Raw genomic sequence first — 114,413 nt, forward strand, 5'->3', positions numbered from 1 at the left:
TGAGTCCTGGAGACCACACGCGCTCAACACTTCTCTGGAATATGCAGCAGGCGTATTCAGTCGAGCAATCACCAGCGTTGCAGACTCCACTTGGTTTGGAATAGGTATGCCATCACCATCGAGTCCGCGGTTTTCTGCCATCTTTACGATTGCTGACGCGTCATACTCAACCGGTGTGAGGGCAAGATAAGCAGCAGCGCTCAGCAGCCCCAGCACGATGCCTGCAGTGATAAACTTCCAGCCTTGCGCCAAAAATTTCATTAATGAAAGAAATGTAAAAGCTTCCGCATTATTTTTTACTTCGTGTTCATGCATACAAGGTCACTCGCATAAGTTTAAGTTGGGCCATATGCCCTTCACGATAAAAACTCGACTTCGCAAACCACTATTCGTAGTTCGCTGGACAACGAGCCTTACCGGCTTATTTTCAGAATTGGCTTCAGGGCTACTCGATAAGTAAATATTTGTATAAGTACGCAGAGAGCAATAAACCCCAGATTTGTCCAAGTGTACGCTTGGGGCGCGAAACCTGCCATTACGCAGGAGTAGCTGATGCGTAGAAAAATCAAAAAAGAAATGATATTCGGATTTTTTTTGAAAAAATAAACGGATGCGACCAACGATAGGTATAGAAACAGCGCCGCCCCCACCGCCCCCAAAGAACCCCACGCCATCAAAAATGGAAAGTACTCCGTACCGACGTTGATTACCGGCTCATCGAAAGGAATAGTGGACCCCAATGTTTCCACGCCACCGACCCCAGGAACCAATTGATTGATCAGAAAATCCGAGTCAATATAACCCTTTGCCATGATCGAGCTGAAGTTGTAGATACCAGCACCGATATAAAGCAAGATCCACTTCACTCCGGGAGAGGCTGCGCTATAAAAATCACTAAAAGGCAACGCAACCCAATCAAGACGCCCGGAACGAAATTGGCCCAGCTTGGCAAAAAGTAATAAGGCTCCAAACAAGCTCACAATCAGCATTTTCCACGGAATCTGACGTTTAGAGAAGAAGATCAAGGTTATCGCCAAACCATACACTGACGTAAAAAGACGATTTCGATCTAGAACGAGTACTGGAAACGCCAGTCCAACGGCGATAAAAATAAATTTCATGCGCTTATCTGCGTAGCACAGCAACCCTACTATCGGTAGCACCCAGCACATATTTGAAATATGTCGAACATGCGCTCGACCACCATCAAAGTTCGCGTAAATCTCTGGATTGCGTAGGGGCAAAGGAAATAATGTCAAATCGACTATGCATGCCCCCAAGATGATCCACGCCAAAAATTTTACCCAATAACACTCCGGCGACCGCTCAAAGGGTATTAGTTGCAGCTCTTTACGGGAAGGTAGGCGAATACCAAGAATTGTATCCAATACCAACGCCAAGGCTGCGACAACCATCAATATGGATATACCAACGGCATAACCACTCGGCAACTCAAACGTCAGCAATGCGATAAGGCAGCTACCGAATAAGGGCACCGAAAAGAACACTGCTGGGGAGCGCTGAAGATCTTTCACATGCCGCCCTTTTCAAATTGGATCATGCTTTAAATTTCCCAACAGCTGTGAGCACCATATAAGCCGTCATGTAAAAGCATGCCGTTAGCCATCGGCGCTTTAGAAACGCAATCTTCGCGCCTATCAAAAAACACTGCGCTTGAAGCATTCTCCTGTAAACACCTTTGAATTTTTTAACATGTTTCTGAGCAACTCGTCGTGACTCTTGAAGATTTTTGATCCTCGACAAAACATCCGATGTTCGACAAGTATTGCTGCTATGTACTCTGTAGGCGCAAACGGGCTCATCTATGAAACCCAGCGCGCCGTGCGCTGCGATGCGCAGGAAGAAATCCCAATCGTCAATGCGCAAGCCCTCATCCCAGCCTTCGCCAGTAGTGACATACGCTTTGCGTACCAAGGGAACCGGACCCGCTACTGCCCAATCTGAAATCACAGAGGCGATTATGCCATTTTCGGAAAGGTACTTTTGCTTGTCTGCTCGATGCAGATCTGTCATCCCGCTGTTGTGCACAACTTTGCCATTCTCGTCGACAACAATTGAATCGCCGATAACGGCAACCTTATCCGGTGAGCCCAATAGATAATTGACAAGCTTCTCACTACCGCCAGATAAAAAATAATCATCACTGGCACCCAATCGCAGGAACTCACCGGTCGCCATATTTGTAAGTTCATTTATAGTGGCAGTCACGCCCTTGTTGGCACGACTTCTATATAGGACCTTTATGCTATTGCCGTGAGCCGCAATCCATTGCTCAATGACCTTCGCAGTGTTGTCGCTGGAACCGTCGTCAATGATGACAATTTCTTTGTTGTCATAAATATCGGCCAAGATACTATCAAGACAACATTTTACGTATTGATCATGATTGTAAGCAGGTACGATGTAGGAAACTAAGGGAACCAATACCGCCTCCGGGCATTATTGCGACCGATATAAGGCGCATTAAAATAACTGCAATTTATATACTATCAACCGGGGTGAGTCAACCGCGCTCACCCCAGAACTCAAGAGTGCGTTTGCTCAGCATCGCCTTGTTGCGGCAGTAAAAGCTTCGAGACCGGCGCACCCTGAAGGACTCGAAAGCGAATAGCTGCGCGGTAACGTGCCGGCATCATTTCTCAACACTGGAGGTGCTGGCCGCCCGCTCAAGCTCACCTGCGTGAAACTTGATCGCCAAAACGAGCAAGGGCAAGTAAGCCAAAACCAAGCCGACCACACCATCCAGGCCGATCAAAACTACGCACAATGCGATTGGAATAAGCCAGAACGTATTTAGTGCCGCAACCCCAAGCGTTACCGGTAGATGTTTACCAAAATATCTGGCGGCGAATTGATAACCATGGCTGCGATGAGCCTCATAAATCTTATCACCGCGCAGACAGCGACGAATCAAGGTGAACGTTGCGTCTACTATGAACACACCAAGGAGAATCAATGTCGCCCAGAACAGGCTGGGTGACGTAGAAGCTGCGCTTATCGCAAAAATACCTAGAACCATTCCCAAGAATCCACTACCCGCATCGCCCATGAAAATTCTCGCAGGTGGGAAATTCCAGAACAAGAAACCTGCCGTTGCGCATGCCAGACATAGAGGAAGCCAAATCATTCCTTCAAAACCGCTGATCCAATAAAGCAACGCCAACCCGACGCACACGCAAATGGTCTCAACACTTGCTATGCCGTCAATACCGTCCATGAAGTTATACAGATTCAGCATCCACACGAGAAAAATTGCGGAGACCATGTAGCCGGCCCAACCTAAATCAATCGTGGCACCGAATACCTCAATTTCCGGCAAACCACCCATCCAGACCAATGCCCAAGCGGCTGCAGCGAAATGTCCCAATAACCGCCATCTGGCCGCTACGTGACCGTGATCGTCAATAAATCCAATGACTGCGATCAGCCCCCCCGCTCCAGCCACAGCGACCAGGAGAAATACCGGCACCAAATGCAGCCATGCCATGAGCGGCAGACTCAACAGAAAAACCAAAACGATCGCAACGCCCCCACCGCGCGGAGTAGGTATCGTATGCGAACTCCGGGAGTTCGGGACGTCGATAATTTTGCGAGCGAGTGCATATTGCCTTAACCACGCCGTCAACGCTAACGACAGAACACAAATAACGGGAAGGAACAACCACTGAACCATTAGATTACGCTCCATAAATTGTTACTGAGCGGCTCCGGCTTAACCGCCTCTACGGCTCATATGATGACTGAACGCCACCAAAACCGAAATTTACAAAAAATTGTTAGATACCCTCCAGACGCCGACGGAATTATACATAGCCGGAAAACTACGCTCAAAGCCTAAAATCGGCCATCATATCAAGCATTAACTTTTGTAGGGACTCAAGTTAAAAAACGCCTAGGACCACCATGACTAACAAGAAAATTCGATCGCGAAATCGGCGTCGCAATTTAGACCAATTCCGGATCAAAAAGGACCGGGAAATATCCCCTTCATTTGAAAGAGCATTTGGTAAGCCTTGCACTTTATCAGACAACAAATTTGAGATTTTATTAACTTCGGCGCGATACCAGCCGTTTCGCAATAAAGACAAACGACTGACAAGCGCCTTGAATCCAGAGTTCGCTCCAAATTGATTACTGTTATGTTGGCGATAGAGCATATGTGGTACGGCATCCATATACCAAGGCCGACCATTCGCCCTGAACCAGGCATACAAAAGCCAGTCGTGCAGCGACACCTCACCGACACGAGACCAATTTGCAACAATGAATCGTTTGAACTCGAGCGCGTCAGCGGTTTTTAGTACGTAGCTGCAACCTGGCCCGGCAGCTTCGAATAGAAAATCATATGTTCGCTGCGGCTGTACCTTGTTCAATAGAGCTTCGCGACCATCAGGCCAGAAGGCCATAACGTTGCCGGAATAAGCGCTGGCGCCTGATGAAGAAATTTTATCATGGGCGGCGGCCAGCTTATTTTCTAGCCAAATATCGTCCTGATCAGCAAGCGCCACGTAATCGAAATCGGAGAAATCCACATCCCGAATAAGCCTGAAAAAATTCCGCGCAGCTCCGCCAAAGCGCTCCCCGTAGGGAAGAATCTTGATTTGCGAATTGTCCAACGACAGCTGGCTAATAAACGCCTCAGTTCCATCAGAGGAGCTATCAACGCTGACGAAAATCGTTACCCGGACGTATTTCTGCTTCAGGATCGACTCCACCTGTGCCGGTAGCCACTGTACGCCGTTATAGGCAGCTAATAAGACAGCAATCTCAACCATATCCTGCAAAATCTCCTTTGGTTCTCACCGATCATCGGCAACGATGAATTGCAAAGCACTCACAATCGGCTGAAGTCATCCCGATCACCACCGTATGCCAACAGGATAGAGCATTTACCTACTAGCCACTTACATTGCTCGCTTTTCAAAGAGCGCGCGCCTACGCAATTTTTTATACAGACCACACAACCGCATCACTTCATTGTCGAAATGAACCGACGAGCTACCACAAAACAAAAAAGGAAATAGATCGCATAGTTTACAACAAATGCGTACATAGCTCCTACAAGACCGAAAGAATCAGTCAAAAAATAAGTCCAACCAATATATGTCATACTGAAAAAGACCTCTGAAAACACGAACAACCTGGTCATAGCCTTGGCGAGCATAATAAATGAAAGCACGAACGCCATAATTTTTATAACATCACCAAGCAATTGAGGAGCGTATAGATAAAGCGCACCTGCGAACTCATCCGAGAAAAGCACGTGAGTTATGACATCACGAAAAATATAAATACCTAAAGCTGACACCACAACCGCCGGAAACAAATACTGATAGGCAGATTTTATTTCGGCAACGAACAATTTACGATCGACAATCGACGATAGTTTCGGCAGATAATAAACAGTTATCGCCATGGTAATGAACAGAAGATAAGCCTCTGAGACTTTACTCACCGCTTGCCAATAACCGACCTGCTCCCAAGAAAACTTATCTGCCAGTATATTCCTCGTGGCAATTTGAACAACAGGAGCAAGAAGCGCTGATGTGAGAGTCATTAGTGCGAAGCGCGATAACTTTTTGACCGCCTCAACATCCCATCTCAGCAAAAAAAAGCTCCAGTCGAAATAGTTACTTCTCCTATAAAAAGCGAAACTCACCAGGAGCAAACTCGCCTGCGCGAGTAGAAACGCCAACAGTACACCATATAAATGAAAGTAATAACCCATTAACAATGGGGTCAGGACTCCAAGCGCTGCCCCGCCGACATGTACGGCCGCGAGACGCTTTACATCCATCATCCCGTTGATAATGGCAATGATAAGATTGTGTAAGGCTACAAAGATCTGAGCAAAAGCCAAGACAACGATCAGACTTTCATAGCGAGGATCACCGAGCAACCATAGTGCGATGCGTTCGCTAAATGCGAGAACAGCAACACACATAACAAAAGATGATACAAGAGAAAAGCAAAATGCTGAGTTGAGTAAGTTGTGTAGGGGAAGATTTTGCTCGCGATATTCAGCTACGTATTTAACTACACCGGCTCCAACTCCACCGCCTGAAAACACGACCAGCAGCGCTGTAAGGCTCATAAACTGGCCCAACTGTGCGACTCCTTCAGGGCCCGCCAAGACAGCCACAAACTTCATAACCAAGAAGCCCGATAATAAGCGGGCGACTGTGGCAACAGAGGTCAGCAGGCCGGTTCTTAGAATATTCAAAATCACAACCACTCAACGCAGCATTTAAATTAGATGCTTCAGCTCCTTTTGAAGCTGATGACCACCTATAACCAAATAGACCACAATATCAAGAGAAGGAATTCAGGCACTCGATTACCTGCCCCACCTCATCAGCCGACGTGACCGGACTTAATGGCAAGCTTAGAACCGTAGCGTGCAAAGAGTCAGTGATCGGGTGATGCTGAGAACCCAATTCTTTATAAGCATTTTGCTTATGCGGTGGAACGGGATAATGAATAAGCGTTTCAATACCATGACTGTGCAGATGGCTTTTCAGTTCATCGCGTTTCTCACTGCGCACGACAAATAGATGCCATACATGCTGCTCTTGGAGAGTCGGATGCGGCACCTTGATCAGAGGATTATTCAGGTGGGCGATGTACTGATTCGCCAAGGACCTTCTTACACTGATCTCATGATTCAGATATTGTAATTTTACCCGCAACATTGCTGCTTGGATTTCATCGAGACGGCTGTTGACGCCCTTATACTGGTTTTCATATTTCTTATAGCTTCCATAGTTCCCGAGAGCACGAACGACAGACGCTAGTTCTTGATCGTTTGTCGTGATAGCCCCTGCATCACCCAGAGCACCCAGATTTTTGCCTGGGTAGAAGCTGAACCCTGACGCATCGCCCCACGTTCCCGCACGACGACCATCAATACTTGCACCGTGAGCTTGAGCAGAATCTTCCAGCACCAGCAGGTCATGCTTCTTGGCCAATGCACATAGCAATGGCATATCTGCTAACTGCCCGTAAAGATGAACCGCCAATATGACTCTCGTTTTGCTGGTAATTGCAAGCTCGGCTAATCGAGCCGATAAGTTGAAGCTGTGTTCATCAGGCTCCACAAGTACTGGAACTAATCGATTCTCAGTGATGGCTAGAATACTGGCAATGTATGTGTTAGCAGGAACAATAACCTCATCGCCGTCCTGCAGCTTGCCCATTTCTCTCCAGGCCCTGAGCGTCAGATTCAAAGCGTCCAGGCCGTTAGCAACGCCAACACAGTATTTAGCACCGCAGAAGGCAGCGAATTCCTGCTCAAACTTTGTGAGCTCTTGGCCGCCAATATACCAACCGGAGTCAATAACCCTTGAACAAGCTTCCTTTAACTCACTGCCGTACGCCTGGTTTACTTTCTTCAAATCCAGAAAATTAATCATTAAGCACAATCTCATAAAAATCAATTATCATGGCGCGTGCGCCAAAGCTTTCTTTTTGAGCAAGTAAGCCAGAGTTGATATATTTGCCACCATCTTCAGTTGATACACCAAAGCTAAAATACTTGAACCCCTCGCTTGCACTCTCCTGGATACATGTCTCTATGAGGTGATCCAACGCACCTACTTCTTTACCCTCGGCGCTGGTCGCCAGATACTGGGTGTGAACAACCTCGCCGAATTTGAATAGCAAAGTCGCAGCCAAAATTTTCTCCTCAGCCACTACAACTCTGAGTGAAATATTATTAGGAAAAAGAGATGCCAATAATTCGAGTTCTTGCGAGGTATGCACCGGCGCAGCACCATGCTTTGCGAGCACGTCATGGAGTAACTCAATAAATCCTGTCCAGTCCTGCGAATCTGTAACAACGAGATTATTCTTTTTTGCACGCGCAATTAGCCATTTTCTTCCCTTGGAGAGCTTCAAGCGGTTATCCAGATATATAATACTAGACAGATCCCTACGAACTATTTCTGCTCCGACGCGAAATAAAGCATAGAGATCCTCTTGAGCCCCATGCCTAGAAAATATGTAAGGCATCGCCTTGTATACAATCTTGTCAAAGCCATTGTCTTTAGCGAAAAGCATTAAAGCCTGAACGCTTTCCAATACTGTTTCAGCCTTGACTTTCTGAGAAAGTACCAAACCGCCGTAGGTCAGACCACCATGACTTACCAGTACCTTTTCATTACGACTCCCTGGTAGTACAGCAACCAGAACCTTGTCCTCATAAATCATCAATGACGCGTCGACGAAACGATCAGCGTGATACTCCATGAAACTTCTTTTAAAAATGAACAACGGTGTTTTTGAGTCTAAAACGAAGCTATCCCACTCTTCTTTTCTAGCAGGCGTATAAAACTCGCACTCTACCATGCCAACAACTCCGCCACGCCAAAACCTTCAGCCCCCATATTATTTCCATTATAGAAGCAGTAAGTTTTATTACCTGCGCTAACCAGCCTTGGATAGCAAAGGTGCGTTGAATCAAACCCGCCTTCCGAAAGCTCCAGACCAAACTGCTCGTCCTGACGCTGCCATACTTTACCGTCGTCTGAAACAGCGACACCTGGGAAATAGTCGAGACCGGATGTCCCACCTTTTGTGTAAAACATGTAGTACTTATCTTCAAACTTGTACACGGACGGCCGGCCGATCCGGTACTCATCACCTTCGACATCAATACACAACAGTTCGTCTTGGTTGAATACTTGGCCGTCAACAGATTCGGTATACCAAATATTATAATCGGGATAATGCTGACCGTTGATCAACGTCCACGAGTCTCCCACGGCGAACCAGACTTTCCAGACATTGTCTTCAAATAAAACCGAATGAATTGCCCGAATTGTCGTTCCACCGTCGGCTCGGTCCATTACCGGCACCTCGGATACACGATGAAATGTTTCACCGCCATCGCTGCTTTCTGCGAGTCCTGTAAAGGCTAAAAACTTGGCCCGTTTGACTATCTGGAAGCCGACATAGTACATCCGCAGAACGTTGCCGCATCTGAGTACATCACCCAAAATAACGCCGTTATCGTCGAAACAGCCGTCCCGACCACGATCAAGGACTGGTGCATCGGATATCTTTAATACTTGTGTAGGGTCTTGGGCATCGACATCGACGTATCCGATTCGACTAATGCCTTCTGCATCTCTGAAACCTGCATAGACACGAATTACTTTTTCGTTCAGCAGAATCGGTGTAGGCGTCAACGCAGAACTTTTCTTCCAATCATTTGTCCCTGCTGGAGAAAAAACATGACCTAGTTTGCTCCACTTCATGACGCCTTCCCTTACAATTTAACACTTAATGAACTTTTTTTGGCGAGCTCTTTTGCTGGTGAGCCGTAGTAAATACGCTCTGGCTCTTTCAGGTCTTTCGATACTAATGAACCTGAAGCTACAATACAGTCTCGCGCGATAGTCACATGATCATTAAGCGTCGAATTGACCCCTAAGAAACAGGATTCGCCAATTCGGCAGTAGCCTGATACGACAACGTGCGAAGAAATAAAGCAGTTATCCTCGATTACCGAACGGTGCCCGATGTGATTGCCACTCCACAAAATCACATTGTCGCCAATCTCGACAAAAGGTTGAACCGTGTTATTTTCAAAAATAAAGCAATTTTCACCTATTTTTGCATTTCGCCATACAAAAGCACGCGAGCTTATGTACGTCGCACATCTATAGCCCTTGTCTTTAACAGCATGATACAGACGCGTTCTCAGGCGGTTAAGCTGGGAGGCTGGAATCGCCACAAATGCTTCATATTCTGCGGGCGGAAAGCGCTCTTGCATTTCTTCAAAAGGAACGATGGGCAAATCATATAACTCGGAGCTTTCGATGTATTCCCGCTCAACTGCGAAGCCGCACACTTCGTAACTGGAGTCATATGTAAAATATTCATAGGCGATCATTGCCAGCTCACCGGCACCTGCAATAACTACCTTCTTATTTTTTTCCATCATTCACCTCCTTGATAAATTTATCATAATCACGGATATAGTCAGATTCATCATAGTAATCGCTCGCCAACACGAGAAGAACGCAGTCACTACTGAATTCATGCATTTCACGCCAAATCATGTTACGAATCACCAATGCTTTATTGGCTGAATCCAAACGCATTTCTCGCCTGGTAATGCCATCATCGATGATCATCTTGCAACTGCCGGAAACGCAAATAGCCATCTGTTCCAGACGACGATGAGCATGGTAACCACGACCCACATCAGGTAGCGTACCGTAAATGTAATAAACCCGTTTAATCGCGAAAGGAATGTTCAAGCCCGGCTCCAGCGCAATCAAACTGCCGCGCTGATCGCCGATTACTTTCAAGTCTATCCATTCGGTGGTTCCGTGAAGATATCCGGAATAGAGATCGACATCTCTCAAAAGCGGTGCGGCGGCGTCTTCACTGCTCACAATTATCTGCGACAAATCGGGCCACTTCGCACCTGTTGCCGGATCGTCCCATTTGATGAGCCGCTCAGACTCTCCATTTCTTTCATGAGAAGTCTTGCAAAAAAGTTGCGTTTCATCTTCTAGCGCAAGAAACCCGTGCGCGAATCCCTCAGGGATCCATAGCGAGCGCTGGGCGTTGGCATCCAGCTCAACACTCACTGATTTTCCACATGTGGCGGAATCGCGACGCACGTCCAGAGCCACCACATAAGCCGCCCCTTTTATCACGCTGATGAGATTGCCTTGAGCATGGGGTTGCAGCTGATAACGCAGGCCGCGGAGTTCACCTTTCTTTAACTGCAGATGAATATCTTGCACCAGCGGCTGCGGCAATGTGAGACCCGCCGTTTTAAACGCATCGTGAAATGCACACTGATCAAAACTGTAAGTAGATAACCGGTCCGACCCCTCATGAGCCTCCGATTCCACTATAGCGACACCCGCTATCGAAGTTCGAAGCAGCTTCACGAGCGCCGACCTTCATCAAGAATCTTCTGCAAATATTGCCCGTAACCGGTCTTTTTCAATTTTTGGGCTTGTACTTGCAGCTCACCCGCCGCTATCCAACCGCTGTTAAAAGCAATTTCTTCCAGGCAAGCGACTTTGAGGCCTTGGCGTTTCTCGATCGTGTGCACAAAGTGACTGGCTTCCAACAGCGAGTCATGTGTGCCAGTGTCAAGCCAGGCGAACCCTCGCCCGAGCATTTCCACACTGAGCGCCTTGCGCTCCAGGTACGCTCGATTGACATCAGTTATTTCGAGCTCGCCGCGTTCAGAAGGTTTGATATTCTTGGCGATTTCTACAACATTGTTATCGTAAAAATACAACCCAGTAACCGCATAATTCGATTTCGGTTTTGTCGGTTTTTCCTCGATACTCAACGCCCGTCCCGAACTGTCGAATTCAACGACACCAAATCGCTCGGGATCTGAAACGTGGTAACCAAATACGGTTGCACCTTGCTCCTGCGCCATTGCAGTGCGCAAGTTGTCGGAGAAGTGCTGACCGTAAAAAATGTTATCGCCAAGGATCAAACAGCAAGGATCCTTACCAATGAATTCTTCAGCGATCAGAAAAGCCTGAGCCAAGCCGTCCGGACTCGGCTGTTCTTCATAAGTCAAACTGATACCGTATTGACTACCATCACCTAGCAACTTCTGAAAACAAGGCAGATCTTCGGGAGTTGAAATGATTAAAATGTCTCGCATGCCTGCGAGCATCAACACTGACAGCGGATAGAAGATCATCGGCTTGTCGTAGATGGGCAGCATCTGCTTAGACACGCCCAAGGTCAACGGGTGCAAGCGCGTGCCCGAGCCGCCGGCGAGGATGATGCCTTTACGATTTGTCGTGGTCATTTGTTCAGAACTTCCCTAAGCATTCGGGTTACACCACTTTGCCAATCCGGCAAGTGTAGAGAAAAATTGTGCCGTAGCTTCTGTGTATTCAATCTAGAATTCAGAGGGCGACGCGCGGGCGTTGGATAAGCAATTGTCTCGATCGGATTGACTGCCTGGACGGCAAGCTGCTCGCCATTGTCTTGAGCAAACTTGATGATATAGCTGGCATAACCGTGCCACGAAATTTCTCCACCAGCGGCCAGATGATACAAGCCGGACAACTCAGGCTCCTGCAAAACCTTGCGTATAGCCAAAGCGGTCACATCACCAACCAATTCAGCCCCCGTGGGCGCGCCTACCTGATCGGCAATTACATTCAATGTGTCGCGATCCTTCGCCAGACGCAGCATGGTCTTGGCGAAGTTATTACCTCGAGCGCTATAAATCCAACTCGTGCGAAAAATCAGGTGCTTGCAGCCAGAAGCAAAGATGGCCTGCTCACCTGCGAGCTTGCTTGCGCCATACTGATTTACCGGTGCAACGGAGTCTGTTTCCTGCCAAGGCGTCGTGCCTTGGCCGCTGAAGACGTAATCAGTTGAATAATGAATCAACCACGCACCCAGGGCTGCTGCTTCTTCGGCCATGAGCTGGATCGCTCTGGCGTTCACTCGATTAGCCAGCTCCGCTTCCGATTCAGCCTTGTCAACGGCCGTGTATGCGGCCGCATTGACAATAATCCTAGGTTTGATGTGCCGGATAGTCTTTCGCAGCGCATCCAGATCGGACAAATCGCCGCATAATCCATCGACTGCATGACGATCAAGAGCAACCAGCTCACCCAACGGCGCCAGTGAGCGCTGTAGCTCCCAGCCCACCTGACCGTTCTTGCCCAGCAGAAGAATTCTCATGCTTTGTTCGAACGATCCGTGTAGTTCTGATCAATCCACTGCTGGTAGCTACCGCTCTTCACGTGCTCGACCCACTCGGTGTTATTCAGATACCACTCGACAGTCTTGCGAATACCGGTTTCGAAAGTCTCTTCCGGAGTCCAGCCCAGTTCACGCTGGATCTTGCTCGCGTCGATTGCATAACGCACGTCATGACCAGGGCGATCCTGAACATAAGTAATCAGGCTGGCGTGAGGACGATGGGCAGAATCAGGACGCAATTCATCAAGCAACGCACACAAGGTATGCACCACTTCGATGTTTTGTTTTTCGTTATGGCCACCGATGTTGTAGGTCTCTCCGATTACGCCCTCGGTGACGACTTTGTACAGCGCACGTGCGTGATCTTCGACGTACAGCCAGTCACGAACCTGGTTGCCTTTGCCGTACACTGGCAGTGGCTTGCCTTCCAGTGCATTGAGAATGATCAGCGGGATCAGCTTCTCAGGGAAGTGGCATGGGCCGTAGTTGTTCGAGCAGTTGGTGACCAGTGTCGGCAGGCCATAAGTGCGCGCCCAAGCCCGGACCAAGTGGTCGGAGCTGGCCTTGCTGGCGGAGTATGGCGAGCTTGGCTGGTAAGGTGTGGTTTCGGTGAAGAGGTCTTCCGGACCTTCGAGGTCTCCGTAAACTTCGTCAGTCGAAATATGGTGGAAGCGGAAGCTGGCTTTGCGGGGGGCGTCCAGAGCAGCCCAGTAGTGGCGCGCCGCTTCGAGCAGCGTGTAGGTGCCAATAATGTTGGTCTGGATGAACTCGGACGGGCCGGAGATCGATCGGTCGACGTGGGATTCTGCGGCCAGGTGCATGATCGCATCAGGTTGGTGTTCACGCAGGACGCGGTCGATCTGGTCACGATCGCAGATATCGACGCGTTCGAAGGCGTAACGCGAATCCTGGCTGACTTCTGCCAGGGACTCCAGGTTACCGGCGTAAGTCAGCTTGTCGACGTTGACCACCGCATCGGAAGTGTTGGAGATGATGTGACGAATAACTGCCGAGCCAATGAAGCCGGCGCCGCCGGTAACTAGAATTTTCACGCGAAACGATACCCTTGAGCTGCGGACAGCGCTGCCAGCGAGCGCGGTCTAATCCATGAGTGCAGAGGCCACTTTCAGTTGGCATCCGTCAGAGTCAGTCTGAATCGACATGCATTGAGGCACGATCGAACAAGGGACGCATTTTACAGCTTAATGATGGTTTTACTAATGGATAAAGACAGGCTGAGGCGCAATTTCGACAGATGCCGTGCGCCTGCCGCTTTCAGACCAGTCGCTTGCGTGAGACTCTGGACGCACGCCCTAGAAACCAGCCCAATACCGGGCCGATCAGCATACCGACCAGCAAAGCCAAAACTGCAACAACCGACACCGGCAACTGCGGACCGTAGAATCCAAAAAACAAAAGCGATACTGACTGTTGATTTTCGAGCACAAACGCCAGAACAACCAGAACCATCAGCAGAATAAAAACACCTAACAGCATGCGTTTCAAATTACGCATTCACGCGCCCTCGAATTTGAATAGCGAAGATCAAGCGCCCTCCTCCTCTTCCTCATTCACGCGGTCACGCAATTCCTTGCCCGGTTTGAAATGCGGAACGAATTTACCGTCCAGACTTACCGACTGGCCGGTCTTTGGATTGCGGCCGACGCGCGGTGCGCGGTAGTGCAGGGAGAAGCTGCCAAATCCACGGATCTCGATACGATCACCGGTGGCGAGGCACTGAGACATTTGTTCAAGCATGGTCTTGATGGCCAGCTCCACATCCTTGGATGAGAGTAGCCCTTGATGGGTGACAATTCGTTCGATCAACTCCGACTTCGTCATATTTTTCCCTTCTTTTTCAAGCAGCTAGATCAGCGCTTGAAAGGTTTTAGCATGCCCGGAAGATTTTGAACAGCCCAGGGATTGACATATCTTTCCCGGCGTTAAAACGCCCATATTCAGGGCACTCCAGTGGCGAGTCGGATCGCCGCCGCCCTAACGACACATCACCAGCATGGTCCGGGTTACAAAGCCTGCCGGGTTGAAGCCAAACGGGTATTCGTCTTCATCTTTCGCATCATCAGAGCGGGTGATGACTTTGTAGCCTTTGCCTTTGCATTCCTTGGCCGCACGCTTCTGGCACTTCTCCCAACCGGAACCAAGCCCGGAGCAGTCGACCTCGATACCACTGACGCCGCGCACCGCATGGGTTTTCGCACTGGTGGTGCAACCTGCCAGCGCCAGGACCACTGCAACAACAAGTAACTTGTTCATCCACTTCCTTATGCCAGGCAAGCCTGACGACTAATGCTCAAGACCAAGCTTAGTCGCGAATAGGCGATTGATCCGATTAAAGAAACAGACCCGCAGGCGAAGCCATTGGTTTCATGCACGGACGTACAAGAACCAAATCGCAGGCACAAAAAAGGGCGACCGAAGTCGCCCTTTTTAATGATCAAGCAGAACTCAGTTCTGTTTGGCCATTGCTTGACGCAGCAGTGCCGCCATAGTGGTGTCGGCTGCTTCGCCTTCCGGAGCTGCTTTCAGGCTCTGGATGGCTTCTTTCTCTTCAGCGTCGTCTTTCGACTTGATCGAGAGCTGGATTACGCGGCTCTTGCGGTCAACGCTGATGATCTTGGCTTCAACTTCCTGGCCTTCTTTCAGAACGTTGCGCGCGTCTTCAACGCGGTCACGGCTGATTTCGGAGGCTTTCAGGGTAGCTTCGATGTCGTCGGCCAGAACGATGATGGCGCCTTTGGCGTCAACTTCTTTCACGGTACCGGTCACGATAGCGCCCTTGTCGTTAACCGAGACGTACTCGGAGAACGGATCGCTTTCCAGTTGCTTGATGCCCAGGGAGATGCGCTCGCGCTCTGGATCAACCGACAGGATGACGGTGTCCAGCTCGTCGCCCTTCTTGAAACGACGTACGGCTTCTTCGCCCACTTCGTTCCAGGAGATGTCGGACAGGTGAACCAGACCGTCGATGCCGCCGTCCAGACCAATGAAGATACCGAAATCGGTGATCGACTTGATGGTGCCGGAGATCTTGTCGCCCTTGTTGAACTGGCCAGAGAAGTCTTCCCATGGGTTCGACTTGCACTGCTTGATGCCCAGGGAGATACGACGACGCTCTTCGTCGATGTCCAGAACCATGACTTCCACTTCGTCGCCGACTTGTACGACTTTCGAAGGGTGGATGTTCTTGTTGGTCCAGTCCATTTCCGAAACGTGTACCAGACCTTCAACGCCTTCTTCCAGCTCAGCGAAGCAGCCGTAGTCGGTCAGGTTGGTTACACGAGCGGTAACGCGAGTGCCTTCTGGGTAACGGGCTTTGATAGCAACCCATGGATCTTCGCCCAGTTGCTTCAGGCCCAGGGAAACACGGTTGCGTTCGCGATCGTATTTCAGAACCTTGACGTCGATTTCGTCACCAACGTTGACGATCTCGGAAGGATGCTTGATGCGCTTCCAGGCCATGTCGGTGATGTGCAGCAGGCCGTCCACGCCACCCAGATCGACGAATGCGCCGTAATCGGTGAGGTTTTTGACGATACCTTTGACTTGCTGGCCTTCCTGCAGGGATTCCAGCAGAGCTTCACGCTCGGCGGAGTTCTCGGCTTCGAGGACGCTGCGACGGGAAACGACAACGTTGTTGCGCTTCTGGTCCAGCTTGATGACCTTGAATTCCAGCTCTTTGCCTTCCAGGTGCGTGGTGTCGCGCACTGGACGGACGTCAACCAGGGAACCTGGCAGGAACGCACGGATGCCGTTAACGTCGACAGTGAAGCCGCCTTTAACCTTACCGTTGATAACGCCCTTGACCACTTCCTCGGCTGCGAAGGCTGCTTCCAGAACGATCCAGCATTCAGCGCGCTTGGCTTTTTCACGGGACAGCTTGGTTTCGCCAAAGCCGTCTTCAACCGAATCCAGAGCAACGTGAACTTCATCACCAACGTTGATGTTCAGTTCGCCAGCATCGTTGTAGAACTGCTCAAGCGGGATGAGTGCTTCAGACTTCAGACCAGCGTGAACGGTTACCCAGCGAGCCTGGTAATCGATATCAACGATAACACCGGTGATGATGGAGCCTGCCTGAAGGTTCAGGGTTTTCAGGCTTTCTTCAAAGAGTTCCGCAAAGCTTTCGCTCATTTTAATTCCTGTAGATGAGGGCGAAGTAAACGCCCATCTCCACACCCCAGACGGTGTGGGTTAGTTTCATTTAAAAGAAGCACCGCAGGACTATGACTGGTCCCCTGCGACCCTCTTGGTCACCCGGCGATATCGCGAATGGCGATCTCGCTCATGATGCGTTCAAGCACCTGATCGATGGAAAGCTCCGTTGAATCCAGCTGAATCGCGTCGGCCGCCGGCTTGAGCGGGGCTACTGCGCGCTGGGTGTCACGCTCATCGCGTGCACGGATCTCATCTAGCAGACTCGACAGACTAACACCCTCGACTTTGCCCTTCAACTGCAAATATCGACGGCGCGCCCGCTCCTCGGCACTGGCGGTGAGGAAAATCTTCAGTGGTGCATCCGGAAAAACCACCGTGCCCATGTCGCGGCCGTCGGCCACCAGGCCTGGCGCTTCCTGGAAAGCACGCTGGCGCTGCAGCAGCGCCTCGCGCACAGCGGGCAGCGCAGCCACTTGCGAGGCGCCGGAACCGACGCTTTCGGTGCGGATGACATCACTGACTTCGTCGCCTTCCAGAATGATCCGCTGCAGCTGACCTTCGGTCGCGGCGATGAACTGCACATCCAGATGAGCGGCCAATGTCTTCAGCAGCTCTTCATTGGTCAGGTCGACGCCATGGTTGTGCGCAGCAAACGCGAGCAAGCGATAAAGCGCACCGGAATCCAGCAGGTTCCAGCCCAGACGCTTGGCCAGAATCCCGGCGACCGTGCCTTTGCCGGAGCCGCTTGGCCCATCGATGGTGATGACCGGTGCAATGTTTTTCACGACTGAGCCTCTTGTGCCACACGAATGCCGACTTGCCCGCACAGCGCGAGGAAGTTGGGGAACGAGGTCGCGACGTTGGCGCAATCATGGATGCGGATCGGTGCGGTAGCGCGCAACGAGGCAACGCTGAAGGCCATGGCGATACGGTGGTCGCCGTGCCCGTGCACTTCACCGCCGCCGATCTGGCCGCCGTCGATGATGATGCCGTCCGGGGTCGGTTCGCACTTGACGCCCAGCGCCAGCAAACCGTCCGCCATGACCTGAATCCGGTCGGATTCCTTGACCCGCAGCTCTTCGGCGCCGGTCAGCACGGTACGCCCTTCGGCGCACGCAGCCGCAACGAACAGGACCGGGAATTCGTCGATCGCCAGCGGCACCAGTTCTTGCGGAATCTCGATACCCTTGAGTTTAGCTGCCCGCACGCGCAAGTCAGCCACTGGCTCGCCGCCAACTTCACGCTGGTTTTCCAGAGTGATATCGGCCCCCATCAAACGCAGGATATCGATCACGCCAGTACGGGTCGGGTTGATGCCGACGTGCTCCAGCACCAGCTCCGAACCCTCGGCGATCGAGGCTGCAACCAGGAAGAACGCCGACGACGAGATATCGCCCGGCACTTCGATGTGAGTCGCGGTGAGCTTGCCGCCGGACTCGACCGAAGCCGTGGCGCCGTCGACGCTGACCGGGTAGCCGAAACCACGCAGCATGCGCTCGGTGTGATCGCGGGTTGGCGCAGGCTCGGTGACGGTGGTCTTGCCTTCGGCGTAGAGACCGGCGAGCAGCAGGCAGGATTTCACTTGGGCGCTGGCCATCGGCATGGTGTAGGTCAGACCTTTGAGCTTGTGACCACCGCGAATGGTCATCGGTGGACGACCTTCAGCAGCGGTTTCGATCACGGCGCCCATTTCTCGCAGAGGATTGGCCACGCGATTCATCGGACGCTTCGACAGCGATGCATCGCCGGTCAAGGTGCTGTCGAAGTTCTGCGCCGCCAGCAGGCCGGAGAGGAGACGCATCGACGTGCCGGAGTTGCCCAGATAGATCGGGCCAGGCGCAGGTTTCAGGCCGTGCAGGCCGACACCGTGAATGGTCACGCGGCCGTGGTGCGGGCCTTCGATGACTACGCCCATGTCGCGAAATGCCTGCAAGGTCGCCAGGGCGTCTTCGCCCTCGAGGAAGCCTTCGACTTCGGTGACGCCTTCGGCCAGCGAGCCGAGCATGATCGAACGGTGGGAAATCGATTTGTCGCCCGGTACGCGAATCCGACCGGACAGGCGGCCACCAGGTTGAGCCAGGAAGATCAGATCGTTGGAATTCATAGCGTCCACATAGGCCCTGCGGGCCAGGATTTTACTGAAATGCTCGCGGGCAACCCGGGCGCGCGTGAAAACGCCCAATAATTGGTGCCCATCCCCTGCATCGACCGCGTCGCGCAAGGCGTCGAGGTCGCTGCGAAATGTATCGAGTGTGCGCAGGACAGCCTCGCGGTTGGCGAGGAAGATGTCGTGCCACATCACCGGGTCGCTTCCGGCGATTCTTGTGAAGTCGCGAAAACCACCGGCAGCGTAACGGAAGATCTCCAGATTTTCATTGCGCTTGGCCAATGAATCGACCAGACCGAAGGCCAGCAGGTGCGGCAGATGGCTGGTCGCGGCGAGGACTTCGTCGTGACGCTCGACCTGCATGTGCTCGACATCGGCACCCAATTCACGCCACAGGCGATCGACCACCGCGAGCGCCGCAGGATCGGTCTGCTCGAGCGGCGTCAGGATCACCTTGTGCCGGCGGAATAGCTCGGCATTCGAGGCTTCCACCCCACTCTGCTCGGAACCGGCAATCGGGTGCCCGGGGACGAAGCGCGCCGGCATGCCGCCAAACGCCTCGGTCGCCGCGCGCACCACGTTGCCCTTGGCACTGCCGACATCCGTAAGAATCGCCTGCCCCAGATCCATGACAGCCAGGCGCGCGAGCAGCTTTTCCATTGCCAGAATCGGCACCGCCAGCTGAATCACATCGGCACCGACGCAAGCCGCCGCCAAGTCGTCTTCGCAGCGATCGACCACACCCAATTCGACCGCGAGCTTGCGCGATTGCGGATCCAGATCGACGCCGACCACTTCACGGCACAGGCCGCTTTCTCGCAAACCCTTGGCAAACGAACCACCGATCAACCCCAGACCGACCACCACGAGGCGACCGATCATAGGTGCAGCAGGTTGCAGCGCAGTGACATCAACCACGAGCCAGAACCTTGCGCAGCGCCTCGAGGAAACGGCTGTTTTCTGCCGGCAGACCGATGGTCACGCGCAAGTGGTTCGGCATGCCGTAATTGGCCACCGGACGCACGATCACGCCTTCGCGCAGCAAGCCTTGGAAGACCGGCGCCGCGACCTGGCCAAGATCGACGCAGATGAAGTTGCCTTTGGACTCGATCCAGCTCAGTCCCAGCTCACGGAAACCCGCCTGCAACTGCTGCATTCCGGATTCGTTGAGCTGACGGCTTTGCGCCAGATATTCCTCGTCCTTCAGCGCCGCACACGCCGCCGCCAGCGCGAGGCTGTTGACGTTGAATGGCTGACGAACGCGGTTCAGCACGTCCGCCACCACAGGCGTCGACAAGCCATAACCGACGCGCAGCGCGGCCAGGCCATAGGCCTTGGAGAAGGTGCGCGACACCAGCAGGTTCGGGTACGCCGCGAGGAAGTCGAGACCGTCCGGCAAATCACTGCCTTCGGCGTACTCGATGTAAGCCTCGTCGAGGACTACCAGCACATGCTCGGGAACATCTTGCAGGAACTCATCCAGCGCTTCAGCGCCGAACCAGGTGCCGGTCGGGTTGTTCGGGTTGGCGATGAACACCACGCGGGTGTTGGCATCGATGGCCGCAAGCATCGCCGGCAGGTCATGACCCCAGTCTTTGGCTGGAACGACTTTGGCCTGCGCACCGACAGCTTGGGTAGCAATCGGATATACGGCGAAAGCGTGCTCACTGAACACCGCATTCAGGCCCGGCGCCAGATAGGCACGCGCAACCAGTTCAAGAATATCGTTGGAGCCGTTGCCCAGCGTGACCTGATTCAGCTCGACGCGGCACTGCTCGGCCAGCAGCGATTTCAGAGCGAAACCATTGCCGTCGGGGTAACGGGTCAGCTCGGCCAGCTCTTCGCGAATCGCCGCCAGCGCCTTTGGACTGGCGCCCAGCGGGTTTTCGTTGCTCGCCAGTTTGACGATTTTTGCCGGATCCAGATCCAGCTCGCGCGCCAGTTCGTCCACAGGCTTGCCCGGAACGTACGGCGAAAGTTGTTGCACGCCCGGCTGTGCCAGAGCGAGGAAGTTGCCACTCATTTGCTACCGCCCCTTAGAGAACTGCTTTCGGGTAGGAACCCAGCACTTTGAGTGCTACTGCTTCCTGACTGATCTTTTCCAGCACACCTTTGATCAACGGATCGCGGTGGTGGCCGACGAAGTCGATGAAGAACACGTAGGTCCATTTGCCGCTGCGCGACGGTCGGGTTTCGATGCGGGTCAGGTCGATGCCATTGTCGTGGAACGGCACCAGCAGCTCATGAAGTGCGCCGGGCTTGTTGCTCATCGACACGATGATCGAGGTCTTGTCGTCGCCGGTCGGCGGCACTTCCTGGTTACCGATCATCAGGAAGCGCGTGGAGTTGTCCGGACGATCTTCGATCTTCTCGGCCAGGCGCGTCAGGCCGTACAGCCCCGCCGCCATGTCGCCAGCAATGGCCGCCGAATTCCACTCACCCTTGACCCGTTTGGCCGCTTCGGCGTTGCTCGACACCGCGACGCGTTCGACATTCGGGTAATGCGCGTCCAGCCACTTGCGGCACTGGGCCAGCGACTGCGCGTGGGAATAGATGCGACTGATGCTGTCGGTCTTGGTGTTTTCGCCGACCAGCAGATGATGGTGGATGCGCAGCTCGACTTCGCCACAGATCACCATGTCGTGTTCGAGAAAGCTGTCCAGCGTGTGGTTGACCGCGCCTTCGGTGGAGTTTTCCACCGGCACCACGCCGAAATTCACCGCACCGGCGGCGACTTCACGGAACACTTCGTCGATCGCCGCCATCGGCTTGCTGATCACCGCGTGACCGAAGTGTTTCATCGCTGCCGCTTGGGTGAAGGTACCTTCAGGGCCGAGGTACGCCACTTTCAGTGGCTGCTCCAGTGCCAGGCACGACGACATGATTTCGCGGAACAGCCGCGCCATCTCTTCGTTGCCCAGCGGCCCCTGGTTGCGCTCCATCACACGCTTGAGCACCTGAGCTTCGCGCTCGGGACGATAGAACACCGGCACTTCGCCTTCGGCCAGCGAGGCCATCTTCACGCGGGCGACTTCCTGGGCGCAACGCGCACGCTCACTGATCAGCTCGAGGACTTTGGTGTCCAGAGCGTCGATGCGAACGCGCAGTGCCTTGAGTTCTTGCTCGGACATCAGCCGTGTTCCTTCTCGAATTCCGCCATGTACGCCACCAGCGCGTTGACCGCGGTGATGTCGACGGCGTTGTAGATGGAGGCGCGCATGCCGCCCACCGAACGGTGGCCCTTGAGGTTGAGCAGGCCGCGCTCGTCGGCACCGGCGAGGAACGGCTTGTCCAGACGATCGTCAGCCAGACGGAACGGCACGTTCATCCACGAGCGATCCGACTTGTTGATCGGGTTGCTGTAGAGGCCGCTGGCATCGATGAAGTCGTACAGGGTGCGTTGCTTGACGTCGTTGAGTTTGGCAATCGCTTCGACGCCGCCCTGCTCTTTCAGCCACTGGAACACCAGACCGGACAAGTACCAGGCCAGCGTCGGCGGGGTGTTGTACATCGAACCGTTATCAGCCGCGACCTTGTAGTTGAGCATGGTCGGGCACAGCGAGCGGGCCTTGCCGAGCAGGTCTTCGCGGATGATGTTGACGACGATGCCGCTCGGGCCGATGTTCTTCTGCGCGCCGGCGTAGATCATGCCGAAACGCGAGATGTCGACCGGGCGCGAGAGGATGTCCGAAGACATATCGGCGACCAGCGGCACGTCACCGGTTTGCGGGATCCACTGGAATTCCAGACCGCCGATGGTTTCGTTCGGCGCGTAGTGAACGTAAGCGGCGTCTTTCGACAGGTTCCACTCGTTCTGGCCGGGGATGGCGAAATAGTCGTAAGGCTTGGCAGTGGCAGCAACGTTGACGTGGCCGTAGCGCGAGGCTTCTTCGATGGCTTTCTGCGACCAGATACCGGTGTCGATGTAGTCGGCCGAGCCGCCTTCCGGCAACAGGTTCAGCGGGATCTGCGCGAACTGTTGGCTGGCGCCACCCTGGAGGAACAGCACTTTGTAGTTCGACGGGATATTCAGCAGGTCACGCAGATCCTGCTCGGCCTGGGTGGCGATGGACACGAACTCATCGCTGCGATGGCTCATTTCCATGACCGACAGACCCTTGCCGTGCCAATCAAGGAGTTCACCCTGGGCGCGCTGCAGGACAGCTTCAGGCAGCGCCGCCGGACCGGCGCAGAAGTTATAGGCTCGCTTGCTCACATCCAATCTCGCTCTGATTTGGTGGTATCACGCAATAAATCACACTACCGATCAACATGGCCCTGTGGGAGCGAGCCTGCTCGCGAATGCATCACCGCGGTGCTTCAGAGGTACCGCAGCGCCTGCTTTCGCGAGCAGGCTCGCTCCCACAGGGGATCTCCATGATGTCGAAAATTCATACCGGACAAATAACAAGGGGGCGAATTCTCATCCGCCCCCTCGTTTGTCCGCTTATTCCTGCGGTTCTTCGTCTGCTGCGGCGTCGAGTTGCTGGTCGTCTGCGGCCTCGTCGATACCGACGGTGCCTGCGATTTCCTCGCCCTCTTCACCTTCGAGCTCTTCGCCTTCGATTTCCGAAGGCTCCTGAACCCGCTCCAGCCCGACCAGGGTTTCATCCTTGGCCAGCTTGATCAGCGTCACGCCCTGTGTGTTACGACCCAGGCTCGACACTTCGTCGACACGGGTACGCACCAGAGTGCCCTGATCGGAGATCAGCATGATTTCTTCGCCGTCGAGCACCTGCACCGCGCCGACCAGACGGCCGTTGCGCTCGTTGCTGACCATGGCGATCACGCCCTGACCGCCACGCTTGTACTCAGGGAACTCGGTGATCGCGGTGCGCTTGCCATAACCACGCGCCGAAGCGGTGAGGATCTGGCTGCCTTCTTCCGGGATCAGCATGGAAATCAGCTTCTGCCCTTCCGGCAGACGCATGCCGCGCACACCGCGAGCGGTACGGCCCATGGCACGCACGTCGGACTCTTTGAAACGGGTGACCTTGCCGCCGTCGGAGAACAGCATCACTTCGCGCTCACCATCGGTGATGGCCGCAGAGATCAGCACGTCGCCTTCGTCCAGTTCCAGCGCGATCAGACCGACGCTGCGCTGACGGCTGAAGGATTCCAGCGGGGTCTTCTTCACGGTGCCGTTGGCGGTGGCCATGAAGATGTAGTGACCTTCGGTGTATTCCTCGACCGGCAGCATGGTGGTGATGTATTCACCGTCATCCAGCGGCAGCAGATTGACCAGCGGACGACCACGGGCCGCGCGGGATGCTTCCGGAATCTCGTAGGTCTTGAGCCAGTACACCTTGCCCTTGCTGGAGAACAGCAGCAGCGTGGTGTGGCTGTTGGCGACCAGCAGGTGAGCGATGTAGTCCTCGTCCTTGACGCCGGTAGCCGATTTGCCTTTGCCGCCACGACGCTGAGCCTGGTACGCAGCCAGCGGCTGGGTCTTGGCGTAGCCACCGTGGGAGATGGTCACGACGCGCTCTTCTTCCGGGATCATGTCGCCCAGGGTCAGGTCGAGACGGGCATCGAGAATTTCGGTGCGGCGCACGTCGCCGTATTCGGCGCGGATCACTTCCAGCTCTTCGCGGATTACTTCCATCAGGCGCACAGCGCTGTTGAGGATGCGGATCAGCTCGCCGATCTGGTTGAGGATCTCTTGATACTCGGCCAGCAGCTTCTCGTGCTCCAGACCGGTCAGACGGTGCAGGCGCAATTCCAGAATCGCTTGCGCCTGTTCTGGCGAAAGGAAGTACTTGCCTTCGCGCAGGCCATATTGCGGATCGAGGTTTTCCGGACGGCACGAATCGGCACCGGCACGTTCAACCATCGCCACCACAGCCGAGGATTCCCAAGGCGTGCTGATCAGCGCTTCCTTGGCTTCCGACGGTGTTGGCGAAGCCTTGATCAGGGCGATTACCGGATCGATGTTCGACAGCGCAACAGCCTGACCTTCGAGAATGTGCCCGCGCTCGCGCGCCTTGCGCAGTTCGAACACGGTACGACGGGTGACCACTTCGCGACGGTGACGGACGAAGGCTTCCAGCAGATCCTTGAGGTTAAGGATGCGCGGGCGGCCGTCGATCAGCGCGACGATGTTGATGCCGAATACCGATTGCAGCTGGGTCTGGGCGTAGAGGTTGTTGAGGATCACCTCAGGCACTTCGCCGCGACGCAGTTCGATCACGACGCGCATACCGTCCTTGTCGGACTCGTCGCGCAGCTCAGTTATGCCTTCGAGCTTCTTCTCTTTGACCAGCTCGGCGATCTTCTCGATCAGACGCGCCTTGTTCAGCTGGTAAGGCAGCTCGGTGATGACGATCTGCTGACGGCCACCGACCTTGTCGATGTCTTCGATGATCGAGCGGGCACGCATGTAAATGCGCCCGCGACCGGTGCGGTAGGCTTCGATGATGCCGGCGCGACCGTTGATGATCGCAGCCGTCGGGAAGTCCGGACCGGGAATGTATTGCATCAGCTCATCGACGGTCAGCTCAGGGTTGTCGATGAGGGCCAGGCAACCGTCGATGACTTCACCGAGGTTGTGCGGCGGAATGTTGGTCGCCATGCCTACGGCGATACCGCTGGAACCGTTGACCAGCAGGTTCGGCACGCGGGTCGGCATGACTGCCGGGATCAGTTCGGTACCGTCGTAGTTCGGCACCCAGTCCACGGTTTCCTTGTGCAGGTCAGCCAGCAGCTCGTGCGCCAGCTTGGTCATGCGCACTTCGGTGTATCGCATGGCCGCAGCGTTGTCGCCGTCGACCGAACCGAAGTTGCCCTGACCGTCGACCAGCAGGTAGCGCAGGGAGAAAGGCTGGGCCATACGAACGATGGTGTCGTACACGGCAGTGTCACCGTGCGGGTGATACTTACCGATCACGTCGCCGACGACACGGGCAGATTTCTTGTACGGCTTGTTGTAGTCGTTGCCCAGCTCGCTCATCGCGAACAGTACGCGACGGTGCACGGGCTTGAGGCCATCGCGCGCATCCGGCAGTGCACGGCCGACGATCACGCTCATTGCGTAGTCGAGGTAGGACTGTTTCAGCTCGTCTTCGATATTGACCGGGAGGATTTCTTTGGCCAGTTCGCCCATGAGAAGCCTGATTCCTTTTTCTGGTGAAACTTCGTCATATCCATGTGGGAGCAACGAAGCTCGTCGGGGCCGGCCGAGTGCCATGCGCCGACTTACGACAAATCAACATTGGATCGCGGATTTGCGCAGTAAAGACAGCTCCGTGGAGCCGCCTCGGAAAACGCCGGATGTTATCACAAAGGCCGCCACGCACCTATCCCCCAGATGCGCATGGAGCATAGTTAGTTGACCGATGACAGGCTTGAGGGGGACGACAGAAGCTCAGAGCTTGGTTGAATGCAGAATTGAGGCTTGGTTTGGGGATGTTTATTGACTTTTAGGGCCTCAAACACCTGTAGGAGCTGCCGAAGGCTGCGATCTTTTGATCCTGACCTGTAAAAAGCAAGATCAAAAGATCGCAGCCTTCGGCAGCTCCTACATTGAGAATCACCGCATCAATGCAGGCGCTTGCGGCACATCAGCTGGGCCATTTTCGCGGTGTCCGGGCGTTCGACGATGCCTTTTTCGGTGACGATCGCATCGATCAGATCCGCCGGGGTGACATCAAACACCGGGTTGAACGCTTCAACATCGGCACCGACGCGTTTACCGCCGACTTCGAGCAGTTCGGCGCCATCACGTTCTTCGATCGGGATGTCATCGCCGCTGGCGAGGTTCATGTCGATGGTCGAACTTGGCGCCACGACCATGAAGCGCACGCCGTGGTGCATGGCGTTGACTGCCAGTTGGTAGGTGCCGATCTTGTTCGCCACGTCGCCATTGGCGGTGATGCGGTCGGCGCCGACGATCACCCAGGTCACGCCTTTGGTTTTCATGATGTGCGCGGCGGCGGAGTCGGCGTTCAGGGTCACCGGGATGCCTTCGTTGGCCAGTTCCCACGCGGTCAGGCGCGAGCCTTGCAGCCACGGCCGGGTTTCATCGGCGTAAACGCGCTCGACCATGCCTTCTATATAAGCAGCGCGGATCACCCCCAGCGCAGTACCGAACCCGCCGGTGGCCAGCGCGCCGGTATTGCAATGGGTCAGGATGGCTTGAGCGTTGCCCTGATGCTTGCGAATCAGATCGACACCAAGCTGCGCCATGGTCAGGTTGGCTTCGCGGTCGCTTTGGTGAATGGCGATGGCCTCGGCCTCCAGCGCGGCCAGCGGATCGGCCTTGCTTTTCAGGCGATCCAGGCGATCGTGCATGCGCCCCAGCGCCCAGAACAGATTGACCGCGGTCGGACGCGAATCGGCCAACAGCGCGAAATCCTCTTCCAGCGCCGCGTACCAGTCGCCGCCCTCGGCAATCCGCGCCCGCGCTGCGAGGACGATGCCATAGGCCGCGCTGATACCGATGGCCGGTGCGCCACGCACGACCATCGAGCGAATCGCTTCGGCCACACCAGCGGCGCTGGTGTAGGCGATCCAGGTTTCCTCGAACGGCAAAATACGCTGATCCAGCAGGTGCAGCGCGCCATCACGCCAATCGATGGCCTTTACTTTCTCCGCAGCCAACAGTCGATCGCGCATCCCACACCCCGCACTCATGAACAAAAGCCGCCGATTATAGCGATCCCCCCGCGAAGACGCTCGGGTATACTTCGCCATCCTTTACAAAAGCACTGGAACCGACCTTCGATGCCGAAACCTGCCATTGCGCTCGACCTGTTATTGCTGCCGACCTGGCTGGTCCCCGTCGAACCCGCAGGCGTGGTGCTCAAGGAGCACGGCCTGGGCATCCGTGACGGTTGCATCGTGTTTATCGGCCCGCGCGCCGAAGCGTTGAAGTGTAACGCGACAGAAATCCGTGAACTGCCAGATGTTCTGTTGGCGCCGGGACTGATCAATGCCCACGGCCACGCGGCGATGACGCTGTTCCGTGGTCTGGCCGACGATCTGCCGTTGATGACCTGGCTGGAAAACCACATCTGGCCGGCCGAAGGCAAATGGGTCGATGAGGATTTCGTCCGCGACGGCACCGATCTGGCCATCGCCGAGCAGATCAAGGGCGGCATCACCTGCTTCTCTGACATGTACTTTTTCCCGAAAGTCGCCAGCGAGCGTGTGCATAACAGCGGCATCCGCGCGCAAATCGCCATTCCTATCCTTGATTTCCCGATCCCCGGCGCCAACAGTGCCGACGAAGCCATTCGTCAGGGCGTCGAATTGTTCGGCGATCTCAAGCATCACGAGCGCATCAAGATTACTTTCGGCCCGCATGCACCCTACACCGTCGGCGATGAGAATCTGGAGAAAATCAGGGTGATCGCCGAGGAGCTTGACGCCTCGATCCACATGCATGTGCACGAAACGGCATTCGAAGTGCAGCAAGCCGTCGAGCAGACCGGCGAACGGCCACTGGCGCGCCTCGGCCGTCTTGGCCTGCTCGGCCCGCGCTTCCAGGCCGTGCACATGACCCAGATCAGCGATGACGACCTTGCGCTGCTGGTAGAAAGCAACAGCAGCGTGATCCACTGCCCGGAATCCAATCTGAAACTGGCCAGCGGCTTCTGCCCGGTCGAGCGTTTGTGGCAGGCTGGGGTCAATGTGGCTGTCGGTACCGACGGCGCGGCGAGCAACAATGATCTCGACCTGCTCGGCGAAACCCGCACCGCCGCCCTGCTGGCCAAAGCCGTCGCCGGTTCCGCCACCGCGCTGGACGCCCATCGCGCCTTGCGCATGGCCACTCTCAATGGTGCGCGCGCATTGGGGATCGAGGCGCAGGTTGGCTCGCTGGAGATCGGCAAAGCCGCGGACATCGTCGCTTTCGACCTGTCCGGCCTGGCGCAGCAACCGGTGTATGACCCGGTGTCGCAGCTGATTTATGCCACTGGGCGTGATTGCGTCAAACACCTCTGGGTCGCCGGCAAGCAACTGCTCGACGAGCGGCGCCTGACCCGCATGGACGAACAACAGCTGGGCGCAACCGCTCGCTACTGGGGCCAGCGCATCAGCGGCCACACCGAATCGTAAACACCGCGGCGCAATATCCGCGGCTACAGCCCTTTTCAGGTTTTTCGAGGAATTGAACATGAGCAACGTCGACCACGCCGAAATCGCCAAATTCGAGGCCCTGGCCCATCGCTGGTGGGACCGCGAAAGCGAATTCAAGCCGCTGCACGACATCAACCCGCTGCGGGTCAACTGGATCGACGAGCGAGTCAATCTGGCCGGCAAGAAAGTCCTCGACGTCGGTTGCGGCGGCGGCATCCTCAGCGAAGCCATGGCTCAGCGCGGCGCCACGGTGATGGGCATCGACATGGGCGAAGCGCCGCTGGCGGTTGCGCAACTGCATCAACTGGAATCCGGGGTCAGCGTCGAATACCGGCAGATCACCGCCGAAGCCCTCGCCGACGAAATGCCCGAGCAGTTCGACGTGGTCACCTGCCTGGAAATGCTCGAGCACGTGCCGGATCCATCCTCGGTAATCCGTGCCTGCTTCCGCATGGTCAAGCCGGGCGGCCAGGTATTCTTCTCGACCATCAACCGCAACCCGAAGGCGTACCTGTTCGCGATCATCGGCGCCGAATACATCATGAAGCTGCTGCCTCGCGGCACCCACGACTTCAAGAAATTCATCCGCCCATCCGAGCTCGGTGCGTGGAGCCGCATGGCTGGCCTGACCGTCAAGGACATCATCGGCCTGACCTACAACCCGCTGACCAAGCACTACAAGCTGGCCAACGACGTTGACGTCAACTACATGATTCAGACTCTGCGCGAGGAATAAGCCGATGGCCATCAGAGCGGTACTTTTCGACATGGACGGCACCCTGCTCGACACCGCGCCGGACTTCATCGCCATCTGCCAGGCGATGCGTGCCGATCGCGGTCTGCCGCCGATCAACGACAAGCACATCCGCGACGAGATTTCCGGCGGGGCCAAGGCCATGGTCGCGGTGACGTTCTCGATGGATCCGGAATCGCCCGGTTTCGAGGAGCTGCGCCAGGAGTTTCTCGAGCGCTATCTGGTCGGTTGCGCAGTGCACAGCAAACTGTTCGACGGCATGGGCGAACTGCTCGCCGACATCGAAAAGGCCAACCTGATCTGGGGCGTGGTCACCAACAAACCGCTGCGCTTCGCCGAGCCGATCATGCAACGCCTGGGGCTGGCCGAGCGTTCGGCGCTGCTGATCTGCCCGGATCATGTGAAGAACAGCAAGCCGGATCCAGAGCCGCTGACCCTCGCCTGCAAGATGCTTGATCTGGATCCGTCGACCGTGCTGTTCATCGGCGATGATCTGCGTGATATCGAGTCGGGCCGCGATGCCGGCACCAAAACCGCTGCGGTGACCTACGGCTACATCCACCCGGACGACAACCCACGGCACTGGGGCGCGGACGTGGTGGTGGATCATCCGCTGGAGTTGCGCAAGGTGCTCGACAGCGCGCTGTGCAGCTGCTGACCTGACTGTTGCAAGCTCCCTGTGTGGCGAGGGGATTTATCCCCGCTGGGCTGCGAAGCGGCCCCCGCTTTTATCCAGGCAATGTGACACTCAGGTTTTGCGACGGCTTCGCCGCCGAACGGGGATAAATCCCCTCCCCACAGGGGTGAAGCAGGTCTTCATGAAATGGATTATGAGGTTTTTATGTTTGATTACACCGCTCGCCCTGAATTGCTCAAGGATCGGGTCATTCTGGTCACCGGTGCCGGGCGCGGTATCGGCGCGGCTGCGGCGAAAACCTATGCCGCCCACGGTGCCACCGTGCTGCTGCTGGGCAAGACCGAAGCCAATCTGACCGAGGTCTACGACGTAATCGAAGCAGCGGGCCACCCGCAACCGGCGGTGATCCCGTTCAACCTCGAGACCGCCTTGCCCCATCAATATGATGCGCTGGCGGCGATGATCGAAACCGAGTTCGGCCATCTCGACGGCCTGCTGCACAACGCTTCGATCATCGGCCCGCGCACGCCGATCGAACAACTCTCCGGCGAAAACTTCATGCGTGTCATGCAGGTCAACGTCAACGCGATGTTCATGCTGACCAGCACCCTGCTGCCGCTGCTCAAGCTGTCCCAGGATGCTTCGGTGGTGTTCACCTCCAGCAGCGTCGGGCGCAAGGGTCGCGCGTACTGGGGCGCTTACGGTGTGTCGAAATTCGCCACCGAAGGCCTGATGCAAACCCTGGCCGATGAAGTCGACGGCGTCGCGCCGGTGCGCTCCAACAGCATCAACCCGGGCGGCACGCGCACCAGCATGCGCGCGCAGGCTTATCCGGGGGAAAACCCGCTGAACAACCCCACACCAGAAGAAATCATGCCGGTCTATCTTTATCTGATGGGTCCCGACAGCGCGGGCGTCAATGGCCAGGCTTTCAACGCCCAATAACGCCATACGTCGCATTTGTTGCCGCGGCAGAATGCTGTCGCGGCAAGCCGTTGCCGCTCATAACCGTCACAAAGCCGCCAATAACCCAGCGCGGCCGCCCGGCATCCATCAGCAAGTCTTTGATTCGAAAAGCTTTAAATAAAATCGAACCGAATGGCACGCGTTTCGCTCTAAATTCCCTCAAAACATGCCGTGTGATGGCCATGGGGCAACGCCGATTTCGATAGCTGACTGATCGTCTTGCGGCAGACTAAACTTACGCCAAACGTCCTACGGGACTGATGGATCAGTACGACGCGCAGCCCATAGCCGCTCTCACCCAGCCTGTAAGACAGACTTACTGCTTAGGGGCTCACGCCATATGAAATCTCCTTCCCAGACCCATGCAATTGACTTTGACAGTGCCAAATTGCAGCGCCTGGGCTTCGGTCAACTACCGGCGCTGATCGAGCGCCCGACCAGCCTGGCGCAACTGCGTCAGCAAATGAGCCTGCAACTGCAAACCAGCCTGGAGCCACAGCGCATCCTTGGCCTGTTCTTCCGCGAAATCCAGCGTCTGGTGCCGCTGGATGCCTTGAGCTATGTGCACAAGGCCAGCGACCTGCGCCTGGAGTTCGGCGCACGCGGCCACCATTCGGTCAGCTACACCCTGAGCCACGAAGGCGAGCACATGGGCGAGCTGGTCTTTCGCCGCAATCAACGCTTCAACGACAAGGAACAGGGCGACCTCGAGTCGCTGCTGTCCTGCCTGCTGTACCCGATGCGCAACGCCCTGCTCTACCGCGCCGCGACCCAAAGTGCCTTGCGCGACCCGTTGACCGGCGCCGGCAACCGGGTGGCCATGGAGCAGACCTTGCAGCGAGAGATAGACATGTCACGCCGGCATGTGCAGCCGTTGTCGGTGCTGATGCTCGACATCGACCACTTCAAACGGGTCAACGACGAACACGGCCATGGCGCTGGTGATGAAGTGCTCAGAGCCATTGCCGCGTCGATCAAGGCACAGCTGCGCAACGTCGACATGGTGTTCCGTTATGGTGGCGAGGAGTTTTTGATCCTGCTGTCCAACACCGGCCGCGAAGCGGCAGCAATGGTCGGCGAGCGCTTGCGCCAGGCGACGCAGGCGGAGGAATATTTCGCCGATGGCCAGTTGATCGAGATCACCGTGAGTCTGGGATGCTCGACGTTACTGCCGGGCGAGTCGGCAGACAGCTTGCTGCGCCGCGCCGACAGTGCGCTCTATGTCGCAAAACGCGAGGGGCGGAACCGGCTGGCGATGGCCGGCTAAAAATCATTGTGGGAGCGAGCCTGCTCGCGAAGAGGGAGTGTCAGACAACGATTCGTTGCATGACCCACCGCTTTCGCGAGCAGGCTCGCTCCCACAGTTCGATCAGCTCTCGGTTACGGTCCTGCGCTCGCGGTTGACCAGCAGGCGCTCCGAAGTCTCCAGCTGCATGCACCGCTCCAGGAACAGGAACATGTAGTCATAGCTCTTGCAGATCGCTTGTCGCAATTCCGCCTGCAACGCCTTGCTCGGGTTCATGCCGGCCAGGGTGCAGATGATTTCCAGCGCTTCCCACGGGTGGGCATCGTCGTACTGTGCGTGCATCTTCAACCACTTCATCGCGCGCTTGCGCTCCTCTTCCGGGAACGCCGCTGCATAGACCCCGGTCGAGCAGACCACCGCCGACCACTCCCCGGTCGCGCCCTCGATCGCATAGTTGGTCGCGGCAATCGCCACGATCAGCGAATCCGCCGAACTGGTGTGCCAGCACCAGTGACTCAGGGCGTGCAGCTCCGGCGGCACTTGCTGGGCCTGGAGATCTTCGAGGCTGACGCCATGAGCGCGACTCCAGTGCATCCAGTAGTCGGCGTGATTGAGTTCGACGCGAATGTTGCGCATCAGCCAGCGCCGCGCCATGTCTTCGCCGGGATGGCGGGCGAAGCGGGTCTTGGTGAGATTCTGCGCCATGTACAAGGCAAACTGCTCGACCACCGGCCAGCCACCGATCAGGTACTGGCGCATGGTTTTCGCGCTGAGTTTGTTGTCGCGCATGCGCTGATAAAGTTCATGCTCGACAACCCGGCGCTTGCTCTCGCTGCAATCCTTGATGAGCTGTTGCGCCCATACAGGATAACTTGCAGCTTCCATGAGGGGTCCGGTTCGGTTGAATGTGTCGATCACTGTTCGGCTCCTTTTGAGTTGTGATGGCAAGGATCGGCGAGAGACTTCAACGGAACGTGCCAGGCGCTTTGAACAACAACGGCTGCGGTCTGGCAGGGCGACTTTGCAAACTGTCACAGGTAAACAACTGCGGACGCTCGATGACATAACCCTGAGCGTAATCCACACCTATTTCAAGCAATGCCTGTTCGATCTGGTTAGTTTCAACAAACTCGGCAATTGTCTGCTTACCCATAACATGGCCGATGTGATTGATCACCTCGACCATTGCCCGATTAATCGGGTCGTCCAGCATATCCTTTACGAAACTCCCGTCGATCTTCAGGAAGTCTACAGGCAAATGTTTCAAGTAAGCGAATGAAGACATTCCGGCACAAAAGTCATCCAGGGAAAAATGACAACCTAAACCTTTGAGTTCATTGATAAAACGAATTGCACTGCCAAGATTTGCGATTGCACTGGTTTCAGTAATTTCAAAACAAATCATTTCAGGGGGTATAGCGTAGTTAACAAACTGTTCTCGCAGGAAGTGCAAAAACGCGTCATCTCCGATAGTAATGCCTGACAGATTAATCGCACACATCGCTAAAGGAAGTTCATGTTCCTGTTCAATACACTGAGCAATAACCTTGAAAACGTTCTGAACTACCCAGCGATCTAATTGGGTCATCAAACCGTACCGTTCCGCCGCCGGGATAAAGCTGTCAGGCAAAATCATCCGCCCGGATTCGTCATGCAAACGCAGGAGGATCTCGATGTGCCCGGCCTGGCCGGGTTGCGGCTTGAGCGGCGCAATCTGCTGGGCGTACAGGCAGAAGCGGTTTTCTTCCAGCGCCATGTGCAGCCGTTGCACCCAGGCCATTTCACCAAAGCGCATCGACAGTTCGGAATCGTCGGCGTGATAGACCTGCACGCGGTTGCGGCCCTTTTCCTTGGCCATGTAGCAGGCCATGTCGGCCGCACGCAGCGAGGCTTCGAGCGTGGTCGGATTCTGCGCCACATGCACCAGGCCGATGCTGATGGTGGTCAGGAACGGCCGCCCTTTCCAGACAAAATGCAGGTTCTGCACGGTCTGGCGCAGGCTCTCGGCAATCTTCTCCGCCACCTCCGGCGGGCAGTTCTCCAGCAGAATGCCGAACTCGTCGCCGCCCAGCCGCGCCAGCGTGTCGCCCTCGCGCAGGCCCGATTGCAGCAGCGTGCAGATATGCCGCAGCAATTCATCGCCCGCCGCGTGGCCGCAGGTGTCGTTGACCAGTTTGAATTGATCCAGATCGAGGAACATCAGCGCGTGCCGCCCGGGCTGACGCGTCAGCTTGTGCAAGGCCTGTTCGAGGCGATATTCGAATTCGCGGCGGTTGGCCAGCCCGGTCAGCGCATCGTGGGTGGCCTGCCAGGACAGATTGGCGATGTACTGCCGCTCCTGAGTCATGTCGTGCAGCACCAGCACCGTGCCACTGACGTTGCCGGCATTGCGGATCGGCGCACCGACCAGGGTTACCGACAGGGTGCTGCCATCCAGACGCTGGATCAGCTTGGAGTGTTCGCTGCCGCCACTGAGTTGACCACTGAGAATGTGCTCGATCAACGTCAGCCCTTCGGTCTGGGCGTTTTCGTCAAGCAGGTTGAACAGCGCCGAAAGCGGCAGGCCTGCCGCCTGCTCGGCTTTCCAGTGGGTCATCGCTTCGGCGGCCGGGTTCATGTAATCGATCGCGCCGTTGACGTCGGTGGTGATCACCCCATCGCCAATCGATTGCAAGGTGATATGCGCGCGATCCTTTTCCAGTTGCAGCGCCTGGGCAAACTCATGGCGCTGCTTGAGCAGTTTGTGCGTGCGCCACAGCGCCAGCACGATCAGACCCAGCGCGGTGGCCAGGTTGGTGAACAGCAACAGGCGCATGATCACCCGCGACCCTTCGCCCAAGGCATCGCTGAAGGCCTTCGCCGCTGGGGTCACGGCATCGTTGATCGCGAAGATCTGCACTTTCCAGCGCTGCACATCGCCGGGGCTGGACTGGTTGCGGGAAATACCCTGATGCATCTCCTGGGCAACTTCGTGCAAGCGGTCGAGATAGGCGTCGCCGATGGTCCAGCGATCAATCGCGGTTTCCAGATAACTGAAGTGGCGGAAATTGAGGTACAGCCAGATCAGGCTGGACACGTCGTCGGGATGATTGCCGCCCTTGAGAATACCTTCGCGCGCCGCTTGCAGGTCCGGCGGCTGACGATCCAGCGCCAGGCGCAATTGGTGGCCGCCCTGGGGCACCGCGATCGCCGTCAGGTATTTGCGGTAGATCGCCTCGTCACGGCTGTCGGCGTAGAGGTTGAGGTAATAGATGGCATCTTTCTGGCCCTTGGACCACAGGCTTTCGCCGGCCACGTAGCCACGCACGGCCGAGAGCACGTAAAGGCTCACGCCCCCGAGTAATGCCTGGAACACCACGACAGCAATAAAGGGCCAGACGATACCCAACAACCGTGGTGTTCCCAGAGTCTGCTTTTGCTTCATGAGATTCCTTGCATGAGCACTGCCCGCTCGCCTTCCGGGCGAATTCGCTATGACGAGACTAGGTGGGGTTCTCGTTCAAGGCAAGGCGCGGCTTTCACCGTGCGCAGAACGTCTGACAGGCAGGCGAGGGTTTCGATCAGTGCTGTTGCAAGTTGCCGTAGAGCTTGGCGTACAGACCGCCGTCGGCGATCAGTTGGCGATGGTCGCCATCCTCGGCGATCTGCCCGCCGTCGAACACCAGCACGCGGTCCGCCTGTTTCACCGCCGACAGGCGATGGGCAATGATCAGCGTGGTGCGGCCATGGAGAAACTTCGCCATCGCCTGGTGCAGGTTGTACTCGGTGGCGGCATCGAGGGCCGAGGTAGCTTCGTCGAGAATTACCACTTTCGGCTCGGCGAGAATCATCCGCGCAATCGCCAGACGCTGGCGCTGACCGCCGGACAAACGCACGCCGGAACGCCCGACGATGCTGTCGAGGCCAGCGGGCAGCGCGCGGATGGTCGCGGCCATCTGCGCGATTTCCAGCGCCTGCCAGCAGGCTTCGTCGCTGCGCATGCGGCCCATGGTCAGGTTGGCGCGCACGCTGTCGTTGAACAGCGCCGGATGCTGCAGCACCACCGCGACGTTCTCGCGCACGGTCTCCAGACCGATCTCCTGCTGGGTCGACCCGCCGAAGCGAATAGTCCCGGCCGCTGGCGTGTACAGTCCCAGCAGCAACTGCACCAAGGTACTTTTGCCGCCGCCGCTGGCGCCGACGATGGCGACTTTTTCACCGGGCAGGATCGACAGGTTCATTTGATCCAGCACCAGCTCGTCGCCGTAACCGAAGCTCAGGCCTTGCACCTCGATGCCGACGGTGTCGCGCCCCTTGAACGGATCGACACCGCCGGGATACTGCGGCTCGTCGGCACGCGCCAGCAGTTCATTGATACGCGCCAGCGCGCCGCCGGCCGCATAGTAGGCGTATTGCAGATTGAGCAACTGTTCGACCGGGCCGATCATGAACCACAGGTAACTGAACACCGCGAGCATCTGCCCGATCGACAGGTCGGAAAACAGCACGGTGAGCATCGCCGCCGCGCGGAAGATGTCGATGCCGAACTGGAACAGCAAACCACTGGCGCGGTTCGAGGCGTCGGTTTTCCACTGCGAGTTGACCGCATAGTTGCGCACTTCCTGCGCGCGCAAACCGAGGCGCCCGAGGAAATAGCCCTGACGATTGCCGGCGCGCACTTCCTGAATCGCGTCGAGGGTTTCACTCAGCGCCTGAGTGAAGCGCGAGGTGCTGTCGTTTTCCAGTTTCTTCAGGTGCTTGACGCGCTTGCCCAACTGCACCGTGGCGTAGATCACCAACGGGTTGAACAGCAGAATCAGCAGCGCCAGTTTCCAGTGCATCCACATCAGGATGCTGGCGGTGCCGACCAGGGTCAGCATGGCGACAAGGAAACGGCTGAGGGTTTCGCCGACGAATTTGTCGAGGGTATCCAGATCGGTGACCAAATGCGTGGTCACCGTGCCGCTGCCGAGGCTTTCGTATTCGCCGAGGGAGATGCGCTTGAGCCGCTCGATCAGGCGCACGCGAATGCGGTAGACGATGTCCTTGGCCAGCCGCGCGAACAGCCGCGACTGCAACACGCCAAAACACAGGGCGCTGCAACGCAAGGTCAGGGTCACCACCAGCATCAGGCCGATATAGCCCGCCGCCTGCTGCCACATGCTCGGCAGGAAATGGTTCATGACTTTCAGCGCGGCATCGCCGTGGCCGAGCAGCACTTCGTCGACCAGCAATGGCAGCAGCAACGGAATCGGCACGCTGCACAGCGTCGCCAGCACGGCCACGCCGTTGGCGATCCACAGGGATTTCTTGTGATGCAGTGCCAGACGACGGACTTCAGCCCAGCTCAGCCGGTCGACACGCTCTACGGCTGGCGTGTCATCGGCGCGGTCAGACACAGGCCGCGCGCTCCAGCCAGCGGCCGAGCAACGGCGACAGCTCGCTGAGCGGTTGATAGCCGTTGGTCAGCAGCGCCAGTTGGCCGTTGCGCTCGGCCAGCAGGGTCGGAAAACCGGCGATGCCCAAGTCCTGGACCCAGGTGAAATCGGCCTGGGTCGCCTTGTGCTGATCGGCATGATCGAACAATGCGGCGAATTCGATACGCGGCACACCGGCCTGCTCTGCCAGTTCGACCAGCACGCTGGCCTGGGTGACATCGCGCCCTTCGACGTAAAACGCCCGCTGGATCAACCCGACCAATGTCCACGCGCAATCCGGCGCCAGACTGCGTGCGGTGACAATCGCGCGACAGGCAGGCTCGGTGTCGTAGACAAAACCGTCGGGCAACGCGCAATCGAACTTGAACGGCTGGCCGGTGGCTTCGGTGACCGCTTGCCAGTGCTCAAGAATGTAGCGCCGCGTGGTCGGCTCCAGCGCCGAACCGCTGCCGGTGCGCAGACCGCCAACCACCAGATGCAGCTCGACCCCGGCTGCCTGCGCCTGCTCGACCAGTGCCTTGGCCACCGGAGCAAACCCCCAGCACCATGAACACATCGGATCCATCACGTAGAGCAGGCGCGCAGACATGGTTAAGCCTCGGTGGATGCTTGCTTATAGTTGTAGCCGATCGGGTGCGGCTGGTTGCGCGCCTTGGCCAGTTCGATCTGCTTTTGCCGATCGATGGCGCTGCGCCGGGTCTTCTCGCTGAGCTTGTCCCAGCAGTGCGGGCAGCTGATGCCGGCGACGTAGTGCTCGGAGGCGCGATCTTCAACGCTGACCGGCGTGCGGCAGGCATGACATTGATCGTAGTCGCCTTCAGTCAGGTCGTGACGCACGGTCACGCGGTTGTCGAACACGAAGCAGTCGCCGCGCCACTTGGTTTCTTCCTGCGGTACCTCTTCGAGGTACTTCAGAATGCCGCCCTTGAGGTGGTAAACCTCTTCGAAACCTTCGCCGAGCATGTAGCTCGAGGCTTTTTCACAGCGGATGCCGCCGGTGCAGAACATCGCGACCTTCTTGTGCACCGCCGGGTCGAAGTGTTCTTTGATGTAGTCGGGAAACTCGCGAAAACTTGTGGTTTTCGGATCGATGGCGCCTTCGAAGGTGCCGATCGACACTTCGTAATCGTTGCGCGTGTCGATCAGCAGCACTTCCGGGTCGCTGATCAGCGCGTTCCAGTCCTGCGGTTCGACGTAGGTGCCGACCTTCTTGTTCGGGTCAACGCCTTCGACGCCGAGGGTGACGATCTCTTTCTTCAGCTTGACCTTGGTGCGATAGAACGGCTGTTCGTCGCAGTACGATTCCTTGTGGTCGATGTCGACCATGCGCGGATCGTTCTTGAGCCAGGCGAGCAGGCCGTCGATGCCTTCGCGGCTGCCGGAAACCGTGCCGTTGATGCCTTCTTCGGCGATCAGCAGAGTGCCTTTGATGCCGTTGTCGACCATCGCTTGCAGCAGTGGCTCGCGCAGGTCAACGTAATCTTCGAGGGTGACGAACTTGTACAGTGCCGCCACGACAATCGGTTGTGTCATGGGTATTTCTCCAGGTGGCTACCCTCGCAAAGGGTGAACCGGATTCAAAAAAAACGCGCCGGCTAAGCGGCGCGTCGGGATTTTAGCAAAAAAGCAGCTACAAGCTCCAAGCTTAAAGCGGCAAGCCAAAACTCATCCGCCTTTAACTTGCAGCTTGCCGCTTGAAGCTTACCGCTGATCCCCTCCTGCACAGGTCGGCGACGCCGGGGCGCCGTCGATCTCTGCCCATTCCTGCGGGGTGTAGGTGTGCAGCGCCAACGCATGGAACTCGCCCATCAGCTCGCCGAGCGTGCCGTAGACTTTCTGGTGGCGCTTGACCCGGTTCAGGCCTTCGAACTGCGCGCTGACCACCACCGCCTTGTAGTGGGTCTGTAACCCACGGCTGTGCATGTGGCTTTCATCCAGCACTTGCAGGTGCTCAGGCTGTAACAGGGCCAGCGTCGATTCGATGCGTTGCTGCATGGTCATCACGAACTCCGCTTACTTCTTCTTGGCTGGCGCCGCGGCCGGGGCCAGCTCTTTGGTCATGTCGTCGAGCAGCTTGTTGACCACAGGCACCGCGCTTTCCAGTTTGCCCTGGGTCATCTGCGCCGATTGCTGGGTCAGCTGCGGCATTTTTTCCAGGACTTTCTTGCCCAGTGGCGACTGGTAGAAAGCAACCAGATCCTTGAGTTCGGATTCGCTGAAGTTGCTGGTGTAGAGCTTGACCATGTCGGGCTTGAGCTTGTTCCAGCCAATGGCCTGGTCCAGCGCAGCGTTGGCCTTGGCCTGATAGGTTTCGAGCACGGCTTTCTTCGACTCAGGGGCTTTGGTCTGTTCAAAGCGCTGGGCGAACATTTGCTGCACTTGCATGTACACCGGGGTACCCAGCTTGTCAGCGTGAGCCAGCGTCAGGAAAGCTTCGGCACTGGCGTTGTGGCTGGCGGTATCGGCAAGCACCTGGCCGCTGGCGCAAACCAGTGCAACCGCGGTACAGATGGCGCGAAGACGAGTCATCGAGTTTCCTTTAAGCAAAGCGAGGTCGAACCCCAAGGGCGACCATTCTGCGCCTAACAATCGCTGCGGCTCAACCCCCGAGCCTTGCCGCGCTTGATCGGCGGGGTTTTGCGGTCAACAATCGAGCCGATGGAACCACCCGGGCCGACGCCGGCCTAAATTGCGCCAACAGACCAACAGGAGTGTGCACGATGAGCCGTATCGAAACCGACAGCCTGGGCCAGATCGAGGTCCCGGACGACGCTTACTGGGGTGCTCAGACGCAACGCTCGCTGATCAACTTCGCCATCGGTCAGGAACGCATGCCGCTACCGGTGCTGCACGCCCTGGCCCTGATCAAGAAAGCCGCCGCGCGGGTCAACGACCGCAACGGCGACCTGCCCGCCGACATCGCCCGCCTGATCGAACAGGCCGCCGATGAAGTGCTCGCCGGCGAGCATGACGAGCAGTTCCCGCTGGTGGTCTGGCAGACCGGCAGCGGCACCCAGAGCAACATGAATGTCAACGAGGTGATCGCCGGTCGCGCCAACGAACTGGCCGGCAACCCGCGCGGCGGCAAGTCGCCGGTACACCCGAACGATCACGTCAATCGCTCGCAAAGTTCCAACGACTGCTTCCCCACCGCCATGAGCATCGCCACCGCGAAAGCGGTGCAGGAACAACTGCTGCCGGCGATTGCCGAGCTGTCCGGCGGCCTCGCTGAACTGGCGGCGCGGCACATGAAGCTGGTGAAGACCGGGCGCACGCACATGATGGACGCGACGCCGATCACCTTCGGTCAGGAACTGTCCGGCTTCATCGCGCAACTGGATTACGCCGAGCGCGCGATTCGCGCGGCGCTGCCGGCGGTCTGCGAGCTGGCGCAGGGCGGCACCGCGGTCGGCACCGGGTTGAATTCACCGCACGGCTTCGGTGAGGCGATTGCCGCCGAACTCGCTGCGCTGTCCGGCCTGCCGTTCGTCACCGCACCGAACAAATTCGCTGCACTGGCCGGCCATGAGCCGCTGGTCACCCTGTCCGGCGCGCTGAAAACCCTCGCCGTGGCGCTGATGAAAATCGCCAACGACTTGCGCCTGCTGGGCTCAGGTCCGCGTGCGGGTTTCGCTGAAGTGAAGCTGCCGGCCAACGAACCCGGCAGCTCGATCATGCCCGGCAAGGTCAACCCGACCCAGTGCGAAGCGCTGTCGATGCTCGCCTGTCAGGTGCTCGGCAACGACGTGGCGATCGGCTTTGCCGCGAGCCAAGGGCACTTGCAGTTGAACGTGTTCAAACCGGTAATCATCCACAACCTGCTGCAATCGATCCGTTTGCTCGGCGATGGCTGCAGTAACTTCCAGCAGCACTGCATTGCCGGGCTCGAGCCGGATGCCGAGGCCATGGCCAAGCATCTGGAACGTGGGCTGATGCTGGTGACCGCGCTGAACCCGCACATCGGTTATGACAAGTCGGCGGAAATCGCCAAGAAGGCTTACAGCGAAGGGCTGACTTTGCGTGAGGCGGCGTTGCAGCTGGGTTACCTGACGGATGAAGAGTTCGATGCGTGGGTGCGCCCGGAGAACATGATCGAGGCTGGCGCCAAGGGCTGAGTCATGTAGCGCCTGAAAGTCCGTCTTCGCGAACAGGCTCGCTCCCACAGTGGACCGCATTCTCATGCTGGAAATGCGCTCAAATGTGGGAGCGAGCCTGCTCGCGAATTCAGGCGCCGCCGATCATCAGCCAGGCACAACCCTGGCCCGCCGCGCCCTGAGCCCGGCAATCAACGACGGCCCCAACGCCACCAGCGCCGAACCCAGCACCACCAGCACCGCCCCGCCGTAGCCCAGCGCATTGATCTGCTCGGCATGCACGTAGTCCGGCCAGATCCGCGCCGCAATCGCCACCGCCACAAACGTCACCAGCGGCGTGATTGCCAATGTTGCGCTGACCCGCGATGCCTCCCAATGCGCCAGTGCTTCGGCGAATGCGCCGTAGGCGATCAGCGTATTCATGCAGCACGCCAATAGCAGCCAGCCCTGCAGCGGGCTCAGGTTCAGCGCTTCCAGCGGATGCACCCACGGCGTCAGCAGCAGCGCGCAGAACAGGTAGATCACCATCATCACCTGTAGCGAATTCCACACCGTGAGCAATTGCTTCTGGCCCAGCGCATAGAAGGTCCAGACCGTCGACGCCAGCAGCACCAAGAGCACGCCGGCGGTGTAGTCGGACAGCGAAGTCAGCAGCTCGGCCAGGCGCTGATTGAAGAACAGTCCGAAACCGATCAGCAGCACCAGCAAGCCGATGCCCTGGCCGATGCTGAAGCGTTCCTTGAACACGAACAGACTGGCGATCAGCAACATGATCGGGCCCATCTGCACCACCAATTGCGCGGTGCCGGGGCTGAGCAGGTTGAGACCCATCAGGTACAGCACGTAATTGCCGACCAGCCCCAGTACCGCCATCAGCACCAGCCAGCCGCCCTTGGGCCCGAGTACCTTGCGACTCGGCAGGCGTTTGACCGAAGCCAGATAGATGAACAGGCAACCGCCGGAAACCATCAGGCGAAACCAGGTCACCGTGACCGGGTCCATCACCTGCAATACCTGTTTGAGCTTGATCGGCAGGATGCCCCACAGAAACGCGGTCAGCAGCGCCAGGAACAGTCCATATACCCAGCGCCCCGATGAAATGTGCATGCGAACCCCAAAAGCCTGCTGACAAGAACACTCATTCTAGGCGCCCGACCGAGCACAACACAGGGACAGTTACCGGCAGGCCGCGAATGAAACTGTGCAGGTCGCAGCAGTAAACCGGCGCGCCGCCGTTGATCGGCCTGGCAGGCGCGCCAAGTGCTTCAGGCATAAGCTGATTGCAGACTTTTCAACGCATTGATCAGGGAGACCGACATGTACGCCATGCGCGCCGAGGACAGCGCCCCCGCCACCCGTTTTCGCAGCGACCGCGTGTGTCGGGTCAATGGCGAGCTGTATTTCAGCACCCGGGAAAATACCCTCGAAGGGCCGTATGACGGTCAGGTGATCGAGCGGGAGATTCAGGCTTATATAGCGCGGATGCAGGGGCAGGATTCTAGCCGCTGAACCGTGGCGCTGCCTTCGCGAGCAGGCTCGCTCCCACAGGATTTTGGTGAACATTGAAATTATGTACACCCTGAACCTGTGGGAGCGAGCCTGCTCGCGAAGGGGCCTGAACAGGCAACCAATCCTTTAGCGCACCGCCTCAAACAACCCACTCGCCCCCATCCCGCCACCCACGCACATGGTGACGATGCCGTAACGCAAATTGCGCCGCTGCAATTCCCGAATCAGATGCCCGACCTGACGCGAGCCGGTCATGCCGAACGGGTGGCCGATGGAAATCGAGCCGCCGTTGACGTTGTATTTGTCGTTGCCGATCTCCAGCCGGTCGCGGCTGTACAGGCACTGCGAAGCGAACGCCTCGTTCAATTCCCACAGATCGATATCCGCCACTTGCAAGCCCTTGGCCTTGAGCAGTTTCGGCACCGAGAACACCGGACCGATGCCCATTTCGTCCGGCTCGCAACCGGCCACGGTGAAGCCACGGAAAAACGCCTTCGGCTTGAGCCCCAGCTCCAGCGCTTTGTCCAGGCTCATCACCAGTGTCATCGACGCACCGTCGGACAGCTGCGATGAATTGCCCGCCGTCACCGAACCGTCGTCGGCGAACACCGGTTTCAAACCGGCAAGGCTTTCGTAGGTGGTGTCCGGGCGGTTGCAGTCGTCGCGCTCGACCACGCCGTCGACAATTTGTACTTTGCCGCTGTTCTTGTCCTCGACCCGGTATTTCACCGCCATCGGCACGATTTCATCATCGAACAAACCCGCAGCCTGGGCCTGGGCCGTGCGCAGCTGACTTTGCAGCGCATAACGATCCTGCGCCTCGCGGCTGACACCGTAACGGCGCGCCACCACTTCGGCGGTCTGGCCCATCGTGTAGTAGATGCCGGGGGTGTGTTGCTTGAGAAGCGGGTTGATCAGGTGATCAGTGTTGACGCTTTTCAGGGTCAGGCTGATCGACTCGACGCCGCCGGCAACGATGATGTCGCTGCAACCGGAGGCGATCTGGTTGGCGGCAATCGCAATCGCCTGCAAACCCGACGAGCAGAAACGGTTGAGGGTCATGCCGGCGGTGCCGGTGCCCAGGCGCGACAGTACCGCGACGTTGCGGCCGATGTTGTAGCCCTGCGCGCCCTCGTTGGAGCCGGCGCCAACGATGCAGTCCTCGACGCTGGCCGGGTCGATATCGTTGCGGGTCAGCAGGGCATTGACGCAGTGGGCCGCCATGTCATCGGGGCGGGTCTGGTTGAACTTGCCGCGAAAGGATTTGGCCAGGCCGGTCCGCACGCTGTCGACGATCACCACTTCACGCATGGCATACCTCATTGTTGTTGTCGGTTGAGAGTGGACCTGAGCATAAGTCCACCTTCTTGCCGACCGCGAGGATCATTCACCCGGCGTATGCGCGGCCATCGCTTCAGTCCTTGTGCTTTTTGGCCTTCTTGTCGGATTTCTCGAACGCGTCTTCCAGCGCGCGGTTGATCGTGCGCAACACTTTCACCCGCGCCCAGCGTTTGTCGTTGGCCTCGACCAGCGTCCACGGCGCGATCTCGGTGCTGGTGCGATCAACCATGTCGCCGACCGCCCGGCGATAGTCGTCCCACTTTTCGCGGTTGCGCCAGTCGTCTTCGGTGATCTTGAAGCGCTTGAAGGAAATCTCTTCGCGCTCCTGAAAGCGCTCCATCTGCGTGTCCTTGTCGATGGCCAGCCAGAACTTGACGACGATGACGCCGGCATCGGCCAGTTGCTCTTCGAAGTCATTGATTTCGCCGTAGGCGCGCAGCCAGTCGGCTGGGGTGCAGAAGCCTTCGATCCGCTCGACCAGCACCCGCCCGTACCAGGAGCGGTCGAACACGGTGAATTTGCCCCGCGCCGGAAGGTGTCGCCAGAACCGCCACAGGTACGGTTGCGCGCGCTCTTCTTCGGTGGGCGCGGCGATCGGCACGATGCTGTACTGACGCGGATCGAGCGCCGCTGCCACGCGGCGAATCGCCCCGCCCTTGCCCGCCGCGTCGTTACCCTCGAATACCGCCACCAGCGCATGGCGGCGCATGCGTTTGTCGCGCATCAGCCCGGACAGCCGCGCCTGCTCGGTGATCAGTTGTTCTTCGTAGTCTTTCTTGTCCAGACGCTGCGTCAGGTCGAGGCTGTCGAGCAGGTTCAACTGATCGACCGGCGTGCCCAGCGGCGCGGCACTGACTTCGTGGGGATTGACGTCGGCACGCTTGAGCGCACTTTGCAGGCCTTCGAGGAGAATCTTGCCCACCGCCAGGCTGCGGTAATTGGCATCGACGCCTTCGATGACATGCCACGGCGCGTAATCGCGACTGGTACGGCGCAGCACGCGCTCGCCGTATTTGACGAACTTGTCGTAGGTCTGCGACTGCTGCCAGTCCAGCGGGCTGATGCGCCAGCTGTGCAGCGGGTCGTCGGCCAGCGATTTGAGCCGCGCTTTCATTTGTTTCTTGGACAGGTGAAACCAGAACTTGAAGATCAACGCGCCTTCATCGCAGAGCATTTTTTCCAGACGCTCAGCGCCGGCGATGGCCTGGTCCAGACGCGGATCCTTGAACAGTCCGTGGACCCGGCCCTGGAGCATCTGGCTGTACCAGTTGCCGAAGAACACCCCCATCCGCCCCTTGGCCGGCAGCATGCGCCAGTAGCGCCACGCCGGTGGCCGCGCGAGTTCTTCATCGGTTTGCTGGTCGAAGGTGCGCACTTCGATCAGGCGCGGGTCCATCCATTCGTTGAGCAGTTTGACCGTCTCGCCCTTGCCCGCCCCTTCGATGCCGTTGATCAGGATGATCACCGGAAAGCGCTTCTGCTGCTGCAACTCGAACTGCGCTTCCAGCAAGGCTTCACGCAGCGCAGGGACCGCCGCCTCGTAAGTGTCTTTGTCGATGGCGTGACCGATTTCAGCGGATTCAAACATGGGACGGCTCCTTCCAGGGTTCAGCAAGACTAGCGGATGATTGCAGCACCTGAACAGATCGCAGCCTTCGGCAGCTCCTACATTTGCAATGCGTTTCCCTGTAGGAGCTGCCGAAGGCTGCGATCTTTTGAAATTTTCCCTGACACGCCCAAATCCCGTCTTGTGCTGGATCAGGCAGCTCGCGCGTGATCGGCTAGAATGGCCGCCTTGTGTTTGCCGAGCCTGCCATGAAAGCCGAAATGCCCCACGCCCAACTCGACTGGGACGACCACGGACGCCCACGTTCGCGGGTGTTCGATGACGTGTATTTTTCCGATCAGTCAGGGCTGGAGGAAACCCGTTACGTGTTTCTTGAACAGAACCGTCTGGCCGAGCGTTTCGCTGCGCTGCCGGCCGATGGACGGCTGGTCATTGGCGAAACCGGCTTCGGCACCGGGCTGAATTTTCTCTGTGCCTGGCAGCTGTTCGAACAGCACGCAGTGGCCGGCGCACGCCTGCATTTTGTCAGTGTGGAAAAGTACCCGCTGGCGCCTGCGGATCTGCGTCGGGCCTTGGCGCTGTGGCCGCAACTCAAGCCATTGGCCGATCAGTTGCTCAAACAGTACGTGGCGATTCATCAAGGTTTTCAGCGCATCACTCTGGCCGAAGGTCGAGTGACGCTGACCTTGCTGATCGGCGATGCGCTGGAGCAACTGCCGCAACTCGATGCACAGATCGACGCGTGGTTCCTCGATGGTTTCGCCCCGGCGAAAAATCCGGACATGTGGACTGCCGAGCTGTTCGTCGAACTGGCGCGCCTCGCCGCGCCGGGATCGACCATCAGCACCTTCACCAGCACCGGTTGGGTCCGCCGTTTGCTCAACGCTGCCGGGTTCAAGATGAAGCGCACACCGGGCATCGGCCACAAGTGGGAAATCCTGCGTGGCGAATTTCTCGGCTGGCCCGCCGAGGTGGCGGCGCCAATACCGGCGAAACCCTGGTTCGCCCGCCCTGCTCCGTTGCGCGGTGAGCGCCGGGCGCTGGTGATCGGCGCGGGCCTGGCCGGCTGCGCGACGGCGTCGAGTCTGGCGGCGCGCGGCTGGCAGGTGAGTCTGCTCGAGCGTCACGCGTCGGTGGCGCAGGAAGCTTCGGGGAATCCGCAAGGCGTGCTCTATCTCAAGTTGTCCGCCCATGGCACGGCGTTGTCGCAGTTGATCGTCAGTGGCTTCGGTTACACCCGGCGCCTGCTGGAAAGCCTGCAACGCGGCAGCGACTGGGATGACTGCGGCGTGCTGCAATTGGCGTTCAATGCCAAAGAAGCCGAGCGCCACGGGCAACTGGCGGCGGCGTTTCCCGAAGATCTATTGCAGTGGCTGGAACAGCCGCAAGCGCAGGCTCGCGCCGGTGTCGGCGTGGCTCATGGCGGCTTGTTCTACCCCGAGGGTGGCTGGGTGCATCCGCCGGCACTGTGTCAGGCCCAGGCGATGCACGCCAACATTGAATTGCTCAGCCATCAAGAAGCTTTGGAACTGCGCAACGTCGCTGACCATTGGCAAGCGTTCGATGGCGAGCGTTTGCTCGCCAGTGCGCCGGTGGTGATCCTGGCCGGAGCCGCCGAAATCAAACGTTTTGCCCAGAGTGCCGAATTGCCGCTCAAGCGTATTCGCGGGCAGATCACGCGTCTGGCTGAGACTGCAGACAGTCGTGCGCTGGCCACCGTGGTGTGCGCCGAGGGCTACGTCGCCCCGGCGCGTCTGGGCGAGCACACGCTGGGCGCCAGTTTCGACTTCAACAGCGACGACCTGACGCCCACGACTGCCGAGCACCAAGGCAATCTGGCGATGCTCGAAGAAATTTCCAGCGACCTGCTGACCCGCCTCAACATCAACGAGCAGCCACTGGAGAATCTTGAGGGCCGCGCCGCCTTTCGCTGCACCAGCCCCGATTACCTGCCGATTGTCGGTCCGCTCGCTGATTTGCAGACCTTCAATCAAACCTACGCAGCGTTGAGCAAGGACGCCCGGCAAGTGCCGGACATCGCCTGCCCGTGGCTCGATGGCCTGTACGTCAACAGCGGCCACGGTTCTCGCGGGCTGATCACCGCACCGCTGTCCGGCGAACTGCTCGCCGCGTGGCTGGACAACGAGCCGCTGCCGTTGCCACGCAGCGTCGCCGAAGCCTGCCATCCCAACCGTTTCGCATTACGTCAGCTGATTCGCGGCAAGTGATGCTTATGTGTCGGGTTTGGCGCAGATACCGAGTTCGACCTGACGTATCGCATCGTCGGTCAGCCGTTCAATCAGCTTTGCATCAGCCTGCTCTCGTTCAAGCGCGATAGCTTTACCCTGGCTGGTGTAATCGGCCGAGGAAAGCGTCTCTTTCTGCTCATCCAGCTCGGTCATGCGTGGTGCGTATGCTTCATAGACCTCGTCGAACTGACTTGGAAACGTCTGTTTCAGGTGGTCGCACCAGAAAGTTTGACGCAACATGAACTTCAGCCACTCGGGAGAAAGTTCGGCGCTGTAGATCTTGCTCTTGGCCAGTTGCAGGTCGGCTGCAGTGACTTTGCTGTTATCGAGGTATCGCATGTGTCGGGGCTGGCCGGGCAGGTCGAGTTCTTCGGCAAGGCCGACGCGATAGGCCAGGTTCATTTCCAGGTGTTCGACAGTCGGAAGCCTGCTGTGGTGCTCCCGGGCAATTTCGTCGATTTTTTCCAAGCGGAACAAGCTGCGGCCCAGCTTCAGCAAAGCGCCGGCGGTGACCTTGCCCCCATTGGCAGCGTGGGTCACCCGATCGACCTCGACGGCAACTTCCAGATGACTGAAATTCATCGCCGCACTGTCCGTACAGTTGATGGGGCTGGCAGCCAGATTCAGCAATTGATCACACAGAACGCTATCAGCGTCTGCCGCTTCCAGAACAGTCCAGACGCGCCGCGTCATGTCTGCGCTGCTGTGCGCCGCATCAGCGGTATCGCCCAACTGGGCGAGCAAGTGAAACAGGCCTTCAGCGCGAAAATCTTCGGTGAACGCCGTCCAGATTCGCGTCTTTTTCGTCCATTCCTCCCCGCCGGTTTCGGTAAACCAGAGCGAACGGGCCTGCTGTTCGTTCAACCGACCGATATCGTCTTCCGCATACCCCATGCCGATGCCGGAGTTGTTGCGATAGTTCTGCAGATGGGTCTTGGCGGTTTCCGAAAACGGGTTTCTCGCCATGTTGATCGCCCTGGCGAATTGGCGCGATGTCTGGAACAACCACTCCGGCAGCTCGCGCATTCTGTTTTCGCGCAGATCCATCCATTCGATATCGTGAAGATTGTCGAGGCCATCGGGCAGCTCGGTGATTCCGGTATCGCGCAGCATCAAACGGCGCAACCCGGACATTCCACCGACACTCGGCGTGGCGCCCAAGGGGTTATAGGACAGATTGAAGTAGCGCAGCGTGTGCAACCGGTTCAGCTTCGCCAGAGTCTGCTCGGTCAATTGGAGTTGATTGTTGGCCAGACTCAAGCGCCGCAGTTGTGGCATGAGCGAGATCACCTCCGGAAGCTGAGTAATGCTGTTCTTGTCGAGTTCCAGTGACGTCAGCTGTTTGAACGATTCAAGGAAGTGGGCAACGTCATCCTTCAGGGCCATGTTCCTCATCGACAATTGCTGGACGTGATCGAAATTCAATTGCGCGGGTAACGCCGGTAATTTGCCGACACGCATATTATCGAGTTTGAGCGTGCAGAGTGACTTACCCGCCTCATCCTCACTCTCGACCCATTCGAATCGTCTGAACGCTTCCTCGATCAGCTCCGCGGCCAATTTGCGGCTGCGCCGTGCTTGTGCCAGGTCAGTGCCCACGGTTTGCAGGGCAGCGGTGTCGTCGCTCCAGTCAGACAACACGTTGCGTAAGGTCTTCAAATGCTTGCGCAGTTCTTTGACCTTGAGCGCCCGGCTCAATGGATCATCGCCCAGACCGTCGAGCAATTGCGCGAGCTGCGCTTTGCTCAGGCGCGGATAAAGTTTGCGCACCTTACGCAGCAAGCCCCAGGGGTGAGCCGTCACGACATCCTCGTCACCCTGAACACACGCAGGTTCGACGGCCAGCCGTGCGCTCCGCTCACCCAGCATTGTCCGCGCCGTAGCGTCGCGCTCGTCCAGTGCAACATCGAGCAGCTTGCTGCGTAAGCGTTGCGCATCGGTGCTCGCAGAATCGGCAAATCCGGCGGCGGAACGCTGTCGCGGCGGCAGTGCCTTGAGAATCGCCGTGTAGAGCCCGTCGGGCGCCGAGGCCACTTTTGCCCGTAATACTCCCGCACCGTCGAAGGCTTCATAACCCTGCGCAGTCTTGACCAGCGAGCAGGTATTGTCGGTGGTCGCAGTCATATCGCCGATGGCCTCCAGAATCGGCCCTGTGAGCGTCTTGTCCCGCAGTTCCAGGCGCAGTTGGCTGTCCCAGCCGCTCAGGCGAGGCAGCAAGCGGATAGCCAGTGCGTCAGTGTCGGCGTTGGCAAGCCCGGGCCAGTGCAAGCCAGTCAGTGCGCGATCGAGCCGAACCCTGGCGAGTTCTTGCCTGGTTTGCTGCCCGAGCCGCAAAGGCACCCGCCCGGTCGAACTCAAGTACACGCGTTCGGTACTCCGCGCGCGGTCAATCAGCCGTTGCCCGTGGCGCGCGGGAATGCCGGCAAAGGCCTCGCGCAGTTTGCGCAGATCCTGCGCGTCACTCTGGTCATAGCGCTGGTACATGCGCTCGAATGCTGCACGATGATCGGCCTTGAGCGCAGCGCCGAGCTTTTTCGCCAGCGCGGATGTCTGCGTGCTTTTCGCGACATTGCCACCGAGCAGCGCATCGACTTCCTGCTGGTAGAGGCCATCGATGACGGTTGGCAGCAATCGCCCCAAGGCCAACTGGTTGCGGGTGACCGGCACACCCAGCGTATCGTCGAGCTGGCTGTTCGCAGGCCAGGTTGTTTCGACGTCGCCCTCATGACCAATGATCTCTATGTATCGGTCAGTCGGCCAGCCTGGCAGTTTCGTCAAGGCATGCATCTGCTCCTCCAGAGGTTGCTCGGAGTGGACCTCGCCGCTTTCCAGTTGCGTGATCAGCTCACGCAGCTTGCGCTCGATGCGCACGCGCTCGACCGTATCGCGCAGACGTACCGGCAAGCTCAGATTGTCGTTGAAGGTATCGAGCAAGGTCTGCTGCGAAGTGCCGCTGAGCCGGCGCATCATGTCCAGATCGGCGTCGACGAATTCGCTCAAGTGCGGGTCGATGCGCTTGAGGAGGTAGGCGCTACTGCTCCATTGCTCGGGGTCTTCGGCAGGCAGCCGCCAGCCCCCTTCGACGTGGCGGTTCAGCTCGGGCGCATAGGCTTGCGCGCGTTCGGCGTGTTCCAGACGCCAGCGCTGGGTATCGGGATCGAAGTCACCGGCGAACACACGATGGTCGACGCGACCGACGGTCTTGCGGCCAACCTGGTAGAACTCCTTGGAGCTGGCTTCGATGCTGAAGCCGGCGGGCAGAGAATGTTCATACGGGGCGAGGTCGGGTTTCCACAGGCGCGGCTTGCCGGCTCGATTGAGAATGGCGGTGAATTGCCCGAAGAACTGCGGATGTGAACGCAGCAATTTGCTCCCCAGTGCTCCCAGCGCTTTTTGCCCACCGGCGAACACGCCCATCAGCGCGATGTTCTCCACCACACTGAGCAGATGTGACAGCGCCTGCTGGTGATCGCCACGCCGCCAGTCCTCGACACCTTCGTAAACCTCACCGAGCAACTGGCCCACCGCGACGCCCATCATCAACTGGCCAAGCACGGGCACGAACAATCCGGCGACCGACGCTACCGCCACTCCCCGCTGGAGGAAGTCCAACAGGCGTTTCTGGCGCACTTCTTCATCGATATCAGCGGTGGGCACCGCCAGCTTGCGCGCATCGATCTGCAACTTGCCGACATGGCTTTGCACCATGAAATCGAACAGCGGCACGTTGATCGGCCACTGTTCGACGAACCCCAGATCAGGCTTTTCAGCGAGAGCCTTGAAGAAGTCAGCCTTGTCATCTTCATCAAGGCTGCGGGCAAAGTAATCCTGATAATCGCTGGCTTTGAGCTGTTCGGCGAGGTGGCGCTTGAACGCGTTGAAACTCGGGTATTCATACACCGCTCGCTGCGGCTCGCCGGGCATATACACCATGCATCCGTCCTCCGGATACTGTTGCACGGAGCGCTTGGAAAACACCACAACGCCCCACACGCAGCTGTCGAGGACCTTGATGCCCTGCATGATCATCGGGTCTTTGTCGTAGCGCAGGTTTTGCGCCGATGCCACGCCCTCGGCCAGCATCAGATCTTGCAGCATGCGCAAACCTGCCGCGGTGATATCACCCTTGAGCGCGGCCAGATGAGCGTCCAGTTCCAGCAGCGATTGCTTCAATGCAGCGATATCGCGGGTCATGGTACTGGTTGCCACAACCTTGCCGTTTTCATCGTGCAGGCCGAACACTTTCTGGAAATGTTCCTGGTATTTTTTGCCCAGATCGAGCTCGCGACAAAACGCGGCAAACGCTGCCGGAGTCAGCTCCTTCACGCCGTCAGGCACACTGTTGATGCGCACCAGACTGCCAGCGGGGAAGCCGTCGGCCTGCTCCTCGTCTTCGGTGAAGTTCTGCATCGCTGCCTGCAACAGAGTCTGCGAGGCGTGCTTGACCAGGTCGATGTCGGCCTGATCGGTCGCGGTCGCCTCGCAGCCACAATCGACGCCCGGAAGACTGAGCACATCGAGGCCGACGTCATAGAGCGCCGGCCATTTCTTGCTCAGCGCGCTGTCGAGCTCGCTGATACAGAAACTGTGCAACGGTTTGAGCCCGGCCAGATCCTTGTCGACCTTGAGTTGCTTGCTGTGCAGCTCACGATTGAGTTCATCGAGCCTGGCCAGTTCGGCGGGCGAAGCCTTGAGCAAATGCGCCGGCAGGCTTTTTTCCAGGGCTTCAGCGACGTCGAGGTCGCCGGTAGCGTCGAACAAGATGCTCAGGGTCGAGGCTTGAACCTGTGGTTTTTTCTTGTCTTGGGTGAGCATGGCAATAGTCCTTTATTGCGGTTTGAAGCCTTGACCCTAACGGTGCCGGGCAGCCAAAAACAGTTCAAATTCCTGCACAGAAACGAGGCCGATCAAGCACTTTTTGTCATCGATAAAATAGCCCTGTACCACCCGCGCGAGACGCCCATGTCCCACTGGGCTTATTCAGAAAAAGCGTAACGGCGTGATGAGCAATTCCGGCTCTGCATCAAGGCTGATAGCGTTACGGCACGGTGCTGCCACGGCGCCTTATAACTTATCGATCTAAAACTCCCCCTACCGTGACAGGTCAGTTTCTGAGTACCCGCGCTTTTCGCGTGGTACGGCTTGACCTTCCCCAACGGAAAAACCGGTAAGGACTTTATGTGCGGATTAGCTGGCGAGTTACGTTTTGATCAACAACCTGCAGACCTTGCAGCGATCGAGAGAATCACCCATCACCTGGCCCCTCGCGGCCCTGACGCGTGGGGCTTCCATGCCCAAGGGCCGATTGCCCTGGGTCATCGACGCCTGAAAATCATGGACCTGTCGGACGGCTCGGCGCAGCCGATGATCGACAGCCAACTGGGCCTGTCCCTGGCGTTCAACGGTGCGATCTACAACTTCCCGGAACTGCGCGCAGAGCTTGAAGCACTGGGTTACGCCTTCTACTCCGGCGGCGACACCGAAGTGCTGCTCAAGGGTTATCACGCTTGGGGCGAGGCGTTGCTGCCGAAGCTCAATGGCATGTTCGCTTTCGCCGTTTGGGAGCGTGATGCCCAGCGCCTGTTCATCGCCCGTGACCGTCTCGGCGTGAAGCCGCTGTACCTGTCGCGCACCGGCCAACGCCTGCGCTTTGCCTCGGCACTACCGGCGCTGCTCAAGGGTGGCGACATCAACCCGATCCTCGATCCGGTGGCGCTCAATCACTATCTGAACTTCCACGCGGTGGTGCCTGCGCCGCGCACGTTGCTGGCCGGTATCGAAAAACTGCCGCCTGCCACCTGGATGCGCGTTGAAGCCGATGGCCGCACCGAGCAGAAAACCTGGTGGACCCTGCCCTACGGCCCGAATGAAGACGAGAAAAACCTCAATCTGGAAGACTGGGTCGATCGCGTCCTCGACAGCACCCGCGAAGCGGTGGCGATTCGTCAGCGTGCGGCAGTGGATGTCGGTGTGTTGCTTTCGGGCGGTGTCGATTCGAGCATGCTCGTCGGCCTGTTGCGCGAAGTCGGCGTAGAGAATCTGTCGACCTTCTCCATCGGTTTCCAGGATGCCGGCGGCGAGCGCGGCGACGAATTCCAGTATTCGGACCTGATCGCCAAGCACTACGGCACGCGCCACCATCAGTTGCGCATCGACGAGAAAGAAATCATCGAGCAACTGCCCGCCGCCTTCCGCGCAATGAGCGAACCGATGGTCAGCCATGACTGCATCGCGTTCTATCTGTTGTCCCGCGAAGTGGCCAAGCACTGCAAAGTGGTGCAGAGCGGCCAAGGCGCGGACGAACTGTTTGCCGGTTACCACTGGTATCCGCAGGTCGACGGCGCGGCGGATCCATACGCGGCCTACCGCGATGCGTTCTTCGATCGCAGCTACGACGACTACGCGGCCACTGTGCAGCCGAAATGGCTGGTCGACCATGATGCGGCGGGCGATTTCGTCAAACAGCACTTTGCCCAGCCCGGCGCCGAGGCTGCCGTGGACAAGGCGCTGCGTCTGGACAGCACGGTGATGCTGGTCGATGACCCGGTCAAACGTGTCGACAACATGACCATGGCCTGGGGCCTGGAAGCGCGCACGCCGTTTCTCGACTATCGATTGGTCGAGCTGTCAGCCCGTGTGCCAGGTCAATTCAAGCTGCCCGATGGCGGCAAACAAGTGCTCAAAGAAGCTGCGCGTCGGGTCATTCCAAGCGAAGTGATCGACCGCAAGAAAGGCTACTTCCCGGTGCCGGGTCTCAAGCACTTGCAGGGCGACACGCTCAACTGGGTGCGCGAGCTGCTGCTGGATCCGAGCCAGGATCGCGGCCTGTTCAACCCGAGCATGCTCGACAAGCTTCTGACTGACCCGCAAGGCCAACTGACCCCGTTGCGCGGCTCGAAACTGTGGCAACTGGCGGCCCTGAACCTGTGGCTCAGTGAACAAGGAATCTGATTGATGAAACCCCATGCCACGTCCATCAACCAACGCCTGTTGCGTGGTCAGGCCCCCTCGTATGAACGTTTGCAGGCGCGCCTGGCCGAAGACGGCAGCGAGCCTGCCAGCGCCCCGATTGCTGTGCATTGCGGTTGGGGCCGGCTGCTGATCGGTCACACCTTTCCCGACCCGGCGTCGCTGGCGCAGGAGCTGCTCAACGAGCAGCCCGGCGAGCGCGATATCGCGCTGTATGTTGCCGCACCGCAGCAGATTCTCGGCCTGGAGCCGACGCAGCTGTTTCTCGATCCATCCGACACTCTGCGCCTGTGGTTCAGCGATTACCGGCAGGCCACGCGGGTGTTTCGCGGCTTCCGCATTCGTCGCGCGCAGAGCGAAACCGACTGGCAGGGCATCAACCGTTTGTACCAGGCCCGCGGCATGTTGCCGATCGATCCGGAGCTGCTCACCCCGCATCATCAGGGCGGCCCGGTGTACTGGCTGGCGGAAGACGAGGACAGCGGCGCGGTGATCGGCAGTGTCATGGGTCTCAATCATGAAAAAGCCTTCAACGACCCGGAACACGGCAGCAGCCTGTGGTGCCTGGCGGTCGACCCGCATTGTTCGCGGCCGGGCGTCGGTGAAGTGCTGGTGCGACATCTGGTCGAGCACTTCATGAGTCGCGGTCTGGCTTATCTGGATCTGTCGGTGCTGCACGACAATCGTCAGGCGAAAAACCTCTACGCCAAACTGGGTTTTCGCAACCTGCCGACCTTCGCCATCAAGCGCAAGAATGGCATCAACCAGCCGCTGTTCCTCGGCCCGGGCCCGGAGGCGAATTTCAATCCTTACGCGCGGATCATCGTCGAAGAAGCGCATCGACGCGGCATCGACGTGCAAGTGGATGACGCCGACGCCGGGCTGTTCACCCTCAGCCACGGCGGCCGTCGCGTGCGCTGCCGCGAGTCGCTGAGCGACCTGACCAGCGCGATCAGCATGACCTTGTGCCAGGACAAAAGCCTGACCCACAAGGTGCTGAAAGCCGCCGGCCTGAAACTGCCGGCACAGCAACTGGCGGGCAATGCCGACGACAATCTGGCCTTCCTCGATGAACACCAACGGGTGGTGGTCAAACCCCTCGACGGTGAACAGGGCCATGGCGTCGCGGTGGATCTGCGCACCATCGAAGAAGTGCAGAAGGCCATCGAAACCGCCAAGCAGTTCGACAGTCGCGTGCTGTTGGAAAGCTTCCACGAAGGTCTCGATCTGCGCATTGTGGTGATCGGTTTTGAAGTGGTCGCGGCGGCGATTCGCAAGCCCGCCGAAGTGGTCGGCGATGGTCAGCATTCCATTGGTGCGCTGATCGAAGCGCAGAGCCGCCGCCGGCAAGCCGCCACCAGTGGCGAAAGCAAGATTCCGCTGGACCACGAAACCCAACGCACGCTGCATGCGGCCGGCTATGACTACAGCAGCATCCTGCCGGCCGGCGAGCATCTGTTCGTGCGGCGCACCGCCAATCTGCACACCGGCGGGACGCTGGAAGATGTGACCGACAGTCTTCATCCGACCCTGGTCGACGCGGCAGTGCGTGCGGCGCGCGCGCTGGACATTCCAATGGTCGGGCTCGATCTGATGGTGCCGGCGGCGGATCAGCCCGAGTACGTGTTCATCGAAGCCAACGAACGCGCCGGCCTCGCCAACCACGAACCGCAGCCGACGGCGGAACGCTTTGTCGATCTGTTGTTTCCGCATAGTCAGCCGGCTGTTTCGTGATTATGAAACGCCTCTACTGACGCCTTCGCGAGCAGGCTCGCTCCCACAGGGTGAATGCATTCCAAATGTGGGAGCGAGCCTGCTCGCGAAGAGGCCCTGAACGTCACCACCAATTTTCCTCATCGAAACCATCGATGTGCTCAACCCATCAGGAGTTTCCATGACCACACAAATCCCTGAACCGGATCTGGCTTACCTGCAAAAAGTCCTGCTGGAAATGCTCGCCATTCCCAGCCCTACAGGGTTCACCGACACCATCGTGCGCTACGTCGCCGAGCGTCTCGAAGAGCTGGGCATTCCGTTTGAAATGACCCGGCGCGGCACCATTCGCGCGACCTTGAAGGGCAAAAAGAGCAGCCCTGACCGCGCCGTGTCTGCGCACCTGGACACCATCGGCGCCGCCGTGCGTGCGGTGAAAGACAACGGTCGCCTGACCCTCGCCCCGGTCGGTTGCTGGTCGAGCCGCTTTGCCGAGGGCAGCCGGGTCAGCCTGTTTACCGACACCGGGGTGATTCGCGGCAGCGTGTTGCCGCTGATGGCGTCCGGGCACGCCTTCAACACCCAGGTCGATGAAATGCCGATCAGTTGGGACCATGTCGAGCTGCGTCTGGACGCCTACTGCGCGACCAAGGCCGATTGCGAATCGCTGGGCATTCATGTCGGTGACGTGGTGGCGTTCGATCCGCTGCCGGAGTTCACCGAAAGCGGCCATATCAGCGCCCGCCACCTCGACGACAAGGCCGGTGTTGCAGCATTGCTCGCTGCTCTGAAGGCGATTGTCGACAGCGGCCAGGAATTGAACATCGATTGCCATCCGCTGTTCACCATCACCGAAGAGACCGGAAGCGGTGCAGCGGCGGCATTGCCGTGGGACGTCAGCGAGTTTGTCGGCATCGACATCGCACCGGTCGCCCCCGGCCAGCACTCGAGCGAACACGCCGTGAGCGTGGCGATGCAGGATTCGGGCGGGCCGTATGACTATCACTTGTCGCGGCATCTGCTGCGTCTGGCCGATGAACACGAATTGCCGGTGCGCCGTGACATGTTCCGCTATTACTTCAGCGATGCGCACTCGGCGGTCACCGCCGGCCACGACATTCGCACCGCCCTGCTCGCCTTCGGCTGCGATGCCACCCACGGCTACGAACGCACGCACATCGACAGCCTGGCGGCGCTCAGTCGTTTGCTCGGCGCGTACATTCTCAGCCCGCCGGTGTTCGCCAGCGATGCGGCACCGGCCAATGCTTCACTGGATCGCTTCAGCCATCAGATCGAGCATGACACGCAGATGGAAAGCGAAACCCGCGTGCCGCCGGTGGACAGTCTGGTTGGGCAGCGTTCTGACAGTTGAGCCTTCGGTGAACAGATAACCGCCTTCGCGAGCAGGCTCGCTCCCACAGGGGATCGCTTTCAAATGTGGGAGCGAGCCTGCTCGCGAATGGGCCGGCAAGACCGATACAGAACTGGCAGACAAAACCCAATCCCCGTAGCATCCCGACATTGATTTGACCGAGGTGCCCATGCTCATTCCCCACGACGCGCTTGAAGTCGACACCCTCACCCGCCTGATCGAGGATTTCGTCACCCGCGACGGTACCGACAACGGCGATGACACCCCGCTGGAAACCCGCGTCCTGCGCGTGCGCCAGGCATTGACCAAGGGCCAGGCCCTGATCGTGTTCGACCCGGAAAGCGAACAGTGCCAGCTGATGCTCAAGCACGACGTACCCAAGCACCTGTTCGACTGAACCGTCAGCCAGCCTTCGCTGCGGCCTCCTTGCGCTTGATCCGGTCATAGACCTCGGCGCGGTGCACATGGACTTTCTTTGGCGCCTCGACGCCGAAGCGCACGCTGGAGCCGTTGACCGACAGAACACGCAGGGTGATGTCGTCTCCGATTGAAATCAACTCACCGACCACACGGCTGAGTACAAGCATGGGATTCATCCTTCAGGACTGGCAAACCCTGAAGATGCGCGGCTTACAGCGGCTGCACAATGCACGACGAGCAAATCAGTCTTGCCCTACACGCACCCACGCCCGCAGCTGTCAGACGCTTCGCACAGAAAATCAGGCGGCGGAAAAGCGCGGCCCGAACAGAATGATGCTGGCACCAACCAAGCACAGCGCCATGCCGATCCAGTCCGAGCCCAGCGGACGCACCCGCTCGACCACCGCCAGCCAGCCAATCGAAGCAACGATGTAGATCCCGCCATACGCCGCATATGCGCGCCCGGCGTAGGCCGCTTCAACACGGGTCAGCAATAGCGCGAACAGGGTCAGGCTGAGCAACGCGGGTATCACCCACAAAGCACTCTTGCCCTGGCGCAGCCACATGTAGAACGCAAAACAGCCGGCGATTTCAAACAGCGCCGCGAGGAAGAACCACAAGTAATTGAGCATGGAGGCATCTCGACAGGGTGACCGTTGGCGGCCACCCTAACGACGCGGCGGGCATCGAACAAGATCAAGCGTTGTTTTGTTTGGCCTTGGCGCGCATTTTCTCGGCCATGGAAGTCATTTCGTTGTAGAGCAGTTGCGGATTCTTCTGTTTCAGCGCCCAGGCCATGCGCCCTTGTTCGTGGGGCAGGATCATGAACTCGCCAGCGGCGACTTGCTGATAGATGTAGTCAGCGATGTCGGCTGCACTGATCGGCGAACTTTCCAGCAACTTGCCAACCTGGGCTTTCATTGCCGGCGTCGGCCCGCGGAAAGAGTCGAGCAAGTTGGTCTGGAAGAAGGACGGGCAAACCACATGCACCGCCACTTCCTGCTGTGCCAGTTCGATCAGCAGACTTTCCGACAACGCCACCACACCGGCCTTGGCCACGTTGTAGTTGCTCATCGCCGGGCCTTGCATCAACGCGGCCATGGAGGCGATGTTGATGATCTTGCCCTTGCTTTGTTCCAGCAGCGGCAGGAACGCCTTGCAGCCCTTGACCACACCCATCAGATTGATCGCGATCTGCCAGTCCCAGTCTTCCAGCGACAACTCGCTGAAGAATCCGCCCGAGGCGACCCCGGCATTGTTGACGATGATGTCGATGCCGCCGAGCTTCTCTTCGCAGGCCTGGGCGAAGGCGGTGAGCTGGCTGTAATCGCGCACGTCACAGCGCTGGATGAAGCCGTCACCGCCCGCCTCGCGCACCAGTTTCAGGGTTTCCTGCAGGCCGGGTTCACTGACATCGGACAAGGCCAGCCGCCAGCCTTCACGGGCCCAGCGCAGGGCGATTTCGCGACCCAGGCCTGAGCCTGCACCAGTGATCATCATGCGATTTTGCATAGCGGACAGCCTTGTTGTTCCGGGAGAGATGCGCCGAGTGTAGCGAAGGAACTTCGTTCGCCCACGCTCCATCCAGTTGCTGAATGGAGGATCAAAAGATTACTGCCGTCATCGTTTTCCGGTTGGCCTCATGCAGGGGCTGACGAGTGCAACGAGGCTGCGATCTTTTTGCTGGAAAGGAAATAACCGAGCAATCCAAATACATTAAAAAAACATTGAATTATTTTTCACTGACACAAGTCGGAACATGTAAGCCGGCTGGTATTTAGTTGCTCTCCAGCTGCCCACTGAGCATCAAGACTCTTCCAGACTCTGAACAAGGAAATCACCCATGGGCACAATTCTAATCATCATCCTGATCCTGTTGCTGATCGGTGGTCTGCCGGTCTTCCCGCACTCCAGAAGTTGGGGTTATGGCCCGTCGGGCATTATCGGCGTGGTGTTGGTCGTGCTGCTGGTGCTGTTGTTACTCGGCAAGATATGACGATTTGAAGCTGTAAAAAAAGAGGCCCTTTTGCAAGGGCCTCTTTTTTATTGCGTGGACTTTTTGTTAACCCGGCATCACTCCGGCGTGCCGTGAATCACACCGGCGGTATTGTCGAGCAGGCTCTTGGTCGCGGTTTGCAGGAACGCTTCAAGTTTGAGTCTGAGTTCGGCAGTACGCGGCGCATCCGGTACAACTTCGGCGTGCGGATTGGCGCCGAGCTGGTATTGCCAGATTTTCGGCCCCATGTCCTTGTCACGCGGCAGTACCAGAATCTGGTCGGCGGTGACGATGGCGGTGGTCTGCTCGCTGCCCGATGGCTTGATCACACCGAAACCGGTATCGCCCTGCGGCAGGTTGAGCAGGTCACGGCCCCAGCACTGGTGACGCACTTCACCACCGAGACGGCCCATGATGGTCGGCACGATGTCGATCTGCGTGCCCACGGTGTGGTCACGGGCACCGAACTTCTGCTGAATGCCCGGGGCGATCATCAGCATCGGCACGTTGAAGCGCCCCAGGTCCATTTCGGTGATCTGGCGCTCGTTGCCGAAGCCGTGGTCGCCGACGATGACGAATAGGGTTTCGTTGAAGTACTTCTCTTTGCGCGCCTTCTCGAAGAACTGGCCGAGCGCCCAGTCGGAGTAGCGCATGGCGGTCAGGTGTTCGTTGAGGCTGCCACGGTCAGTGACACGCTCGACCGGTAACGGCGTCGGCAAGGCGTACGGCGTGTGATTGGACAGGGTTTGCAGCAGCGCGTAGAACGGCTTGCCGTTTTCCCGCGCCTTCAGTTCCTGCAGGCCACGATCGAACATGTCCTGGTCGGAAACGCCCCAGGTCGGATCGGAGAACACCGGATTGACGAAGTCGTTGCGGCCAACGAAGTTGGTCATGCCCTGGTTGCTGAAGAAGCCCGACTGGTTGTCCCAGGCGAAATCGCCGTTGTAGACGTACACGTCGTCGTAGTCGCGGGCACTGAGCACCTGCGGCAGGCCGGACAGCTTGTGGCTGCCTTCCGGGGTCTGCATCAGGTATTCGAAGCCAGGCAGGTTCGGGAAGCAGGCCATGGTCGCGAACATGCCCTGGTGGGTGTGGGTGCCGTTGGAGAAGAAACGGTCGAACAGCAGGCCTTCCTTGGACAGCTTGTCCAGGTAAGGCGTGATGTTGCCCGGAGCACCCAAGGCGCCAACCGAGTGACCGGCCATGCTTTCCATCAGGATCACGACGACGTTCTTGATCGGCAGGGTCTTGTCGGCTGGCGGCGTGTAATCACGGCGCACGGCAGCAATATCGGCGTCGACCAGTTTGTCGTCAGGCATGAGCAGCATGTCACGGACGATTTTCTGCGCCTGTTCCTGCGGCAGCGTGGCCTTCCAGATATTGTCGCGATCCTCGCCCATGCGCGACTTGGCGGCTTCGATCAGCGACAGCGTGGCGTTGAGACCGAGCTGGTTGGCGAAGTTGGAATCAGTCGTGTACACGTCACCCCAGCGCATCGGCGGGCCTTGACGCAGGGTGCCACGGGCGGCAACCACACAGATCAACAGGCAGACCACGAACACCGCGAGACGGGTGTACCACGGCGCGATCTGACGGGTGCCGACGCTGCCACCGCTGAAAGGGCCGCGCGGGCGGGTGGCACGGTCAGCGCCTTTAAAGGCAAGTGTCAGGATCACGGTGCCGATCACCCACGCCAGCAGGTAGCGCACCACCGGAAAGCCGTACCAGAGCATGCTCATCACGGTTTTCGGGTCTTCCTTCACGTACTGGAATACCAGACCGTTGAGGCGCTGGTGGAACTCGCGGTAGAAGTCCATCTCCATCAGGCCGAGGAACAGGGCGATGCTCGATGCGATGGTCAGCCACAGGCGGAAGAAACCGCGCGCGGCCATGGCCCGGGCACTGAACAGCGCCAGCACCAGTGGAATGCACAGGTACACCACCAGGCGCAGGTCGAAACGCAGACCGTTGACGAACGCTTCGAGGAAGGTCGCTGCCGGCGTGTCGAGGATCATCTCGCGGTTGTAGACCAGCAGCGCAAGGCGCAGCGCGGAAAACATGACCATCATGACCAGTGCGCACAAAAGCGTGTAGGCCAGATGCGATTTGACGGTCGGTTGCAGCAGGCGAGCAGAAGATCGCTGCTGATTCAGGGCGTCCGGGTTTGCCATGTCGTTTTAGGACCCATTGGAAGTTGAAGTTGCAAAAATACAGCGGCGCCAGGCCCTCTATTGGTCATTCCAGACCCCGGGGCGTGCGCGGTGCGCAAATGTTGCACGATCGTTCACACCATTGCCATTGAATACTGCCTTGCTCTTCGAGACTTTCATGCAAAGGGCTGGCGGCACTATGGCAGGCAACAAGTGCGGGCGGATTGTCTTGGAGACTTTGTGAAAATTTCGTGCAACGAATATCTGGAAATACAATTTAGAGACAAAACAAAACGCCCCGAACCGGTCGGGGCGTTTTGCTTAGAGCGTGAAGGTTATTTCTCGGCGCGTTGTTTCAGCGCTTTCAGGGTATTGAATGGCGCATCGACAACAAACTTGTTGGCGACCATGGCCGGCACGCTGCCACCCGGCTCGGTGTGCACTTGATAAGTTACTTCAACCTGATCGCCTTTCGGCACGAACTTCCAGAAGCCTTTGACTTGCTGGACCCGGACGAAACCTTTTTCTTCCGGCAGGTAGGTCGGCACACCTTCAAGATTACGGGTCAGGCTGCCATCGGCGCCTTCAATAGTGGTGATCTTCAGCACCGAATCACGCGGGGTCACCGGCCATGGCGTGTTGAATTGCGAATAGGTCCAGCTCAGATCGCCTTCGTGCTTGAGCAGTTTCTGGCTCTTGCACTCGTGAATCCAGGCGCAGGCGCCAGAGACGTCTTCCTGCAAGGCGCGCAGTTTGGCGACGGTGGTCTTCATCAGCGCGACGCCCTGATAGGACTTGTAGTCCGAACCGGGTATTTCACTCAGGGAAACCTTGATGCCATCTTCGTTCTTGGCAACTTTCCAGTCTTCCGCCTGGGCGACCGAAGTGGCAAGTACGGCAGTCAGACCACACAACACAGCGATACGGTGCAGCGAACCCATAGTGTTATTCCTTATTGTTGAAGTTCCGTTGGTGAACACATCACGCCGCCGTCATCTGCTCCCACCAGCCGATCAATCTGATCGCTTCTTCCGAACTGCTGCCGCACACCTCGACATCCGCAGCGAAGCCCGAGCACACAGCCGGACGTTCCGGACGGCCGAAAATGCTGCACAGATTATCGACCGACAGTTGCACGCAACGTTCGCCGGCGGGTTTGCCATCGGGCATGCCGGGGATCGGCGAACTGATGGAGGGGGCAATGCAGCAAGCGCCACAGCCTTCGCGGCATTTCATGACGAACAGATCCTCGCGACGGGCGATGTGTAAAGAGACGGGAAACAGAGTAACCGCTAAAACGACTGTTTCAAATTGCTACGAGCGGCTTTTCAACGATAAGTAAAAGTGACCGGGCAGTCTCCGACGAAGCGTCTGCTCTGCGCGTTGCAGAGTGCTGCATCTATTGCTTGAATTCGAAATCCAGCGCCGCGCCTTCGACATCGCGCCGTGCTTCGTTGCGCAGTTGCAGCTGCATTTCGTTGCTGAGCAAGCGGCCGTTGAGCTGGAAGCCGTTGTCTTTCTCGCCAAACATCTGCGGCAGGATCGCCTCGCGCTTGGGCAGCTCCACGGCGCCCTCGGGCTTCAACTCTTCAACCATATCCTTGGGCAGGCTGAGATCGAGTTTTGCCGACGGCAATTTGGTCTTCGCTACTTCGCTGGCGGATTTCGATTTCGAAGCCACCGGGCGGCGCTTCTTCACCGTGGCGTTTTTTTTCGCCTGAGCTTTTTTTGCGGGAGTCGCGGACTTGGCTGCTTTGTTCGCCGTACTCGTCGCTGCCGGTTTTTCCTGGGCTGCGGCCGCCAGGACACCCGGTGCCTGACCGACCATCAGCAAACCCAGCAATACCCACGCGGCAGGAACAATCGCTTTCATGGACCCAACGAACTAACGGCAGAGGGCCACATGCTCGCCTGTTGTGCGTCACATGACAAGCATCACCTCCCTGCTCGTTCAGAATCCGCCAGCGGTTTCCTGACACAGTTGGGTGGCCAACAGGCCCAGCGTCATCAGCGCCCGCTCCGCCTCGCGGTTCCACGGAATGCCGCAATTGAGGCGGATACAGTGGTTGAACTGCTCGGTATTACTGAAGATCAGCCCCGGTGCGATGCTGATGCCTTGTTGCAGCGCGCGAACATGCAATTCCTGGGTGTTGACCCGCCCCGGCAAACTCACCCAGAGGATAAAACCGCCCGTGGGCCGGGACATTTGCGTGCCCTCGGGGAAGTGCTGCTGCACCGCCAGCTGAAACGCACTGAGGTTTTTCCGATATTCCTGGCGGATGTAGCGTAAATGCCGGTCATAACCGCCGTTTTCCAGATACGCGGCAATCGCCATCTGCGTGACGCTACACGCCGAATGGGTACTGAAGGTTTGCAGGCGCTGAATTTCCTGCTGGTACTTGCCGGCAATCATCCAGCCGATGCGTACACCCGGCGACAGGGTTTTGGAGAAGCTCGAGCAGTAGATCACCCGATCCAGACGATCGTAGGCCTTCAGTGCCTTGGTACGGCCCTGTTCGAACATCAGTTCGCCGTAGATATCGTCTTCGACAATCTGAATGTCGAAATCCGAGGCCAGCCGCAGCAACTGTTTCTGCCGCTCTTCCGGCATGGTCCCGCCGAGGGGATTGCTCAGGCGCGTGGTCAGCACCAGCGCCTTGATCGACCATTGGTTGGCGGCCAGTTGCAAGGCTTCCAGACTCATGCCAGTGGCGGGGTCACTGGGGATTTCGATGACTTTCAGGCCGAGCAGATCGGCCAGTTGCAGCAGGCCGTAATAAGTCGGCGATTCGGCAGCAATCAGATCGCCCGGCCGGGTCAGCACGCGCAACGACATCTGTAAAGCGTCGACACAGCCGTGGGTGATCACCACTTCCGATGGATCGACCACCACGCCAGCGTCACGCATGCGAATCGCCACTTGCCGGCGCAGCGGTTCGAAACCGGGGCTGAACATGTAGCTGAACGCCCGAGGGCTGTGGAACCGGGTGACCTTGGCCAATTGCTGATGCAGCGCGCGCACCGGCAGATAATCGACACTCGGCACCGCAGCGCCCAGCGGAAACACGCCTTCGCGGCGCGATTCGACCAATACCTGTTGAATGATGCTGCTGCGGGTGACCAGCCCCGGCCGTTCGACCCGGGCGATGTCCGGCGTCGGCGCGGTCAGCGCCGGGGTCTGGTGGACGTAATAACCCGATTGCGGACGGGCGCGGATCAGGCCCTGATCTTCAAGGTTGGCATACGCCTGCAACACCGTCGCATGGCTGACGTTGAGCTGCGAACTCATCTTGCGCACCGAAGGCACGCGCTCCCCCGGTTGATAGACACCACGGCGGATGTCTTCGGCCAGTTGCTGAGCAATACGTTGGTAGAGCAAGAGATTGGTCATGACGCAGCACTCGATTTCACGGGCGTTTTATTCTTGTCTGAAACAATACCGGAACAGTTTAGAAGTGTACTGGGACAGTTGCCAGATTACTCGACCGTACAGTGCGGTGTCTGCCCTATCTGTACGGTTTTGCGCGGCAATCGACAGACGTAAAAAAGCCCGGCACTGCATGACAGTCCGGGCTTCCCAGAGACGCAACCTCAGCGGGCGGCGCCGAGCTGGCCTTTTTCGTCGGAGAACACAATTTCCACACGGCGGTTCTGCGCCCGTCCACGCTCGGAGGCGTTGGCGTCGACCGGGAACTGATCGCCGTAACCTTCGACCTGAATGCGTTTTTCGTCGATACCCAGATCGACCAGCACGTCAGCCACCGACTGCGCACGATCACGGGACAGTTTGAGGTTTTCCTGCTTGCCACCGGTGCTGTCGGTGTAACCCTCGATGCGCACCACGCGCTTGGGGTTCAGTTGCAGGAACTGGACGATCTTCAGCACGACGCGGTTGGCCGAGTTTTTCAGTTCGGCCTGGCCGGTGTCGAACAACACGTCGCCTAGGGTCATGACCAGACCACGATCAGCCTGTGTAGTGGCCAGCGCCACGATCTGTTCCTCCAGCCACTTGCCCTGCTGCTGCACGCTAAGCAGCTTCGATTCGCGCAGGGCCAGTTGCAGACGTTGCCGCTCAAGCTCGAGCTTGGCTGCGCGCTCCTCATTGAGCGCCTGATTGGTGTGCTCGCGGGCGATTTCGCTGTAGCGCTGGCTCAGGTAGGCGTAATGCACCACGTCGGCACCGCTGCCCCAATAGGTCGACAGCCGATCGGCGCGAGCCAGGGATTCGCCAGCGCGGATCACGTCTTTCGGCGCGATGCGCAGCACGTTGGAATCTTCCTTGACCTTCTGGAAATCAGCGCCGGCCTGTTGCAGTGCCGCCTCGCTGTGCTGGCCGGCGCAGCCGTACAGGCTGGCGCAACCGGCAAGAAGCAGAATGCCCAGAGCGTTGGACTTGATGCTCATTGCGCTTCCCCCAGTTGCAGCTGCTTGCGCAGGCGGACAATGCGGGTATTGAGCACATTAAGCTGCTCTTCGCTTTTTTTCGTCAGCACCTTGGCTTCAGCCAGACGTGCATCCAGTTCAGCCTGCTCGGCACGCATGCGCGCGTTGCGATAGGACTCGTCCGCCATGTTGCCTTTGGCGCGGCTGTACTTGGTTTCGGCCAGTTGCATTTCCGGCACTTCGTCAGCGGTGGCGCCCACTGCCTTGGCCTGCACGATGGCTTGTTCGGTCAAACGCATTTGTTCAGTGGGTGCCGGATCGGATGCGCACCCGGCCAGGGCCAGAACGGCCACAGCCGCGAAAAGAGGTCGAATACTCACTAAGAATCCCTACTGTTTTGGGGCACTGACAGGTTGTGGCGGCTGCTGCTGTTGCGCCTTCCAGCGCTCGATGTTGCGTTGCAGCGCGGCTTCCGTCAGTCCGGATGCGGGCAATTCTGTCATCTTTTTGGCGAGCTGTCCGCGCAACCACGGATCGTTGCAGGCCGAGTTATGCGAAACCGCGAGGAACAGACCCGGCCGGTCGATGGGTTGTTCGAACGCCAGCAGATCGCTGGTCATGCCCAATGTCTGCGCGGCGGCCAGGCCTGAGTAACGTCCGGCGAGGACATATTCCACCTCGCCCAACAGCAATTTCTGTAGTGCCTCGGTAAGGTTTGCTGTGCGGGTCAGGGTCAGATTCTGTTCAGCGAAAGTGCCGAATGCCTGGGTCATTCGAGACTTTTCCGACACCGCACCGGCGTGGCCTTTCAGGTCGATCGCCTCGCCGTAGGTCAGCGTCGAACCTTTGCGGGTCCACACCAGGTAATCGTTTTCCAACAGTGGCGGATGGATGTAGTCGAGGTTCTCCAGCTCATTCACAGTCAGCGGCGCGTCGGCGAGCATGTCCATGCGCCCGCTGCGCACTTCATCAAGGGCCTGTGAGCGTTTGCCGGCATACAGCAGATCGACTTTGATGCCCAGATCCTTGGCCACTTGCTGCAACAGATCGGCACTGGCGCCGATCAAGCGCTTGGGGTTTTGCGGGTCCTGCCACAGGTACGGCGGCGCGTCAGGGCTGCCGGTGACGACCAGGCGCTCGCACTTGCCAGCGGCCATGGCCAAACCTGGCAACAGCATAAATCCCAACAACCATCCGCAGCGCAGATCCATGGCAAAACGCTCCCCACTCAAATTCGAGACAAAAAAAAGCCCGACCAACAGGCCGGGCTCTTTATAAGTGAAGCCGCCGGATTAGACCAGCTTCTCCAGCTCAGGTACTGCTTCGAACAGATCCGCCACCAGACCGTAATCGGCCACCTGGAAGATCGGTGCTTCTTCGTCCTTGTTGATCGCAACGATCACCTTGGAATCTTTCATGCCGGCCAGATGCTGGATCGCGCCGGAGATACCGACGGCGATGTACAGCTGTGGCGCAACGATCTTGCCGGTCTGACCGACCTGCATGTCGTTCGGTACAAAACCTGCGTCGACCGCAGCGCGCGAAGCGCCAACAGCAGCGCCAAGCTTGTCGGCCAGGGCGTACAGGTGTTTGAAGTTGTCACCGTTCTGCATGCCGCGGCCGCCAGAGACGACGATCTTGGCAGCGGTCAGCTCAGGACGATCGGACTTGGCCAGCTCTTCGCTGACGAAGCTCGAAGTACCGGCGTCGTGGGCAGCGCCAACGGTTTCAACGGCAGCCGACCCACCTTCAGCAGCAACCGGATCGAAACCGGTGGCACGCACGGTGATCACTTTGATCGCGGCGGTCGATTGCACGGTAGCGATGGCGTTACCGGCGTAGATCGGGCGCTTGAAGGTGTCAGCGCTTTCAACCGAGATGATCTCGGAGATCTGGTCAACGTCCAGCGCAGCAGCAACGCGCGGCAGGATGTTTTTGCCGTTGGAAGTGGCGGCAGCCAGAATGTGGCTGTAACCCTTGCCCAACTCTGCAACCAGAGGAGCAACGTTTTCCGGCAGCTGATGCGCGTAAGCGGCGTTGTCAGCATTCAGGGCTTTGCTCACCCCAGCGATCTTCGCAGCGGCTTCGGCCACCGGGCCTGCGCCCTGACCTGCTACCAGAACGTGGATGTCGCCGCCGATTTTGGCAGCCGCAGCCACGGTGTTCAGCGTGGCCGGGGCCAGCACTTTGTTGTCGTGTTCAGCAATAACCAAGATAGTCATTTAGATTACCTTCGCTTCGTTTTTCAGTTTCTCGACCAGTTCAGCCACCGACTTGACCTTGATACCCGCGCTGCGTGCAGCCGGCGCTTCGACTTTCAGGGTCTTGTTGGTGGAGGCGGTGGAAACGCCCAAAGCGTCCGGAGTCAGCACTTCGAGAGGCTTCTTCTTGGCTTTCATGATGTTTGGCAGGGACGCATAGCGCGGCTCGTTCAAACGCAGGTCGGTGGTGACGATGGCCGGCAGTTTCAGCGAAACGGTCTGTGCGCCGCCGTCGATTTCGCGAGTCACGGCAACGCTGTCGCCGGAGACTTCGACTTTCGACGCGAACGTGCCCTGACCGTAGCCGCTCAATGCCGCGAGCATCTGGCCGGTCTGGTTGTTGTCGCTGTCGATCGCCTGTTTGCCAAGGATCACCAGCTGCGGCTGTTCCTTGTCGACGACAGCCTTGAGCAGCTTGGCCACGGCCAGCGAGGTCAGGTCTTCAGCGGATTCGACGAGGATGGCGCGATCGGCACCCAGAGCCAGTGCGGTACGCAGCTGTTCCTGAGCGGTGGTCGGGCCGATGGAGACGACGACGATTTCAGTCGCAACGCCCTTCTCTTTCAGGCGTACGGCTTCTTCCACGGCGATTTCGCAGAATGGGTTCATCGACATCTTGACGTTGGCGAGGTCGACGCCGGAATTGTCCGCCTTGACGCGGACCTTGACGTTGTAATCCACAACGCGTTTGACAGCTACAAGAACCTTCATGGATTCCTCGTTACTCTCCGGTGAAAAGAAAGTCGCCTAGGCGAACCTGGCGGATGATGCTCATCGGGCGACAAGGGCACCTCTAAAAACGCCGGCTTGAATGTGAGGTGATTCACTTCGCGAAGGGAGGTGACCGTTCGTCAGGGGTGACTGTCGGGTCATTCATTCTCACGCTGTGTAAACTGCGCGCCGGACTTGCGCTGCGCATCACCGTCTACTGCCTGTGCCCTGTCTTTAGAGGTGCTCTTGAAACCGCCAGTCTGCCTACGGCGAGCGCAAAACCGCCCGTATCTTGACCGGAACGCCCATTCTGGTCAATACGCCAAAATGCCCTGTCATAAGCCGCGCTTCTTTGATTTATCAGGGCTGGAGGCGATTCAAACAAACGTTTGTATTGGACGCTGAGAGTGGTGTAGATATAATGCGCCGCCTAGAGAGAAAGGTGGATTCGCCAATATTCCCTTTGACGTTAACGTAAAGGCAATATGGATGCGAGATCAAACCTCCATATTAGAAAAAAAACTGTTGAGCCTTGAGTAGGAGATAGCCTGTGGAACGCGAATACATGGAATTCGACGTCGTCATCGTCGGTGCCGGCCCCGCTGGTCTGTCCGCCGCCTGCCGCTTGAAGCAGAAGGCCGCTGACGCCGGTAAGGAAATCAGCGTCTGCGTGGTCGAAAAAGGCTCCGAAGTCGGCGCGCATATCCTCTCCGGTGCGGTGTTCGAACCCCGCGCCCTGAACGAATTGTTCCCGGACTGGAAAGAACTCGGCGCGCCGCTGAACACGCCCGTCACACGCGATGACATTTTCGTGCTGAAAAACGCCGACAGTGCGCAGAAGATTCCTGACTTCTTTGTGCCCAAGACCATGCACAACGAAGGCAATTACATTATCTCCCTCGGCAACCTGTGCCGCTGGCTGGCTCAGCAGGCTGAAAATCTGGGTGTAGAAATCTACCCGGGCTTCGCCGCTCAGGAAGCGTTGATCGATGAAAACGGCGTAGTGCGCGGGATCATCACCGGTGATCTGGGCGTCGACCGCGAAGGCAACCCGAAAGAAGGCCTGTACACCCCGGGCATGGAACTGCGTGGCAAATACACGCTGTTCGCCGAAGGCTGCCGTGGCCACATCGGCAAGCAACTGATCAAGCGCTACAACCTCGACAGCGATGCCGACGTCCAGCATTACGGCATCGGCCTGAAAGAAATCTGGGAAATCGACCCGGCCAAGCATCAGCCAGGCCTGGTGGTGCACACCGCCGGCTGGCCGCTGGACATCATGGGCACCGAGAACACCGGCGGCTCGTTCCTCTATCACCTGGAAAACAATCAGGTGGTGGTCGGTCTGATCGTCGACCTGTCCTACAGCAACACTTACCTGTCGCCGTTCGATGAGTTCCAGCGCCTCAAGCATCACCCGGTGCTCAAGCAATATCTGGAAGGCGGCAAGCGCGTCAGCTACGGCGCCCGCGCCATCGCCAAGGGCGGCCTGAACTCGCTGCCGAAAATGGTCTTCAAGGGCGGAGCGCTGATCGGTTGCGACCTCGGCACCCTGAACTTCGCCAAGATCAAAGGCAGCCACACGGCGATGAAATCCGGCATGCTCGCGGCAGAATCGGTAGCCGATGCGCTGTTCGCCGAGCAGGATTGCACCGTCGAACTGACCACTTACGTCGACGCATTCAAGAACAGCTGGCTGCACGAAGAACTGTTCGCCAGCCGCAATTTCGGCCCGGCGATTCACAAATACGGCGCGATCATCGGCGGTGGTTTCAACTGGCTGGACCAGAACATCTTCGGCGGCAAACTGCCGTTCACCCTGCGCGACACCAAGCCGGATTACGCCTGCCTGAAGCTCGCGGCCGACTGCAAGAAGATCGACTACCCGAAACCTGACGGCAAACTGAGTTTCGACAAACTCAGCTCGGTGTTCATCTCCGGTACCAACCACGAAGAAGAGCAGCCGTGCCACTTGAAGCTGACCGATCCGAGCATCCCGATCAGCAAGAACCTGCCGCTGTACGACGAACCGGCGCAGCGTTACTGCCCGGCCGGCGTATACGAAGTGATCACCAAGGAAGACGGCGAGAAGCGCTTCCAGATCAACGCCCAGAACTGCGTGCACTGCAAGACCTGTGACATCAAGGACCCTGCGCAGAACATCACCTGGGTGGCACCGGAAGGTGCCGGCGGCCCGACTTACCCGAACATGTAAGTCGAAACGCTGAACAACAAGGCTCCCGAAATGGGGGCCTTTTTGTTGCCCAAAATTCCTCTGCCACCACAAAACAACTGTGGGAGCGAGCCTGCTCGCGAAAGCGGTGTGTCATATAAAGATGATGTCGACTGATCCAGCGCCTTCGCGAGCAGGCTCGCTCCCACAGGGGATTATCGGCGGATCAGGCAGCGCGCTCTTCCCCCGGACTGCGTTCGAAGTAACGCTTGTATTCGCGACTGAATTGCGACGTGCTCTGATACCCCACCCGATGCGCCACCTGCGCCACGCCCAGCCCCTCCGCCACCAGCAGCGTCTGCGCCTTCAACAAACGTAAACGCTTCAGATACTGCACCGGCGACAACAGCGTGCTGCGCTTGAAATGCTCATGAAAGGTCGACACGCTCATGTTCGCGCAACCGGCCAGGGTTTCGACATTCAGCGGCTCGGTGTAATGCGCATGCAGATGGCTGATCGACGCCGCCACCCGGGCGAATTGCCCTTGTTGCTCGACCAACGCCCGCAACACATCCGCTTGCGGCCCGCGCAGCGCGACGAACAATAATTCGCGAACCCGCGCCGGGCCGAGAATCTGGCATTCCAGCGGATCGTGCAGACAGCTGAGCAGCCGCTCGACACAACCGCGCATGCCATCGTCGAGCACCACCGAGGTCATCGACTCCGGCGTCTGCGCCGGAATATGCCGACCCGGCGCCAGCCCCATGGCCAGCACCAGTTCGCCGAGCAGGACGCGATCGATCGCCACCGACACACCGAGCAATGGCGCATCGGGCAAGGCAAAGGTTTCGCATTCGAACGGCACCGGCAGCGCCTGGATCAGATAATGCCCGGCGCCGTACTCCATGGTTCGTGGGCCGAGGAACGCCAGTTTACTGCCCTGGGCGATGATCATCAGGCTCGGCTCGTAGATATGCGGGCCACGGGCGACGTCGCAACTGGCGCGCAAAATCTGCACACCGGGCAGACCGGTCTGGCTGTAGCCATCGCGCAGCGCCAGCGGTTCGATCAGCGAAACCAGCCGGGCATTGGCATCAAGATGACGGGTCAACTGCATCGAATAGGTCTTCGTAAAATTCACGGAAAAGGGGATGAAAACATCATCGCAGATCCGCTGGCCAATGCGATCGCCGAAACCCGCATGCCGGAGGATTAGGCATGAGACCCGGAGAAATCGTCATGGCCGCCTCCGCCTCTGGCGCCCAGAATTCACCGTCTCACTTGTCACTGTTTTTGCGAGGTCACCCATGTACACCGCCATCGGCTATGCCGCCCAATCGGCCACCACGCCCCTCGCCCCGATGAAATTCGAACGCCGTAGCCCGCGCGCCGACGACGTAGCGATCGAAATTCTCTACTGCGGCGTCTGCCATTCCGACATCCATCAGGCACGCAACGAATGGGGCATCGCCGTTTATCCGCTGATGCCCGGCCATGAGATCGTCGGAAAAGTCACCGCTGTCGGTGCGAATGTCACCCGTCACAAGGTAGGCGATCTGGTTGGCGTCGGCTGCATGGTCGATTCCTGCCGCAGCTGCGAAGCCTGCCAGGCGAACCTCGAGCAATATTGCCTCGAAGGCCCGACCATGACTTACGCCACCCCGGACCGGGTCGATGGCAGCAACACCATGGGCGGTTATTCCGACAGCATCGTGGTCAGTGAGCACTTCGTTGTGCGCATTCCCGAGAAACTGGCTCTGGCCAGCGCCGCACCGATTCTCTGTGCCGGTATCACCACCTACTCGCCGCTCAAGCACTACGGCGTCAAGGCCGGTGACAAGGTCGGGATTCTCGGCATGGGCGGCCTCGGCCATATGGGGATCAAGTTCGCCAAGGCCATGGGCGCGGAAGTCACGCTGTTCACCCGCTCGGCGAGCAAGGCTGAAGAAGGCCGCCGTCAGGGCGCCGATCACGTCATCGTCTCCACCGATGCCGAGCAGATGAAGGCCGCGGCCGGCTACTTCGACTTCCTGCTCGACACCATTCCGGTGCAGCACGATTTGAACCCGTACCTCGACACCCTGCGTTTCGACGGCGTGCACATTCTGGTCGGGCTGATCGAGCCGGTGAACCCGCCCGTGCACGCCGGCAAACTGGTGATGAGCCGCCGCGTACTGGCCGGCTCCTTGATCGGAGGTATCGCCGAGACCCAGGAAGTGCTGGATTTCTGCGCCGAGCACAACATCACCTGCGACATCGAAATGCTCGACATCCGCCAGATCAACGAAGCCTACGCTCGGATGATTGCCGGTGACGTCAAGTACCGCTTCGTCATCGACATGGCGACGCTGAAGGCTTAAACCTTCACGGCTTACACCTTCAAGCCCAGCTCCGCCGACAGCCGGGTTGTGACCCCTTTGAGCAGGGGGATCAACTCGGCCATTTTTTCCAGCGGCATGTACGGCACGGTGCTGGCGATACTGATCGCCGCGACAATGCCCTTGCTCGCGTCACGAATCGGCGCCGCCACGCAGCGGATCGACGGTTCGTTGTCTTCCAGATCGAACGCGTAGCCACCGGCGACGTATTCGCCCATGCGCTGCTCAAGCTGTTCCCACGACTGCTGGGGATGCTGCGGCCAGAACTGACTTTTGCCACCCGCCGGCAGGCTGATGTCGTACAGCCGCCGCCAATCCTGCGGCGAATCATCGAGCATCAAGGCCTTGCCGATACCGGTGCGCACCAGCGGCATGCGATGGCCAACCCGCGAGCGCATTTCCGGGCCGTTGCGTCCGGGATTCTTCAATAGATACAGCACTTCGTCGCCTTCGCGAATGCCCAAGTGCACGGTATCGCCGGTCAGGGCCGAGAGCTCGTCCAGATACGGCCCGGCCAACGTCACCAGCGGCAACTCTTCGCGGGCCTGAAAGCCCAGTTCGATCAGTTTCGGCCCAAGTAGATAACCGATCTGCGGCACCACGCGCAGATAACGCTCGTCGACCAGACAGCTGGCCAGACGATGGGTGGTGCTGCGCGTGGTGCCGATCAGCCGGGCGATCTCCTTGAGATCACGCGCGCCACTGGCCACTGCCTGCACCACACCGAGGCCGCGCAGCAGCGTCTGGGTGCCGGTGGGCGCGGCGTCCTTGGTTTTTTCCGGGGCGTCTTCCTGCATATCCAGCCTTTTACCGTTGAGCGAAGGAACGGGCGGCATTATGGTCGCCCGACGCAGAGCACTACAACTCGATACGCTCGACCTTGCCGACCAGCAGCACGTAGGACAAGGCGCCAACCAGCGCGAGCACGGCGATGTAGGTGATCGCCGGGGCGAACGAATCGCCGCTGGCGAGGAAGCCGATCACAATCGGCGTAGCAATAGCCGAGAGGTTGCCGATGAAGTTGAACACGCCACCGGTCAGGCCGAGCAAACGCGCCGGTGCCAGCGTCGACACCAGCGACCAGGTGATCGACGCCAGACCGTTGCCGAAAAATGCCAGGGCGAGGAAGGCAATCACCAGCGGCGTCGACTCGACAAAGTTGGCGCCGATGATCGAAGTCGAAATCAGCAGCCCGCCAATGATCGGCAATTTGCGCGCGAAGCCCACGGTGTAGCCACGCCGGATCAGGAAGTCGGAAAAGAATCCCGAGCACAACACACCGACGAACGCGGCAAGAAATGGCAGCGATGCGAGCAGGCCGGACTTGATGAAGTCCATGCCGCGATATTTCACCAGATAGGTCGGAAACCAGGTGAGGAAGAACCACAGCGTCGAGTTCAGGCAGAACTGGCCAAGGTAAATGCCCCACAACTTGCGCTTGCTGAGGACGATACTGAGATCGGTCCAGCTGAACTTGGCTTTGACCTTGGCCGTCTCGGCCTGGATATCCACCAGCCCGCCACCTTCGCGGATCAGGTCGATTTCCGCCTGGTTGGTGCCTTTGAAATCGCGCGGCTCGCGATACACCGCGTACCAGATCAGCGCCCAGAGAATGCCCACCGCGCCGGTGGCGACGAACACCATGTGCCAGCCGAATGCATGTTGCAGCCACGCCAGCACCGGGGTCAGGAAAGCCAGACCGACAAACTGTCCGGAGGTGTAGAAACCGATCGCCGTGGCGCGCTCGCGCTCAGGGAACCAGGTGGTGACCACGCGGCTGTTGATCGGATAGGCGGGCGCTTCCAGCGCACCGACGGCCATGCGCAGCACGAACAGGGCGATGAAGCTGCTGACGAAACCGAGCATTACCGTGGCCACCGACCACAGCAGCAGCGCGACGCTGTAAAGGATGCGCGGCGGCACCCGATCGACCAGCCAGCCGCCGGGGATCTGCATGGCAGCGTAGGTCCAGCCGAACGCGGAGAAGATCAGACCGACATGAACCGGATCGATGCCCAGCTCACTGGTCAGCGCCGGCGCGGCAATCGACAGATTGCTGCGGTCGAGGTAGTTGATGACCACGGTGATGAACAGCAACACCATGATGAAAAATCGCTTGCGGCTAGGCGTGACTAAAGACGCCTGCCCGGAGAGGGTGTGCGTTTGCATGAGAGATGCCTCTTTTTATGTTTGTTTGAGGACAGTCTTGAGACTTGAACAGAATCCTGTGGGAGCGAGCTTGCTCGCGAAGACGGCGGCACATCCGGCATCGATGTGACTGACCTGCCGCATTCGCGAGCAAGCTCGCTCCCACAAGGGATTGGTGGTGTGTCAGGCAGTACTCACCACTCGGCAAAGCTGCCATCGGCATGACGCCAGATCGGGTTGCGCCAGCGGTGGCCGACTGCCGCACGCTCGATCACGTACTCCTCGTTGATCTCGATGCCCAGCCCCGGGCCGTTCGGGATCTTGACGAAGCCTTGGTCGTAGTCGAAGACGCGCGGATCCTTCACATAGTCGAGCAAGTCGTTGCTCTCGTTGTAATGGATGCCGAGGCTCTGCTCCTGGATAAACGCGTTGTAACAAGCCGCGTCGAGTTGCAAACACGCCGCCAGGGCGATCGGGCCTAGCGGGCAATGCAGCGCCAGCGCGACGTCGTAGGCTTCGGCCATGTTGGCGATCTTGCGGGTTTCGGTGATGCCGCCGGCGTGGGAGGCATCCGGCTGGATAATGTCGACGTAGCCTTCGCTCAACACCCGTTTAAAGTCCCAGCGCGAGAACAGCCGCTCGCCGAGGGCAATCGGCGTGCTGGTCAGCGGCGCCAGTTCTTTCAATGCTTCGTAGTTTTCGCTGAGCACCGGTTCTTCGATGAACATCAGTTTGTACGGGTCGAGCTCCTTCATCAGCACCTTGGCCATCGGCTTGTGCACGCGGCCGTGGAAGTCGACGCCGATACCGACGTTCGGCCCGACCGCATCACGCACGGCGGCAACGTTGGCCAGGGCAAGGTCGACTTTCTCGAAAGTGTCGAGGAACTGCAGTTCTTCGGTGCCGTTCATTTTCACCGCCGTGAAACCACGGCTCACTGCTTCTTTCGCCGCACGCGCGGTGTCGGCCGGCCGGTCGCCGCCGATCCACGAATAGACACGAATCTTGTCGCGCACCTGGCCACCGAGCAGATCGCTGACCGAGACGCCGAGGGCCTTGCCCTTGATGTCCCACAGTGCCTGGTCGATACCGGCCAGTGCGCTCATGTGGATCGCGCCGCCACGGTAGAAGCCGCCGCGATAGAGCACGGTCCAGATGTCTTCGATATTGCGTGGGTCTTTGCCGATCAGGTAGTCGGACAACTCTTCCACCGCAGCAGCTACGGTATGCGCGCGTCCTTCAACCACAGGCTCGCCCCAACCGGTCACGCCCTCGTCGGTTTCGACCTTGAGGAAGCACCAGCGCGGCGGAACGATGAAGGTCGTGAGTTTGGTGATTTTCATCTCTGCTCTCTTTTGTAAATGCAGCTTTTATTAGATGCAGCGCGCACAGCGCCAAAAAGTCTTAACGCAGGGCTTTCCAGGCAGCCACATAGGCCTTGGCATTGACCGCCACCTGCTCGGGCGTCATGCCCGGTTTGAACAGGCCGGAACCGAGACCGAAACCTTTCACACCGGCATCGATAAAGGCCTGCATGTTGTCCGGTGTGATCCCGCCGACCGGCGCCAGCACCGTGCCGGCTGGCAACACCGCTAGCCAGGCCTTGACGACCGCCGGGTTCATTTGTTCGGCCGGAAACAGCTTGAGAATGTCCGCGCCCTCGGCCAATGCGGCGAAGGCTTCGGTCGGCGTGGCCACGCCCGGCGACAGGTACAGCCCCGCCGCTTTCGCCGCGCGCAACACTTTGGCATCGCTGTGCGGCATGACGATCACTTGGCCGCCAGCCGCTTTGACCTGCTCGACCTGCTCGGGGCTGAGCACCGTGCCGGCACCGATCAGGCAATCGGCGGGCAGCGCATCACGCAGGATGCGGATACTTTCGTACGGCGATGGAGAATTGAGCGGTACTTCGATGACGCGAAATCCGGCGGAATACAGGACTTCTCCGACAGCCGCCGCTTCCTGCGGTTGCAGGCCACGCAGAATCGCGATCAGACCGTTTTGTGCCAGTGCTTGCTTGAGCATGTCAGGCCTCCAGTCAGGTTAACGGGATGAGGAATCGATCAGTCCGGCGGCGCGCGCCAGTTGCCACAAGCCACGCTCGGTGGCCTGCTCGGCCAACGTCACCTGAGCAAAGCCGCAGGCGTCGAGGGCACGGCGATATCGCGTGCACAGTTGCGCATTGCCGATGAGCACGATCGATGGAAGATTTGCTTGATTGCGCCGGCGCCGCTGCACATTGGCGAGCGCGGCCAGCTCATGGCCGATCATCAGGCCGGACAGATAATCCGCCTGAGCAGTCGGGCTCAGTTCACCGGTGAGGCCGAGGGTGCGGGCGCTGAACAAGGTCGACAGCACGCCGAGCTCAGCATCTGTCGACAGCGCAATTTGCACGCCGCGATCGAACGCCTGCGCATCGAAGGTCGGGCTCGGCTGCTGAGTACGGCCGAGAATGCTGTGCTCGCTGAGCACGGCGAAGACTTCGCCAGTCATGAACGTGTCGAAATGAGTGATGCGGCCATCGACCACTTCCACCCATTTCGAGTGGCTGCCGGGCAGGCCGATCAGCAGATCGCTACCCGCCTCGGCCGGCAGACTCTGCAGCACGCCGAGGACTTGGGTTTCTTCGCCACGCATTACATTCGGCAGACGCGAACGCTGGATCACGCCCGGGACGATATGCACCGGCGTACCGCGCAAGCTGACAACGGTTTGTAGGGAATTTCCGAGATGGGCGACGTCGGCCGGCGTCTCGCAGTAAGCCGCTTCGCGCCAGCCCTGCGCACTGCCGAGCATGCCGCAAGCGATTACCGGCAGATCCGGCTGCGCATCGAGCCAGTCACCACAGGCCTCGTCGAAGGCCAGTTCAAACCCATCGGCGCATTCACGGCCGTGGATGATTCGCGGGGTCTTGGGCAACTGCATGATCCCGGACGACAGCGCACGCTGCTCCAGCACCACACCGTCCGCCGCGAGTTTGTAAGCACGTAATGAGGTCGTCCCCCAATCGAGCGCGATCAATTGCGCCTGCATCGCTTCACCTGTTTTGTTTTTGGCAGTGAGTGCGATGGACTATAAACCCGAAGGATGTGAAATCTCAATATATAAATATCAATCCCATATTATGGGACGCGTCGACAGTAACGGTATCACCTCGCTCAAAACGCCCCCCCGGCTGCAAGGATGGCGATCGAATGCCGCGAAAGGCCAAGTCAGGCTTGCACGGACAAAATGCAAGGTTCGCCATGCCACTGCGGTCGGGAAATATTCAGGTAGAGCGGCCCTCGAAAGAGGCAAGGCCGGACGGGATATCTTTCATTTTGCATGGCCAGTTGTCAGCAAATCCGCGCTAGGTACCTGCATAATCTTGGAAAAATACGTCTTGTATGTAGTGGAATGGACTCTATACACACAGGAAAAGGAATCTCTGGCTTTTAAAAGGGGATCAAGTGTTTCCCCTTTCAGGCGCCTTTCTCCCCCCTCATCGTCTACCGACTCGTCAAAAATGACATCTGCCCTATAAATTAACGAGTCAGGTGAAACCCTCTCGATAAACCCGAAGCCGGACTGTTTAATTCGGTGTGCCTGAGAAAAATCAAGATCACTTGTCAACGAGCAGACCAGCCCACGCCCTATAGACGACTTGAACAGGCCGAGAAGTTCCACGTCGGACTTGAAATAAACTTGATAAATTCCGGTAGTACGAAGCCGCTCTGTCTTTTCGTATTTAAGGTTAGCAATGGGCCGGCCATGATTCAAAGAACAAGCCGAGAGCACCGATATACATATTGCCAAGATCAAAACCTTCATAGGCGGTTACCCCTTGATCCATTTGAATATTGACTCCGCTACAATCTGTCGCGCTGACTTTCCACCGGGCAAGGCATGAGCATACATAAAGTTGGCATCTGCGTGATTGATATCGAGCCGCCCCATGACATTCGGCCCTTCGGAGATCTCCCATTGCTCACCGAGGTCTGCAACCAGATCTGACAGGTTCCAATCGACCGCAGCGGCCCTGATATTTACCCAATACTGCGCTTTAGGCTTGGGAACCTGACGATATATTTTCGAAATACCATATACGATTTTGCCGTGTCCTACGGGATCCAGGGTCACCAAAATTTTTATTTTGAAACCGCGCTCGGTTAAAACGGCAGACAAATGAGCATCGTTCCAGCCACCCAAACTGTGGCCGATGATATAAATCGCAGTATTGCAACTTGGAATTTTTCGAATAACGTTACGCTCCAGATCCTCCTCACTCATAAATGAGTTATAACCAAGGGGCAACGTCGTACAAGATTTCTGTATCTCCAGCGCTTCGATGTCCGCGTCGACCATGTCTCGCACATAGTCGACATTGTGATTGGGACCATCAACGTAATACCGTTCCTGATCGCCAGCTCCACCAACAAGAAAAACCATTGCATCGCGGATGCTTACTGTTACTTGCTTGACCGATTGATCTGTCTTGCAAGTAAGTGTATGACTCACGGGATCCCTTTTCGCCATTGCCGGTGGTGGAGCCTCCGCTGTTGCACTTCCATTTGCCATCTCTAATTACTCCACAAATAATTTAATCGTCTCAGCCAGGTGCGAACTGACGGTATGGGTAAATCCCGCCGCATCCGTCACGCCAGACTCTTCACTGCCGTCACCCCGCTGAATGATGTAAGGGTGATAAGAGACCGGCTCTCCGGTGTCCTGATTGACTACTTGCAACCTGTCAGTGAAATGCACCGGCATCGGCAGCAACCCGCTAAACGCGGCCCCTCCCCCGCTCTGGCCGATAATCACCGTGCCTGAGCCACCGATCACGACATTGCCATGCCCACCAGTGCTGTCGAGCATCGCGGCATTCAGGCCGTTAATGAAAACGGTGCCGGAGACCGCTCCGGTGATAGGGCTGCCACACGCTCATTTATCGGTCATGCGTGCAGCAGCGAGGCAATCGAAAAACACGTCCGGCGAGCCGGAGACAATCGCGTTGGTGCCGTGACCTGGCAGTGGGCAGGCGGTTGGGTCGGTGACGCGAGCTGCGGGTTTACCACTCAATTCAAAGCTCCTTGCTTAAGGGATGCCGGGGATGGCTGATAGATGTCGATGTCGGTCGCGGCAAAGCGCCAGCGATTGTCGACCGGGTCGAACAGAGCATGACAATGCTCACGGCTTACAGGTGATGTGGCGGTTTGTATGGCACGCCAGGCTTCGTTGGCTTGCCACCTCAACTCGGCAGGCGTTGCATCATCAAGTTCGTTGAGCCAGGCGTTGTAGTTGCGCAGGTGATTGCGCTCGAAAGTCGATTGCAGCAAGTCGCCCATTTCCACGCCAAGGTCCAGATGATGTCTGGAGGTCCAGCGCCCCACTTCGGAGTAGACGTGCCAGCCCATCGGGATCAACGCACCGTTTTTCAACAGAGAATGGCCGGCGAGAGCGACGAAGCCGCAACAGATGTGCAGCATCAGCCAGCCTTGATGAGCGTCGATAATCGCTGTGGGATCAAAGGTTCTCAGCGCTTCCACACGGTATTCGCCGAGGCCGGCGCTGCGCGACATCAACTCAGCGTCGAGCCGCGACACGAAAGCCCGTATAGCCACGCCGCCAGTGCGCTGGGCCATGCAGAGAATTTCGACAACCTGTCGATTCGGGTCGTCAGAAGAGCCGGTAGTTTTCACCAGACCATACAGACGCATGGACGCCTGCAGTCCGCTCATAGCTGGTCACTCATTGACGCAGCGAGGGCTCCACAGGCGCGGAGAAATTTTGCCAGATACATTGCAGGTGTCGTCCGTGAGCGCGCAAAAATGGCGCACAGAATGCCGGACTAGAGCAGTGGCGACAACCGAATCAGCAGTAGATTGCCATCATTGTGCTCAGCCCTCGGCAAATTCGCGCAACACCTTGCCATCCATGCGATACCGCACCCATTCCTCCTGCGGTTGCGCACCGAGCGACTTGTAGAATTCGATGGCCGGGGTGTTCCATTCCAGCACGCTCCATTCGAAGCGGCCGCAGTCGTTGGCGCAGGCGATTTTTGCCAGGTGGCGCAGCAGGGTTTTGCCGGCGCCGCCGCCGCGTTGTTCGGGGGTGATGTAGAGGTCTTCGAGGTACAGGCAATTGCTGCCCAGCCACGTTGAATAACTGAAGAAGAACACCGCGAAGCCGATCGGCAAGCCGTCGCGCAGGCAGATCAGGCCATGGGCGGTGGCGCCTTCGCCGAACAGGCTGCGTTCGATGTCAGCGACGCTGGCGATGACTTCGTGACGGGCCTTCTCGAAATCTGCCAGTTCGGTGATGAAGGTGAGGATTTGCGGCGAATCGCTGGGGGTCGCCGGGCGGATTTCGATCGTCATGGACGGGCCTTGTGTGCAAATTAAAGCGCCATACTAAGGCGCGCAGCGGCGCTCGTCACATGGCAAACATACTGACCTGCCCAATTTGCTGAACACTGTTGCCCTTGTGGGAGCGAGCCTGCTCGCGGAAGCATTCTGTCAGTTGAATCAACGTCTGACTGAAATGACGCTTTCGCGAGCAGGCTCGCTCCCACAGTTGATACCGCACATTCTGAAAGGATGCTTATGACCGTTAACTGTTTTGCGCCGATGGAAGCACTGGCGTCAGCGCTACTCTCACATGCACTGGAACCCTCGGATGACGGCGCCCACGACCTCGCCCACCTGCAACGGGTCTGGCATAACGCCCGCACCCTGCATGCAACCGAAGGCGGCGATCTCGAAGTCTTGCTGGCAGCCGTGCTGCTGCACGACTGCGTAGCGGTCGAAAAAAACTCACCATTGCGCGCGCAGGCTTCGCGTCTGGCAGCGGACAAAGCCTCATCCGTGCTGAAGGAAATGAATTGGCCCAACGAGAAAATCAGCAACGTCGCCCACGCCATCGAAGCCCACAGTTTCTCTGCCAACATCACCCCAATCACGCTCGAAGCGAAAATCGTCCAGGACGCCGATCGCCTCGACTCGCTGGGCATGCTCGGTGTTGCCCGAACCTTCTATGTGGCCGGGCGCATGGGCTCGGCGCTGTACGACCCAGAGGATCCCGAAGCGCTTGAGCGCGAGTACGACGACACGCGTTTTTGCCTCGATCATTTCCAGACCAAACTGCTACATCTGGCCGACGGTTTTCAAACGGTGACCGGTCAGCGCCTGGCGCACATTCGTCATCAACGACTGAAGGGTTTCATGGAGCAGTTCAAGGAAGAGATCGGCATCGTCTGAACAGCAGAGACGTGACCCCGGCGAAGACCGTTCGTCGATCATCGGGCACCAATCCGTCACCAGGGCTGACCAACCCAGTGTAAGGATTCCAATCACTGGAGAAGCCCTATGATCCCGTCAAGGTTGACCGCTTTCGTCTTCAGCGCCCTGCTCTGCCCTGCGGTGTTCGCCGCCTCGTCCACGGCAGCGGGCACTGGCCCTACCGATCCGACCCCGCCACGCGCGCCTGCTATCAACAGTGCCCCCGGAATGAATACCGATGGCTCCGGTGTGCCGCTGATCAATCAGCCACCCGCCACCGGGACCGACCCGCGCACCCAGGGCAGCGATCCGGGGCGTCAGGGCGGCATGAACACGCCTGACTCTCCTGCCACGGCGCCTGACAATGCAGGCCCCGGTGTCGGCTCGAAAACCACCACCGGTGGCTCCGGTTCCGAAGGTGCCGGTCAGTAGTTCGCCGACGCGAGCGCCCTATTCACTCCCATGAAGAGGTAACCATGAACGTCGACAAAGACCTGGAAAAAGAAGTTCTCACCCGCCTGCTGCACGCCCATCCCAACGGCCTGGGCAAGGAGGTGCTGGACAATTACCGGGGCGAGAAAGTCGTGGCCAGCGCCCTCGCCTCGCTGCAGGATCGCGGGCTGATTCACCATGGTCATGTGACCTTGAGCGAAGCGGGCGAACACTCGCTGAACCTGCCGATCAAGCTCAGCGCGGCTGGCGTAGAAGCCGCACAGAAACTCGATCAGCAATAGTTCCGAAGCCGCTCGCTGCAGGCGTAGCGAGCGGTTGAATCTGCACACAGGAGGAGAAATCCCATGCCTCGTGGAAGCAAAGACAAATACACCAGCGAACAGAAGCGCAAAGCCGAGCACATCGAAGACAGCTACGAGAAAAAGGGCGTGTCGAAAGATGAGGCTGAGGCTCGCGCCTGGGCGACGGTCAACAAACAATCCGGCGGCGGCGAGAAGTCCGGTGGCTCGGGGCGCAAGAAGCCCGCCAGTGCCAAGTCGGAAGATCGCAAAGAGTCATCGCGCCGCGCGGTGGCCAGCCGCAAGGGCCATTCACGCAACAGCGAGACTTCGAAGGATACGCAGACTGTCGATAGCCTGATGAAGGAAGCCCGAGCGAAGAATATTCCGGGGCGCTCGTCGATGCGCAAGCAGGAGTTGATTGAGGCGTTGCGCAAGGCGGGCTAGAACGACGCCCACTGTAGGAGCTGCCGAAGGCTGCGATCTTTTGCTTTTCAAGATCAAAAGATCGCAGCCTTCGGCAGCTCCGACAGGAGATTTGTGTAAGACACAGATTCAATGTGGGAGTGAGCCTGCTCGCGATAGCCATTTATCAGCCGCCGCAGGACTCGCGGATAAACGCATCCACCTCCGCCGTACCCGGCGATGTCGCCGGTCCCCAGCGAGTCACCGCCAGTGCCGCTGCCGCATTGGCCCGCCGCGCCGCTTCCGGTGCCTCCAACACCTGCGCCAATCCAGCAACAAACACCCCGGCATGCGCATCACCGGCGCCATTGCTGTCCACTGCTTTGACAGCAAACCCCGGCACTTGTCGACGCTCGCCACGCTGCTGAATCCAGCAACCCTGCGGCCCGTCGCGCACCACCATCAGCACATTTTCCGGCAGCAATTTCGCAAGACGATCCATCGCCGCGCCAATCTCATCAGCCCCGGTAAACCGCAGCGCCTCGACGCTGTTGCTGGTCCACACATCAATGCGCGGCAGCAACGTCTGCATCATTGGCGCATCGGGCGACTCCACCAACGGCCCCGGGTCGAACACCACATTGACCGACGCCGGCAGCGCCAGCGTCCAGTCGAGCAACGCCTGCGCCTTGCCCTCATGCAGCAGACTGTAACCGCTGAGATAAACGTAATCGCCGGGCTCGACAGCCACGCTGTTCAAATCGTCCTCGGTCACCTCACCTTCAGCGCCGATATAGGAAATGAAACTGCGCTCAGCCGAGGCATCGGTCAGCGCCACGCACAGACCGGTATCGCGCTCGGCCGGTTCGCGGATGCCGATGCCGATACCTTCCGCCTGCATCGCTTGGCGCGCCAGGTCACCGAAACGTCCTGTGCCATGGCGACCGAGATAGACCACCGGCAGGCCGTTGCGCACCGCAGCGGCCATCACGTTGAAACCGCCGCCGGCTTCGAAACCCGCCGACTGCGCCAGCACATCGCCGCCAACCTGCGGCAGTTTATCCACGGCCATGACCAGGTCGATGATGACCTGGCCGGTGTGCAACATCTTAGGCATGAGCATTCTCGGGTTGCGCGGCGCGGCGATCTTTCGCACCGCCAAGTACCAGGTAAATGCCACCGGCGACGACGAACGTCACGATCCAGCCGAGGCCGTTGTGGCCCAGCCAAGAGTCGGACAGAAAGCCCTTGAACCAGACATTTTCTGCCGTGGTGCCGATGGTGGTGAAACTGAAACCAAGGACAATGGCGATCGCCCAGGCGCCAAACGCGCGCCACTCGATGCCGCCGCGATACCAATAGGCGCTGCTCGGGCTGACGTCGAGCAGGTCTTTGGGGCTGTAGTAGTGACGGTGAATCAGATCGACCACGAAGATCCCGACCCAGGCAGTGATCGGCACTGCCAGCAGGGAAATGAAGGTAATGAACGGGCCGTAGAAACTGTCGGCGATCAGCATGAAGTAGATCGAGCCGGCGAAGATCGCGACGATATCCACCACTACCGCGTAGACGCGTTTGACCTTCAGGCCCAGGGTCAGCGTGGTCAGGCCGGCGGAGTACACCGACAGGTTGTTCGACAGCAGCAGGCCACCGAACGCGGTGATCAGGTACGGCACGGCCATCCACGTCGGCAACATGTCGCGGATCGCCACGATCGGGTCAGTCGCCGACGCCAGGTCATTGTTGCCCACCGACAACAAGCCGCCGAGGGTGATCAGCAGTACCAGCGGAATCCCTGCGCCGAACGCCGCCGACGCCACCAGGCGCACAGCCTTGACGCTGCGATGCTGATAGCGCGACATATCCGCACCGGCGTTGGCCCAACCGATACCAGTGCCGGCGGCCATGGTGCCGATGCCGATGATCATTGCGCTCAGCGGTGCTGGCGTGGCGTTGAACACCGCACTCCAGTCGATGGTCGCGCAGAGGAAACCACCGACGAGAATGTTCAGCGCACCGAACACGTACGTCGCCCACTTCTGGATCACCAGCAAAGTCGCGTGGCCGAGGCCGGACACTGACAAGGTCAGCAGGACGAAGATGGCGATAAAGATCAGCGTCAGTACCGGCGCACTTTTCGCCTCGACCGGCGAGCCGAACAGGATCGAACACAGCGACAGCAGCACGAACGCCGCGGTGGTGGTGTTGACGGTTTCCCAACCCAGACGCGACATCAGCGAGACCAGCGTCGGGCCGATGTTGCCGCGCACGCCGAAAATTGCCCGGGAGAGCGTCAGGCTCGGCGCGCGGCCACGACGCCCGGCAATCGAAATGATCCCGACCACGGCAAACGAACCGGCGGCACCAAGAATCGCGACGATGATCGCCTGCCAGATCGCCAGCCCGCGAAACGCCACCAGCGTGGCGCCCAGCGGCAGGCCGAGGATGGAAATATTCGCCGCAAACCAGACCCAGAACAGTTGCAGCGGATGACCGTTGCACTCCGCCTCCGGCACCGGCTCGATGCCCCGGGTTTCCAATTGCCCGACGCTTTGCCCGGCGGTTGATGAACTCATGAAGATGCTCCTGTTTGCCTTTTTTGTGGTTGTGGCAATGATGCAAAACGACAAGACAACCGGCCTTCCGAGGCCTGTCTGTGCGATCCATTGCTGTGTGAATTCTTTAGAAATGCGCCGCCCCTTTCGCGAGCAGGCTCGCTCCCACAAGGAAATGCATTCCAATTGTGGGAGCGAGCCTGCTCGCGAAGAGGCCAGCCAGTCAACGCAAGGCCAACAGCCCCTGCACCAAAGGTTCAAGCTCCAGCTGATTAACAGTTTTCACCGTCTCGATCATCTGCTCCGGCCAGCATTCAAGCCCCAGGCAAGCCCCGAGCATGGCGCCGAGAATCGCCGCGATGGTATCCGTGTCGCCGCCTAGGCTGGCAGCCATGCATAACGCTTCGAATGCCGTCATTTCACCGATGGCCACTTGCTGGGCCAGGGCGAATGAAACCACCACCGACTCCTGCGAAGCCACCGATGTGCCGATTACGTCGTAGAGCAGATCCGCCAGCAGCGCCTTGTCGCTGTCGACACTGATGCTGCGCGCCCAGCTGATGCGCGAGGCGATGCGCCCGCCGGCCACCCAATGCCCGTGCGCTTCGGCTTGCTGAGCGATCTGCTGGCCAAGGTTCAGCGCCTCGCCGAGATCGACGTCATTGATGCCAGCGGAGACCACCGCCGCCACCGCCGCCGCACTGGAAATCCCCAGCGTGGTGTTATGCGTCACTTGGCAAGCCTGCACGACCGCCGCGATGAAGCGCTGCGGATCGGCCACGTTCGCGGCAATGCCCACCGGGGTGATGCGCATCGCTGCGCCGTTGGTGGTGCCGTAGCGCCCGGCTTCTTCCGGGGAATGCCCGGCGAGGATCATTTCAATGGCGCGTTTGGTCGACGGGCCAAGCAAGTCCTGCGAGCCTTTGGCCTGCATCTCGGCTTCCCATTCGATCAAGCGTTGGGCGAGGACCGCCGGCTCGATGCGGCCGTGACCTTCGACCAACAACTCGCCGACCAGAATCGCCTGTTCGGTGTCATCAGTGATCGAGCCTTTGGGCATGTTCGCGGCGATCGGTTGCAGTGGGCCAGCGTCTTGCAGATCAGTGATCTGGCCGAAGCGCGCCTTGATCGTTTCACGATCAAGCGACTGCGTCGGCATGCCCAGCGCGTCACCCAGGGCCAGACCATAGAAAGCGCCAAGCGCACGGTTGAGCGCGGTCATTTCGATTCTCCGAATTGCAGGTGCAGACGAAAGTGCACCGGGTCGAGCAGGCTTTCGACCTGCTCCATGAAACGGTTCTGCCGGTCGTAGGTGGTGCGCAGGGCTTTGAGAAACACCGTGCCGACCGGACGGCCGAGCAGCTCGGCGTCTTCGGCATTCAGCGGCTCGGCGCCGATCCACTGATCGCCGCGCTCGCCGATATAGCCGTAGGCGGCCAGGGTGATGGTCAGGGAATTGTCGATCAAACCGACGCGAGGCAGGCTTTCCAGGCCGCCGTTGGCCGGCATCAAGGATCGTTCGAGAGACACCAGCGTACCGTCGGTGGCGCGCCGGCGACGGTCGAGGGTGATGAATTGATCGGTGCCGAAACGCACCAGCAGATCCGGGCGAGTCACCGCCTCGAGACGCAACACTTCGGTATTGATCAGCGCCCCGCTGTCGGCCAACGCCTGCGCCCAGCCGCTGCGCTGATCCAGCGCGACGCCGTCGAAAGTGACGATGGAACCGACACCGCTCTGCGTGGCGATGTAATTACGCCGCTTCAGTTCGGCCAGCGCCTCACGCAAGGTGCCACGGCTGACCTGGAATTCCTGAGCCAACTGATGTTCGCCGGGCAACAGAAAGCCGTCCTCCATGAGGCCGCTTTCGATGCGTCGGACGAGCTCGTCGACCACCCTTTGTTTCTTGTCGAATCGTACCTGTCTAATCATGTACAAATTGATAACCGAAACGGTGCGTGGCGGGCAACAAAAATTTGAGGGAGGTGACCGATGGGAAGAGCAAAATCAAAAGCCCCTCACCCTAGCCCTCTCCCGGAGGGAGAGGGAACTGATTGGGGAGTGCTCAGGAAATGCGCCGAACTGATGTTGCTTTAGCGAATCCACAATCGACCCGATATTTCAGGTCGATGTAGAACGCAGACACCTCGGTCGGCCCCCTCTCCCTCCGGGGAGAGAGAGGGAACTGATTGGGGAGTGCTCAGGAAATGCGCCGAACTGATGTTGCTTTAGAGAATCCACAATCGACCCGATATTTCAGGTCGATGTAGAACGCAAGACACTTCGGTCGGCCCCCTCTCCCTCCGGGGAGAGAGAGGGAACTGATTGGGGAGTGCTCAGGAAATGCGCAGAACTGGTGTTGCTTTAGCGAACCCACAATCGACCCGATCTTTCAGGTCGATGTAGAACGCAAGACACCTCGGTCGGCCCCCTCTCCCTCCGGGGAGAGAGAGGGAACTGATTGGGGAGTGCTCAGGAAATGCGCCGAACTGATGTTGCTTTAGCGAACCCACAATCGACCCGATCTTTCAGGTCGATGTAGAACGCAAGACACCTCGGTCGGCCCCCTCTCCCTTTGGGAGAGGGCTGGGGTGAGGGGTAGCTTTTGACGTTAGCGCTGTTTCAAGCGGTCGATGACCACGGCCAGCAACAGAATCGAACCACGAATCACATACTGATAAAACGTATCGATGTTCTTCAGGTTCATCGCGTTTTCGATGATCGCCAGAATCAACACCCCGGCAATTACATGACGAATCATGCCGATGCCGCCACTCAACGAAACCCCGCCCAGCACGCAAGCCGAGATCACCGTCAGTTCAAAACCCTGACCAATCATCGGCTGCCCGGAAGTCATCCGCGAGGCCAGAATCACACCCGCCAGCGCACCGATCAAACCATGCACGGCGAAGATGATGATCTTGGTCCGGTCAACGTTGACACCCGCCAGCAGCGCCGCTTCCTGGTTGCCACCGATGGCCATGGTGTTGCGCCCGTAGGTGGTGTAGTTCAGCAGCCAGCCGAAGAACAGGAAGCAGACAATGGTGATCAGGATCGGCACCGGCACACCGAAAAGCTGGCCGTTACCGAAGACGAAGAACGATTCCTGCGAAACACCGACCGCTTTGCCGTTGGCAAAGATATAGGCCAGACCGCGCACGATCTGCATGGTCGCCAGCGTCGTGATCAAGGCATTGACGCGCAACTTGGCAATCACGATGCCGTTGATCAGACCAACGATCAGGCCCATCACCAGTGCTGCGCTGACCCCGAGAAACACGCTGTTGGTGTCACGCATCACCACCGCCGCGACCACGCCGGCACAGGCGATCACTGAGCCGACCGAGAGGTCGAAGTGCCCGGACGCCAGGCAATAAAGCATGGTGCACGCAGCGATGCCGGTGGTGGAAATCGCCAGACCCAGACCGCGCATGTTCAGCGGCGAGAGGAAGTTGTCGATCAGCAAGGTGCAGGCGACAAAGATGCCGATCGCCGCCAGCAGCATGACCCAGTCATCGAGGAAGCGCCGCAGGTCCAGCGGTTTGCGCTCGGTCGGCAGGGTTTCGTTTTGCGTAGTCATCATAGTCACCTCTCAGTTCGCCACGCCGTCAGCGCGGTGGCGTGGCAAAGCCAGTTGCAGCAGGTTGGATTCATTGGCCTGGTCGCGGCTGACTTCGCCGCGCAGGGCGCCTTCGCACAGCACCAGGATGCGGTCGGAAATGCCCATCACTTCCATCAGATCGCTGGACACCACGATCACCGAAATACCGTCGGCGGCGAGGTTATGAATGATCTGGTAGATCTCGGCCTTGGCGCCGATATCGATGCCACGGGTCGGTTCGTCGAGCAGCAGGACTTTCATCGGCATCGACAGCCAGCGACCGAGAATGGCCTTTTGCTGATTGCCGCCGGAAAGGAACTTGATCTGCTGGCCGGCGTGCGGGGTTTTTACTTTCAGGGCCTTGATCTGCTTGTCGGCGTTGCCCTTTTCCCACAGACCGCGGATCAGGCAGCCGAGCCCGGAATGCGCACCACGGGCACTGATGTTGATGTTCTCGGCGACACTGGCCAGGGGGATGATGCCTTCCTTCTTGCGGTCTTCAGGACAGAGCAGAATGCCGGCGGCAATCGCGTCACGCGGCGAGCGCAGCTTCAGCTCATGGCCGCGCAATTCGAGACGGCCGGCGGTGTTGCGTTCCAGGCCGCTGAGCAGGCGAAACAGCTCGGTGCGCCCTGCTCCGACCAGGCCGAACAGGCCAAGGATTTCGCCCTTGTGCGCTTCGAAACTGATCGGCTCGCGCAGACCCGGGCCGAGCAGGCCGTCGACTTTCAACGCCACGGCGCCACGCGGGCGATGGCGGTAATCGTAGATGTCCTGAATATCGCGGCCGACCATGCAGGTCACCAGTTGATCGTGAGTCAACTGGCTCATGTCGTCGAAGGTACGCACGTAGCGGCCGTCCTTGAACACGGTGACGGCGTCGCAAATGCGGAAGACTTCTTCCATGCGATGGGAAACGTAGAGCACCACTTTGCCCTCGTCGCGCAGACGACCGATGATCGCCATCAAGCGATCGATCTCGCGTGCCGATAGGCTGCTGGTCGGTTCGTCGAAAGCGATAACGTGAGCGCCGCGCGACAGCGCCTTGGCGATCTCCACCAACTGCCGCTGACCCAGCGACAAGCGTCCGACCTTGGTTTGCGGATCGATTTCGTCGGCCAGGCCTTTCAGGCAATTCAAGGCTTTCTGCCGCAGTTCACTGCGATTGATCAGGCCGAAACTGGCCGGCAGATGGCCAAGAAACAGGTTCTCGGCCACGGTCATTTCCGGGACCAGATGCAGTTCCTGGTGAATCACCGCCACGCCGCTGCCAATGCTGTCAGCGGTGGACTTGAACGCCATCGCCTGCTCGCCGATCTGCAGCTCGCCGCTGCTCGGAATGTAAGCGCCACCGAGGATCTTCAGCAGGGTCGATTTGCCCGCGCCGTTCTCGCCCATCAAGGCATGAACCTGGCCGGGGTGGGCGACGAAGCTGATGCCGTCGAGCGCTTTCACGCCGGGAAAGGTCTTGCCGATCCCGTTGAAGCGCAGGCTGCCGCTGGCGCCGTGTTGTTCTTGTGTCTGTACTTGCGCGTGCATAAAGCCACCTCTTCACACCGAAAAACGGCCCGGCTGCCCGGGCCGTCGCTGCCTCAGTTCCACAAGCCGATTTTTTCCAGCTCTTGCTTGAAGTTTTCGCGGGTGATCAGGGTGACGTCATCCATGGCGGTGTACTTCGGCGGCTCTTTGCCGGCGGTGATCCACTCGTACATCATCTCGGCGGTTTTGTAGCCTTCGATGTGCGGGCTTGGCAGCATCGAACCGAAGAAGCCGCTGTTAGGCTTTTTCAATTCGCCGATGGCGTCGGTGCCGTTGATGCCGATGCCGATCACGTTGCTCGCGGCAAACCCGGCCGCTTCGGTGGCGCGCACGCCGCCGAGCACGGTGTTGTCGTTCATGCCGCCGATGATCAGGTTTTTCGCCGCCCTCGGCAGTTTCACCAGCGCCGAGTTAGTGGCGTCCATGCTGCCCGGTACGTCGAGGGTTTTCAGCGCGGCGAAGAGGATGTGGTCCTCCGGCATGCCGGCCTTCTTCAGGGCATCGACCGAACCGTCGGTGCGCTTCTTGCCGGTGTCGAGTTCGTTGTAGGTGTTGACCACCGCGTAGGTGTCTTTCCAGTCCCAGTTGCGCTTCTTCGCTTCGGCGGCCATGGCGGCGCCCTGCTTCTGGCCGACTTCAAACGCGGCCATGCCCAGGTACGGCACGTCTTCCATGAACTTGCCGTTGGCATCGACAAAACGGTCGTCGACGGCAATCACTTTCAGATCGTTGATCTTGGCTTTGGCCATGATCGCCGGGCCGAGGGACACGTCCGGCGGGCAGATCACAAAACCCTTGGCGCCGTTGGCGGCCAGACTATCGATGGCCGAGAGGGTCTTCTCGCCATCCGGTACGGCAATCTTGATCAGTTCAAAGCCTTTGTCCTTGGCGGCTTTTTCGGCAAAAGCCCATTCGGTCTGGAACCACGGTTCTTCGGCCTGCTTGACCAGAAAACCGATCTTCACCGCGTCGGCGGCGAGCAGCGCACTGCTCAGGCTGAACGCAGTGACCGCCAGGGCAGTGCTGCACAGGGTACGAATCCCGAAACGACGTTTCATCAGATGACTCCTTGTTATTTTTTTTGAGCAAGGTTTGAAAAGCGTTGAAGCGTGTTCTCAGTGAAGCTGTTTGAAAATAGTCATATCGTATGATGATTGGATTTCAAGCGTAGTTCAGCGCTGGAAATCCGTTTTATTCAGTCGTGGTACATCACCGAGCGACCACCATCGATGGTGATGCACGAAGCATTGATAAACGGTGCCTCATCGCTGGCCAGAAACACTGCGGTCATTGCCACTTCGATCGGCTGGCCGATGCGCTTGGGCGGATGCAGGTCGAAGGCGCGCTGCCGTTCGGCGTGTGGGTCGGCAAAGCCGTTCCAGTAATCGACGTTCAGCTGCGTTTCGATGTAGCCCGGCGCGATGGCGTTGACGCGAATGCCCTTGGCCGCGTATTCGATGCCGAGTGCACGGGTCAGGCCGAGCAAGCCGTGCTTGGCTACCGGGTACGGAAAGCAGCCGGGAATGATGTGGCTGGAATGAGTCGAGGCGATGTTGATGATGCTGCCCACGCCCTGCTCGATCATCTGCGGCAGCACCGCTTTGCAGCCGTACCAGGCGCCGTCCAGATCAATGGCGAAGCAGCGGCGCCAGTCCTCTTCGGTCATCTGCAAAGGATCGCGGAACACATTGACCCCGGCACAGTTGACCAACACATCGATGCGGCCATGCAATTCCACGGCGCGTCGGGCCAGGGCATGCAGATCCTGCTGATTCGATACGTCGACCTTGAGCGCCTGTACGTCATGGCCCTGATCGCGCCAGTGAGCGGCGACCTGCTCGACCTTGTCGGCCTGGATATCGCTGATGAGTAATCTAGCTTGCTGCGAGGCGAACGCGGCAACGATGGCTTCGCCGATGCCCTGAGCGGCCCCGGTCAGCAGCACGACCTTGTTTTTCAGGCGCTCGCCTTTCGGCGGCGCCGGCATTTGCGGCAATGTCAGCGCTTCAGCCATGGCTCAGGCCTCCTGCACGCAGGCGCAAAAAACCGGGCATCGGTCGATGTCCGGTTCTGACGGCTGGGGAAAACAAACAGGCAAGCGTCGCCGCCGGCATCAAGCCGTGACGAAAGGCGGATCCCGCTTGCGCGGGCGACAAGAATTCGCTGCATCACTTCACCTGTTTTGTTCTTTTTAAGTGTGAGTGCGTGTTACTGCTGGAGCCGACTATAAACCCGACCGCCAAATAATCTCAATATATAATTTTGCATCCCATATTTTGGGATTTAACCAGCAAAACGCGTACAGAGTTTTCCTGCAACATCAACGCGCATGCTCAGCACCGCACCGTCCAGAGGATGATTCAGCGGGCTCTTGGCACTGGTGATGAACAGGGTTTTCAGGTCTTCACCACCGAACACACAACTGGTCGGGCGACTGACAGGCAAATCGATTTTACGATCGACCTGCCCGTCCGGCGTCAGGCGCAACAGACAACTGCCGTCCCAACGCGCGTTCCACACGTAGCCTTCGGTGTCCATCGCGGAGCCATCGGGACCGCCGTATTGATCGGACGAGTAAAACACCTGCGGCGCATCAAGACTGCCGTCGGTGCGGATGAAATATCGATTGAGCGTGCTGTCGAGGCTTTCACCAAACAACAGCGTGGTGCCGTCGTCACTCCACAGCAGGGTGTTGGGAATGCCCAGACCGAGCAGCAGCGGTGTCACGCGCTGATCGGGATCGATACGGAACAGGCCTCCGGAACGGCGTACGAGCGGCAGATCCTCGCCGTACTCACCAATGTTGTTCTGCATGGTGCCCAACCACAACCGGCCCAAGGCATCGCAACGGGCTTCGTTGGGGCGGTTGCCCGGTTGCGGGTCGGCGACGCAGAACAACGTCAAGCGTGGCTCGAGGCCGGGCGAATCGAGATCCAGCCGATAGACACCGCTGCTGAGCGTGACCAACGCATCGCCGCTGGCGCAAGGAATGAAGGCGGAGATGTGCTCGGGCATCTGCCAGATCTGCACGTTCTGACCGATCAGGCGCAACGCTTGTTTACCGGCGATATCGACCCAGTACAACGCTTGGGTCGGCGCATCCCAGAACGGGCCTTCGCCGAGTTGCGCGCGGTGTTGGGTCAGGGCGGTGAACGGCATATCAAGTCCTTCTGAGTTGTTGTTTTACTGTGGGAGCGAGCTTGCTCGCGAAGGCGGAGTGTCAGTCAATGATGATTTATCTGACCTGACGCATTCGCGAGCAAGCTCGCTCCCACAGGATGTCTCGACATTTTCAGCTAGCTTTTTTACTGGCCATGACTTTCGGGTAAAAGCGTTTTATCGCCAGGTCGGCGTTGTCGATCAAGGTCATGCACGCCCACACGCCACGGGTCGAATCGCGCGCGGCGATGGCATCGGCCATGTCTTTATGGATCGGCAAGGTGCGGCGCAGTTCATCGGGGTCGGCGGCGGAGACTTCGAATGACACCGCCAGCAACGCGCCGAGGGCCGGGACCATTTGTTCGATGAACTGATTATGGCTGGCGGCCAGGATGCATTCGTGGAAAGCCTGGTCGGCACGGTTGTAATCGATGCCACTGTCAACGGCACGTTCCAGTGCGTTGAAAGCCAATTGCACCGCTTCGATCTGCTCCGGCGTTGCGCGCTCACAGGCCCAGCGCACCGCCATCGGCTCGATGGTGCGGCGCAAATCCAGCAGGTCATCGACGAAGTTTTCCGGCAAGCCGTTGCGCGATAGCCAACCGACCACTTGCGGATCGAACAGATTCCAGCGCCGGACCGGCAACACTCGCGTGCCGACTTTCGGCCCGACTTCGAGCATGCCTTTGGCGACGAGGGTTTTGATGGCTTCGCGAATCACCGTGCGGCTGACACCAAGCTGCTCGCCCAGATCCGCCTCGACCTTGATGGTCTGCCCCGGCTTGACCTGACCGGCAGCAATCCAGCTGCCCAGCCAGTCAACGGTCGACGCATGAAAGCTGCTGGACATGAACACCTCAAGGCGAATCGCGATGGGTGCCTACGCTAATCATCATACGATTAACAGTCAATCGGATTTTTTCAGCTTGCACAAACCATTGTGGGAGCGAGCCTGCTCGCGAAAGCGCCGTGTCAGTCAACATTGCTGGCGACTGATACAGCGCGTTCGCGAGCAGGCTCGCTCCCACATTTTGATGTTGAGTCAGGGCTCCAGGCCGATGCGAAAGAATTCGCCGCCACTCCACACGCCCAACCAGCGCTGACCATCGATCTCGCGGCTCACCGCCAGTTCCACCAACTGGTAAAACACATTGCGGTGAATCAGCGCTTCAAGGTTGCTGCGCACATGCACATAGGGCGCAGGCTCCTGGGTCTCAGGATCGATCTCCACGCGGATGGGATGTTCAGCCCCCGCCTCGATGGTCTCCTCGACGTTGCTGGTAAAGCGCAAAACCTGCGCCTCGCCCTCGCCTTGCACTTCCACGGCAACCGCCACGAACGGCGCGTCATCGACCTTGATGCCGACCTTCTCGACCGGAGTGATCAGGAAATAATCATCGCCGTCGCGGCGGATGATGGTGGAGAACAGTTTGACCATTGGCTTGCGCCCGATCGGCGTGCCCAGGTAGTACCAGGTGCCGTCGCGGGCGATGCGCATGTCGATGTCGCCGCAGAAATCCGGGTTCCACAAATGCACCGGTGGCAGGCCTTTGGTCTTGGGGATCTGCCCCAGCAGGTCATTGGCTGTTTGCGGGTCACTCATGGCGTACTCCTTGATTACTGGTCGCCGATCCCCAGCAGGCTGCGTGCGTATTGCGCCAGTGGCGGACCGATGAGGTCTTCGGGTTTGGAGTCATGGAACGTCAGTAAACCGCCACGACTCTTGATCCGTGCAGTATCAATCAAATACTGGGTGCTGGTCTCGATCAACATGATCTGAATCACGCCGCCATCGATACCGAGGCGATCCACGGCTTCTTGATCCAGCCACTCGTCAGAGTTGCCGATGCGGTCGTCAGCCTTGGCGAAACGTGTGTACAGCAGATAATGCGCGCCGGCATCACGGGCTTCGCCCATGGCCTGGTCGAGGCCTTCCGGCGCACGGGCGCGGCGGACCATCGGGAAATATTCGACAAAGCCCTTGAAGGCTTCTTCGGCGACCACGTTTGGCCGTGGATAAGAACCACCTGGCGGTGCGAACGCGCCCTGGGCGATGAAGATGAACGAGTCCGGCTGGATGCGGAGGTTGTTCACCCGGCGGCTGTCGCTGTGGTCCAGAAGCCCCGCATCGCTCATGTGATAGCGAGTGCCTTCGGCCATATCGCTGACATTCATGCAGCCGCCAAGCGCCAAAACGGCCAGCAGCAAAACCAGGCTACGCATCCTATTCCTCCAGAAGCCGGTGTCGGAAAACCGGCGAATGGCCGTTGGATGCAGCTTTTGCGCCAGCTCGGCAAATTCAGTAAAAGGCTTTCCCCTGTGGGAGCGAGCCTGCTCGCGAAAGCGGCCGATCAGCCGCCAATAATCTTCATGACAGTAGCGCCGCCAGAGAACGCCACCTCCTGCTTGTCACCCAACGCCTTGACCAGCAAACGTTGCAGCGCTGGCAATGCCTGATGGCGCGGCTTGTCGAGCAGATCGCCGACATAGTGGCGGTTGCTCGACGACAGGCAGCCATGCAGCCAACCGGTCGATGACAGGCGCAAACGCGAGCAGGTGCGGCAGAACGGCACGCTTTCGTTGGCGATCACCCCGAAATTGCCGCGACCGGGAATCGCATAGCGCACGGCAGTGGCGTCCACCGGTGCGTCGGTCTGGGCGTATTCATAACGTTCGCCGATCAGGCCGAGCAACTGCTCAAGGCTGACGAACTGCTGCAGGAAGGCATTGGAATCCTTAGCCAGGTGGCCCATGCGCATCAGCTCGATGAAACGCAGTTCGAAGCCGCGCTCCAGACAGTAATCAAGCAGCGGCATGACCTGATCGAGGTTCTGCCCGCGCAACGGCACCATGTTGACCTTGATCTTCATCCCGGCGGCGGCAGCCTGATCCATGCCATCGAGCACGCTGGCCAGATCACCTCCACGGGCGATGCTGCGAAACGCAGCGGCATCAAGAGTATCAAGGGAAACGTTGATTCGACGCAGACCGGCGTCGACCAGCAGCGGCAGTTTTTTCGCGAGGAGTTGACCGTTGGTGGTCAGGCTGATGTCGTCGAGGCCCATCTGGCCGACGGCAGTCATGAACGATTCGAGTTTGGGGGTGACCAGTGGCTCGCCGCCGGTGATGCGCAGGCGCTCGATGCCGGCGGCTTCGATCAGGTATTCGACGCCGCGTGCCATGGCTTCGGCCGACAGTTCATCCTGCGCAGCGACCAACCGCTTGCCGTTGGGCACGCAGTAGGTACAGGCGTAATTGCAGGCAGAGGTCAGGCTGATGCGCAGATTGCGAAAACGCCTGCCTTGACGGTCAACGATCATGAAACACTCCGGCGAAAGAAAATCGAGCGAGCAAAACTTGACTGAGAAATCAGGTTTTAGCAAGCCCTATGCCTGAGTATATTCCTGCGCTATTGCGCCATGTTGTGAAAACACGGCGCAATCAGCCCGCTGAATGACTTATGTGCTCGGGGTTTCCGGGTCGCGCTTGCGCTTGTTGCCCATGCGCACGCCGATGTCCATCAGGAACTGGAAGAAGCCTTCCTGATCTTCCAGCACATTGCTCCAGAACGGCGAGTGATACAGCGCCACCGCGCCGTGCACCAACGCCCAGGATGCGCAGTAGTGGAAGTACGGCGGCACGTCTTCGAGCTTGCCTTCGCTGATGCGACCCTTGATCAGCAGCGTCAGGCGTTCGAAGTTCGAGGCACGGATCTTGTGCAGCTCCTCGACCATCTCCGGCACCTGATTGCCCTTGACCACTTTCTCTTCGAGGCGGTCGAACAGGCGATAGCGCTGCGGGTCGCGCATGCGGAATTCGAAGTAGGCGCGCGACAGAGCTTCCTTGTCCTTGTCGACATCCGCCGAATGCAGCAGCTCGTTCAGATCGCGCTCGTAGTCGAGCATCAGGCGCAAGTAGATCTCCGCCTTGGATTTGAAGTGCTTGTAGATCGTGCCTTTGCCGATACCCACGGCATCAGCAATCATCTCGACGGTGACACTGTCTTCACCCTGGTCGAGGAACAGCTTGAGCGCGGTATCGAGAATTTCCTGCTCGCGGCGACGAAATTCACGGACCTTACGAGGTTCTTTATGCATAAGAAAAAGGTCTGAAGGGTCAAAATTCGAAGCCGCGTATTATGCCTAACTTGCGCAAAAAAGCACGGTTCATCGACCAAATCTGTGTTTCTTGTTCATTTCGAGAACGATTCAGGTGCAATGAGAACTCAACTGAAGCAAACGTATTCCAAATTTGTTTAAAAACCCCGACCGGCTCACTGGACTGCACGCCAGACTGATCAATACTTGAACTGTCGGGCGACATCTCCCCCAAGTGTCGCGCCGGTAAAGGTACCAACGGACCGCGTGCCTTTGTTTTACTCCTAATGGTCTTAACCCGGATTCACCCCCCAGAACCCGGGTTTTTTTTGCCTGCGATTTGGCCTGCCGTCACAGCGCAGATTTAACACTCGCCAGCGGGAACAGACGCTTGAAGTTCTCTGTGGTCTGCTCGGCAAAGCGCTCGTAGTTCTCACCACGCAGCATCGCCAGAAACTCCGCGACTTCGCGCACGTACTGGGGCAGGTTCGGCTTGCCGCGATACGGGATCGGCGCCAGGTACGGCGAGTCGGTTTCCACCAGCAGGCGATCGGCCGGCACTTTGCTCGCCACGTCACGCAAGGCATCGGCGTTGCGGAACGTGACGATTCCCGACAGGGAAATGTAATAGCCCATGTCCAGTGCCGCCTTGGCCATGTCCCAGTCTTCGGTGAAGCAATGCAACACGCCCGCCTGGGGCAGCGCCGCTTCGCGCAGCAGTTCGAGGGTGTCGGCACGGGCGCCACGGGTGTGGATGATCACCGGTTTGCCGGTCTGCTGCGCCGCTTGCAGGTGCAGGCGAAACGACTCTTGCTGCAACTCGGCGGCTTCCGGCTCGTAGTGATAGTCGAGACCGGTTTCGCCGATCGCCACCACTTTCGGATGATTGAGTTCGTGCAGCAGCCAGTCCAGTGCTGGCGCCGCGCCCGGTTGTACATCGAGCGGATGCACGCCGACCGAACAATCGACATCGGCATACCGCTCGGCGAGAGCTTTGACGTCGGCGGCGTTGTCGGCGCTGACGCCGATGCACAGAAAGTGTCCGACCCCACGCTCGCGGGCCGCAGCGAGTGCGGCATCCAGTGAGCCGTCATGGGCGGCGAGGTCGAGACGATCAAGGTGACAATGGGAATCTACGAGCATAAAAAGGACTGCAACTTACATCGTATGAGTGGGACGGTCGGATTTCAGCGCTCCGGCCAGATGAGTTTCGATGCGACTGCGCGCAGTGTCGTCGCCGTCATTGAACTGCACGCCGACACCGGCGGCGCGATTGCCTTGTGCACCTTTGGGGGTGATCCAGGCGACTTTGCCGGCGACGGGAATTTTTTCCGCTTCATCCATCAGGTGCAACAGCATGAACACCTCGTCGCCCAACCGGTAGCTTTTGTTGGTCGGGATGAACAGGCCACCATTCTTGATGAACGGCATGTAGGCGGCGTAAAGGACCGACTTGTCCTTGATGGTCAGGGACAAGATGCCGTTACGCGGCCCCGGGCTGACAGGTTCAATCATGTTCACCTCCACTGCTGATCTTCAGAGTCTAGGTACACATTCTTATCTTTGACCAGGCAATCCCACCCATTGCACCAACAATGCTTCCAGCAACAGGGCCGGATTGAGGTTGGCCTTGCTCAACACTTTCTGCCGTTGGGCGAGAATCCAGTCCTGAATATCCAGCACTTTGCCCTGCGCGCTTTTCTGCGCCAGGTACTGCACGACCTTGCGCATATCTGCCAGGCCGAGGCCGGTTTCGTCCTGAGTCAGTTGATAGCGCAGGATCAGGCTCGACCAGTCGCAGAACCAGTCGAACAGACGCAACATCGGAATGCTTTTCCACTCTTCCGCCAGTTGCGTCGGCGATTGCTGGCCCTTGAGCAACTTCTTCACGCCTTCGACAACTTGCGCGCGCTGTTCACGCACACCTTGCGATTGCAGGCTGACGGCCATCAGCGGCGACCCGGCGGCCAGCGTCAGCAGTTCGACGCGTTCTTCTTCCGAGCAATCCGGCAGCGCCTGGGCCAGCCATTGCAGGCTCATCGCCTCGCCCGGCAGCGGGCAGGCCTGCTGCACGCAACGGCTCTTGATGGTTGGCAACAAACGGCTCGGCTGGTGGCTGACCAACAGCAGCACCGTATCGCCGGACGGCTCTTCAAGGCTTTTGAGCAAGGCGTTGGCAGCGTTGATGTTCATCGACTCGACCGGCTCGATCAACACTACTTTGCGCCCGCCGAGCTGCGCGGTCTGCACGACGAAACTGACCAGATCACGAACCTGATCGACCTTGATCGCCTTGTCCGCCTCTTCCGGTTCGAGAATGTAATTGTCCGGATGGCTGCCGGCCCTGAGCAGGAGGCAGGATTTGCACTCGCCACACGCCTCGGGCGTCGGGCGCTGACACAGCAGACTGGCCATCAAACGCTCGGCGAGCGCACGCTTGCCGATCCCGGCCGGACCGTGCAGCAGATACGCGTGGGCATGCTGACTGCGTCCGGCCAGTTGCTGCCAGAGGCTGTCCTGCCATGGATAGGCCTCAGCCACGGGCCAGCTCCAGCAAATTCGGCAGCAAGGTGTCCAGCGATTGCTGGACCTTGGCCAATGGCTGACCGGCATCGATGCGCACGTAACGCGACGGGTCGGCTTCGGCGCGCTTCAGGAACGCATTGCGCACGTTCTCGAAAAACGCCCGGCCTTCGAGTTCGAAACGGTCCAGTCGGCCACGGGCACTGGCGCGGGCCAGACCGATCTCTACGGGCAGATCGAAAATAAGTGTCAAATCGGGCCGCAAGTCGCCCTGCACGAAAGTTTCCAGGGTGGCGATGCGCTCAAGCGACAAACCGCGACCGCCGCCCTGGTAGGCGTATGTCGAGTCGGTGAAACGATCGCACAGCACCACAGCGCCACGGGCCAGCGCCGGGCGAATCACCTCTGCCAGATGCTGGGCGCGGGCGGCGAACACCAGCAGCAGCTCGGCGTCCGGATGCATCACTTCGTCGGCCGGGGTCAGCAATACGTCACGAATCCGCTCGGCCAGCGGCGTACCGCCAGGCTCACGGGTGAGCAGCACTTCGATACCGGCGGCGCGCAGGCGCTCGGCGAGGTATTCGCGGTTGGTGCTCTTGCCCGCGCCTTCCGGGCCTTCCAGGGTAATAAACAAGCCAGTCACAGGCAGTCCTTCATCAAAGTCATTGCGCGTTCTGTGGTGCAGCGGCGTTCGGTTCCGGGGCTGGCGCAGGTTCTTGCGGCGGCACTTGCGGCAGCGCCTCGGGCGCGGTGTTCGGCGATGCCGCCGGAATCGCCTCATCGGTGGCCGGCGCGGTTACTGGTGCCGGGCTGGAACGGTAATCGGCGCGGCGCTTGAGCTGGTATTCGCGCACCGCGTTGTTGTGCGCATCCAGATCATCGGAGAACACATGGCTGCCATCGCCACGGGCGACGAAATACAGGCTGCTGCCTTCCACCGGGTTGAGCGCAGCATGAATCGCTTCGCGCCCGACCATCGCAATCGGCGTCGGTGGCAAACCGGGAATCACATAGGTGTTATAGGGTGTCGGTTCTTTCAGATGCGCGCGGGTCAGCTTGCCGGTGTAACGATCGCCGAGGCCATAGATCACTGTCGGATCGGTCTGCAACTGCATGCCCAGCGCCATGCGCCGTACGAACACTCCGGCAATCTGCCCGCGCTCCTGCGGAACGCCAGTCTCTTTCTCGACCAGCGAGGCCATGATCAGCGCTTGATAAGGTTCGCTGTAAGGCACATCGGCAGATCGCTGCGCCCACTCTTTGGCAAGCACTTCGTCGAGGCGGTCAAAGGCCTTCTTCAGCAGCTCGGCATCGGACATGCCGCGCACGAACCGATAGGTGTCCGGGAAGAACCGGCCTTCAGGGAACAAGCCCTTGTGGCCAATCTTGGCCATGACGTCGCCGTCGCTCAGACCGTTGAGGGTCTGCTCGAGCTTGTCGTCCTTGGCCAGGGCGGCGCGCACTTGATGGAAAGTCCAGCCTTCGACCAGGGTCAGGCTGTACTGAACCACGTCGCCGCGCTTCCACGAATCGATCAGACCGTTGACGGTCATGCCCGGCTGCATGCGGTACTCGCCGCTGTGAATCGGCGTGCCAGCAAGATTGAAGCGCCAGTAGACGCGCAGCCAGAACGCGTCCTTGATGACGCCATCGGTTTCGAGTTCAAGGAAGGTACGGGTCGGTGTAGAGCCTTTCGGCACATCCAGCATTTGTTCCTGCGGGATGTTCAGGGGCTGTTCCAGCGCCGAATGAATCTTCCAGGCGCTGGCGCCCAACAGCAGCCCTGCCAGAACCAGTCCGGTTTCCAGCAGCAGCAGAAATTTACGTCTCACGAATCAAGCATCCAGTAGCGCGCGGGCAATGGTTTGCAGTTTACGGGTGAGCGGGCCAACCGGCCAGCTCAGTGCAGCACAGGCGCGTACCGGCCAGACGCCATAAACGCTGTTGCAGACAAACACTTCATCAGCCCATTGCAGCTGTTCGAGGCTGATATCGGCGATTTGCGTGGGGATGGCCAGTGACTCGGCCTGAAACAATATTTCCGCGCGCATCACCCCAGCGACGCCGCAGCGCTTCAAGTCGGGCGTGATCAAGCCACCGTCGCGCACCAGGAAAATATTGCTGAACACGCCCTCAACGACGCGCCCGGCCTGATCAAGCATCAAGCCTTCGGCATGCTCGCTGTCCTGCCATTCGGCGCGGGCGAGTACCTGCTCCAGTCGATTCAGATGTTTGAGCCCGGCCAACAACGGCTGCGTAGATAAACGCGTGTTGCAGGGAAACAGGCGGATGCCGTGCTCGGCATGGGCAGCAGGATAAGCCGCCGGCGGATTGCCTTGCAGAATGCGTCGGCCCTGCGCCGCAGGATCGGGCGCATAACCGCGCAAGCCGTCGCCACGCGTGAGGATGAGCTTGAGCACGCCCTCGCCCATCGCAGCGGCATAGCTGAGCAGCTCATGGCGAACCAGCTCGAGATCGGTCGCAATGGCCAGACGCGCGCAGCCATCAGCCAGACGCGTCAGGTGTCGATCCAGCAGGACCGGCTGTCCACTGCGCACGGCAATGGTCTCGAACAGACCATCGCCGTAAGCCAGGCCGCGATCTTTCAGCGACAGCGCGTCAGCCGGTTGACCGTCGACCCAGCTGTCCATCAGCCTGCGAACCGGCGGAACGCCAGCGTGCCGTTGGTGCCGCCAAAACCGAAGGAGTTGGACAGCACGACATCGATGTCCATGTTACGCGCGGTGTGCGCGACGAAATCGAGATCGCAGCCGTCGTCCGGCTCATCAAGGTTGATGGTCGGCGGCGCCACTTGGCTGTTGATCGCCAGCACACTGAAGATCGCTTCGACCGCGCCCGCCGCACCCAAGAGGTGGCCAGTCATCGACTTGGTCGAGCTGACGGCCAGTTTGTAGGCGTGATCGCCGAACACCGACTTGATCGCATTGGCTTCGGCAAGGTCGCCGGCCGGGGTCGAGGTGCCGTGGGCGTTGATGTACTGCACCTGGTCGACGTTGATTTTCGCATCGCGCAGGGCATTGGTGATGCAGCGCGCGGCACCGGCACCATCGGCGGGTGGCGAGGTCATGTGGAACGCATCGCCACTGGTGCCGAAACCGATCAGCTCGGCGTAGATCGTCGCGCCACGGGCCTTGGCGTGTTCGAGCTCTTCGAGGACCAGCGCACCGGCGCCGTCGGACAGGACAAATCCGTCACGCCCCTTGTCCCACGGACGGCTGGCGCGGGTCGGCTCGTCGTTGCGGGTCGACAGCGCACGGGACGCGCCGAAGCCGCCCATGCCCAGACCGCAGGCAGCCATTTCCGCACCGCCGGCAATCATCACGTCGGCTTCGTCGTACATGATGTTGCGCGCCGCCATGCCGATGCAGTGCGTACCGGTGGTGCACGCGGTGGCGATGGCGTAGTTGGGTCCCTGTGCGCCCAGATGGATCGACAGGAAACCGGAAATCATATTGATGATCGAGCCAGGCACAAAGAACGGCGAGATCCGCCGTGGGCCGGTCTCGTGCAGGGTGCGGCTGGTCTCTTCGATGTTGGTCAGACCGCCGATACCCGAACCCATGGCCACGCCAATGCGTTCACGGTTGGCATCAGTGACTTCCAGACCGGCGTTGCGCACGGCTTGAAAGCCTGCGGCGAGGCCGTACTGAATGAACAGGTCGAGCTTGCGCGCTTCCTTGACCGACAGGTATTCCTCGACATTGAAGCCTTTGACCGAACCGCCAAAGCGGGTCGAATAGGCAGAAAGGTCGGTGTGTTCGATCAGACCAATGCCACTGCGGCCAGCCAGAATGCCCTGCCAACTGCTCGGCACATCCGTGCCCAGTGGCGACAACATACCCATACCGGTGACTACGACGCGTCTACGCGACACAGCACTCTCCTTTTTCAAATGACGACTTTGCATCAGGCCTAAAGAAAAAACCGCACGCCATGATGGCAGTGCGGTTTTTCCATGACAGCAAGCAACGATTACAAACTGTTACGCCTGGTGGCTGGTAACGTAGTCGATTGCAGCTTGTACAGTAGTGATCTTTTCAGCTTCTTCGTCAGGGATTTCGGTCTCGAATTCCTCTTCCAGAGCCATCACCAGCTCAACGGTGTCAAGGGAGTCGGCACCCAGGTCTTCTACGAAGGAAGCGGTGTTGACCACTTCTTCTTCCTTAACACCCAGTTGCTCGGCAACGATTTTCTTGACGCGCTCTTCGATGGTGCTCATACCTTGTTTTCACTCCTAATGGACAAATTCAGGCAGCTGGCCAGTGGGTAAGTGTATAGAAAGCCTTTTCAGTTTTTCAACTGAAAGCTTCACTCCTCAAACCCTGCGACCCTCTGCCTATAAATAGATTGCAGCTTTATAACGGATTTTAGACAGCTCGTATGACATTTTTTTGAAACGATCCGTCACATTTTACTTACATGTACATCCCACCGTTCACCGGGATTGTAGCCCCGGTAACGTATGCCGCACCGTCGGATGCAAGAAAAGCGACCACGGACGCGATCTCTTGAGCTTGCCCCAGACGACCCAGCGGAATCTGCGTCTGCAAGGCTTCACGCTGTGCTTCAGGCAGCTCGCGGGTCATATCGGTGTCGATGAACCCAGGGGTTACCGAGTTGACCGTAATCGAACGCGAACCGACTTCACGCGCCATCGCCCGACTGAAACCTTCCAGACCGGCCTTGGCGGCTGCATAGTTTACTTGGCCGGCGTTGCCCATGGCACCCACCACCGAGCCAATACTGATAATTCGACCCCAGCGCGCCTTGGTCATGCCACGCAAAACGCCCTTGGACAGGCGATACAGACTGTTCAGATTGGTATCGATCACGTCGTACCATTCGTCGTCTTTCATGCGCATCATCAGGTTATCGCGGGTGATACCGGCATTATTGACCAGAATCGCCACCGGCGCACCGAACTGCTCCTGAATGCCTGCCAGCACGGCACTGACCGATTCGTCGCTGGTGACATTGAGCTCGAAACCGGCGCCCTGGATACCGTTTTCCTTCAGGGTCGCGGCAATGCGCTCGGCGCCCGACGCGGAGGTCGCGGTGCCAATCACGATGGCGCCCTGACGACCCAGTTCCAGCGCGATGGCCTGGCCGATGCCGCGGCTTGCACCGGTAACCAGTGCAACTTTACCTTGCAGACTCATGCAAGTTTCTCCTGATTCAGGCCTGCGCTGCGCGAGCGGCAGCGAAGGCATCTGGGGTATTGAGGTTGGAAGTCGAAACGCCTTCGGCGCAACGCTTGTTCAGGCCGGCAAGGACCTTGCCCGGGCCACATTCGACCAGATTGGTGGCGCCCTTAGCGGCGAGGGTCTGCACCGATTCAACCCAGCGCACCGGCTTGTAGAGTTGTTCGAGCAGATCACGCTTGAGGGTTTCCAGATCGGCCGGCACTTGCGCGCTGACGTTCTGCACCACCGGGATCTGCGGCGCCTGCCAGTCGATGGCGGCGATGGATTCGGCGAAGCGCTCGGCAGCCGGACGCATCAGTTCGCAGTGCGACGGCACGCTCACCGGCAACGGCATGGCGCGTTTGGCGCCACGGGCCTTGCAGCCTTCTATGGCGCGCTCGACGGCGGCCTTGGCACCGGCGATCACCACTTGGCCCGGCGAGTTGAAATTCACCGCGCTGACGACTTCGCCTTGCGCCGCTTCGGCGCAGGCAGCCAGCACGTCGGCATCTTCCAGGCCGAGGATCGCGGCCATGCCGCCCTGCCCGGCCGGCACCGCTTCCTGCATCAACTGACCACGGCGCTCGACGAGCTTGACCGCGTCAGCCAGGCTCAGGCTGCCGGCAGCAACCAGCGCGCTGTATTCACCCAGGCTGTGGCCGGCGACAAACGCCGGACGCGCGCCGCCTTCTGCCAGCCACAGACGCCACAGGGCGATCGAAGCGGTCAGAATGGCCGGTTGGGTTTTGTCGGTTTGATTGAGCAGCTCTTCCGGGCCCTGCTGGGTCAGTGCCCACAGGTCGTAGCCCAGCGCAGCAGAGGCTTCTTGAAAGGTTTCGAGGATCAGCGGATGTTGCGCGCCCAGCTCGGCCAGCATGCCGAGGGACTGCGAACCCTGTCCTGGAAAGACGAATGCGAGGGAAGCAGACATGTAACAAGCCCCTAATGATCTTGTCGTCGGAAAATAACGCCCCGTCGGGGACGCCAGAAACTGACAGTTTGGATGGCCCTTTGAACCGGGCGGTCACATTTAAGCATTGTCCGACGAAAACGCCTAAGACAACAGCTCCTCCAGACGACCGTGGAGACGCTCGGGCAGGTTCTCCTGAATCTCGATCAACGCCCGTTGAATGGCACTCTGAAAGCCCTGCACCCCGGCCGATCCGTGGCTTTTCACGACGATGCCCTGCAGTCCGAGAAAGCTTGCGCCATTATGTCGCGCCGGGGCCAGATCAGCCTGCAGACGTTTCATCAACGGCAACGCAAGAGCGCCGACAGCGCGCGAAGCGAAGTTTTTCTTGAACAACGCCTCGATGCGCGCCGCAATCATCGTCGCCAGGCCTTCGCTGGATTTGAGCAGGATGTTGCCGACGAAGCCGTCACACACCACCACGTCGGCCTCACCGCGATACAAGCCGTCGCCTTCGATAAACCCGATGTAGTTGATCCCACGCGCAGCCTGCAACAGCGTGGCGGCCAGTTTGACCTGCTGATTGCCCTTGATGTCTTCGGTGCCGATGTTCAGCAGTGCCACACGCGGACGGGCGATACCCAGGGTCTGCGCGGCCACCGAACCCATCACCGCGAACTGCAACAGGTGCTCGGCACTGCAATCGACGTTGGCGCCCAGATCGAGCAACTGGCAATAACCGGTCTGCGTCGGAATCGCCGCGACCATGGCCGGACGATCAATGCCGGGCAATGTCTTCAGGACGAATCGCGACAAGGCCATCAACGCGCCGGTATTGCCAGCACTGACACAGGCCTGCACCTTGCCATCGCGCAGCAGTTCGAGGGCCACACGCATCGACGAATCCGGCTTGCCACGCAGAGCCTGGGCAGGTTTTTCGTCCATGGTGATGACTTCGCTGGCCGCAACAATCGTCAGGCGCGCGCGATCGGCAGCCGACTGGCCGTGGATCAGTTCTTCAAGAAGGGAGGGTTGACCGACGAGGGTCAGGTGCAGCGAGGGGGTAGCAGACAGGCAAGCGAGACTGGCCTGAACAATGCTGCGGGGACCGAAGTCCCCGCCCATTGCGTCAATCGCGATGACTTGAGCAGACAAGTGATTACTCGTCAGCGCCCTTGTCGATCACTTTACGGCCACGGTATACGCCTTCTGGCGATACGTGGTGACGCAGGTGAACTTCACCAGTGGTTTTTTCTACAGACAGGGTGCTAGCCTCGAGAGCGTCGTGCGAACGGCGCATGTCACGGGCAGAGCGGGATTTTTTGTTCTGCTGAACAGCCATAATTGATTAACTCCTAAACGTTTGGGTCACGCTTTAACTGCGCCAATACACTGAACGGGTTGGACCGCGTTACCTCGTCCTCGCTCGGTTCGGGCTCATCTGCTCCCGCCGGCTGCTGGCATTCTTCCGGATGATGAGCAGGCACAATGGGCAAGGCGAGCAGAAGCTCCTCCTCGATCAGTGACTGCAGATCCAATGGATCTTCGCCCAGTTCCAGCACGTCATAACCTTTCGGCAACGACTGGGTATTCGCACCCTCCTTCACCACCGCGTAACTGCATTCGCTGTGGATCGGCAGGGTGACCAGCTCAAGACAACGCTGGCAAACCATTTTGACTTCGGTGTCGATAAAGCTGTGGATGACCACAGACTTACGTTCATCTCGTTCAAAAACGAATTTGGCCTGCACCGTACCGACATCGTCGGAAAGCGGGTCGCAGAGTCTCTTCAAATCGGCCAGCAGCAGTTCACCTTGAAGGGTGGTGCCACGGTCAGCCAATTTGCGCGGGTCAACGTGAGGTGGAATCGGGTCATTCAACATAGGCGCAGCATTATAGGGATGCACCCACCCATGTCAAAGGAAATTGTGCCCTGTCCGTCACTTGCGCGCCTCCGCTAGAATCCGCACCTGCCTCAGGAGACGTCCATGCTGCCTTTATTACTCGCTTCAAGCTCGACTTATCGCCGCGAATTGCTCGCCCGCCTGCACCTGCCGTTCGTCTGCAGCTCGCCGGACATCGACGAAAGCCACCGCCCGGGCGAATCCGCGATCGATCTGGTCAAACGCCTCGCCGAAGAAAAAACCCGTGCCCTGGCGGACAGCCACCCTGCTCATCTGATCATTGGCTCGGATCAGGTCGCCGTCCTGGGCGAACAGATCATCGGCAAGCCGCACACCTTCGAAAAGGCTCGCGAGCAATTGGTGGCGGCCAGCGGCGCGAGCGTGACCTTCCTCACCGGCCTGGCACTGCTCAACAGCCAGACCGGGCAATGCCAGGTCGACTGCGTGCCGTTTACCGTGCACATGCGTCAGCTGGATCAGGCGCGTATCGAACGCTACCTGCGCATCGAGCAGCCGTACGACTGCGCCGGCAGCTTCAAGGCCGAAGGACTGGGCGTGAGCCTGTTTCAATCGACCGAAGGTCCGGACGCCACCAGCTTGGTCGGCCTGCCGCTCATTCGCCTGATCGATATGTTGCTGACCGAAGGTGTGCAAATCCCTTAAAAGCAAAAGATCGCAGCCTTCGGCAGCTCCTACACCGATTGTGCAAGAGCTGCCGTTGACCTGCGATCTTTTGACCTTGAAACAATTTACCGCAACGAAGGCCCGTGGAAACCCATCCACATCGCCAACTGCTCGGCCACGCTGGCGCCTAGCTTTTTCGAGAAGCGATCGAACGGCGATTCCTGCACGGTGAAGTCCACCAGCTCCTTCTCGCCAATCACATCACGCGCCACCAAACTGGCACTGCCCAAGCCGTCGATCAGGCCCAGCGGCAGCGCCTGCTCACCCGACCAGACCAGCCCGGAAAACAGCTCCGGATGCTCTTTGTCCTTCAGGCGATCACCACGCCCCTGCTTGACGCTGTTGATGAACTGCTTGTGCGTGGTGTCGAGCACGCTTTGCCAGAATGCGGTTTCTTCGGGCTTTTGCGGCTGGAACGGATCCAGGAATGCCTTGTGCTCGCCCGAGGTGTAGGTGCGACGCTCAACCCCGAGCTTTTCCATGGTGCCGACGAAACCGTAACCCGCCGCCGTCACGCCGATCGAGCCGACCAGACTGGCCTTGTCGGCGTAGATCTGATCCGCCGCGCTGGCGATGTAATAGGCACCTGAAGCACCAAGATCAGAAATTACTGCGTAGAGCTTGATCTCCGGGTGCAAAGCACGCAGACGCTTGATCTCGTCATAGACATAACCGGACTGCACCGGACTGCCGCCCGGGCTGTTGATGCGCAGGACTACGCCCTTGACCTTTTTGTCTTCGAACGCCGCACGCAGGCTGCCAACGATATTGTCGGCGCTGGCCGGTTCCTTGTCGGCGATCACGCCGTCGATCTCGATCAACGCCGTGTAGTTCGGACCGCGGGTGGCGCTTTTTTCCATGTCCATCAGCGGCGTGAACAGCAGCAGCGCAACGAAAAGATAAACAAACGTCAGCAGCTTGAAGAAAATCCCCCAGCGCCGCGAACGGCGTTGTTCCTGCACGCCGGCCAGCAAAGTCTTTTCCAACAGCTTCCAGCTTTTCGCGTCACCGTCGTCGGCACTTGCCTTGGCCGGTGCTTTCCATTCGTCGGTCATGCCATCTACCCCAGCAAAAACGTATTAAGCCCGCTGACCCAGCCAGGCGTGCAATTCAGAAAAACGGTCGATCGACAGGCGCGGCTCGAACTGTTGCAGGGACTCGATCGATTGCGCGCCATAACTGACCGCCACCGAATCCATCCCCGCGTTGCGCGCCATCAGCAGATCGAACGACGAATCACCGACCATCAACGCCTGCTCCGGGCGTACGCCACAGTGGCTGACGATCTGCTCAAGCATCAGAGGGTGCGGCTTGCTGGCAGTTTCATCGGCGGCGCGGGTGATATCGAAATAATCTTCCCAGCCATTGGCCTTGAGCACCCGATCCAGTCCGCGACGATTCTTGCCCGTCGCTACCGCCAGGTGATAACCCTGCTCACGAAACGATGCCATCGACTCGACCACGCCCTCGAACAGCGGCGAAGGCACGGCTTCGGCAGCGATGTAGTGATCGGCGTAGTACTCGCGAAACGCGAGCATTTCTGCATCGCTGATTTCCGGATACAGCGTACGAATCGCTTCCGGCAAGCCGAGACCGATAATGCCTTTGACGGCGAAGTCATCGCGCAGCTCGAAACCGGAACGCCCGGACGCCGAGTGCATGGCCTCGACGATCCGATGGATGGAATCGGCGAGAGTGCCGTCCCAGTCGAAAATCAGCAGTTTGTAATCAGATGGGCGCACTCAATCGCTCCACGGTCTTGGCCCACATTTCATCGACGGGCGCTTGCAGATTCAGCTTGCCGCCGTCGGGTAGCGGCACGGTCAGCATGTAGGCGTGCAGGAACAAGCGCTTGCCACCCAGATCGCGGATTTCCTTGGTGAAATCCTCGTCGCCATATTTGCTGTCACCGGCAATGCAATGGCCAGCATGCAAGGTGTGCACGCGAATCTGGTGGGTACGACCGGTAACCGGTTTCGCCTCGACCATGGTGGCAAAATCACCGAAGCGGCGCAGCACCTTGAACAGCGTCAGGGCTTCTTTGCCCTCGTCATTGACTTCGACCATCCGCTCGCCGGAGCGCAGGTTGCTCTTGAGCAACGGTGCGCGAACCTGCTTGATCGAGGTTGCCCAGTTGCCACGGACCAGCGCCATGTAGCGCTTGTCGACGCCATCGCCGCGCAGTTGCTCGTGCAGGTGGCGCAACATGCTGCGTTTTTTGGCGATCATCAGCAGGCCGGAGGTGTCACGGTCGAGACGGTGAACCAGCTCCAGCTCCTTGGCGTCGGGACGCAACTGA

General features: G+C 58.8%; 110 protein-coding genes and 2 pseudogenes (2 of these 112 cut by a window edge). 20 read left to right on the forward strand and 92 right to left on the reverse strand.

The annotated features are described in order from the left end of the window. The 25 genes from PspCFBP13508_RS04720 to mtnA form a co-directional block, all read right to left on the reverse strand. Positions 1-315, reverse strand: the start of a protein-coding gene (locus PspCFBP13508_RS04720) for a hypothetical protein (protein ID WP_137213834.1). It extends 483 nt beyond the left edge of the window; 315 of the gene's 798 nt are visible here — the first part of the coding sequence; it begins with the start codon at positions 313-315; its stop codon lies off the left edge, out of view. Positions 316-413: 98 nt separating this feature from the next. Beyond that, the gene (locus tag PspCFBP13508_RS04725) at positions 414-1,535 is read right to left on the reverse strand and encodes a hypothetical protein (protein WP_137213835.1); all 1,122 of its coding nucleotides are present in this window, start codon (positions 1,533-1,535) and stop codon (positions 414-416) included. Positions 1,536-1,557: 22 nt separating this feature from the next. Continuing rightward, a complete protein-coding gene (locus PspCFBP13508_RS04730) occupies positions 1,558-2,445 on the reverse strand; it encodes a glycosyltransferase (RefSeq protein WP_137213836.1) in 888 nt (295 codons plus the stop codon). 208 nt (positions 2,446-2,653) lie between these two features. Further along, complete coding sequence (locus PspCFBP13508_RS04735; RefSeq protein WP_137213837.1) at positions 2,654-3,694, reverse strand: glycosyltransferase family 4 protein; 1,041 nt, start codon at positions 3,692-3,694, stop codon at positions 2,654-2,656. Positions 3,695-3,902: 208 nt separating this feature from the next. Continuing rightward, the gene (locus PspCFBP13508_RS04740; protein ID WP_137213838.1) at positions 3,903-4,796 is read right to left on the reverse strand and encodes a glycosyltransferase; all 894 of its coding nucleotides are present in this window, start codon (positions 4,794-4,796) and stop codon (positions 3,903-3,905) included. Positions 4,797-4,990: 194 nt separating this feature from the next. Next, on the reverse strand, positions 4,991-6,250 hold the full coding sequence (locus PspCFBP13508_RS04745) for an O-antigen translocase (RefSeq protein ID WP_206665446.1): 1,260 nt from the start codon (positions 6,248-6,250) through the stop codon (positions 4,991-4,993). An 82-nt stretch (positions 6,251-6,332) separates the two neighbouring features. Continuing rightward, the gene (locus PspCFBP13508_RS04750; RefSeq protein WP_137213839.1) at positions 6,333-7,433 is read right to left on the reverse strand and encodes a DegT/DnrJ/EryC1/StrS family aminotransferase; all 1,101 of its coding nucleotides are present in this window, start codon (positions 7,431-7,433) and stop codon (positions 6,333-6,335) included. After that, the gene (locus PspCFBP13508_RS04755) at positions 7,426-8,367 is read right to left on the reverse strand and encodes a GNAT family N-acetyltransferase (protein WP_137213840.1); all 942 of its coding nucleotides are present in this window, start codon (positions 8,365-8,367) and stop codon (positions 7,426-7,428) included. The genes PspCFBP13508_RS04750 and PspCFBP13508_RS04755 overlap by 8 nt, the downstream gene beginning before the upstream one ends. Further along, entirely contained in the window at positions 8,361-9,278 is a 918-nt protein-coding gene (locus tag PspCFBP13508_RS04760; RefSeq protein WP_137213841.1) for a hypothetical protein, read from the reverse strand. The genes PspCFBP13508_RS04755 and PspCFBP13508_RS04760 overlap by 7 nt, the downstream gene beginning before the upstream one ends. Positions 9,279-9,289: 11 nt before the next feature. Continuing rightward, positions 9,290-9,964 carry an acetyltransferase gene (locus PspCFBP13508_RS04765; protein ID WP_137213842.1) on the reverse strand — a complete coding sequence of 225 codons (675 nt, stop codon included), beginning with the start codon at positions 9,962-9,964 and terminating at the stop codon, positions 9,290-9,292. Continuing rightward, a complete protein-coding gene (locus tag PspCFBP13508_RS27805; protein ID WP_137213843.1) occupies positions 9,951-10,931 on the reverse strand; it encodes a WxcM-like domain-containing protein in 981 nt (326 codons plus the stop codon). Before PspCFBP13508_RS27805 ends, PspCFBP13508_RS04765 begins: the two co-directional genes overlap by 14 nt. Continuing rightward, on the reverse strand, positions 10,928-11,821 hold the full coding sequence (gene rfbA / locus PspCFBP13508_RS04775) for a glucose-1-phosphate thymidylyltransferase RfbA (RefSeq protein WP_137213844.1): 894 nt from the start codon (positions 11,819-11,821) through the stop codon (positions 10,928-10,930). Before rfbA ends, PspCFBP13508_RS27805 begins: the two co-directional genes overlap by 4 nt. Further along, entirely contained in the window at positions 11,818-12,711 is an 894-nt protein-coding gene (gene rfbD / locus PspCFBP13508_RS04780; RefSeq protein WP_137213845.1) for a dTDP-4-dehydrorhamnose reductase, read from the reverse strand. The genes rfbA and rfbD overlap by 4 nt, the downstream gene beginning before the upstream one ends. Next, positions 12,708-13,784, reverse strand: a complete 1,077-nt coding sequence (gene rfbB / locus PspCFBP13508_RS04785; protein WP_137213846.1) for a dTDP-glucose 4,6-dehydratase — start codon at positions 13,782-13,784, stop codon at positions 12,708-12,710. Before rfbB ends, rfbD begins: the two co-directional genes overlap by 4 nt. A gap of 223 nt (positions 13,785-14,007) precedes the next feature. After that, the gene (locus tag PspCFBP13508_RS04790; RefSeq protein WP_137213847.1) at positions 14,008-14,247 is read right to left on the reverse strand and encodes a lipopolysaccharide assembly protein LapA domain-containing protein; all 240 of its coding nucleotides are present in this window, start codon (positions 14,245-14,247) and stop codon (positions 14,008-14,010) included. A gap of 30 nt (positions 14,248-14,277) precedes the next feature. Further along, positions 14,278-14,574 carry an integration host factor subunit beta gene (gene ihfB, locus PspCFBP13508_RS04795; RefSeq protein WP_007950920.1) on the reverse strand — a complete coding sequence of 99 codons (297 nt, stop codon included), beginning with the start codon at positions 14,572-14,574 and terminating at the stop codon, positions 14,278-14,280. Between the two features lie 153 nt (positions 14,575-14,727). Beyond that, positions 14,728-15,006, reverse strand: coding sequence for a hypothetical protein (locus PspCFBP13508_RS04800; protein WP_110646032.1), 279 nt, complete (start codon positions 15,004-15,006; stop codon positions 14,728-14,730). A 192-nt stretch (positions 15,007-15,198) separates the two neighbouring features. Beyond that, positions 15,199-16,884 (reverse strand): 30S ribosomal protein S1, encoded by a 1,686-nt coding sequence (rpsA, locus tag PspCFBP13508_RS04805; protein WP_016770920.1) that lies wholly within the window; start codon positions 16,882-16,884, stop codon positions 15,199-15,201. A gap of 119 nt (positions 16,885-17,003) precedes the next feature. Further along, entirely contained in the window at positions 17,004-17,693 is a 690-nt protein-coding gene (gene cmk / locus PspCFBP13508_RS04810; RefSeq protein ID WP_024013869.1) for a (d)CMP kinase, read from the reverse strand. Next, on the reverse strand, positions 17,690-19,897 hold the full coding sequence (locus PspCFBP13508_RS04815; protein ID WP_241669502.1) for a bifunctional prephenate dehydrogenase/3-phosphoshikimate 1-carboxyvinyltransferase: 2,208 nt from the start codon (positions 19,895-19,897) through the stop codon (positions 17,690-17,692). The genes cmk and PspCFBP13508_RS04815 overlap by 4 nt, the downstream gene beginning before the upstream one ends. A gap of 28 nt (positions 19,898-19,925) precedes the next feature. Further along, on the reverse strand, positions 19,926-21,038 hold the full coding sequence (hisC, locus tag PspCFBP13508_RS04820) for a histidinol-phosphate transaminase (protein WP_137213849.1): 1,113 nt from the start codon (positions 21,036-21,038) through the stop codon (positions 19,926-19,928). Between the two features lie 13 nt (positions 21,039-21,051). Further along, a complete protein-coding gene (gene pheA, locus PspCFBP13508_RS04825) occupies positions 21,052-22,146 on the reverse strand; it encodes a prephenate dehydratase (protein WP_016770924.1) in 1,095 nt (364 codons plus the stop codon). Beyond that, positions 22,146-23,231: a 3-phosphoserine/phosphohydroxythreonine transaminase gene (gene serC / locus PspCFBP13508_RS04830; protein WP_038860448.1), complete on the reverse strand. Its 1,086-nt coding sequence runs from the start codon at positions 23,229-23,231 to the stop codon at positions 22,146-22,148. Before serC ends, pheA begins: the two co-directional genes overlap by 1 nt. A gap of 231 nt (positions 23,232-23,462) precedes the next feature. Continuing rightward, entirely contained in the window at positions 23,463-26,117 is a 2,655-nt protein-coding gene (gene gyrA, locus PspCFBP13508_RS04835; RefSeq protein WP_137213850.1) for a DNA gyrase subunit A, read from the reverse strand. 434 nt (positions 26,118-26,551) lie between these two features. Beyond that, a complete protein-coding gene (gene mtnA, locus PspCFBP13508_RS04840; protein WP_110646027.1) occupies positions 26,552-27,628 on the reverse strand; it encodes an S-methyl-5-thioribose-1-phosphate isomerase in 1,077 nt (358 codons plus the stop codon). A 108-nt stretch (positions 27,629-27,736) separates the two neighbouring features. Between mtnA and PspCFBP13508_RS04845 the strand changes: the two genes are divergently transcribed. The 4 genes from PspCFBP13508_RS04845 to PspCFBP13508_RS04860 all read left to right on the forward strand — a co-directional run bounded on the left by PspCFBP13508_RS04845 (position 27,737) and on the right by PspCFBP13508_RS04860 (position 31,428). Further along, a complete protein-coding gene (locus PspCFBP13508_RS04845; RefSeq protein ID WP_137213851.1) occupies positions 27,737-29,071 on the forward strand; it encodes a TRZ/ATZ family hydrolase in 1,335 nt (444 codons plus the stop codon). A 58-nt stretch (positions 29,072-29,129) separates the two neighbouring features. Beyond that, positions 29,130-29,828 carry a bifunctional 2-polyprenyl-6-hydroxyphenol methylase/3-demethylubiquinol 3-O-methyltransferase UbiG gene (gene ubiG / locus PspCFBP13508_RS04850; protein ID WP_024013875.1) on the forward strand — a complete coding sequence of 233 codons (699 nt, stop codon included), beginning with the start codon at positions 29,130-29,132 and terminating at the stop codon, positions 29,826-29,828. Between the two features lie 4 nt (positions 29,829-29,832). Beyond that, complete coding sequence (mupP, locus tag PspCFBP13508_RS04855) at positions 29,833-30,504, forward strand: N-acetylmuramic acid 6-phosphate phosphatase MupP (protein ID WP_137213852.1); 672 nt, start codon at positions 29,833-29,835, stop codon at positions 30,502-30,504. Between the two features lie 183 nt (positions 30,505-30,687). Continuing rightward, positions 30,688-31,428, forward strand: a complete 741-nt coding sequence (locus PspCFBP13508_RS04860; RefSeq protein WP_137213853.1) for a YciK family oxidoreductase — start codon at positions 30,688-30,690, stop codon at positions 31,426-31,428. On the opposite strand, the gene PspCFBP13508_RS04865 is transcribed toward PspCFBP13508_RS04860, so the two are convergent. Then, the gene (locus PspCFBP13508_RS04865) at positions 31,415-31,633 is read right to left on the reverse strand and encodes a hypothetical protein (protein WP_137213854.1); all 219 of its coding nucleotides are present in this window, start codon (positions 31,631-31,633) and stop codon (positions 31,415-31,417) included. The two genes, PspCFBP13508_RS04860 and PspCFBP13508_RS04865, sit on opposite strands and share 14 nt — an antisense overlap. A 156-nt stretch (positions 31,634-31,789) precedes the next feature. Between PspCFBP13508_RS04865 and PspCFBP13508_RS04870 the strand changes: the two genes are divergently transcribed. Next, positions 31,790-32,716, forward strand: a complete 927-nt coding sequence (locus PspCFBP13508_RS04870; RefSeq protein ID WP_137213855.1) for a GGDEF domain-containing protein — start codon at positions 31,790-31,792, stop codon at positions 32,714-32,716. Positions 32,717-32,818: 102 nt separating this feature from the next. Here PspCFBP13508_RS04870 and PspCFBP13508_RS04875 read toward each other — a convergent pair whose 3' ends face one another. The 7 genes from PspCFBP13508_RS04875 to PspCFBP13508_RS04905 all read right to left on the reverse strand — a co-directional run bounded on the left by PspCFBP13508_RS04875 (position 32,819) and on the right by PspCFBP13508_RS04905 (position 40,641). Further along, the gene (locus PspCFBP13508_RS04875; protein WP_137213856.1) at positions 32,819-33,613 is read right to left on the reverse strand and encodes an iron-containing redox enzyme family protein; all 795 of its coding nucleotides are present in this window, start codon (positions 33,611-33,613) and stop codon (positions 32,819-32,821) included. A 46-nt stretch (positions 33,614-33,659) separates the two neighbouring features. Next, positions 33,660-36,119 (reverse strand): EAL domain-containing protein, encoded by a 2,460-nt coding sequence (locus tag PspCFBP13508_RS04880; protein WP_137213857.1) that lies wholly within the window; start codon positions 36,117-36,119, stop codon positions 33,660-33,662. 136 nt (positions 36,120-36,255) lie between these two features. Continuing rightward, complete coding sequence (locus PspCFBP13508_RS04885) at positions 36,256-38,073, reverse strand: ABC transporter ATP-binding protein (RefSeq protein ID WP_137213858.1); 1,818 nt, start codon at positions 38,071-38,073, stop codon at positions 36,256-36,258. Next, positions 38,066-38,668: a DsbA family protein gene (locus PspCFBP13508_RS04890; RefSeq protein WP_178084475.1), complete on the reverse strand. Its 603-nt coding sequence runs from the start codon at positions 38,666-38,668 to the stop codon at positions 38,066-38,068. The genes PspCFBP13508_RS04885 and PspCFBP13508_RS04890 overlap by 8 nt, the downstream gene beginning before the upstream one ends. A gap of 35 nt (positions 38,669-38,703) precedes the next feature. Further along, positions 38,704-39,645 (reverse strand): rhodanese-related sulfurtransferase, encoded by a 942-nt coding sequence (locus PspCFBP13508_RS04895; protein ID WP_016770934.1) that lies wholly within the window; start codon positions 39,643-39,645, stop codon positions 38,704-38,706. Between the two features lie 168 nt (positions 39,646-39,813). Further along, a complete protein-coding gene (locus PspCFBP13508_RS04900; protein WP_039760066.1) occupies positions 39,814-40,113 on the reverse strand; it encodes a BolA family protein in 300 nt (99 codons plus the stop codon). Between the two features lie 12 nt (positions 40,114-40,125). After that, positions 40,126-40,641 (reverse strand): DUF2059 domain-containing protein, encoded by a 516-nt coding sequence (locus PspCFBP13508_RS04905; RefSeq protein WP_137213860.1) that lies wholly within the window; start codon positions 40,639-40,641, stop codon positions 40,126-40,128. Positions 40,642-40,832: 191 nt separating this feature from the next. Between PspCFBP13508_RS04905 and PspCFBP13508_RS04910 the strand changes: the two genes are divergently transcribed. After that, positions 40,833-42,227, forward strand: a complete 1,395-nt coding sequence (locus PspCFBP13508_RS04910; RefSeq protein ID WP_130910330.1) for a class II fumarate hydratase — start codon at positions 40,833-40,835, stop codon at positions 42,225-42,227. 126 nt (positions 42,228-42,353) lie between these two features. Here the strand turns inward: PspCFBP13508_RS04910 and PspCFBP13508_RS04915 are convergent, their stop codons facing one another. Next, entirely contained in the window at positions 42,354-43,313 is a 960-nt protein-coding gene (locus tag PspCFBP13508_RS04915) for a DMT family transporter (protein ID WP_123443576.1), read from the reverse strand. A gap of 210 nt (positions 43,314-43,523) precedes the next feature. Between PspCFBP13508_RS04915 and PspCFBP13508_RS04920 the strand changes: the two genes are divergently transcribed. Continuing rightward, the gene (locus PspCFBP13508_RS04920; protein WP_130911918.1) at positions 43,524-43,715 is read left to right on the forward strand and encodes a DUF6316 family protein; all 192 of its coding nucleotides are present in this window, start codon (positions 43,524-43,526) and stop codon (positions 43,713-43,715) included. A 126-nt stretch (positions 43,716-43,841) separates the two neighbouring features. Here the strand turns inward: PspCFBP13508_RS04920 and PspCFBP13508_RS04925 are convergent, their stop codons facing one another. Then, on the reverse strand, positions 43,842-45,026 hold the full coding sequence (locus PspCFBP13508_RS04925; RefSeq protein WP_137213861.1) for a thiolase family protein: 1,185 nt from the start codon (positions 45,024-45,026) through the stop codon (positions 43,842-43,844). Positions 45,027-45,129: 103 nt separating this feature from the next. Then, on the reverse strand, positions 45,130-46,644 hold the full coding sequence (gene pap, locus PspCFBP13508_RS04930; protein ID WP_016770941.1) for a polyphosphate:AMP phosphotransferase: 1,515 nt from the start codon (positions 46,642-46,644) through the stop codon (positions 45,130-45,132). Between the two features lie 227 nt (positions 46,645-46,871). On the opposite strand from pap, the gene mnmC reads away from it, so the two are divergent. After that, the gene (gene mnmC / locus PspCFBP13508_RS04935; RefSeq protein WP_137213862.1) at positions 46,872-48,851 is read left to right on the forward strand and encodes a bifunctional tRNA (5-methylaminomethyl-2-thiouridine)(34)-methyltransferase MnmD/FAD-dependent 5-carboxymethylaminomethyl-2-thiouridine(34) oxidoreductase MnmC; all 1,980 of its coding nucleotides are present in this window, start codon (positions 46,872-46,874) and stop codon (positions 48,849-48,851) included. 3 nt (positions 48,852-48,854) lie between these two features. Here mnmC and PspCFBP13508_RS04940 read toward each other — a convergent pair whose 3' ends face one another. Then, on the reverse strand, positions 48,855-53,687 hold the full coding sequence (locus PspCFBP13508_RS04940) for an NEL-type E3 ubiquitin ligase domain-containing protein (protein WP_137213863.1): 4,833 nt from the start codon (positions 53,685-53,687) through the stop codon (positions 48,855-48,857). 363 nt (positions 53,688-54,050) lie between these two features. On the opposite strand from PspCFBP13508_RS04940, the gene PspCFBP13508_RS04945 reads away from it, so the two are divergent. The 4 genes from PspCFBP13508_RS04945 to PspCFBP13508_RS04960 all read left to right on the forward strand — a co-directional run bounded on the left by PspCFBP13508_RS04945 (position 54,051) and on the right by PspCFBP13508_RS04960 (position 59,323). Next, positions 54,051-55,823 (forward strand): N-acetylglutaminylglutamine amidotransferase, encoded by a 1,773-nt coding sequence (locus tag PspCFBP13508_RS04945; RefSeq protein ID WP_137213864.1) that lies wholly within the window; start codon positions 54,051-54,053, stop codon positions 55,821-55,823. Positions 55,824-55,826: 3 nt separating this feature from the next. Then, the gene (gene ngg, locus PspCFBP13508_RS04950; protein ID WP_137213865.1) at positions 55,827-57,575 is read left to right on the forward strand and encodes an N-acetylglutaminylglutamine synthetase; all 1,749 of its coding nucleotides are present in this window, start codon (positions 55,827-55,829) and stop codon (positions 57,573-57,575) included. A 160-nt stretch (positions 57,576-57,735) separates the two neighbouring features. Further along, positions 57,736-58,926: an osmoprotectant NAGGN system M42 family peptidase gene (locus tag PspCFBP13508_RS04955; protein ID WP_137213866.1), complete on the forward strand. Its 1,191-nt coding sequence runs from the start codon at positions 57,736-57,738 to the stop codon at positions 58,924-58,926. A 169-nt stretch (positions 58,927-59,095) separates the two neighbouring features. Further along, positions 59,096-59,323: a YheU family protein gene (locus PspCFBP13508_RS04960; protein WP_003172962.1), complete on the forward strand. Its 228-nt coding sequence runs from the start codon at positions 59,096-59,098 to the stop codon at positions 59,321-59,323. Positions 59,324-59,327: 4 nt separating this feature from the next. On the opposite strand, the gene csrA is transcribed toward PspCFBP13508_RS04960, so the two are convergent. The 3 genes from csrA to PspCFBP13508_RS04975 form a co-directional block, all read right to left on the reverse strand. Next, positions 59,328-59,513 carry a carbon storage regulator CsrA gene (gene csrA / locus PspCFBP13508_RS04965; RefSeq protein WP_024013891.1) on the reverse strand — a complete coding sequence of 62 codons (186 nt, stop codon included), beginning with the start codon at positions 59,511-59,513 and terminating at the stop codon, positions 59,328-59,330. Between the two features lie 132 nt (positions 59,514-59,645). Continuing rightward, a complete protein-coding gene (locus PspCFBP13508_RS04970) occupies positions 59,646-59,978 on the reverse strand; it encodes a YnfA family protein (RefSeq protein WP_137213867.1) in 333 nt (110 codons plus the stop codon). A 64-nt stretch (positions 59,979-60,042) separates the two neighbouring features. Further along, a complete protein-coding gene (locus tag PspCFBP13508_RS04975; protein ID WP_101156344.1) occupies positions 60,043-60,858 on the reverse strand; it encodes an SDR family oxidoreductase in 816 nt (271 codons plus the stop codon). Positions 60,859-61,189: 331 nt separating this feature from the next. On the opposite strand from PspCFBP13508_RS04975, the gene PspCFBP13508_RS04980 reads away from it, so the two are divergent. Next, entirely contained in the window at positions 61,190-61,342 is a 153-nt protein-coding gene (locus tag PspCFBP13508_RS04980; RefSeq protein ID WP_003183939.1) for a DUF3309 family protein, read from the forward strand. A 77-nt stretch (positions 61,343-61,419) separates the two neighbouring features. Here the strand turns inward: PspCFBP13508_RS04980 and PspCFBP13508_RS04985 are convergent, their stop codons facing one another. From PspCFBP13508_RS04985 to PspCFBP13508_RS05030, 10 genes are all read right to left on the reverse strand, one after another. Next, positions 61,420-63,513 (reverse strand): LTA synthase family protein, encoded by a 2,094-nt coding sequence (locus PspCFBP13508_RS04985; RefSeq protein ID WP_137213868.1) that lies wholly within the window; start codon positions 63,511-63,513, stop codon positions 61,420-61,422. A gap of 314 nt (positions 63,514-63,827) precedes the next feature. Beyond that, a complete protein-coding gene (locus PspCFBP13508_RS04990; RefSeq protein WP_130911908.1) occupies positions 63,828-64,433 on the reverse strand; it encodes an START domain-containing protein in 606 nt (201 codons plus the stop codon). 40 nt (positions 64,434-64,473) lie between these two features. Continuing rightward, complete coding sequence (locus PspCFBP13508_RS04995; protein WP_016770949.1) at positions 64,474-64,728, reverse strand: YkgJ family cysteine cluster protein; 255 nt, start codon at positions 64,726-64,728, stop codon at positions 64,474-64,476. Positions 64,729-64,891: 163 nt separating this feature from the next. After that, entirely contained in the window at positions 64,892-65,365 is a 474-nt protein-coding gene (locus PspCFBP13508_RS05000; protein ID WP_130911907.1) for a translation initiation factor 2, read from the reverse strand. Between the two features lie 78 nt (positions 65,366-65,443). Continuing rightward, positions 65,444-66,883 (reverse strand): PLP-dependent aminotransferase family protein, encoded by a 1,440-nt coding sequence (locus PspCFBP13508_RS05005; RefSeq protein WP_024013893.1) that lies wholly within the window; start codon positions 66,881-66,883, stop codon positions 65,444-65,446. A 200-nt stretch (positions 66,884-67,083) separates the two neighbouring features. Further along, positions 67,084-67,896: an OmpA family protein gene (locus PspCFBP13508_RS05010; RefSeq protein ID WP_137213869.1), complete on the reverse strand. Its 813-nt coding sequence runs from the start codon at positions 67,894-67,896 to the stop codon at positions 67,084-67,086. Then, positions 67,893-68,255: a DUF4398 domain-containing protein gene (locus tag PspCFBP13508_RS05015; RefSeq protein ID WP_178084471.1), complete on the reverse strand. Its 363-nt coding sequence runs from the start codon at positions 68,253-68,255 to the stop codon at positions 67,893-67,895. The genes PspCFBP13508_RS05010 and PspCFBP13508_RS05015 overlap by 4 nt, the downstream gene beginning before the upstream one ends. A gap of 9 nt (positions 68,256-68,264) precedes the next feature. After that, entirely contained in the window at positions 68,265-69,086 is an 822-nt protein-coding gene (locus PspCFBP13508_RS05020; RefSeq protein WP_137213870.1) for a transporter substrate-binding domain-containing protein, read from the reverse strand. An 81-nt stretch (positions 69,087-69,167) separates the two neighbouring features. After that, positions 69,168-70,097: an FAD-binding protein gene (locus tag PspCFBP13508_RS05025; RefSeq protein WP_137213871.1), complete on the reverse strand. Its 930-nt coding sequence runs from the start codon at positions 70,095-70,097 to the stop codon at positions 69,168-69,170. Next, positions 70,098-70,847, reverse strand: coding sequence for an electron transfer flavoprotein subunit beta/FixA family protein (locus PspCFBP13508_RS05030; RefSeq protein WP_007908338.1), 750 nt, complete (start codon positions 70,845-70,847; stop codon positions 70,098-70,100). Between the two features lie 550 nt (positions 70,848-71,397). Here PspCFBP13508_RS05030 and PspCFBP13508_RS05035 point away from each other — a divergent pair. Continuing rightward, positions 71,398-73,062: an electron transfer flavoprotein-ubiquinone oxidoreductase gene (locus PspCFBP13508_RS05035; RefSeq protein WP_016770955.1), complete on the forward strand. Its 1,665-nt coding sequence runs from the start codon at positions 71,398-71,400 to the stop codon at positions 73,060-73,062. Positions 73,063-73,136: 74 nt separating this feature from the next. Here PspCFBP13508_RS05035 and PspCFBP13508_RS27575 read toward each other — a convergent pair. Both PspCFBP13508_RS27575 and PspCFBP13508_RS05045 read right to left on the reverse strand, forming a co-directional pair. After that, a pseudogene (locus tag PspCFBP13508_RS27575) lies at positions 73,137-73,229 on the reverse strand (metal ABC transporter ATP-binding protein); the annotation flags it as partial. A 17-nt stretch (positions 73,230-73,246) separates the two neighbouring features. Continuing rightward, positions 73,247-74,137: an AraC family transcriptional regulator gene (locus tag PspCFBP13508_RS05045; protein WP_064361232.1), complete on the reverse strand. Its 891-nt coding sequence runs from the start codon at positions 74,135-74,137 to the stop codon at positions 73,247-73,249. A gap of 190 nt (positions 74,138-74,327) precedes the next feature. Here PspCFBP13508_RS05045 and PspCFBP13508_RS05050 point away from each other — a divergent pair, with 190 nt between their 5' ends. Then, positions 74,328-75,380, forward strand: a complete 1,053-nt coding sequence (locus PspCFBP13508_RS05050) for an alcohol dehydrogenase catalytic domain-containing protein (protein WP_016770957.1) — start codon at positions 74,328-74,330, stop codon at positions 75,378-75,380. 11 nt (positions 75,381-75,391) lie between these two features. Here PspCFBP13508_RS05050 and PspCFBP13508_RS05055 read toward each other — a convergent pair whose 3' ends face one another. The 10 genes and pseudogenes from PspCFBP13508_RS05055 to PspCFBP13508_RS05100 all read right to left on the reverse strand — a co-directional run bounded on the left by PspCFBP13508_RS05055 (position 75,392) and on the right by PspCFBP13508_RS05100 (position 83,902). Further along, entirely contained in the window at positions 75,392-76,195 is an 804-nt protein-coding gene (locus tag PspCFBP13508_RS05055) for an IclR family transcriptional regulator (protein ID WP_016770958.1), read from the reverse strand. A gap of 61 nt (positions 76,196-76,256) precedes the next feature. Then, positions 76,257-77,567, reverse strand: a complete 1,311-nt coding sequence (locus PspCFBP13508_RS05060; RefSeq protein ID WP_137213873.1) for an MFS transporter — start codon at positions 77,565-77,567, stop codon at positions 76,257-76,259. Between the two features lie 173 nt (positions 77,568-77,740). Beyond that, the gene (dgoD, locus tag PspCFBP13508_RS05065) at positions 77,741-78,889 is read right to left on the reverse strand and encodes a galactonate dehydratase (RefSeq protein WP_016770960.1); all 1,149 of its coding nucleotides are present in this window, start codon (positions 78,887-78,889) and stop codon (positions 77,741-77,743) included. A 61-nt stretch (positions 78,890-78,950) separates the two neighbouring features. Then, positions 78,951-79,571: a 2-dehydro-3-deoxy-6-phosphogalactonate aldolase gene (locus PspCFBP13508_RS05070; RefSeq protein WP_071173195.1), complete on the reverse strand. Its 621-nt coding sequence runs from the start codon at positions 79,569-79,571 to the stop codon at positions 78,951-78,953. An 18-nt stretch (positions 79,572-79,589) separates the two neighbouring features. Continuing rightward, positions 79,590-80,579 (reverse strand): 2-dehydro-3-deoxygalactonokinase, encoded by a 990-nt coding sequence (locus PspCFBP13508_RS05075; RefSeq protein ID WP_137213875.1) that lies wholly within the window; start codon positions 80,577-80,579, stop codon positions 79,590-79,592. Positions 80,580-80,861: 282 nt separating this feature from the next. After that, the gene (locus PspCFBP13508_RS27400; RefSeq protein WP_178084472.1) at positions 80,862-81,356 is read right to left on the reverse strand and encodes a hypothetical protein; all 495 of its coding nucleotides are present in this window, start codon (positions 81,354-81,356) and stop codon (positions 80,862-80,864) included. 6 nt (positions 81,357-81,362) lie between these two features. Beyond that, positions 81,363-82,103 carry an alpha/beta hydrolase gene (locus PspCFBP13508_RS05085; protein WP_137213876.1) on the reverse strand — a complete coding sequence of 247 codons (741 nt, stop codon included), beginning with the start codon at positions 82,101-82,103 and terminating at the stop codon, positions 81,363-81,365. Between the two features lie 6 nt (positions 82,104-82,109). Beyond that, a pseudogene (locus PspCFBP13508_RS05090) lies at positions 82,110-82,604 on the reverse strand (PAAR domain-containing protein). Further along, entirely contained in the window at positions 82,601-83,263 is a 663-nt protein-coding gene (locus PspCFBP13508_RS05095) for a hypothetical protein (RefSeq protein ID WP_137213878.1), read from the reverse strand. The pseudogene PspCFBP13508_RS05090 and the gene PspCFBP13508_RS05095 overlap by 4 nt, the downstream one beginning before the upstream one ends. Before the next feature lie 159 nt (positions 83,264-83,422). Then, complete coding sequence (locus tag PspCFBP13508_RS05100; RefSeq protein WP_137213880.1) at positions 83,423-83,902, reverse strand: GNAT family N-acetyltransferase; 480 nt, start codon at positions 83,900-83,902, stop codon at positions 83,423-83,425. A 225-nt stretch (positions 83,903-84,127) separates the two neighbouring features. On the opposite strand from PspCFBP13508_RS05100, the gene PspCFBP13508_RS05105 reads away from it, so the two are divergent. The 4 genes from PspCFBP13508_RS05105 (at position 84,128) to PspCFBP13508_RS05120 (ending at position 85,980) form a co-directional block, all read left to right on the forward strand. After that, complete coding sequence (locus PspCFBP13508_RS05105; RefSeq protein ID WP_137213881.1) at positions 84,128-84,781, forward strand: HD domain-containing protein; 654 nt, start codon at positions 84,128-84,130, stop codon at positions 84,779-84,781. A 108-nt stretch (positions 84,782-84,889) separates the two neighbouring features. Then, a complete protein-coding gene (locus PspCFBP13508_RS05110) occupies positions 84,890-85,234 on the forward strand; it encodes a hypothetical protein (protein ID WP_125917286.1) in 345 nt (114 codons plus the stop codon). A gap of 44 nt (positions 85,235-85,278) precedes the next feature. Further along, entirely contained in the window at positions 85,279-85,536 is a 258-nt protein-coding gene (locus PspCFBP13508_RS05115; protein WP_130911805.1) for a hypothetical protein, read from the forward strand. 63 nt (positions 85,537-85,599) lie between these two features. Then, complete coding sequence (locus PspCFBP13508_RS05120) at positions 85,600-85,980, forward strand: Rho termination factor N-terminal domain-containing protein (RefSeq protein ID WP_024013908.1); 381 nt, start codon at positions 85,600-85,602, stop codon at positions 85,978-85,980. Between the two features lie 145 nt (positions 85,981-86,125). On the opposite strand, the gene PspCFBP13508_RS05125 is transcribed toward PspCFBP13508_RS05120, so the two are convergent. The 27 genes from PspCFBP13508_RS05125 to PspCFBP13508_RS05255 form a co-directional block, all read right to left on the reverse strand. Further along, positions 86,126-87,055 (reverse strand): PfkB family carbohydrate kinase, encoded by a 930-nt coding sequence (locus PspCFBP13508_RS05125; protein ID WP_137213882.1) that lies wholly within the window; start codon positions 87,053-87,055, stop codon positions 86,126-86,128. Continuing rightward, positions 87,048-88,514 carry a cytosine permease gene (locus PspCFBP13508_RS05130; protein WP_110601689.1) on the reverse strand — a complete coding sequence of 489 codons (1,467 nt, stop codon included), beginning with the start codon at positions 88,512-88,514 and terminating at the stop codon, positions 87,048-87,050. Before PspCFBP13508_RS05130 ends, PspCFBP13508_RS05125 begins: the two co-directional genes overlap by 8 nt. 202 nt (positions 88,515-88,716) lie before the next feature. After that, on the reverse strand, positions 88,717-89,715 hold the full coding sequence (locus tag PspCFBP13508_RS05135) for an ADP-ribosylglycohydrolase family protein (protein WP_137213883.1): 999 nt from the start codon (positions 89,713-89,715) through the stop codon (positions 88,717-88,719). Further along, positions 89,712-90,425, reverse strand: a complete 714-nt coding sequence (locus PspCFBP13508_RS05140) for a GntR family transcriptional regulator (protein WP_016770970.1) — start codon at positions 90,423-90,425, stop codon at positions 89,712-89,714. Before PspCFBP13508_RS05140 ends, PspCFBP13508_RS05135 begins: the two co-directional genes overlap by 4 nt. Before the next feature lie 679 nt (positions 90,426-91,104). After that, positions 91,105-92,073: an L-arabinose ABC transporter permease AraH gene (araH, locus tag PspCFBP13508_RS05145; RefSeq protein WP_038861078.1), complete on the reverse strand. Its 969-nt coding sequence runs from the start codon at positions 92,071-92,073 to the stop codon at positions 91,105-91,107. A 12-nt stretch (positions 92,074-92,085) separates the two neighbouring features. Next, positions 92,086-93,633, reverse strand: coding sequence for an L-arabinose ABC transporter ATP-binding protein AraG (araG, locus tag PspCFBP13508_RS05150; RefSeq protein ID WP_041479431.1), 1,548 nt, complete (start codon positions 93,631-93,633; stop codon positions 92,086-92,088). Between the two features lie 53 nt (positions 93,634-93,686). Next, entirely contained in the window at positions 93,687-94,691 is a 1,005-nt protein-coding gene (locus PspCFBP13508_RS05155) for a substrate-binding domain-containing protein (protein ID WP_137213884.1), read from the reverse strand. 137 nt (positions 94,692-94,828) lie between these two features. Next, positions 94,829-95,647 carry an SDR family oxidoreductase gene (locus tag PspCFBP13508_RS05160; protein ID WP_130911809.1) on the reverse strand — a complete coding sequence of 273 codons (819 nt, stop codon included), beginning with the start codon at positions 95,645-95,647 and terminating at the stop codon, positions 94,829-94,831. Between the two features lie 269 nt (positions 95,648-95,916). Next, positions 95,917-96,792: an SMP-30/gluconolactonase/LRE family protein gene (locus PspCFBP13508_RS05165; protein WP_137213885.1), complete on the reverse strand. Its 876-nt coding sequence runs from the start codon at positions 96,790-96,792 to the stop codon at positions 95,917-95,919. Between the two features lie 133 nt (positions 96,793-96,925). After that, positions 96,926-97,642 carry a FadR/GntR family transcriptional regulator gene (locus tag PspCFBP13508_RS05170; protein WP_130888455.1) on the reverse strand — a complete coding sequence of 239 codons (717 nt, stop codon included), beginning with the start codon at positions 97,640-97,642 and terminating at the stop codon, positions 96,926-96,928. Positions 97,643-97,834: 192 nt separating this feature from the next. Then, a complete protein-coding gene (locus PspCFBP13508_RS05175) occupies positions 97,835-98,395 on the reverse strand; it encodes a DUF1285 domain-containing protein (RefSeq protein WP_016770978.1) in 561 nt (186 codons plus the stop codon). A 14-nt stretch (positions 98,396-98,409) separates the two neighbouring features. Beyond that, positions 98,410-99,015: a DUF4823 domain-containing protein gene (locus PspCFBP13508_RS05180; RefSeq protein WP_016770979.1), complete on the reverse strand. Its 606-nt coding sequence runs from the start codon at positions 99,013-99,015 to the stop codon at positions 98,410-98,412. A gap of 128 nt (positions 99,016-99,143) precedes the next feature. Then, positions 99,144-100,112, reverse strand: coding sequence for a radical SAM protein (locus tag PspCFBP13508_RS05185; protein WP_137213886.1), 969 nt, complete (start codon positions 100,110-100,112; stop codon positions 99,144-99,146). A 138-nt stretch (positions 100,113-100,250) separates the two neighbouring features. Continuing rightward, the gene (locus tag PspCFBP13508_RS05190; protein ID WP_016770981.1) at positions 100,251-100,889 is read right to left on the reverse strand and encodes a TetR/AcrR family transcriptional regulator; all 639 of its coding nucleotides are present in this window, start codon (positions 100,887-100,889) and stop codon (positions 100,251-100,253) included. Between the two features lie 351 nt (positions 100,890-101,240). Then, positions 101,241-102,032: a TatD family hydrolase gene (locus tag PspCFBP13508_RS05195; RefSeq protein ID WP_116658525.1), complete on the reverse strand. Its 792-nt coding sequence runs from the start codon at positions 102,030-102,032 to the stop codon at positions 101,241-101,243. Between the two features lie 15 nt (positions 102,033-102,047). Next, positions 102,048-102,404, reverse strand: coding sequence for a PilZ domain-containing protein (locus tag PspCFBP13508_RS05200; protein ID WP_016770983.1), 357 nt, complete (start codon positions 102,402-102,404; stop codon positions 102,048-102,050). A 42-nt stretch (positions 102,405-102,446) separates the two neighbouring features. Further along, a complete protein-coding gene (locus tag PspCFBP13508_RS05205) occupies positions 102,447-103,430 on the reverse strand; it encodes a DNA polymerase III subunit delta' (protein ID WP_137213887.1) in 984 nt (327 codons plus the stop codon). After that, the gene (tmk, locus tag PspCFBP13508_RS05210) at positions 103,423-104,055 is read right to left on the reverse strand and encodes a dTMP kinase (RefSeq protein WP_016770985.1); all 633 of its coding nucleotides are present in this window, start codon (positions 104,053-104,055) and stop codon (positions 103,423-103,425) included. Before tmk ends, PspCFBP13508_RS05205 begins: the two co-directional genes overlap by 8 nt. Positions 104,056-104,074: 19 nt before the next feature. Beyond that, positions 104,075-105,244, reverse strand: coding sequence for an endolytic transglycosylase MltG (gene mltG / locus PspCFBP13508_RS05215; RefSeq protein WP_137213888.1), 1,170 nt, complete (start codon positions 105,242-105,244; stop codon positions 104,075-104,077). Positions 105,245-105,247: 3 nt separating this feature from the next. Next, positions 105,248-106,063, reverse strand: a complete 816-nt coding sequence (pabC, locus tag PspCFBP13508_RS05220; RefSeq protein WP_125917279.1) for an aminodeoxychorismate lyase — start codon at positions 106,061-106,063, stop codon at positions 105,248-105,250. Then, positions 106,063-107,307: a beta-ketoacyl-ACP synthase II gene (gene fabF, locus PspCFBP13508_RS05225; RefSeq protein ID WP_137213889.1), complete on the reverse strand. Its 1,245-nt coding sequence runs from the start codon at positions 107,305-107,307 to the stop codon at positions 106,063-106,065. The genes pabC and fabF overlap by 1 nt, the downstream gene beginning before the upstream one ends. 108 nt (positions 107,308-107,415) lie before the next feature. Continuing rightward, positions 107,416-107,652, reverse strand: coding sequence for an acyl carrier protein (gene acpP / locus PspCFBP13508_RS05230; RefSeq protein ID WP_003175607.1), 237 nt, complete (start codon positions 107,650-107,652; stop codon positions 107,416-107,418). Between the two features lie 196 nt (positions 107,653-107,848). Next, positions 107,849-108,592, reverse strand: a complete 744-nt coding sequence (gene fabG, locus PspCFBP13508_RS05235) for a 3-oxoacyl-ACP reductase FabG (protein WP_034155354.1) — start codon at positions 108,590-108,592, stop codon at positions 107,849-107,851. Between the two features lie 16 nt (positions 108,593-108,608). Continuing rightward, positions 108,609-109,547: an ACP S-malonyltransferase gene (gene fabD, locus PspCFBP13508_RS05240; protein ID WP_024013921.1), complete on the reverse strand. Its 939-nt coding sequence runs from the start codon at positions 109,545-109,547 to the stop codon at positions 108,609-108,611. A gap of 123 nt (positions 109,548-109,670) precedes the next feature. Continuing rightward, a complete protein-coding gene (gene plsX, locus PspCFBP13508_RS05245; RefSeq protein WP_081932528.1) occupies positions 109,671-110,681 on the reverse strand; it encodes a phosphate acyltransferase PlsX in 1,011 nt (336 codons plus the stop codon). Between the two features lie 4 nt (positions 110,682-110,685). Continuing rightward, the gene (gene rpmF, locus PspCFBP13508_RS05250; RefSeq protein WP_003179396.1) at positions 110,686-110,868 is read right to left on the reverse strand and encodes a 50S ribosomal protein L32; all 183 of its coding nucleotides are present in this window, start codon (positions 110,866-110,868) and stop codon (positions 110,686-110,688) included. Between the two features lie 13 nt (positions 110,869-110,881). After that, positions 110,882-111,409, reverse strand: coding sequence for a YceD family protein (locus PspCFBP13508_RS05255; protein WP_003204262.1), 528 nt, complete (start codon positions 111,407-111,409; stop codon positions 110,882-110,884). Between the two features lie 105 nt (positions 111,410-111,514). On the opposite strand from PspCFBP13508_RS05255, the gene PspCFBP13508_RS05260 reads away from it, so the two are divergent. Further along, positions 111,515-112,093: a nucleoside triphosphate pyrophosphatase gene (locus PspCFBP13508_RS05260; RefSeq protein WP_137213890.1), complete on the forward strand. Its 579-nt coding sequence runs from the start codon at positions 111,515-111,517 to the stop codon at positions 112,091-112,093. 86 nt (positions 112,094-112,179) lie between these two features. Here the strand turns inward: PspCFBP13508_RS05260 and sppA are convergent, their stop codons facing one another. The 3 genes in view from sppA to rluC are tightly spaced (at most 24 nt apart) and all read right to left on the reverse strand, a layout consistent with a single transcriptional unit that may run on beyond the window. Further along, positions 112,180-113,169, reverse strand: coding sequence for a signal peptide peptidase SppA (gene sppA, locus PspCFBP13508_RS05265; protein WP_137213891.1), 990 nt, complete (start codon positions 113,167-113,169; stop codon positions 112,180-112,182). A gap of 24 nt (positions 113,170-113,193) precedes the next feature. Next, the gene (locus tag PspCFBP13508_RS05270; RefSeq protein WP_016770993.1) at positions 113,194-113,856 is read right to left on the reverse strand and encodes an HAD-IA family hydrolase; all 663 of its coding nucleotides are present in this window, start codon (positions 113,854-113,856) and stop codon (positions 113,194-113,196) included. After that, positions 113,843-114,413, reverse strand: partial view of a 23S rRNA pseudouridine(955/2504/2580) synthase RluC gene (gene rluC / locus PspCFBP13508_RS05275; RefSeq protein WP_016770994.1) — the 3' portion only. It continues 389 nt past the right edge of the window; 571 of the gene's 960 nt are visible here — the last part of the coding sequence; the start codon falls outside the window, past its right edge; the stop codon is at positions 113,843-113,845. Before rluC ends, PspCFBP13508_RS05270 begins: the two co-directional genes overlap by 14 nt.

Origin of the sequence: Pseudomonas sp. CFBP13508 (assembly GCF_005233515.1) — a bacterium.
Taxonomy (GTDB): Bacteria; Pseudomonadota; Gammaproteobacteria; order Pseudomonadales; family Pseudomonadaceae; genus Aquipseudomonas; species Aquipseudomonas mercuritolerans.

Coding starts and splice junctions, on each gene's coding strand:
- PspCFBP13508_RS04735 (WP_137213837.1), bottom strand. CDS start 3,694: ATGGTTCAGTGGTTGTTCCTTCCCGTTATTTGTGTTCTGTCGTTAGCG.
- PspCFBP13508_RS04740 (WP_137213838.1), bottom strand. CDS start 4,796: ATGGTTGAGATTGCTGTCTTATTAGCTGCCTATAACGGCGTACAGTGG.
- PspCFBP13508_RS04750 (WP_137213839.1), bottom strand. CDS start 7,433: ATGATTAATTTTCTGGATTTGAAGAAAGTAAACCAGGCGTACGGCAGT.
- PspCFBP13508_RS04755 (WP_137213840.1), bottom strand. CDS start 8,367: ATGGTAGAGTGCGAGTTTTATACGCCTGCTAGAAAAGAAGAGTGGGAT.
- PspCFBP13508_RS04760 (WP_137213841.1), bottom strand. CDS start 9,278: ATGAAGTGGAGCAAACTAGGTCATGTTTTTTCTCCAGCAGGGACAAAT.
- PspCFBP13508_RS04765 (WP_137213842.1), bottom strand. CDS start 9,964: ATGGAAAAAAATAAGAAGGTAGTTATTGCAGGTGCCGGTGAGCTGGCA.
- rfbA (WP_137213844.1), bottom strand. CDS start 11,821: ATGACCACGACAAATCGTAAAGGCATCATCCTCGCCGGCGGCTCGGGC.
- rfbD (WP_137213845.1), bottom strand. CDS start 12,711: ATGAGAATTCTTCTGCTGGGCAAGAACGGTCAGGTGGGCTGGGAGCTA.
- PspCFBP13508_RS04790 (WP_137213847.1), bottom strand. CDS start 14,247: ATGCGTAATTTGAAACGCATGCTGTTAGGTGTTTTTATTCTGCTGATG.
- ihfB (WP_007950920.1), bottom strand. CDS start 14,574: ATGACGAAGTCGGAGTTGATCGAACGAATTGTCACCCATCAAGGGCTA.
- PspCFBP13508_RS04800 (WP_110646032.1), bottom strand. CDS start 15,006: ATGAACAAGTTACTTGTTGTTGCAGTGGTCCTGGCGCTGGCAGGTTGC.
- rpsA (WP_016770920.1), bottom strand. CDS start 16,884: ATGAGCGAAAGCTTTGCGGAACTCTTTGAAGAAAGCCTGAAAACCCTG.
- PspCFBP13508_RS04815 (WP_241669502.1), bottom strand. CDS start 19,897: ATGATCGGTCGCCTCGTGGTGGTCGGTCTGGGGTTGATCGGTGGTTCG.
- hisC (WP_137213849.1), bottom strand. CDS start 21,038: ATGAGTGGCAACTTCCTCGCTCTGGCACAGCCGGGCGTGCAACAACTT.
- pheA (WP_016770924.1), bottom strand. CDS start 22,146: ATGTCCGAGCAAGAACTCAAGGCACTGCGCGTTCGCATCGACGCTCTG.
- gyrA (WP_137213850.1), bottom strand. CDS start 26,117: ATGGGCGAACTGGCCAAAGAAATCCTCCCGGTCAATATCGAAGACGAG.
- mtnA (WP_110646027.1), bottom strand. CDS start 27,628: ATGCGCGATCGACTGTTGGCTGCGGAGAAAGTAAAGGCCATCGATTGG.
- PspCFBP13508_RS04845 (WP_137213851.1), top strand. CDS start 27,737: ATGCCGAAACCTGCCATTGCGCTCGACCTGTTATTGCTGCCGACCTGG.
- ubiG (WP_024013875.1), top strand. CDS start 29,130: ATGAGCAACGTCGACCACGCCGAAATCGCCAAATTCGAGGCCCTGGCC.
- mupP (WP_137213852.1), top strand. CDS start 29,833: ATGGCCATCAGAGCGGTACTTTTCGACATGGACGGCACCCTGCTCGAC.
- PspCFBP13508_RS04860 (WP_137213853.1), top strand. CDS start 30,688: ATGTTTGATTACACCGCTCGCCCTGAATTGCTCAAGGATCGGGTCATT.
- PspCFBP13508_RS04865 (WP_137213854.1), bottom strand. CDS start 31,633: ATGGCCATCACACGGCATGTTTTGAGGGAATTTAGAGCGAAACGCGTG.
- PspCFBP13508_RS04870 (WP_137213855.1), top strand. CDS start 31,790: ATGAAATCTCCTTCCCAGACCCATGCAATTGACTTTGACAGTGCCAAA.
- PspCFBP13508_RS04880 (WP_137213857.1), bottom strand. CDS start 36,119: ATGAAGCAAAAGCAGACTCTGGGAACACCACGGTTGTTGGGTATCGTC.
- PspCFBP13508_RS04890 (WP_178084475.1), bottom strand. CDS start 38,668: ATGTGTTCATGGTGCTGGGGGTTTGCTCCGGTGGCCAAGGCACTGGTC.
- PspCFBP13508_RS04895 (WP_016770934.1), bottom strand. CDS start 39,645: ATGACACAACCGATTGTCGTGGCGGCACTGTACAAGTTCGTCACCCTC.
- PspCFBP13508_RS04900 (WP_039760066.1), bottom strand. CDS start 40,113: ATGACCATGCAGCAACGCATCGAATCGACGCTGGCCCTGTTACAGCCT.
- PspCFBP13508_RS04905 (WP_137213860.1), bottom strand. CDS start 40,641: ATGACTCGTCTTCGCGCCATCTGTACCGCGGTTGCACTGGTTTGCGCC.
- PspCFBP13508_RS04910 (WP_130910330.1), top strand. CDS start 40,833: ATGAGCCGTATCGAAACCGACAGCCTGGGCCAGATCGAGGTCCCGGAC.
- PspCFBP13508_RS04915 (WP_123443576.1), bottom strand. CDS start 43,313: ATGCACATTTCATCGGGGCGCTGGGTATATGGACTGTTCCTGGCGCTG.
- PspCFBP13508_RS04920 (WP_130911918.1), top strand. CDS start 43,524: ATGTACGCCATGCGCGCCGAGGACAGCGCCCCCGCCACCCGTTTTCGC.
- PspCFBP13508_RS04925 (WP_137213861.1), bottom strand. CDS start 45,026: ATGCGTGAAGTGGTGATCGTCGACAGCGTGCGGACCGGCCTGGCCAAA.
- pap (WP_016770941.1), bottom strand. CDS start 46,644: ATGTTTGAATCCGCTGAAATCGGTCACGCCATCGACAAAGACACTTAC.
- mnmC (WP_137213862.1), top strand. CDS start 46,872: ATGAAAGCCGAAATGCCCCACGCCCAACTCGACTGGGACGACCACGGA.
- PspCFBP13508_RS04940 (WP_137213863.1), bottom strand. CDS start 53,687: ATGCTCACCCAAGACAAGAAAAAACCACAGGTTCAAGCCTCGACCCTG.
- PspCFBP13508_RS04945 (WP_137213864.1), top strand. CDS start 54,051: ATGTGCGGATTAGCTGGCGAGTTACGTTTTGATCAACAACCTGCAGAC.
- ngg (WP_137213865.1), top strand. CDS start 55,827: ATGAAACCCCATGCCACGTCCATCAACCAACGCCTGTTGCGTGGTCAG.
- PspCFBP13508_RS04955 (WP_137213866.1), top strand. CDS start 57,736: ATGACCACACAAATCCCTGAACCGGATCTGGCTTACCTGCAAAAAGTC.
- PspCFBP13508_RS04960 (WP_003172962.1), top strand. CDS start 59,096: ATGCTCATTCCCCACGACGCGCTTGAAGTCGACACCCTCACCCGCCTG.
- csrA (WP_024013891.1), bottom strand. CDS start 59,513: ATGCTTGTACTCAGCCGTGTGGTCGGTGAGTTGATTTCAATCGGAGAC.
- PspCFBP13508_RS04970 (WP_137213867.1), bottom strand. CDS start 59,978: ATGCTCAATTACTTGTGGTTCTTCCTCGCGGCGCTGTTTGAAATCGCC.
- PspCFBP13508_RS04975 (WP_101156344.1), bottom strand. CDS start 60,858: ATGCAAAATCGCATGATGATCACTGGTGCAGGCTCAGGCCTGGGTCGC.
- PspCFBP13508_RS04980 (WP_003183939.1), top strand. CDS start 61,190: ATGGGCACAATTCTAATCATCATCCTGATCCTGTTGCTGATCGGTGGT.
- PspCFBP13508_RS04985 (WP_137213868.1), bottom strand. CDS start 63,513: ATGGCAAACCCGGACGCCCTGAATCAGCAGCGATCTTCTGCTCGCCTG.
- PspCFBP13508_RS04990 (WP_130911908.1), bottom strand. CDS start 64,433: ATGGGTTCGCTGCACCGTATCGCTGTGTTGTGTGGTCTGACTGCCGTA.
- PspCFBP13508_RS04995 (WP_016770949.1), bottom strand. CDS start 64,728: ATGAAATGCCGCGAAGGCTGTGGCGCTTGCTGCATTGCCCCCTCCATC.
- PspCFBP13508_RS05000 (WP_130911907.1), bottom strand. CDS start 65,365: ATGAAAGCGATTGTTCCTGCCGCGTGGGTATTGCTGGGTTTGCTGATG.
- PspCFBP13508_RS05005 (WP_024013893.1), bottom strand. CDS start 66,883: ATGACCAATCTCTTGCTCTACCAACGTATTGCTCAGCAACTGGCCGAA.
- PspCFBP13508_RS05010 (WP_137213869.1), bottom strand. CDS start 67,896: ATGAGCATCAAGTCCAACGCTCTGGGCATTCTGCTTCTTGCCGGTTGC.
- PspCFBP13508_RS05020 (WP_137213870.1), bottom strand. CDS start 69,086: ATGGATCTGCGCTGCGGATGGTTGTTGGGATTTATGCTGTTGCCAGGT.
- PspCFBP13508_RS05025 (WP_137213871.1), bottom strand. CDS start 70,097: ATGACTATCTTGGTTATTGCTGAACACGACAACAAAGTGCTGGCCCCG.
- PspCFBP13508_RS05030 (WP_007908338.1), bottom strand. CDS start 70,847: ATGAAGGTTCTTGTAGCTGTCAAACGCGTTGTGGATTACAACGTCAAG.
- PspCFBP13508_RS05045 (WP_064361232.1), bottom strand. CDS start 74,137: ATGCAGTTGACCCGTCATCTTGATGCCAATGCCCGGCTGGTTTCGCTG.
- PspCFBP13508_RS05050 (WP_016770957.1), top strand. CDS start 74,328: ATGTACACCGCCATCGGCTATGCCGCCCAATCGGCCACCACGCCCCTC.
- PspCFBP13508_RS05055 (WP_016770958.1), bottom strand. CDS start 76,195: ATGCAGGAAGACGCCCCGGAAAAAACCAAGGACGCCGCGCCCACCGGC.
- PspCFBP13508_RS05060 (WP_137213873.1), bottom strand. CDS start 77,567: ATGCAAACGCACACCCTCTCCGGGCAGGCGTCTTTAGTCACGCCTAGC.
- dgoD (WP_016770960.1), bottom strand. CDS start 78,889: ATGAAAATCACCAAACTCACGACCTTCATCGTTCCGCCGCGCTGGTGC.
- PspCFBP13508_RS05070 (WP_071173195.1), bottom strand. CDS start 79,571: ATGCTCAAGCAAGCACTGGCACAAAACGGTCTGATCGCGATTCTGCGT.
- PspCFBP13508_RS05075 (WP_137213875.1), bottom strand. CDS start 80,579: ATGCAGGCGCAATTGATCGCGCTCGATTGGGGGACGACCTCATTACGT.
- PspCFBP13508_RS27400 (WP_178084472.1), bottom strand. CDS start 81,356: ATGAAGGTTTTGATCTTGGCAATATGTATATCGGTGCTCTCGGCTTGT.
- PspCFBP13508_RS05085 (WP_137213876.1), bottom strand. CDS start 82,103: ATGGCAAATGGAAGTGCAACAGCGGAGGCTCCACCACCGGCAATGGCG.
- PspCFBP13508_RS05095 (WP_137213878.1), bottom strand. CDS start 83,263: ATGAGCGGACTGCAGGCGTCCATGCGTCTGTATGGTCTGGTGAAAACT.
- PspCFBP13508_RS05100 (WP_137213880.1), bottom strand. CDS start 83,902: ATGACGATCGAAATCCGCCCGGCGACCCCCAGCGATTCGCCGCAAATC.
- PspCFBP13508_RS05105 (WP_137213881.1), top strand. CDS start 84,128: ATGACCGTTAACTGTTTTGCGCCGATGGAAGCACTGGCGTCAGCGCTA.
- PspCFBP13508_RS05110 (WP_125917286.1), top strand. CDS start 84,890: ATGATCCCGTCAAGGTTGACCGCTTTCGTCTTCAGCGCCCTGCTCTGC.
- PspCFBP13508_RS05115 (WP_130911805.1), top strand. CDS start 85,279: ATGAACGTCGACAAAGACCTGGAAAAAGAAGTTCTCACCCGCCTGCTG.
- PspCFBP13508_RS05120 (WP_024013908.1), top strand. CDS start 85,600: ATGCCTCGTGGAAGCAAAGACAAATACACCAGCGAACAGAAGCGCAAA.
- PspCFBP13508_RS05125 (WP_137213882.1), bottom strand. CDS start 87,055: ATGCCTAAGATGTTGCACACCGGCCAGGTCATCATCGACCTGGTCATG.
- PspCFBP13508_RS05130 (WP_110601689.1), bottom strand. CDS start 88,514: ATGAGTTCATCAACCGCCGGGCAAAGCGTCGGGCAATTGGAAACCCGG.
- PspCFBP13508_RS05135 (WP_137213883.1), bottom strand. CDS start 89,715: ATGACCGCGCTCAACCGTGCGCTTGGCGCTTTCTATGGTCTGGCCCTG.
- PspCFBP13508_RS05140 (WP_016770970.1), bottom strand. CDS start 90,425: ATGATTAGACAGGTACGATTCGACAAGAAACAAAGGGTGGTCGACGAG.
- araH (WP_038861078.1), bottom strand. CDS start 92,073: ATGACTACGCAAAACGAAACCCTGCCGACCGAGCGCAAACCGCTGGAC.
- araG (WP_041479431.1), bottom strand. CDS start 93,633: ATGCACGCGCAAGTACAGACACAAGAACAACACGGCGCCAGCGGCAGC.
- PspCFBP13508_RS05155 (WP_137213884.1), bottom strand. CDS start 94,691: ATGAAACGTCGTTTCGGGATTCGTACCCTGTGCAGCACTGCCCTGGCG.
- PspCFBP13508_RS05160 (WP_130911809.1), bottom strand. CDS start 95,647: ATGGCTGAAGCGCTGACATTGCCGCAAATGCCGGCGCCGCCGAAAGGC.
- PspCFBP13508_RS05165 (WP_137213885.1), bottom strand. CDS start 96,792: ATGCCGTTCACCGCCCTGACCCAACACCGCGCGCAACTCGGCGAAGGC.
- PspCFBP13508_RS05170 (WP_130888455.1), bottom strand. CDS start 97,642: ATGTCCAGCAGCTTTCATGCGTCGACCGTTGACTGGCTGGGCAGCTGG.
- PspCFBP13508_RS05175 (WP_016770978.1), bottom strand. CDS start 98,395: ATGAGTGACCCGCAAACAGCCAATGACCTGCTGGGGCAGATCCCCAAG.
- PspCFBP13508_RS05180 (WP_016770979.1), bottom strand. CDS start 99,015: ATGCGTAGCCTGGTTTTGCTGCTGGCCGTTTTGGCGCTTGGCGGCTGC.
- PspCFBP13508_RS05185 (WP_137213886.1), bottom strand. CDS start 100,112: ATGATCGTTGACCGTCAAGGCAGGCGTTTTCGCAATCTGCGCATCAGC.
- PspCFBP13508_RS05190 (WP_016770981.1), bottom strand. CDS start 100,889: ATGCATAAAGAACCTCGTAAGGTCCGTGAATTTCGTCGCCGCGAGCAG.
- PspCFBP13508_RS05195 (WP_116658525.1), bottom strand. CDS start 102,032: ATGCTCGTAGATTCCCATTGTCACCTTGATCGTCTCGACCTCGCCGCC.
- PspCFBP13508_RS05200 (WP_016770983.1), bottom strand. CDS start 102,404: ATGATTGAACCTGTCAGCCCGGGGCCGCGTAACGGCATCTTGTCCCTG.
- pabC (WP_125917279.1), bottom strand. CDS start 106,063: ATGGACAGCTGGGTCGACGGTCAACCGGCTGACGCGCTGTCGCTGAAA.
- acpP (WP_003175607.1), bottom strand. CDS start 107,652: ATGAGCACCATCGAAGAGCGCGTCAAGAAAATCGTTGCCGAGCAACTG.
- fabG (WP_034155354.1), bottom strand. CDS start 108,592: ATGAGTCTGCAAGGTAAAGTTGCACTGGTTACCGGTGCAAGCCGCGGC.
- fabD (WP_024013921.1), bottom strand. CDS start 109,547: ATGTCTGCTTCCCTCGCATTCGTCTTTCCAGGACAGGGTTCGCAGTCC.
- rpmF (WP_003179396.1), bottom strand. CDS start 110,868: ATGGCTGTTCAGCAGAACAAAAAATCCCGCTCTGCCCGTGACATGCGC.
- PspCFBP13508_RS05255 (WP_003204262.1), bottom strand. CDS start 111,409: ATGTTGAATGACCCGATTCCACCTCACGTTGACCCGCGCAAATTGGCT.
- PspCFBP13508_RS05260 (WP_137213890.1), top strand. CDS start 111,515: ATGCTGCCTTTATTACTCGCTTCAAGCTCGACTTATCGCCGCGAATTG.
- sppA (WP_137213891.1), bottom strand. CDS start 113,169: ATGACCGACGAATGGAAAGCACCGGCCAAGGCAAGTGCCGACGACGGT.